This is a genomic window from Streptomyces sp. CBMA152 (genome assembly GCF_014596475.1).
GTDB lineage: Bacteria > Actinomycetota > Actinomycetes > Streptomycetales > Streptomycetaceae > Streptomyces.
Genome location: NZ_MECJ01000035.1, coordinates 1 through 105950, shown reverse-complemented (window position 1 = coordinate 105950; position 105950 = coordinate 1). Strand labels below are relative to the sequence as shown.

Genomic DNA, 105950 nt, shown 5'->3' with positions numbered 1-105950 from the left:
CAGAGCGACGGCCACGATCAGACCGACAATGTTCTCGGCAGTCACAGCTTCGCCACCCCCTTGGCAATGAGCGCCACCAACGCGAAAACCGCGATCGTGGTGACGACGAAGGCCACGTCGGCCATCGCAAGCTCCTGAAACTGGAAGAGGCCCGAAAACGAGCCACGAAACGAGCGGACCTGTAGAGCAAACCTCTCCGCACGGCCTCCGCACGTTCCGTTGACGGCCTCCTTACGGCCGCTGCCGTGTCCTTGACGCCTTTCATACGCGGGTCCCGGCCACTACCGGTCGGGCACCCGGATTCGGCCCCCGGAACGCTTCCGCAAGGCCACCGGAAACGACCGCCGCGAGGCCGTGCGGAATGCCGCCAGAACGCCGTCAGCAGGCCGTCAGAAGCCCGTCAAAACAGCCCTGCGTGGCACCTGCATGGATCTACCTTCCGGAAGTACGCGGCGCCTCCCCGCCCCGCGTCCCACCCGGCCGGGTCGGCGCCGGGGCCCAGGCGCCGACCCGGCTCCCGTGCGGCCCCGAGACCGTCGCCCCGGAACATCCCCCGCCCCCGAAGGGCTTCCTCGATGTCTCCCGCCGCTCCCCAGCAGGCCCCGCCCGCCCCGGCCCCGACCGGTCTCCCGCCCCGAGGTCCGCTGGGCCCCCGGCCGACGCGTCGGAACGCTCGCCGTCCCGGGGGCCTCTTCGAACCCGTACAGCTCCTGAAGGCGTTCCCCGACGCCCTGCGCAAGCTGCATCCGCGCGCTCTGGTGCGTACGCCCGTGCTCTTCGTCGTCGCCATCGGGGCCGCGCTGACCACGCTGTCCGCGCTCGTCCACCCGTCCGTCTTCACCTGGGTGATCGGCGTCTGGCTCTGGCTGACCGTGATCTTCGCGAACCTGGCGGAGGCCGTGGCCGAGGGGCGCGGGAAGGCCCAGGCCGACTCGCTCAGGCGGGCCCGTACGGACACGGTGGCGCTGCGGCTGCGCGACAACTGGCGGGTCGGCACCGATCTGCTGCACGCCCGCACCGAGGCGGTGGCGGCCACCGACCTCAAGCCCTTCGACTTCGTGGTCGTCGAGGCGGGCGAGCTGATCCCGGCGGACGGGGATGTCGTCGACGGCGTTGCCGCCGTCGACGAATCGGCCGTCACCGGGGAGTCCGCGCCCGTCATCCGGGAGTCCGGCGGCGACCGCTCGGGCGTGACCGGCGGCACCACCGTCCTGTCCGACCGGATCGTCGTCCGGGTCACCTCACGGCCCGGCCACAGCTTCCTGGACCGGATGATCGCCCTGGTGGAGGGCGCCTCCCGGCAGAAGACGCCGAACGAGATCGCGCTGAACATCCTGCTCGCCGCGCTCACGATCATCTTCGTGCTCGTGGTGGTCGCGGTGCAGCCGATGGCCGAGTACGCGCACGCCGCCCAGTCCACGACCGTCCTGGTGGCGCTTCTGGTGACCCTCATCCCGACGACGATCGGCGCGCTGCTCTCGGCGATCGGCATCGCGGGCATGGACCGGCTGGTGCAGCGGAACGTCCTCGCCATGTCCGGCAGGGCGGTCGAGGCCGCCGGTGACGTCAACACCCTGCTGCTCGACAAGACCGGCACCATCACCCTCGGCAACCGCGAGGCCTGCGCGTTCGTCCCGCTGCCCGGCATCGAAGAGGTGCACCTCGCGGACGCCGCCCAGCTCGCCTCGCTCGCCGACGAGACCCCCGAGGGCCGCTCGGTCGTCGTCCTCGCCAAGGAGCGGTACGGGCTGCGCGAGCCGGCCGAGGGGGAGCTCCAGGGCGCCCGGTTCGTGGAGTTCAGCGCGCAGACCCGGATGAGCGGGGTCGATCTGCGCTGGGAGAACGGGGCCGTCTCCCACATCCGCAAGGGCGCCGCCGCCCAGGTCGTGGACTGGGTGGAGATGTACGGGGGTCAGGTCCCCGTCGAGGCACGCCGGTTCGCGGACGCCATCTCGGCCTCGGGCGGCACCCCGCTGCTCGTGGGTGTGCACGACGGGTACGGGCCGAGGGTGCTCGGGGTGATCCACCTCAAGGACGTGGTCAAGAACGGCATCGCCGAGCGGTTCGCGGAGCTGCGGCGCATGGGCATCCGTACCGTCATGATCACCGGCGACAACCCGCTGACCGCCCGCGCGATCGCCCAGGAGGCAGGCGTGGACGACTACTTGGCCGAGGCCACGCCCGAGGACAAACTCGCCCTGATCAAGAAGGAGCAGGCGGGCGGCAAGCTCGTCGCGATGACCGGCGACGGCACCAACGACGCCCCCGCGCTCGCCCAGGCGGACGTCGGCGTCGCGATGAACACCGGCACCTCGGCCGCCAAGGAAGCCGGGAACATGGTCGACCTCGACTCCAACCCGACCAAGCTCATCGAGATCGTCGAGATCGGTAAGCAACTCCTCATCACCCGGGGCGCGTTGACCACGTTCTCCATCACCAACGACGTCGCCAAGTACTTCGCGATCATCCCCGCGATGTTCGCCTCGGCCTACCCGGGGCTCGACCGCCTCAACGTGATGGGCCTGCACAGCCCGACCTCGGCCATCACCTCGGCGATCATCTTCAACGCCCTGATCATCATCGCGCTGATCCCGCTCGCCCTGCGCGGTGTGCGCTACACCCCGGCCTCCGCGCACGACCTGCTCCGCCGCAACCTCGCGGTCTACGGGCTCGGCGGGCTCGTCCTGCCGTTCGTCGGGATCAAGCTGATCGACCTGCTGGTGTCGATGGTGCCGGGGCTCGGCTGAGCCCGTGCCGCCCCTCGGCGGACTCTCAGCGGTACTCCGCCAGCCGGGGCCGCAGTCCGAACGCCACCAGCCCCGCCATCAGCACAAGGCCCGTCCCGGCTGTCGGAGCCAGGTACGAGATCGCGTCGCGGCCCGACGCGATCGCCCGGTAGTGGTGGTCGCTGTTGATCGCGGTCACCTCGTCCAGCGCCTGCATCCACGCCCCGAAGTGCGCGTTCGAGGTGTCCGGGGCCCAGCCGACGCAGAACTCGGTGGCCTCCCGGATCTTGTTCTCGGCGACCAGCTTGCGGAACTTGCGGTCGTCCTGCTGGTAGACCACGTACGCGTCGACCGTCTTCTCGGCGGCCTCCCGCTCCCCCGGGAACGTGAGGTTGTCGAGCTCGCGCCGGTACTCGCCGGTGAAGTCCTTGTCCCCGCGGCCATTGCGGTAATCGCCCCAGGTCACGTCCAGCTGGCTGCCGTACGCGTCGACGTCGTCCCCCGCCACCCCGTACAGCTTCCGCGACTTGTCCAGGAAGCCCGTGGCGTACTCCGTACGGTGGTCGGGGTCCAGGAGGTAGCGGCTCTCGTCCGCGTTGAGGTCGTAGCCGAGGGCCTTGGAACGGGCCAGCGCGACCACCGAGTCGAAGGAGTCGTGGCGGGCGATCCTCAGCTGGTTGGAGGTGGTGGTCAGCAGCTGCATGCCGCTGACCACCGCGACCAGCGCGCACAGCGTCGCCGCGAGCAGGCCCGGGTTGAACACCCGACCGAAGCGGCGGCTGAGCTGGATCTGGAGGGAGATGAGGGCGACCACAAGAAGCACGCCCAGGACGATCTCGGCGGCCAGCTGGACGTTCACGTCGGAGTGCGCCGCGCGGTAGTCCGCCTGGTAGACCGCGTCGTTGGCGTCCACGAGCCGGCTCGCGTTGGGCAGCATCACATGGGCGAGGAGGTCGGTCGCGGTCCGGTAGTCGCTGCGGGCCGCGTCCTTGCCGCCGGGGTGCTCGTCGTTCTCCAGGGCCCGCCCGACGAACTCCTGGTAGTGCGCGAACTCGTCGGTGAGCGCGACCACGGCGTCCTGGGTGCCCTTGTCGCCCTCGGAGGCCGCGCCGAGCGTGCGCAGGGAGCGGCTGATGGTCTCCTGGGCGGTCTCGTACCGGCTTCTCGCCTCCGTGTACGAGCGGTCGAGGCGGCCCTTTCCGGTGCCCGAATCGCCGCTGGACACCAGGATGTTGGCGGTCTGGGCGTCCATGTCGTTGAGCGCCAGTTCCAGCTGGGTCGCGGCGAGGGTGCGGGGCGCGTTGCGGTGCTCGATGGCGTCCCAGGTGCCGGACGCGCCGGTGGCGGCGACCACCAGGAGGACCAGCAGTCCGGTCCCGAGCAGCGCGCAGCCCGTTCCCATGAACCGCAGCCGGCCCGGCGTGGTGGACCACTGGCGGCGCACGGCCGCCCGCAGGTCGCGGACCAGCCGGGCGACGGCCTCGTAAGACCGTCGCCACGACTGTCCCCGACGCGGACCCCCTCCGGACCGCGACGGCGGGATCCCCCCGTGACGAACGGCCGACGCGGGGAGGATCCCTGCGTTCACCGGGGCCCCCGCCCCCTGGCTCTGCTCGGCGGTGATGCTCACGCGCCCCTCCCACCTCGCCACGGGCCGCTCGTACGATCCCGTGCGAACACCAGCATCAGGTCAACCGTTCGACCCGAAGCCCGTGTTGACGGTCTCCTGATGCCGCGAGGCCCCGTCTTGACGGCATCTTGACGGGGCGTCAGCGCCAGGGGCTGTCAGGGGCTCCGTATGGCCACCGTCAAGACTTACCGGGCGCCCATCAACACTTCGTCAACGCCCGACGACAGACCCGGCCCGAGTCCCTAGCGTCACAGGACATGAGAGCCATGAGAGCCATGGGACGGCGCCGGTCGCAGTGGTCGTCGGCCGCCAGGACGTCGGCGTCGCTCACCACGACCCACGCCTCGCGGCCGGCCGCACCCCTCGCGTACGACAACGGCCCGGTCGCGTCCGACACGGGCTGGGCCAGTGAGGCGCGCTCGGCGGGTGGGTGCGCGGCGGTGCTGCTCGGTCTGCTCCTGCTGATCGACGCGAGCGCGGGCACCCTCACGGTCCTGCGCGCCGCGCTCTGGCTCGGCCTCGCGGCGCTGCTGCTCCTGGTGCTGTGGCCGGCCCGGGTGTCAGCCGGTCCCGGTCTGCTGGTCTCGCACGCACTGGTCCGCACCCGCGTGGTGCGCACCGACCGGCTGGTGTCGGTGCGCTGGACGGACGGGGTCGCCCAGCGGCTGCTGCTGCGCGACGCGGATGGCAACCGCGCCGAGATCGACCCCCAGGTGCTGATCAACAACCCGCCGCTGTGGCGCTTGTTGGACGAGGGCTCCCGTACGAGCCTGGCGCGCGGCACGCTCTGCTGCGGCGAGACGGCGTTGCGCCAGATCTCGGCCCGGATCGACCGCGAGACGGCCCGCACCGTGTTCAAGGTCTCCGGCCTCGGCTAGCCGGTTTGTTGTGGTTCGTCCTTCCGTGTCAACGATCCTGACGGATCCTTAACACCCAACTCCCCGTGGCCGTTCATACGCTCGCCGCGTGCTGAACGTGACTGGTGTCCTCAAGCGTCTCGTGATCGGCCGGGCGATGCGCAGCGAGGAGCTCGGCGAGACCCTGCTGTCCAAGCGGCTCGCCCTGCCGATCTTCGCCTCCGACCCGCTCTCCTCGGTGGCGTACGCGACCCAGGAGATCCTGCTCGTCCTGACCCTGGGCGGCCTGGCCTATCTCCACTTCACGCCGTGGATCGCGGCGGCGGTCGTCGCGCTGATGGCGGTCGTGGTGCTCTCCTACCGCCAGGTCGTGCACGCGTACCCGAGCGGCGGCGGCTCGTACGAGGTGGTGTCACGCAACCTCGGACCGTCGGCCGGTCTGGTGGTCGCCGCGTCCCTGCTCGTCGACTACGTGATGACGGTGGCCGTCTCCGTCGCCTCGGGCGTCGACAACATCATCTCGGCGGTGCCCGCGCTCAACCCGTACCGCGTACTGCTCGCGCTCGGCTTCGTGGCGATCCTGACCGCGATGAACCTGCGCGGGGTGCGCGAGTCCGGCCGCGCCTTCGCCGCGCCCACCTATCTCTTCATCGGCGGCGTGATCATCATGGTCGCGACCGGTCTGATCCGGTACGCGCTCGGGGACGCGCCGGTCGCCGAGTCCGCCGCGTACGGCATCCACGCCGCGCCCGGCGACCAGCATCTCGCCGGAATGGCCCTGGTCATGCTGGTGCTGCGCGCGTTCTCCAGTGGCTGCACGGCGCTGACGGGCGTGGAAGCGATATCCAACGGCGTGCCCGCCTTCCGCAAGCCCAAGGCGAAGAACGCGGCCGGGACCATGGCGGCGATGGGCGTCCTCGCGGTCGTGATGTTCGTCGGCGTCACCGCGCTGGCGATCGTGGCGAAGGTCCACATCACCGAGGACTCCTGCCAGTTGACCGGCATCGACGGCAGCTGCGACACCTTCACCCAGAAGACCGTCATCGCCCAGCTCGCCTCGTCCGTCTTCGGCGGCGACCACAGCCTCGGCTTCTACTTCCTCCAGACCGTCACCGCGCTGGTCCTGATCCTCGCCGCGAACACCGCCTTCAACGGCTTCCCGCTGCTCTCCTCGATCCTGGCCCAGCACCGCTATCTGCCCCGCCAGCTGCACAACCGGGGCGACCGGCTCGCCTTCTCCAACGGCATCCTGGCGCTCGCCGTGGTCGCGGGCGCGCTGCTCTGGGCGTACAAGGCGGACGTCACCGGCCTCATCCACCTCTACATCCTCGGCGTGTTCACCTCCTTCACGCTCTCCCAGCTCGGCATGGTCCGGCACTGGAACCGCGCCCTGCGCACCGAGCCCGACCCGGCCGCGCGCCGCCGCCACCAGTCGGCGCGGGTGGTCAACGCGCTCGGCGCGGTCGTCACCGGCCTGGTCCTGGTGATCGTCCTGATCACCAAGTTCACCCAGGGCGCCTGGCTCGCGGTGGTCGCGGCGCTCGCGCTGTGGGTGATGATGCGCGGCATCCGGCGCCACTACGACGCCACGTCGGCCGAGCTCGCGGTGGAGGACCCACGCGAGCAACTGGTCCCGCCCTCAAGGGTGTTGGCGGTGGTCCTGGTCTCCACCGTCCACAAGCCGACCCTTCGCGCCCTGGCGTACGCGCGCGCCTTCAAGCCGGACCGGCTCGAAGCGCTCACCGTCGCCGTCGACAAACCCGCCACCGACGAGCTCCAGCGCCGCTGGCAGGACCTCGACGTCAGCGTGCCCCTGAAGGTGCTCGCCTCGCCGTACCGCGAGATCACCCGGCCGGTCGTCGAATACGTACGCTCGATGCGGCGCGACAGTCCGCGCGATGTGGTCGCGGTGTTCATCCCCGAGTACGTGGTGGGCCACTGGTGGGAGAACCTGCTGCACAACCAGTCCGCACTGTGGCTCAAGAGCCGCCTGCTGTTCACCCCCGGCGTGATGGTGACCAGCGTCCCCTGGCAGCTGACGTCGGCGGCCCGAGCCGACCACCCGGCACCGCGGGCACCTGGTTCGGTGAGGCGCGGGGAGCCGTCGACAGGCGACGCCCCCGGCGCCGACACGCTCGGGCGGACCATGCGTTAGTCACACTTTTGTGCGCGGGTTCGTCAGCCCCATGACAGTGGAACCAAGGCCACGACGCGAGTGGCAGCCAGGAGAACCGTCATGGAAGCAAGGATGCCGAGCCCGGCGACGCTCGTCCCGGGGGCGATGGAAGCCATTCGCGAGCTGACGAAGGCCACGCACAGCGCCGGCGTACCCGCCGCCACCATGCACCTCGTGCATCTGCGGGCCAGCCAGATCAACGCGTGCAGCGCCTGCGTGGACTCCGGCACCCGGTACGCGATGAAGGGCGGCGAGAGCGCGGAGCGGCTGCTCGCGGTGGCCGCGTGGCGCGAGATGCCCTACTTCACCGACGCCGAGCGGGCCGCGCTCGCCCTCACCGAGTCGGTCACCCGCCTCAACGACCGCGCCGAGCCGGTCCCCGACGACGTATGGGCCGAGGCGACGGCGCACTACGCGGAGCAGCCGCTCGCCGCCCTCGTCCTGTGGATCGCGGTCAGCAACTTCTACAACCGCCTCAACGCGGCGACGAAGCAGCAGGGCGGCCAGACGTGGTGAGCCGTAACCCGACCAACTCCCTTGCGGCACACGGCAACTGACGACTCATCGTACGCAGTTCTCGATCACAGTACGTATTCACCACGCAACGCCGAGGTGGCACGACATGGCAACCGAGACAACCACCTGCTGCATCGTCGGCGGTGGGCCGGCCGGCACGATGCTGGGGCTGCTGCTGGCCCGGGCCGGCATCGACGTGACCGTCCTGGAGAAGCACCAGGACTTCCTGCGGGACTTCCGCGGCGACACGATCCACCCCTCCACCCTGGACGTGATGGCCGAACTCGGCCTGGTGGAGCGCTTCTTGGAGCTCCCGCACCGCACCACGCCGGGGATCAACATGGTCACCGACACCCGCGACGTACTCGTCGCCGACCAGCGGCTGCTCTCCGGCGCGTATCCGTACATCGCGTTCGTCCCGCAGTGGGACTTCCTCAGCCTGCTCGCCGAGGAGGCGGCCAAGTACCCGCACTTCCATCTGAAAATGGGCGCGGAGGTGCACGGGCTGATCCGCGAGGGCGACCGGGCGGCGGGCGTGCGCTACCGGGACGCCGACGGCGAGCACGAGCTGAGAGCGGTGCTCACGGTGGCCGCCGACGGCCGTGACTCGGTGCTGCGCGCCCCGGCCGGGCTGGTCCCGCAGGGGTTCGGGGCGCCGATGGACGACCTGTGGTTCCGTATCCCGCGCGAGGAGAGCGACCCGCCGGACACGTTCATCCGCCTCGGCGCCCAGGGTCTGCTCATCGGCATCTGCCGGGAGGACTACTGGCAGTTCGCCTATGTCATCCCCAAGGGGAGGTACGCCCAGCTGAAGACCGAGGGCATCGACGCGCTGCGGGCGAGCGTGCGGGCGCTGCTGCCGTGGATGGGCGACCGGCCGGACAAGATCGAGTTCTCGGACGCCCGGATGCTGGAGGTCCGGGTGGAGCGGCTGCGGCGCTGGTACCGGCCGGGGCTGCTGTTCATCGGCGACGCCGCGCACGCGATGTCGCCGGTCGGCGGGTTCGGGATCAACGTCGCCGTCCAGGACGCGGTCGCCACCGCCAATCTGCTGGCCGAACCGCTGCGCCGGGGCACGCTCGGCACCGGGCATCTGGCGGCCGTGCAGAGGCGGCGGCTGCCGCCGACGGTCGCCATCCAGCGGATGCAGATCCTGCTCCAGAACCAGCTCATCGCGCCGACGCTCGACGGGACGCGCGAGTCGCGGCCGCCGAGGGTGCTCGCGGTCGCGGACCGGGTGACGCCGGTGGGCAGGCTGATCGCCCGGATGATCGGGTACGGGCCGCGCCCCGAGCACGTACGGACCCCCGGGCGGAGCTGAACGCATGGCCACGAAGGGCGGGAGCGGGCGCCGACAGCGCTTGCTCCCGCCCTTCGTCGTATCCACCGATACATCTCGGCCGCTCCGGCCCGCGCATATCGTGAAATCTCAGCGACGACACCCGGTGAATTCGGCCACGAATAGCAACCGCGTGTCTTTCCTCCCCACACGCTCCCTCACACGCAATTTCGTTGACCACACAACAACTGCTCTCCACAAGTGTCCAACTGCGGAAATCCCGCGCTCGCACGGAGCCCCGGCAGAGGGCGATACGGGGGAAGCATCAGCTGCCGGAGTGCCGCTTGAGCCGCGTATGACGGGCAAGTTGAGCGCTGCTTGACCCGCACCCGCCGCCTCGTGCTAAACCCGTAACCACTTGATAAGAAATCCAGCCAGAGAGGGTTTCATGACGACCATCATCCGACCCGAGGACCGCCCTGCCGGCCGTCGCGGGTTTGAAATCGTCCTGCCGAGTGGCGCGACAGGTGGTACCGCGGCCATGGTGGAGGGCGAGATAGCCGCCGCGACGCCCGGACCGCCGCTGCACACACATGCCGAGTCCGACGAGACGTACTACGTCCTCGAAGGCTCCTTGATCATGTACATCGACGGCGAGGTGACGAAGCTCGGCCCCGGCTCGATGGCACACATCTCCAAGGGCACCGAGCACACCTGGTCCACCACCCTCTCCGGCGGCTGCCACTTCCTCACCCTGCACCTGCCCGGCGGTTACGAGCTGTACCACCCGACCGCGCTCGCGGCCGAGCACGAGAAGGGCGGGCCGCTGATCCAGTCCGACCTCTTCGAACTCGCCGCGAAGTTCGACTGGCGGATGGCGGGCAGCGAGCCGATGCGGCTGACCCCCGAGGGCGTTCTCGTCCCGGCCGGTGACGCCGACGCGATCGCGCAGCGCCTGCTCGCCGAGTACACCGAGCAGCCGGTCGCTTGAACGACTCGGGCAGCGTCGGCCACTTAGAACGTCTCCACCAGCCAGGCCACTTAGGTCACTTGGACCACTCGGGCCGCTGGAACCCAACACTTCGCTTGGGCCGCTCAGGTCGCCGGAGCGTGTGAGTGCCTTGCCGAGTCGGGGTGTCGAGCATGCGCTCGGCTCACCACCCCGTGCGGGAGGGCGCTTTCACGTGTCCCCCGCCCGCCGCGCCCCCGCCCTGCGAGATCTCCCTACCGGTCTCGCGGGGCGGCGGTCTGTCCGGCCGGACCGGCAGCCCCGGGACCCGCTGTCACCAGGCCCCGGTGTGACCCGCGGATACGGCGTGTGACCTGCGAAAAGTCACACCGCCACACCCTGTGTCGTCATGTTGGTGACGCGCATTTTTCCTGCCTTCCCTGGCGAGGAGAACAGCAAATGGCACTCACCCCTTCACGCTCCATCCGTCATGACCGGGCTGGGACGGCCTCGGTCACCACGATCGGCCAGAGGTAGACACGCCATGACTCACGACACGCACGCCGGAGCCGACCTGCCCGGCGGCAGCCACGCGGGGGCGGCGCACGGCGAAGCGCCGACGCTCGACCCGCGCCGCTGGCTCGCACTCATCATCGTTCTGGTCGCCGGGTTCATGGACATGCTCGACGTGACGATCGTCAACGTCGTCATCCCGAGCATCCAGAAGGACCTGCACGCGGACTACACCCAGATCGAATGGGTCGTGGCCGGATATGTGCTCGGCTTCGCGGCCCTGCTGATCACCGGCGGGCGGCTCGGCGACATCTTCGGCCGTAAGAAGATGTTCCTGATCGGCGTCGCGGGCTTCACCATCGCCTCGACGCTCTGCGGTGTGGCCAGCGGCCCCGGCATGCTCATCGGCGCCCGCTTCTTCCAGGGCACCATGGCCGGACTGATGGTCCCGCAGATCCTCGCGATCATCCATGTCACGTTCCCGTCCGAGGAGCGCGGCAAGGTGCTCGGCATCTGGGGCGGTGTGCTCGGCTCCGCGTCCGTGGCCGGTCTGATCGTCGGCGGTGTGCTGGTCGACGCGAACATCGCCGACCTGCACTGGCGCCCGATCTTCCTGGTCAACATCCCCGTCGGCATCGGCGCGTTGATCGCGGCCTGGTTCTTCGTCGGGGAGTCGAAGTCGCCCGCCGCGCCCAAGCTCGACCCCATCGGCGTGGTGATCGTGACGACCGGCATCCTGATGCTGGTCTATCCGCTCGCCGAGGGCCGCACCCTTGGCTGGCCCGCCTGGACGTACGTCCTGATGGGCGGCTCGGTCGTGGTGTTCGCCCTGCTGGCCGTCTTCGAGCGGTACCGCACCCGGACCGTGGGCTCGCCGCTGGTCGTGCTCAGCCTGTTCAAGGAGCGCGCGTTCACCGCGGGCATGCTGGTGTGGACGCTGTTCTGGATCGCGCTCGGCGGCTTCTTCCTGGTGTGGACGCTGTACATGCAGCTGGGTCTGGGCTGGTCGCCGATGCGCGCCGGTCTGACGGGCGCGGCCTTCGCCGTCGGCGCCGCCGCCGGTTCCGGCCTCGCGGTCGAGGTGTTCACCCCGCTCATCGGACGCTGGACGCTGATCGGCGGCGCGCTCCTGAACGCGGCCGGTTTCGGCGCGTACATCTTCGTCGCCCACCACTACGGCCCGGGCATCCCGTCCTGGCAGATGATCGCGCCGCTGGTCGTCACCGGCTTCGGCTTCGGTCTGGTGGTGGCGCCGATGATCGACGCGATCCTCACCAAGGTCCCGGTCAAGGACGCCGGTTCGGCCTCCGGTCTGCTCGGCACCACCCAGCAGGTCGGTATGGCACTCGGTGTCGCGCTGGTCGGCGTGCTCTTCTTCGGCCACCTGGCCAGCGACTCGAACCACGGCGTCGACAAGGTCACCCCGGCCCTGCGCCAGGAGCTGGTCACCGCCGGTGTCCCGGCGAACGGCGTCGACGGCATCGTCAACGGCTTCCGGGCCTGTGTGCACGACCGCTCGGCCGAGTCGGACCCGACGAAGGTCCCGGCCAGCTGTCTGCCGTCCTCGGTGCAGGGCGCCGACAAGGTCCAGCCGATCCTGACCGCGCAGGGCCAGAAGGCCGTGAGCCACAACTTCGTCAAGAGCTTCGACCTCAGCCTCTGGTACGGGGTCGGCATCCTGATCCTGGTCGCGCTCGGCATGTTCGCGCTGCCCCGCGAGGTGCACGCGCGCGACCTGGACGCGGAGCTCGAAGCGCTGGGCGAGCCGGTCGCCCGAGGGGTGTGACGCCGCAGCACTGACGCGGGAACCCTCGAACTCCCCGTAGGCGTACGCCGGTTGCTCAGGCAGACGCGCGCTTGCGGGGAGTCGTCTTCTTCGCGGCCGCCTTCTTGGCCGTCGTCGCGGTGGACTTCTTGGCGCCGGACGCGGTGGCCTTGGGGGACGCCGCCGACTTCTTCGCGGCGGAGGTCGACTTGGCGGTCGCCTTCGTGGTCTTCTTCGCGGCGGCCTTCCTGGCGGGGGCGGTCTTGGCCTCGCTCTTGGCCGGGGCGCTCTTGCGGGCCGCCGTCCTACGGGGCTTGAGCTCGGTCACCTCGGCCGACTCCGCCGCCTCCTCGCCGCGCGCCTCCTTGGCCGCGCGCACGCTCTTCTCCAGCGCGGCCATCAGGTCGATGACCTTGCCGCCGCCGGTCTCGGGCGGGGCCTCGGACGGGGGCAGCGCGCCGCCCGCCTTGGAGGCGATGAGGGCTTCCACGGCCTCGCGGTAGTCGTCGTGCAGCGCGTCCACGTCGACCTCGCCGAGGGTGTCCATCAGGGCGTCGGCCAGGTCGAGTTCGGCGTCGCGGACCTTCACGCCGGTCTCCGGGGCGACACCTTCGGGAGCGCGGATCTCGTCCGGCCACAGCAGTCCGTGCATGGCGATGACGTCGTCGACGACCCGCAGCATGCCGAGCCGCTCCCGGCCGCGCAGCGCGAACTTGGCGATGGCCACCTTCTGGCTGCGCTTGAGCGCCTCTCTGAGCAGCGTGTACGGCTTGGCCGCCGGGACGCCGCTGGCGCTCAGGTAGTACGCCGCGTCCATCTGGAGCGGGTCGATGGAGTCGGCCGCGACGAACGCCACGATCTCGATGGTCTTGGCGGTGGGCAGCGGGAGCGCGGCCAGGTCGTCGTCGGTGATCGGGATCAGCGAGCCGTCCGCGTCCTCGTACGCCTTGCCGATCTCGGCGGCCTCCAGCTCCTCGCCGTCCAGCTCGCACACCTTGCGGTAGCGGACCCGGCCGCCGTCCTCCGTGTGGATCTGGCGGAACGAGATCGAATGGCTCTCGGTGGCGTTGAAGAGCTTGATCGGAATACTGACCAGCCCAAAGGAGATCGCACCATTCCATATGGATCGCACGCTTCATCCCCTCTGCCGGGATTAGTGGGATTCTCATCGTATGACGCCGATCACATGGGTGGAGGGGCGGCGGATCGCGCTCTCCCGCCTCGACAAGGTGCTCTATCCCGCGACCGGCACCACCAAGGGCGAGGTGCTGCACTACTGCGCGTCGGTGGCCGGGGCGCTGCTCGCGCATCTGCGGGGGCGCCCGGTGTCGTTCCTGCGCTACCCGGACGGCCCCGAGGGCCAGCTCTTCTTCACCAAGAATCCGCCGCCCGGCACACCCTCCTGGGTGACGACCGCGTCGGTGCCGCGCTCCCGGGACAGCGCCGCGCGCCAGGTCCTGATCCCGGACCTTTCGACCCTGATGTGGGCGGCGAACCTGGTGGTCGAGTTCCATACGCCCCAGTGGCAGGCGGACGCGCCCGCGCAGGCCGACCGGATGGTCTTCGACCTGGACCCGGGCGCCCCGGCGACGGTGGTGGAGTGCTGCGCGGTGGCGCTGTGGCTGCGCGAGCGCCTGTCGGCGGACGGCCTGCACGCGTACGCGAAGACCTCCGGCTCGAAGGGCCTCCACCTCCTCGTCCCCCTCGAACCCACCCCGTCCGAGCAGGTCTCGGCGTACGCCAAGGGGCTCGCCCAGGAGGCGGAGGCCGCGCTCGGGCAGTTGGTCACCCATCGGATGGCGCGGGCGCTGCGGCCCGGCAAGGTGTTCGTCGACCACAGCCAGAACGCGGCCGCGAAGACGACGGCGGCGCCGTACACCCTGCGGGCCCGGGAGCGGCCGACGGTGTCGGCGCCGGTGTCGTGGGAGGAGGTCGAGTCCTGCCGCACGGAGTCCGACCTGGTGTTTCTTCTGGGCGACATCGAGCCGCGCCTGTCCAGGGACGGCGACCTGATGGCCCCGTTGATCAACCTGAACAGGGCGGGCCGCCTCCCATGACACCGCCGCTGCGACCGCCGCTGAAGGTGGCCCTGGCCCAGTCAGTACGGGAGCTTCCGACGGGCCCCGGCTGGTCGTACGAGCCGAAGTTCGACGGCCACCGGATGCTCGTCTTCCGCACGGCCGACGGGGTGGTGCTCCAGGCCCGCTCGGGCCGGATCGTGACGGCCGCGTTCCCGGACCTGGTGGAGGCGGCGCTCGCGGTGCCCTCGGGGTGTGTGCTGGACGGGGAGGTGGTGGTCTGGACGGGTGGCCGCACCGACTTCGCGGCGGTCCAGCGGCGTGCGGCGGCGACGCCGACGCGGGCGGCGCTGCTCGCGCGTCGGCTGCCGGCGTCGTACGCGGCGTTCGACGTGCTGGCCGAGGGGGACGAGGACGTCCGCCGCGCGTCGTACTCGTTGCGCCGCGCCCGCCTTCTCGCCGTGCTGGGCGAGTTGGGCCCACCCCTGCAGCCGGTCCCGGCGACGTCGGATCTCGAAACCGCCCTGACCTGGTACGAAACGCTTCCGGCGAGCGGGGTGGAGGGGCTGGTGGCCAAGCGCCTCGACTCCCCGTACCGCCCCGGCGCCCGGGCCTGGCGCAAACTCCGGCACACGGATACGTGGGAGGCGGTGGTGGTGGGGTTCGTCGGCCCCGCGCGCCGCCCGACGGCCCTGGTCCTGGTCCTCCCGGGCGACGACGCCGTGGCGGTGTCGAGCCCGCTGGGCCCGGCGCTCCGTGCCGAGGCGGGGCGGGTGGGGCTGCGTCCGTCACCGGGGACCCCGACGGCCATCGCCCCCGGCTGGGGCGAGGTGCCCTACGTCCCCGTCGAGCCGGGCCACTTGCTGGCGGAGGTGGAACGGGGGACGGTGCGGCATCCGGTGACTACGGTGCTGCGGTTGCGGGAGGGGGGTGCGTGAGGGGGGCGGCGTGTGGTTCGACTGCGGGCCGTCTGTGGCTGGTCGCGCAGTTCCCCGCGCCCCTAAATACCTAGGGGCGCGGGGAACTGCGCGAGCAACCCAGCACGATCCGCAGCCGAAAAACAGGGCAACTCACGCTCGCGTCCACGTCCGGCGGTCCCGGGCCGTCCAGTGCAGCCCCTCGATGTCCCCCGGCTTCAGGACGCCGCCGAGACGGGCCAGCTCGCCCACCTCCGTATCGCGCAGCACCCGTACGTCCCGTACAGACGCGACCGAGTCCACCCGATCCGCGCCCGGCAGCGCCAGGATCGGGCGGACCGCCGTCGCCAGGGCCAGGGCGGCACGCTCGGCGTCGCGGCGGGCCCAGCGCAGCTGGGGCGTGGGGGCCGCGCGGCCGACCGAGACGAGCGGGTCCGCGATCCGGACTCGGTGGCGGTGGCACGGGAGTGTGCGGACCGTCATCACCCCGGCCGGGCCGATCAGCAGATGGTCGATGCGGCCGTCCCCCGGCAGCGGCACCGAGTGCAGCACCCGCCACCCCGCCCCCTCCAGCGCGTCCAGCTCCGCCCCCACCCGCTCCTGCGCGGCCAGCGCCGACCGGCGCGGGTCGGCCCGGAAGCGCCGCTGCTCGACGTGCCGCTCCAGCTCCGCGAACAGCGCCTCGCCGGGCCGGTTGGGCGCGAGGTCGTCGTCGGGGTGGAGGGAGAGCCGGGCCAGGTCGGCCGAGGTGGGCACGGGCGGCGGCCCGACGGTCACATCGCCCACCACGAACGGCGCCAGGGCCGCCAGCACCTCGTCCCGGCACTCCTCCAGGAGCAGGCTGACCCGCCCGCTCTCCCTGTCGTACCAGGCCGCGCTCCTGCCGTCCGGAAGGCTGACGTACAGCCGTGCCTGTCCGTGCCGGTGCACCGGTGTCACCCGCAGTCCCGACATCCCGCATCACCCCCACGACCATGGGACCAGCACCGCCCGCGCAGGGCAATATCGCGGCTCGTATAGTGCGGAGCCGCTAGGGCGTGTACGGCATGCGCCGAAGAACCGGGAGGGGCACCACCAATGATCATCTGGGGTACCAGGGGTTATCTGTACCAGCTGGCGATGATGACGCTGGTCTGCGGGAACTGCGGCAACCCCGCGGCCCATGGACTGCGCAAGTACGTCAAGAAGTTCACGTTCTTCTTCATCCCGCTCTTCCCCCTGTCGACCCGGTTCCGTACGCAGTGCACGTTCTGCGGTCTTGAGCAGGAGATCACCAAGGAGCAGGCCGAGCAGCTCCAGGCGATGGCCGCGGGTCCCCAGCCGGGCCAGGGCATGGCCCCGCAGCCCGGGTACCAGCAGCAGCCCGGGTACCAGCAGCAGCCGGGTCAGATGCACGGACAGAACCCGTACCAGCAGTGATGACACGGTCGCCACGGCTATGGAGAGCTGTTACAAAGCCGGGAAAGCTCCGCAATAACCGCCGCCTACCGTGGTGACCATGACTGCGTCCACGACCTCCCGCCCCCGTCCGCCCCGCACGGCGCGGATCGCGGCCGCCTCCGCGCTCGCCCTCGCCCTGGGCGGCGGGCTGATGGCCTGCGGCTCGGGTTCGTCCAGTGGCGGCAAGGCGCCCGCGCCCGACGTCTCCGTGCGCAACGCCACCACCACCCAGGCCCGCCAGCAGGTCGGCCCGCTGAAGGCGGCCGAGCCGACCCGGGTGGTCATCCCCTCGGCGGGGGTCGACGCGAGTCCGGTGCTCCACCTGGGCCTGGACGAGAAGCAGGAGCTCCAGGTGCCGCCGGTGGACAAGGCGGAGCTGGCGGGCTGGTACACCGGCAGCGTCACGCCGGGCGAGAAGGGCGCTTCCGTGATCGTCGCGCACTACGACACGGCCAAGGGCCCGGCGCTGATGCGCGATGTGAACAAGATGCACGTGGGAGACGTGATCGAGGTGGGGCGCGCGGACGGGTCCACGGCCGTGTTCCGGATCCGCGAGACACAGCAAGTGGACAAAACCGACTTCCCCACGAATAAGGTTTACGGCAAGACAGACCGTCCGGAACTCCGCCTCATCACCTGCGGCGGCCCGATCAGGAACGGCCACCGCTCGGCCAACATCATTTTCTACGCCGACCTGGTGAAGGCGCAGTAGCCCCTCGCCGCTACCCTCGGCGCCGAGGCCCGCACGACAGGAGCACCTTGACCCGCCACCGCCGCCCCGCCCGCGCAGCCGCCGCACTGCTCGCCGCCGGCGCCGCAGCAGTGCTGGTTTCCGGCTGCGGCAACGCGGGCGGCCTGGAGGGCGCGGGCCCCACCCCGACGGCGGTCGGCCCGGTGCGCCTGTGGCCGGACCTGCCGAAGCCCACGACGACCCCGCAGGACTACGGCGAGTCCCAGACGGAACGGGTGCCCGGCATCAAGGTGCCCGGCGGCGACGTCCACAACCTCGACCCGGTCGCGGTCGTCCAGGCCGAGGTGCGCGCCCACCCCGACCAGTACACGGGGGCCGACGGGCTGTACGAGGAAACGGTTCGCCAGCTCAATCAGTGCCGGTCCAAGCCCAAGGGCTGCCCGGTGCTCAAGGCGTACTTCCGCGATCTGACCGGCGACGGCAGGGACGAGATGATCCTCGGCATCAAGATGCCCGAGCAGCAGCTCGCCGTGCGCTGCTACATGCCGGACAAGAACGGCACCCTGACCCGGATCATGTCCACCTCCGACCAGCTGATCGAGGTGGAGCTGGCCGGCCGGGACGTCATCCTGCACTCGGTCTCCGCGGGCATCCCCGGCTACGAGTACCGCACCGCCTGGTCCTGGGACAACCACCAGCGCGCCATGCTGCCGACCCGCGACGAGATCATCCGGGTGGAGCCGCAGCACTCCCTCAACCCGGTCCCGCCGCGTCCCAAAACGCCGAACCCCACCGCGAGCAGGCGATGAAGCGACCCCGAGCGATCAAGCGGCCCCGGCTGCCCGCCTGGACGGCGACGCTCACCTGGAAGGCTGCGGTCTTCATCACCGTCATGTGCTGCGCCCTGGCGGCGCTGCTCGGTGTGCTCGTCCATGTCTCGGTGACCCGGCAGACCGTCGGCCAGGCCCGGGACAAGGCGCTGGGCAAGCTGGACGACGTGTCCCAGGCGTACGAGGCGGGCGAGCCGCTGCCGTCCGGCGCCGGACTCGACCCGGCGGGCCTGCCCGGTTCGCTGCGCAAGCTCGCCGTCTCCGGCAAGCGCGGCACGCTCGTCGCCGACGACGTGAACGGGCGCCCCACCATGTGGGCGGCGGGCCCGGCCGACGGGCGCGCGCTGGCCGTCACCATCGACTACAGCCAGAGCGCCCGCACCATCAACGGCCTCGACCAGGCGATCCTCGGCTCCTCCATCCTCGCCATCGGCGCCACCCTGCTGGTCGGCGTCTTCGGCGTCACCCGGGTCACGCGCCGACTGCACCAGACGGCCACGGTGGCCCGCCGGATCGGCGCGGGCGACCTGGACGCCCGGGTCAACGACCCCCGTACGAAGGACCCTTCGCGCCATCAGGACGAGGTGGCCACCGTCTCCGGGGCGCTCGACACCATGGCCGGGACGCTGCAGAACAAGCTGCTGAGCGAGCAGCGCTTCACCGCCGACGTGGCGCACGAACTGCGCACCCCGCTCACCGGACTGCACGCGGCCGCCGAACTGCTGCCCGAGGGACGGCCCGCCGAGCTGGTACGGGACCGGGTGCGGGCGATGCGCTCGCTCACCGAGGACCTCCTGGAGATCTCCCGCCTGGAGTCGGGCAGCGAGCCCCTCGACCTCGATCTGGAGTATCTGGGGCCGCTGGTGGAGCGCGTGGTGCGCGCGTCGGGGACGCGGACCGAGGTCGTGGTGGTCCGCGACACCTGCGTGGAGACCGACAAGCGGCGCCTGGAGCGGGTGCTCGGCAACCTGGTGGCCAACGCCCACAAGCACGGCGCGCTGCCGGTGGTCCTGACCGTGGACGGCCCGGTCGTGACGGTACGGGACCACGGCGCCGGCTACCCCGCCTATCTGCTCGACCACGGCCCCCAGCGCTTCCGTACCGAGGGCGGCACCAAGGGGCACGGGCTCGGCCTGACCATCGCGGTCGGCCAGGCGTCGGTCCTGGGCGCCGGGCTGCGGTTCGGCAACGCGCCGGACGGGGGTGCGGTGGCGCGGCTGACCCTGCCGGAGTACGCGGGGTCCGGCGACGGCACCGACGGGCCGGGCAGCGGTGACCCGCAGGCCGGGACCGGTGTGCGGGGTCCGGCGGGTCATCCGTCCGGCGGCACGCAGCCCTCGTAGCGCTTTGCGGGCGGTAAGGAGCGAACCTAGGGTGAGCCGGGCGAGCCAAGGACCGTCCCCCACGGCCCTCCCGTCCCCCAGGAGGCTTCAATGTCCCTGCGTTTTCCCCTTGCTTCGCTGAGCCTGTGTCTGGCCACCGGCGCCGTCGCCGCCCTCGCGGCGGCGGGTCCCGCGAGCGCCGTACCGTCCGACCACAACGACTTCACCGGCCGGGTGACGGCCAAGTCCGGCCTGCTCCTGCGGGACAAGCCGACCCGCAGCAGCCGGATCGTCGGCATCGCGCCGTACCACTCGATCGTCCACATCTTCTGCAAGACGCGCGGCGACAGCGTCAACGGCAACAACCGCTGGTATCTGCTTGAGGACGGCACCTGGGCCTGGGGGTCGGCGTTCTACATCGACAACCTCGGCCCGGTGCCGCGCTGGTGCTGAACCGTCAGCTCACCTCCCGAGGAGCCTGGCCTTCGCGGCCGCGAACTCCTCGGGGGTGAGCAGCCCTTCCTGGGCGAGCTTTCCCAGCTGGGTCAGCCGGTCGACGAGGGCAGCGCCGTCGGGGTCGGGCGCCACTTCCACCGGTGGCCGAGGGGCGGGCTCGGGACGCGGCGGACGGGGAGCCTTCGCCAGCAGGCCGCGCAACAGGGGCGCGCCCGACGGACGGGTCACGGGTCGGACCACATCCCGGGTGGACTTGATGAACACGACTCAGCCCTTCTCTCTGCCGGCGGCCGTCCGTTCGGCCAGCGCGGCCCTGACCTCGTCCAGGCGTTCCGGCGGCAGTCGCACCGAGCCCGCGACATGGCCGCCCGCCGCCCGTACCCCCTTGGCCGCCTCCTCCGCCCACAGGTGCTCGATCAGGGCGACGATCGCGCAGCTGCCCCGGTCGAGGAGCTCCGCCGCCTCCTGGACGTCCTCGGGTCCGATCAGCCGCTCGACGCCGTCGCCGACCAGGACGCCGCTCAGCTCCTCGAACTCGTCGAGCTCGGCCGCCAGCACCTCCCCGCCCGCCGTCTTGGTGACGACCAGCGCGTCGACGATGCGTACCGAACGGGATCTGCGCACCCCGACGAGCGAGTCGACGGCCCGCACCCGCAGCTGCTCCTCGGGGAAGGCGAGGACGATGAACTCCACGGGCCCCATGGCCGTACTCCTCAGTGACGGTCCGTCAGTTCTCTCAGCCGATACCCCCCTCGGCACACTATGACATAAAGGACATAAGCGGCCGCGCTTGCTACGTTGCCCGACATGAGCGCAACGACGACGGCGGACCGGCCACCGCCCGCCCTCCGTCTCCCCCGGCGCCGGGGCGTCGAACTCTCGCTGCTCGTCGGCGCCGTCCTCGCCTCGGTCTACGGCTACGCCGACGTCGGGCTCGCCAAGAGCGGCGCGCTCCCGCCGGACGCGGCGGGCTACGGCGCCGGGCTCGGGCTGCTCGCCCTGCTCGCGCACCTCGCGGTCCGGCTGCGCGCCCCGTACGCCGACCCGCTCCTGCTGCCCATCGCGGTCCTGCTCAACGGCCTCGGCCTGGTCCTGATCTACCGCCTCGACCTGGAGACCCCGCACACCCCGGCCGCCTCCGCCCAGCTGATGTGGTCGACCATCGGGGTCGCGCTGTTCGGCGCGGTCGTCCTGATCCTGCGCGACCACCGCGTACTCGCCCGGTACGCGTACATCTCGGCCGCCTCCGCGCTCGTCCTGATGGTCGTGCCGATCTTCTTCCCGGCCGTCAACGGCGCCAAGATCTGGATCCGGCTCGCCGGACTCTCCTTCCAGCCGGGCGAGTTCGCCAAGATCCTGTTCGCGGTCTTCTTCGCCGCGTACCTGGCCGCCAACCACAACGCGCTCGCGTACACCGGCCGCCGCATCTGGCGCCTCCAGCTCCCCACCGGCCGGGTGCTCGGCCCGATCGTGGCGATCTGGCTGCTGAGCGTCGGCGTCCTCGTCCTGGAGCGCGACCTCGGCACCTCGCTGCTCTTCTTCGGACTCTTCGTGATCATGCTGTACGTGGCGACGGGCCGCACCGGCTGGATCGCGGTGGGGCTGCTGCTCGCCGCGGTCGGCGCGGCGGTGGTCGGCTCGCTCGAACCCCATGTGCACAGCCGCGTCCAGGACTGGCTGCACCCGTTCGCCTCCATCGACGCGGGCCAGGGCCCCGGCCAACTCGCCCAGTCGCTCTTCGCGTTCGCCGCGGGCGGCATGCTCGGCACCGGTCTGGGCGCGGGCCACTCGATCCTCATCGGCTTCGCCGCGAAGTCCGACTTCATCCTGGCGACGGCGGGCGAGGAGCTGGGCCTCGCGGGCCTCACGGTGATCTTCCTCCTCTACGCGCTGCTCATCGCCCGGGGCTATCGCGCGGGCCTCGCGCTCAGCGACTCCTTCGGACGGCTGCTCTCGGTCGGCCTCTCCTCGATCCTCGCGTTCCAAGTCTTCGTGATCGCGGGCGGGGTGATGGGCCTGATCCCGCTGACCGGTATGGCGATGCCGTTCCTGGCGCAGGGCGGCTCGTCCGTCGTCACCAACTGGATCATCGTGGCGCTGCTCATCCGGGCCAGCGACAGCGCGCGCACCCCGCGTCCGGCCGTAGACACCGGCACCCTCGCACCCGTCCGCACGAGGACCTGATGATCCGTTACATCCGGCGGGCCGCCGCCTTCTGCCTCGTCCTGCTGGTCGCGCTGCTCGTCAACGCGGCCCGCGTCCAGGTCTTCCAGGCCGACGCGCTCGACGCCAACCCCGCCAACCGCCGCGCCACACTGGCCCGTTACGGCCAGCCGCGCGGCGACATCCTGGTGGGCGAGGACGCGGTCACCGGCTCCAAGGACACCGGCCAGCCGCTGCGGTACGAGCGCACGTACACCGACGGCCCGCTGTACGCGCCCGTCACCGGCTACGCGTCCCAGATCTACGGGACCACGCTCATCGAGAGCGCGGAGGACGCCGTCCTGTCCGGCACCTCCCCGCTGCTCACCCCGCTGTGGGGCGACCTCACCCGTAAACGGCAGCGCGGCGGCGACGCGGTCACCACCATCAAGGCGTCGATGCAGCAGGCTGCCTACAAGGGCCTGGGCGGCAAGAAGGGCGCGGTCGCCGCCGTCGAGCCGTCCACCGGGAAGATCCTCGCCCTGGTCAGCAGCCCGTCGTACGACCCCAGCAGGCTCTCCGGGAACGGGCCGGCGGTGAAGAAGACCTGGGCCGCTCTGACCACGGGCCCCGACCAGCCGATGCTCAACCGGGCGATCCGGCAGTCGTATCCGCCGGGCTCCACCTTCAAGATCGTGACGGCGGCGGCCGCACTGGACGCGGGCGCCGTCACCGATGTGAACGCGCCGACCGTCACACCCGACCCGTACGTCCTGCCCGGCACCAGCACCACGCTGCCCAACGAGGCGAACGGCTGCGAGAACGCCTCGCTCGCGTACGCCGTGGAGGTCTCCTGCAACACGGTGATGGCGAACCTCGGGGTCAAGGTGGGGCTCGCGGGGATGCTGAAGGCGGTCGGCCGGTTCGGCTTCAACGACACCCGGCTGCGCATCCCTTCGGGTGTCGCCAAGTCCAACTTCGACAAGAAGATGGGCCCCGACCAGCTGGCGCTCTCCTCCATCGGCCAGTTCGACACGACGGCCACGCCGTTGCAGATGGCGATGGTGGCGGCGGCGGTCGCCAACGGCGGGGAACTCAAGTACCCGTATCTGGTGGACCGTACGACCAGCGCGCACGGCACGACCCTCGCCCGCACCGCCGAGCGCGACTACAAGCAGGCGATGAACCCGGCCACGGCCGAGCGGCTCCAGCAGCTGATGGTGGACGTGGTGGAGAAGGGCACGGGCACCAGCGCCGCGATCCCCGGGGTGCGGGTGGGCGGCAAGACCGGCACGGCCCAGAACGGCGTCGGCAACCGGGGCCTGCCGTACGCCTGGTTCATCTCCTGGGCCCAGTCCCCGGACGCACCCCGCCCCGCCGTGGCCGTCGCGGTCGTGGTCGAGGACGCGGAGGCGAACCGGATGGACATCAGCGGGGGCGGGGACGCGGCGCCTATCGCGAAGGCGGTGATGGAGGCCGCTCTCACAGGGTGAGGCGGGTGCCGAGGCGCTGTGAGCCGGGGGCGGGGACCGGCCCGTCGGCCCCCGCCCCCCTCCTTCAGCCCACCGCTCCCTCCGCGATCGCGTCCGCCACCTCCGTCACCCGTGCCGTCTCCTCCTGGGCGAAGCGCTCGCGGTCGAGGCGTTCCGCGATCTCCTCGTCCTCGGCCATGAGCAGGTCGAGGTTGGAGTCGCCGAGGTCGAGGACGCCCATGTCCACGTACGCCTGCTGGAGGCGTTTGCCCCACAGGCCGATGTCCTTGACGCAGGGGACGATGCGGCTGAACAGCAGCTTGCGGAACAGATGCAGGAACTCGTTCTGCTCCGAGAACTCCTCGGCCTCCGCCTTGGGGATGCCGAAGTTCTCCAGGACCTCGATCCCGCGCAACCGGTCCCGCATCAAGTAGCAGCCCTCGATCACGAACTCCTCGCGCTCGCGCAGTTCGGCGTCGGAGAGCTGCTTGTAGTAGTCGCGCAGCGCCATCCGCCCGAACGCCACGTGCCGCGCCTCGTCCTGCATGACGTACGCGAGGATCTGCTTGGGCAGCGGCTTGTCCGTGGTGTCGCGGAGCATCCCGAACGCGGCGAGCGCCAGGCCCTCGATGAGCACCTGCATACCGAGGTACGGCATGTCCCAGCGGGAGTCGCGCAGGGTGTCGCCGAGCAGCCCCTGGAGGTTGTCGTTGACCGGGTAGAGCATCCCGATCTTCTCGTGCAGGAACCGGCTGTAGATCTCGGCGTGCCGGGCCTCGTCCATGGTCTGGGTCGCGGAGTAGAACTTGGCGTCCAGGTCCGGCACCGACTCCACGATCCGCGCCGCGCACACCATCGCGCCCTGCTCGCCGTGCAGGAACTGGCTGAACTGCCAGGCCGAGTAGTGCCTGCGCAGCTCGCCCTTGTCCTCGTCGGTCAGCTTCGCCCAGTAGCGCGTCCCGTACAGCGTCATCGACTCGTCGGGCGTGCCGAGCGGGTCGTACGGGTCGACCTCAAGGTCCCAGTCGATGCGCTTGGCGCCGTCCCACTGCTTGTCCTTGCCCTTCTGGTAGAGGGCGAGCAGGCGTTCGCGCCCGGAGCCATTCTTCTGGCCAGGAAACATGGCCTCCCAGCTGAAGCGCGCCGCGCCCGACGCCGGGACCTGCCACAGGGGGTCGTGCGGGCCGTTCACATAGAGGTCTTGCGTCGACACGTGCGGCTCCTTCGCCTCGCGTACCTCGTACGGACGTACTGGGGGGATTGCCTGACTGTCCGTTACACGCCGGTTCACTGGCAGGCTCACACGGTGGTAGACGCCGGGTCAACAAGTCGGGGCCAAGGGATTGACGGGCTTGCTGACAAGCAGTCTCATAAGAGGTGACCGCCGGTACGTCACGACCGATACCGCCCCGGCCGATCGCGAATCGGCCCGGACCGACCCCCAGCCGAGGTGCCACCAGCCATGACGACCGTGACCGAAAGCGAGCTGCTCCACGACGCGCTCGGCCTGCTCAGGGACCGCGAGGAGGTCGCCGAACGACTGCTCGCGTCCTCCGCGCGGCACTCCTTCGACCCCGACAAGGAGCTCGACTGGGACGCGCCGTTCGAGGACGGCAAGTGGTTCTGGCCGCCGGAGCTCCTCTCCCTCTACGACACCCCGCTGTGGCGCAAGATGTCCGAGGACCAGCGCTTCGAGCTCGCGCGCCACGAGGCCGCGTCGCTCGGCTCGCTCGGGATCTGGTTCGAGATCATCCTGATGCAGCTGCTCGTACGGCACATCTACGACAAGCCGGTGACCAGCAACCATGTGCGCTATGCGCTCACCGAGATAGCCGACGAGTGCCGGCACTCGATGATGTTCGCCCGGGTGATCAAGAAGGGCGGATCGCCCACGTATCCGGTCCCCCGGCTCTACCACAACCTCGCGCGCGTCCTGAAGACCGTCTCGACGACGCCGGGTTCGTTCGCCGCGACGCTGCTCGGCGAGGAGATCCTGGACTGGATGCAGCGGCTCACGTTCCCGGACGACCGGGTGCAGACGCTGATGCGCGGCGTCACCCGGATCCATGTGGTGGAGGAAGCCCGCCATGTCCGGTACGCCCGCGAGGAGTTGCGCCGCCAGATGGTGACCGCGCCGCGCTGGGAGCGGGAGCTCACCCGGGTCAGCTGCGGGGAGGCCGCGCGCGTCTTCTCCACCTGCTTCGTCAACCCGCAGGTGTACGAGAACGTGGGCCTGGACCGTCGCGAGGCCGTCGCGCAGGTGAAGGCGAGCGGCCACCGGCGCGAGGTGATGCAGAACGGGGCGAAGCGCTTGACCGACTTCCTGGACGACATCGGGGTGCTCAATGGCGTGAGCCGTCGGCTCTGGGTCAGCTCGGGGTTGCTTGCGCGGTAGCCGCTTCGGGGGTGCGGTGTCCTTCGGCTGCGGACCGTGCTGGGCTGGTCGCGCAGTTCCCCGCGCCCCTTGAGCAACCCGGTACCGCGGTGCGCTGCCACACAGCCGCTCAGCCGTGCCCGCGCGGGGGCGCATCGGTCCGAGCCAACTGCTCCCGGGCCCCGGGGCAAAGCTGCGGCACGGGGATTACGCTGCCAGCATGACGTCACCGGCCACCACCCCCGCGTACCGCAGGCTGAGCGTCGAGGAGCGCCGCACTCAGCTCCTGGACGCCGCGCTGTCGCTCTTCGCGCACCGGGCGCCGGAGGACGTGTCGCTCGACGACGTGGCCGAGGCGGCCGGGGTCTCGCGGCCGCTGGTGTACCGGTACTTCCCAGGCGGCAAGCAGCAGCTGTACGAGGCCGCGCTGCGCTCGGCCGCCGACGAGCTGGAACTGTGCTTCGCCCAGGCCCAGACCGGCCCGCTCACCCACCGGCTCGCCCAGGCCCTGGACCGCTACCTCGCGTTCGTGGACCAGCACGACGCCGGGTTCTCCGCGCTCCTCCAGGGCGGCAGCGTCGCCGAGACCTCGCGGACGACCGCGATAGTCGACGAGGTGCGCCGGGCGGCCGCCGAGCAGATCCTCGTCCACCTCGGGGTGGAGGCACCGGGTGCACGGCTGCGGCTGATGGTGCGCACCTGGATCGCGGCCGTCGAGGCCGCCTCGCTGATCTGGCTCGACGAGGAGAAGCAGCCCCCGTTGCCCGAGCTGCGCGACTGGCTGGTCGACCACCTCGTCGCCCTGCTCACCGCGACCGCCGCGACCGACCCGCAGACGTCGGCCGTCGTACGGGCGGCGCTCGCCCTGGAGTCCGCCGAGGGCCCGGCCGGGGTCCTCGCCCGCCGGATCGTCCCCGTCGTCGCCGAGGCGACCCACCTTCTGTGACACGCGGTGCGCGAGCTCGGCCCGTGACCGGTGTGACACTTGTGGCGTGCAGAGCGAGAACACCCTCTTTGTGGGCGGGCCCCTCGACGGGCGCGTCCTGCCCGTCCTGATCGGCCCGTCGGGCAAGCCGCCCCAGTGGTACGAGGTACCGGTCCCGGACGCCGACGGCGGCCCGCCGACGGTGTACGCGTACCGGCGCGAACCCGCCGGACACAGCAAGCGGCTCGGCATCCAGCGCGGCTGGAAGTACACCTACGCCCCCGAGGGCCGCGAGCCCCGCCGCTGGCCCTGGACCAAGCCGACGCCCCGCACGTAGACGGGGTACTTGGCGCGATAAGCTCGCTGGTCCACGCCGTGCCGCAGGGGGAGTTGAACCATGGAGGCGCTGACCGCCGAGGAACCGCGCGAGCTCGGTCCGTATCGCATGCGGGCCAGACTGCGCGAGACCGGCACGGCCCGGGTCTATCTCGCCCACGGCGCCGACGGACGCGGTGTCTCCGTCACCGCCGCCCGCCCCGATCTGGCCGCGCTGCCCGCCTTCCGCAGCCGCTTCCGCGACGAGGCACGGGCCGCCGAACGCCTCGCCGGGCCATGGGTGGCGCCGGTGCTGGCGACCGGGCCGGAGGAGTGGCTGCCGTGGCTGGCCACCCCGTTCGCGGCCGCGCTCACCCTCGCCGAGGCGGTGGCGCTCGCCGGACCACTGCCCGAGGCGACCGTACGTACGCTCGGCGCGGCGCTCGCCACCACGCTTGAGCGGGCGCACTCGGTGACCGGCGCGGCGTTCCAGGGCCTGGGCGCCGACGTCGTCCTGCTCACCGCCGACGGGCCGCTGGTCACCGCCTTCGGCGTGCTCGGCGGCGCCAGCGCGGCGAGCGCCGGGGAGGGCGGCCGACTCGGCGTGACCGTCGGCTATCTGACGCCGGAACAGGTCGCCGGGGAGAAGCCCGGCCCCGCCGCCGACGTGTTCATGCTGGGCATGCTGCTCACCTACGCGGCCGGGGGCGCGGGCCCCTTCGACGCGGGCCCGGCCGACGCGGCCGCGCACCGCATCGCGCACTCCGTCCCCGACCTCACCCCGGTCCCGGCCGCGCTGCGCCCGCTGCTGGGCCGCTGTCTGGCCAAGACGCCCGGCTCGCGCCCCTCCCCCGCCGAGGTGGCGGCGGAGCTGGTGCCCGGCGGGGTGGACGCGGTGCTGCCGGACGCCTGGCTCCCGCCGGGCGTGGCGACGGCGATCGCGGAACGGGCCGCGCAGGCACGGGAGTTGCCCGGGGTGACGCTCGGGGGCACGGTGCTGTGGCCCGCCGACGCGGCACCGGGTGCCGCGCCTGTGCCCGCCGCCCCGCAGGCCGCCCCCGCCCCTCCCCCGGCACCGGAGACGGCACCCCCGCTCCCCACGTGGTCACCCCCGGCCATCCCCACCCCGAGCACCCCCGGATCACCCCTCTCCCGTATCACCGCCGACCGCAGGTCGCTCCTGACAGCCGGGCTCGCCTCCATCGCCGGACTCGCGCTCGGGGCGGGCGCGGTGCTCGCGTTCGACGGGGACGGCGGGGACTCCAAGAGCCCGGCGGTCGACGCCAAGCCTGTGGCCCGCCCGCAGCCCGTGCCCGGCACGCCACCCACCGCCCGCTGGGGATACGCCGTACCCGGCGGCAAGCTGCTCGGTACCCCGCTCGTCCAGGGCGCGGTCCTGGTCGTCCCCGGCGCCGCGCTCACCGGCGTCGACCTGCGCACCGGAAAGCAGCTGTGGAACCGCCCGGAGCTGGCCGGGGTGGCCCAACTGCAGCCCGCCGACGCCGAGTTGGCGTTCGGCGCGGGCCCCACCGACTTCATCTGGTTCGCCGTCGCGGATGGCTCCATCCGCCAGAAGGTCGCGTACACCTCACTCGCCCCCGGCATGAGCACCCCGGAGGTCCGGGCGCACGAGGACACCACGGTGTGGTTCACCGCCACCGTCGGCAAGGACTCCGCCCTCTACGCGTACGACATCACCCACCGCACCGTCCTGTGGCGCAGACCGCTGGGCCGGGGCGAGACCTTCGAGTGGGCCACGCCGTACGGCGGCCAGCTGATCTCCCGCCGCCCGGCGGCCTCCCCGCCCAAGGGCGCCAAGCAGGTGCTCGGGGAGTTCTTCGCCGTCGACCCGAAGACCGGCAAGGACGTGTGGTCGCGGACATACGGCTCGGTGCTCCCGACCGACCCGGCGGTGCTCACCCCCGACGGCACCCTGCTGACGCAGGCGGGCGGCGGCCTCCAGGCGTTCGACCTCACCACCACGAACCCGCGCTGGCAGCACCCCAAGGGCAAGGCCGCGTACGGAACTCCTGTCTCTGACAAGGGAGTTGTGTACGTACCGGACAACGGTACGCAGGTGACGGCGCTCGGGGCGGCGGACGGGCAGCAGCGGTGGGCGGGGACCACCGACCTCGCGCTGGGCACGCCGGTGGAGACGCGGACGGTGGCGGGCGCGTCCGGGCGTACGCTCCTCGCCCTCGACCCGTTCCAGGTCACGGCGTTCGACGCGGCGAGCGGCGAGCGGCTGTGGAAGTTCCAGGACGCGGGCACCAAGGAGGAGTCGGCGGACCGGGGCGTCTACCGGGCCGTGGTGGCGGGCGCGGACACGGCGGTGGTGTGGCACGGGGCGACGCTGTACGCGCTGCCGGTGTCGTAAGCGGTCGTAAGCAGGTGTCGTAGCGCCTACGCAAGCGGCCGCACCGGTGTACGGCCGGACGGGTGAGGGATTCGCACCGTTCACCCCGCTCGGCGGGCATCGCGGCGGGCCACCGTGCCACCATCCGACCGGAGGTGAGCACGTGTCAGTCGGAACTCTGCGCTCGGTGTGCACCGCTGCGGCCGTGGCGGCCGCACTGGTGTCGGCCGTCCCCACCGCGCATGCCGCGCCCACACCGCCCGAGAGCTCGGTGAGCGGTCTGCTGACGCAGTTGCAGACGCTGTACCGGCAGGCGGAGGAGGCGTCCGAGGCGTACAACGCGGCCGAGGAGCGGCTGAAGCTGCGGGCGGCGGACGAGAAGAAGGTCGCGGCCGGGCTGACGAAGGCGCGTGTGGCGCTCGCGGACAGCCGCGCGGCCGCCGGCCGCCTGGCCCGCGAGCAGTACCAGGGCCGCAGCGAACTCTCCATCTACATGCAGCTGTTGCTGGCCCGCGACCCGCAGGGCGCGCTGGACCAGGGGCATCTGCTCCGGCGGGCCGCCGACTCGCGCCGGGCGACCGTGACCCGGCTCGCGCGGACCGAGCGGCAGGCCGACGCGCTGGCGCGGGCCGCCCGTAAGGCGCTGGACGAGCAGACGACGCTGGCCGCGCGGCGGCGTACCGCGCGGGACGCGGTGCGGGCGCGGCTGAAGGACGTGGAGGGTCTGCTCTCCGCCCTGAGCGCGGACCAGCTCGCGGAGCTGGCGCAGCTTGAGCAGCAGGGCATGGCGAAGGCTCAGCGGGATCTGCTGGCGACGGGGGCGTTGAGCGGGGTGCGAGCGCCTTCCGAGGAGGGTGAGCAGGCGCTCAAGTACGCGGTGGGTCAGCTCGGGAAGCCGTATGTGTGGGGCGCGGAGGGGCCGGGCTCGTACGACTGCTCCGGCCTGACCTCCCAGGCGTGGGCCCATGCGGGCCGGGCCATCCCGCGCACCAGCCAGGAGCAGTGGGCGGAGCTGCCCCGGGTGCCGCTGCGCGCCCTGCGCCCCGGTGACCTGGTCGTCTACTACCCCAAGGCCACGCATGTGGCGATGTACCTCGGCGACGGCCTGGTGGTCCAGGCCCCGCGCCCCGGGACCCGGGTGAAGATCTCCCCGATCGCGGCGAACCCGCTCCTGGGCGCGGTCCGCCCCGACCCGTCGGCGGTCCCGCTGCGCTCGTACCACCCTCCGCGGCTGCCGCCGGGTGCGACGGAGGGGTCGGACGAGGGGTACGCACCGGAGTCGCCCCCGGGGGAATAGCCCCCACCCCGCCCCTTCCCGAAACTCTCCGAGGGATGGTGTTCGGCTGCGGATCGTGGGGGCTGGTCGCGCAGTTCCCCGCGCCCCTAGGAGGGCCCGAAGGGCCCATCTTCAGGGGCGCGGGGAACTGCGCGAGCAACCCCCACCGGCGGGCAGCCAAAAGAACCAGGCCGCCCGCCCAGGGGTTTAGGGAAGGGGCGGGGTGGGGGCGGACACCTCGGCCAAGTACGCCCCCGTCCTCTCCTCCTCGAAGAAGAAGTTCTCGAAGTCCGCCGGGTCGTCGAAACCGTTCGCGAAGCGGTCGGCGACCGGCTGGAGTTCGGACGCCGCGCCGATCAGGTTGAGAACATGCTCCGGCGGCGGCCCCAGCATCGCGTTGGTCCACTTCACCACCGGCCCCGCCGTGGACCAGTACCGCTCGAACGTCGCCCGCATCCACGCCTCGTCGAACACCCCGTCCCCGTGCGACACGATCGACGCCAGGTAGGAAGCCGCGCACTTGGAGGCGGAGTTGGAGCCCTGGCCGGTGATCGGGTCGTTGGCGACGACCACGTCGGCCACGCCGAGCACCAGGCCGCCGCCAGGCAGCCGCCCGACGGGGTTGCGGACCGTCGGCGCGTAGCGGCCCGCCAACGTACCGCCCTCGTCGGTCAGTTCGACCTTCGTCGCCCGCGCGTACTCCCAGGGCGTGAACTTCTCCATCAGGGAGAGGGTCAACGACAGGTGCTCGGACGGGTCCGTCACGCCCTGGAACACGTCCAGCGGGCCGCCGGGGATGCCCTCCCAGAAGAGGATGTCGGCACGCCCGGACGTCGTCAGCGTCGGCATCACGAACAGTTCGCCCACACCCGGCACCAGATTGCAGCGCACCGCGTCGAAGTCGGGGTGCTCGGGGCGCGGGCCGAGCCCGTGCACGTACGACACCGCCAGCGCACGCTGCGGCTCGGTGAACGGGGAGCGCGAGGCGTCCCGGCCGAACATCGAGACCAGCTCGCCCTTGCCCGCGGACACCAGCACCAGGTCATACGTACGGGCGAAGAAGTCCAGGTCGGAGACGGCCGCGCCATGGATCACCAGCTGGCCGCCGCGCTGCGCGAACGTCTCCATCCAGCCCGCCATCTTGACCCGCTGGTCGACCGACTGCGCGAAGCCGTCGAGGCGCCCCACCCAGTCGATCGGGCGCGAGCCGTCCGGCGCCGCGACCGACACGCCCACGCCCTCGATACGCGGGGCCTGGGACTCCCAGAAGTTCAGGCCGAGGTCCCGTTCGTGCTGGAGCGCCGTGTGGAACATGCACTGCGTGGACATGACCCGGCCGGACCGGATCTCGTCGGACGTCCGGTTGGACATCAGGGTGACCTCGTACCCCTGGGACTGAAGTCCGAGGGCCAGCTGAAGACCGGACTGACCGGCTCCGACTATCAGGATTCTCCGCATACGAAATTTCTCCGATACCGATACGTAAAGGGGCACGACACGGGGGGTGGCGGGTCTTGAATCGGGTTTTGCGAGGACGTGCCGGAGCTACTCCGGCAGCTCCTCCAGCGCGTGCGACACCAGGCTCAGCAGCGACTCGATCACCGTGATCCGGTCCCGCGCGTCCATGATCACCACAGGGATGTGCGGCGCCACCGTCAGCGCCTCCCGGACGTCCTCGGCCTCGAACGACTCGGTGCCCTCGAAGTGGTTGACGGCCACGATGTACGGCAGGCCGCAGCTCTCGAAGTAGTCGAGCGCCGGGAAGCAGTCGGTGAGGCGGCGGGTGTCGGCAAGGACCACCGCGCCGATCGCGCCGCGCACGATGTCGTCCCACATGAACCAGAACCGCTGCTGCCCGGGCGTACCGAACACGTACAGGACGAGGTCGTCGTCGAGGGTGATGCGGCCGAAGTCCATGGCCACCGTGGTGGTCGACTTCTCCGGGGTGGCCGCGAGGTCGTCGGTGGCCTCGCTCGCCTGGGTCATCACCGCTTCGGTCTGCAGCGGGGTGATCTCCGAGACCGAGGAGACGAACGTCGTCTTGCCCACGCCGAAGCCGCCCGCCACCACGACCTTGGTGGCGATGGGGGCCCTGGTGCGGTCGCGCTGCCAGTCCTTCAGCTCCTCCTCGAAGGGCTCCTCGGGAGCCGGAACGTCGGAGGCCAGGACGTCAGAGCCTGCGGAGTCCACTGAGCACCCTTTCGAGCAGTGCGCGGTCGGGCCTGCCGGGGCCGTGCCCGGTCCCGTACACACGGATCCTTCCCTGGTCGGCCAGGTCGCTGAGCAGGACGCGGACGACGCCGAGCGGCATCCGCAGCAGCGCCGAGATCTCCGCGACCGTCCGCATCGCGCGGCAGATCTCCACGATCGCCAGCATCTCCGGCATGATCCGCGCCGCGCTCCCGGTGAGCGCCTTGCGCTCCTCGGGCGCCTCGATGGCCGCCACGAACGTCTCCACGAGCAGGACGTGCCCGAAGCGGGTGCGCCCGCCCGTCAGCGAGTACGGGCGTACGCGGGCCGGTTTGCGGCCGGCGCCTCGTATCGGCAGCTTCGGGGCGGACGGACTCATTGGGCGGCCTCCATCGACTGGCGCAGCTCGCTGCGGAGTTCGGGGGTGAGCACATGTCCGGCGCGGCCGACGAAGAGCGCCATGTGATACGCGACCACACTCATGTCGCAGTCGGGTGTGGCGTGCACACCGAGCAGCGAGCCGTCGCTGATGGCCATGACGAAGACGCTGCCCTGCTCCATCGCGACCACCGTCTGCTTGACGTTGCCGCCGTCCATCAGGCGCGCGGCCCCATGGGTGAGGCTGGCGATGCCGGAGACGATGGTGGCGAGGTCGGCGCTGGAGCCGCGCGGGCCCTGGGGGCGCGGCTCGGGGCGGGCGCGGCGCTGTTCCGGGTCGGAGGAGAGCAGCAGCAGTCCGTCCGACGAGACGACCGCGACCGAGATGAGCCCCGGCACCTCCTCCACGAGATTCTTCAGCAGCCAGTGCAGATTGCGTGCCTCGCTGCTCAGTCCGAACGTGCCGGTGCCGGTCGCAGTCAACTGCGTGCCTCCTCGACTGTCTCCCCCGTCTGTTGTGGTGTCTGTACCGTCTTCTCTTCGTTACGTACGTCCTGGATCTCCGACTCGGCGTCCCGGCGGCCCTCCAGGGCGCCCTGCTGGAACCCGCCGAGGCGGCGGCGCAGGGCGTCGGCGACATCGGCGCCGCCCTTGCGCGCGGCCGGTGCGGTGGTGCCCGCCTTGACCACCTTCGGGGTCCGCTTGGGCAGCCCCTTGTCGGTGATGCGCTGCGCGGGCACGACGGGCTCGGGCGCCTCGGGCTCGGGCGTGGGAAGCCGCATCTCGAACGTCGGCTGGTCCACGACCCGCTCGTGCGCGTCGGGCTCACCGGCGTCCGGCTCGACCGTCTCCGGCTCGGCCGCCTCCGCCTTGACCAGCGGAATCTGCCCCGACCGTTCCGTACGCTCCGGCAGCACATTGGAGTTGGCCTCCGCAAGCGCCCCCGGCAGCGTGAACCTCGGGGCGTCGCCCGGGGCCGGCATCACATGCGGCGCCGCGACCGGCGGCGTCGTCGGCAGGATCGGCTCGGGCAGCACGACCACCGCCGCCACCCCGCCCTGCTTCTGCTCGCGCAGCTCGATGCGTACGCCGTGGCGGCGCGCCAGCAGCGCGGCGACATGCAGGCCGAGGCCGCCCGCGTCCGTGCCGGGCTCCCCCGGCTCGTACGTGGAGGGGTCCGCGAGCCGCAGGTTCAGCTCGGTGCGGCGCTTGGGACCGATGCCGATGCCCTCGTCCTGGACCGAGAGCATGATCTCGCCGTTCTCCAACTGCCAGCCGGAGAGCTGCACTTGGACGTCGGGCGGCGAGAACGAGGTGGCGTTCTCAAGCAGCTCGGCGACGAGGTGGCTGAGGTCGTCGGCCGCGAACCCGGCGACCTGCGCGTGCGGCGGGACGGCCTGGATGACGACCCGCTCGTACCGCTCGATCTCGCTGACGGCGGCCCGCAGCACATCCACCAGCGGGACCGGGCCCGGGTGGTTGTGGTGGTGCTCCGCGCCCGCGAGGACCAGCAGGTTCTCGCCGTGGCGGCGGATGACCGTGGCCATGTGGTCGAGCTTGAAGAGCGTGGCGAGCGCGTCCGGGTCCTGCTCGCGCTCCTCCAAGCCCTCGATGATGCCGAGCTGACGCTCGACCAGACCGAGGCTGCGCAGGCCGAGGTTGACGAAGGTGTGCTGAACCGTCCCGCGCGTCCGCTCCAGTTGCGCGGTCAACTCCCGTACGGAATCGGTGAGTTCGGCGCGCTCCGCGAGCAGCGCCGCCCGCTCGTCGGCGAGCGCCAGCTCGGCGCCGCGCGCGCTCGCGACCTCCGCGCCGAGGGTGTCGGCGCGTACGCCGAGGTCGCACAGGCGGCCGTGGAGCGTATTCAGGGACCGTACGACCTGGGCGAACTCGTCGTTGCGGCCGGTGAAGCGGACCGGCTCCTCCGTCTGGGGGGCCGCCGCGAGCCGGGCCGCGCCGCGCCGCAGCACGGCGAGCGGGCGGGTCAGCGAGCGGGCGGTGCCGGACGAGACGCCGATGGCGAGCAGCACGAGCGCGCCCACCAGCGCGACCTTGATCTCCAGGTCGGTGACGTCGTCGTCGCGCAGCGCCTCGAACCGCTTGACCTCGGCGGCCGCGAGGGCCGACTGGGTGCCGCGCATCCGGTCGACCCGGGCGGTGAGCGCGGCGTCGACCTTGTCGGCGCCCAGCTTGCGGTCGGCGGCGCTGAGTTGGGGCTGGTCGGTGAGACGGGCGAGATAGCGCTCGGCGGCGTCGACGTCCGGGCCGGTGACCGTGGTGGCGAGCTTGTCGCGCGCGGCGGCCGAGGCGGCCTGGTCGAAGTCGGCGAGCGCCGACTGCTCGCGCACCCGCGCCTGCTGCCCGGCGGCGCTCAACGCGTCCCGGGTGTGCGCCTCGTCGCTGTCGCCCGGATCCTTCTGTACGTAACGCCCGCTGATGGGGTCGTACACCGTGCCGGTGGACTTCTGCGGCACGGAGAGCGCGGCGACGAGCAGGCCCCGGGTGGCGGAGGCGAGTTCGGCGGCGCGGCCCAGGTCGGCGGGGGCGCGAGTGGCCTCGGCGGCGCGCGGCGGTGTCTTGTCGGCGAGCTCGTCGGCGACGGCGAGCAGCTTGGCGATGACGTCCGTGTACGCCCGGTTGGCCTCCAGGGCGGTGCCCTTGCCGGTCAGGATGGTGCGGCGCAGGGACGGCACGGTGGCGAGGTCGCGGCCGAGGGCGGCGGAGGCGTTGGCGCGGATCTCGTCGATACGCCGGTCGACCTGGGTCGCGCGGTCCTTGAGCCCGGCCTCCTGGCGCGGGTCGCGGCCGCCCGCGATGTACGCGGTGACGTCGTCGCGCTCGTCGCCCAGCGCGTGCGCGAGGGTGACGGCCTGCTGGTCGAGCTGGGCGAGCGTGACCAGGTTCTGCGAGTCGTTGAGGTCGGAGGACGCGGTGAGCACGGCGGGCGCGCCCGCGCCGAGCACGGTGAGCGAGACCACGGCGACCGAGGCGACCAGCCGGGTCCGTACACGCGCGGTGCGCGCGGCGCCCTCGGCCGGGTCGCCGTCCTTGCCCCGAGGCCGCTTGTTCTGCACCGGTGCTCTCAATCTTGACTCGTCCGCCCATGAAGCCGAGGTGACGACCGGTCATGCGTCTGATGCGCCCTGTGCGACGCGTTCCCACCCCTGCGCGGCTTCCGACCATTCCAGTGGTTTTGGGAAGGAGGCATGCAACATCCACCCCGCCACCCGAACGAGTGAACAACACTCGGGAGTTGGCCATCAACTCCCGCGGAATGCCTGCCCCCGTTCGTGCGCGCGGCCGGTTGGAACTTCCGCGCGGGCTTTGGCAGGATGCCCGCCCACAGCTTTCTGACAGGTCCACATCCGTCGGGAAAACCGCACTCCGCCGCACTGGTCCAGGCCAATTCACCGGCCATGGAAGGTGCGTGAAGGCGTCGTGCAGACTGGCCGTATGCGCATCGAACTCACCACTGACCCCGGTGACCCCGCCCGCCCCAACGAGGACTGGGCGACCACGGCACTGCCTGCCGCCGGGCGGGGCGGGGCGCTGGTGGTGCTCGACGGGGTGACGCCACCACCGGGCAACGGCGACTGTGTGCACGACGTGCCCTGGTTCACCGCCCGGCTCGGCGGCGCACTGACCGAACTGTCCGGTTCGCGGCGCGACATGACGCTGACCGAGATCCTCGCCGAGTCCATCAGGCGCACCGCCGACGCCCACCGCGACACGTGTGACCTTTCTCACCCGCGTACTCCGCAGGCGACGGTGGTCCTGGCGCGCTGGGACGAGTCGTACGTGGAGCACCTCGTGCTCTCCGACTCCGCCCTGCTCGTCGAATCGCCCGACGGTACGGTCCGGGCGGTCCTCGACGACCGGCTCGACCGGGTGCCGCGCTCTTCGCTGGTGTCTGACGATGTGGCCGACGCGCTCGCCCGGAACAAGGAGGGCGGCTTCTTCACCGCGGCCGCCGATCCGTCGGTGGCCGCGCGTGCTGTCACCGGGCGCATCCCGACCCGGTCGGTACGGTCGCTCGTCGCCCTGACCGACGGCGCCAGCCGGTGGGTGGAGAAGTTCCGCGAAGGCGACTGGGTCGACTGTGTGGCGTTGCTGCGCAAGGCGGGCCCGCAGGGGCTTGTCGAACGCGTTCGGGAGCTGGAGCGCGCCGACACCTCTCGTACGTATCTGCGGCGCAGTAAGACGCATGACGATGCGACCGTCGTGTTCGTTGAGCTCTGACGCTGCCGGTTGTTCGTCTGCGGGTCGGTGGGGGCTGGTCGCGCAGTTCCCCGCGCCCCTTTAGGGCACCCGGTACCGCAGCGTAGGTGACCCCACTACGGGCGCTGCACCCCCGGCTCCTGCATGTCCGCCCTCGCATTCAACTGGTGCAGCAGGCGGGCCAGTTCGGCGATTTCCGTGCGGTCCCAGTCGGCCAGTTTGGTGACGTACTGGGCGCGGCGGGCGTCGCGGACGCGGCGGAAGCGGGCCAGGCCCTCGTCGGTGAGGCGGACGAGGGAGGCGCGGCCGTCGGCCGGGTCCGGTTCGCGGGCCACCAGGCCCAGGTCCTCCAGGGCCCGCAGCTGGCGGCTCATGGTCGCCTTGCCGACGCCGAAGTACGCGGCGAGCTCGGTGGCCCGCTGTGGGCCGCCCTCCTCCAGGCGCACGAAGAGCCCGTACGCGGCCGCCTCCAGCTCGGGATGGACCGCGCGGGCCATCTCGCCGGAGGACGCGCGGGCGCGCCGGAGGAACACCGCCAGCTCGCGTTCGAGCGCGAGAAACTCCTGGTCCGGACCGTCCACATCAGCTCCCATCCCACGGTTGTCCCGACGGGACAGTATTGACCAGTCCTCTGTGGACGAGGGCCCCCGGCACCGGCTGCCGGGGGCCCTTTGGCTCAATTACGAGCTCGACTACGAGCAGGTTCCGGCGGGCCGGTCCCGGGTGACCAGGTCCGTGAAGCCGGTGGTGCCGTCCAGCCAGACGACCTTCCTGCCGCCCGCCGACGACGGGTACAGCTGCTCACCGCGGTTGCAGGACACCCGCTCCTTGCGGGTGCCGTCCGCGCTGAACTGCCACAGCTTGGGCAGGGTCTCATTGCGGTACCGCGTGTCCGGCAGCAGGGTGTTCACGGTGACCGCGTCGTCGGATGCGGTCAGGTCGAACGGGATCAGCGCGCCCGGCCCGGCCTCGGGGCTGAGGTCGACCGTCCCGGTGCCCGCCAGGGTGGACCGGCGCACCGCCATCTGTCCCTGGTCGGCCGGGTTCTCGTCGGCGAGCCAGAACACGTTCTTGCCGGTGATCCCGGTCTGCCCGATGGCCTGCGGCTCCCCGAGCTGCTGGGCGAGACGGGTGGCGCCGGTGGCGATGTCGTACGTCTCGACACCGATCTTGTAGTCGTCCCCGACCGGGTAGAGCTTGGCGTACGCCACGGTGCCGTGACGCAGCGACGGCAGCGCGGTGCCGAGCTGGTACTTGCCGCCGTCCACCCAGGTCGGCTCGCGGTCGCCGGGCTTCAGGAAGCCGACGTGGCGCCCGCCGAACGGGTCGAAGGACTCGAAGACCACGGTGCCGTTCTCGACCCGCAGGTTCTGGACGTTCGTGGTCGAGGTGTACAGCTTCTTGATCGGGCCGCCCGCGATCGGCCGGGACAGGATGTCGAGGCTGCTCGTGCCGAACGCGGCCCACACCACGCTCTTGCCGTCGGTGGCCGGATACACGTGGAAGCGGCCGTCGTTGGGGCTGATCAACTTGGCCGAGCCGGTTCCGTCCGCCTTGCCGGCCCAGATCGAGTACGGCTCGGTGCCGTCGTCGTTGGACTTCGAGGTGGCCCACCAGCCGCCGCCCGCCGCCGTGCCCGTACCGGTGGTGTTGAGCTTGCCGAAGAGCTGGTCGGAGTCGACGCCGATGGCGTTCTCCCAGCCGGGCACGATGCCGTGGGCGTTGAAGGAGCGCTTGACGATGTTCTGCTGGCGCCCGGAGAGCTTGAGGTCCTTGGCGGCCGCGAGGATCGCGTTGCGCGCCTCGGTGTAGCCGTCCAGGGGCGTCATGTACGTGGAGAGCGCCTTGTAGACGAGCCTGTCCGCGAGGAGGGGGTCCTTGGGGTCGAGGTCCTGGCGGATGTCCCACAGGGCGCCCGAGAAGATCGTCGAGTTGAGGTGCACCCCGCCGTTGTCGGTGGCGAAGGAGACGCCGAGGTAGTCCTTGGACGTGGTGCGCCCGTCGTTGAGGTCGCGGAAGGCGCAGTCGCGGGGCTTGGCGGTGCGGCACAGGTTCTCGCCGATGAGCCCGGAGTCCGGGTCGTCCATCTTCGTCCCGCTGACCGTGACGTCGATGGCGTTGCCGAAGTAGTCCGCGAGCGCTTCGTTGAGGGCGCCGGACTGGCCCGCGTAGACCAGGTTCGCGGTGTTCTCGACCACGCCGTGCGTCATCTCGTGGCCGACCACGTCGAGGTCGGCGGAGAGCGTCTTGTACTGCTCGTCCCCGGAGCCGTACACCATCTTCTGGCCGTCCCAGAAGGCGTTGACGTACGGGCCGCCGAACAGCGTCACGCCGACCAGCGAGTCGATGCCCATGCCGCGCCCGTCGAGGCTGTCGCGGCCGTGCACGTTCTTGTAGTAGTCGTAGACCTGCCCGGCCGCCCAGTGCGCGTCGACCGCGCCCGCGGCGGTGGCGTCGCCGCTGTAGTCCGGACCCGCGTTGGTGAACTCCTTGAGCCCGCTGGGCCACTGCCCCGACGCGTCGCCGACGTCGACCGCGCGCGCGTCCCAGGTGTGCAGGGTGTTCTTGCTGGTGGCCGCCATGCGCGCGTAGTCGACCAGGTTGTACTGCTTGGCGGAGGCGTCGAAGTAGATGTTCAGCGGGACCTTGTCGCCGCTGTACTTGACGCCGGTGCCGGTGGTGCCGGGGTTGTCGTTCGCCTGTGTCCGAGCCGGGCCCCGCACCGCCTGGTGCGCCGTCGTGCCCGTGGCGGGCTTCGGCGCGGTGAGCGTCTTGATACGGCTGTACTGGAGCACCGGGAACCCGGCGTGCGCGTCCACGTACACGTCCTGGAGGACCGGTCTGCCGGTGTTCGCCTCGGTGCCGCGCACGGTGACGCGGTAGGTGAGCACGCCCGCGCCCCTGGGGATGACGACCAGGCCGCCCGAGGTGCCGGTGAGCGCGGCCCCCGCCGCGCTCTTCGCGCCCTCGGCCCGCTGGATGTCCTTCTTGCCGAGGGTGGCGCCGCCGACGCGGGCCGCGACCGAGGAGACGGCCCGGCGCACGGCGACGTCCTCGGCGACGGTCGCGGTGGTCGACGTGGTCAGCGCGGTGAAGTACTTGCCGGAGGTCCCGGTGACGACCCGCTTGCCGTCCTGCTTCTCCATCCGCACCACGTACTGCCCGCCCAGCACCTCGACCCCGTGGTACTTCTGCTGGAGCCGTACGGTCTCGTCGGCGCCCTGCCTCAGCGTCTGTACGGGGGTGAGGTCGCGGCCGGGGTCGGCGATGCGGTAGCGGCTCTCCTTCGCCGCGAGATGGCCGCGGGCCGCGTCGGCCGGGGCGGCCTTGGCGTCGGCGCTCTCGTGGAGGCCGTCGACGAGGGCCGGGGTCTGTGTTCCGGTGCCGGGGACGACATCGGCGGCCGGGGTCTGTGCCGGGGGTGCGGCCTGGGCCGCCGGTACCGAGGTGGCGAGCAGCGCGGCCGCGCCGAGGAGGGCGGCTGCGCCCGCTCCCCGGGCGAGTAATCCCTCTTTGGCCGTGCCTGCTCCTGACGTGCCTGCTCTGGGCTTGCGCAAGGTCTTCCTCCACGGGCCGATGGACGGCGGGTGGCGCCTGACAGCGCCGACTGGTCATGACCATGCAAGCCGTGGTGCCTGAACCCCTCAATGGGGCCTCTGCGGTGACTTGTGGACATGCCCACTTGTGAGGCACCTGTGCACGGAGCGAGAATCCTGTGCACGTTCAGGGGGGATTAGTCCAATACGGGACTGCTGGGGGCGGAGTTGGGGCGATTACGGGCCGCGCGGACCGACGGACCGGGCGAGGGAGCGGACGAGGGGCAGTGCCCGAGCGAGGAACAGCTGGAGCTCCTGGGCCTGCTGGCCGAGGGCCTGAAGGACGAGGCGATCGCCCGCCGCCTCGGCGTCCATGTGCACACCGCCCGGCGCCGGATCACCCGCCTGCTGCACGACCTGGACGCGGACACCCGCTTCCAGGCGGGCGCGCGGGCCACCCTGCGCGGCTGGCTGGACGACTGACGCCAACTCCCGCTGTCTGAAAGTCGGTTACGAAGAACGAGCCGTCGACGCGCCTGAACAGGGCCGCTGTCGACGCACCAGTGGCCTGGGCCATTGGCAGTTCCGGAAACTCTTTCGCGTCACGGTCTACGTGCGTAGCTTCTTCCGTATGACATGTCCACAGCGACATGTCGATATCCCCGGCACGTCCCCCCACCCACGCCTTTCGGAGGCGCGCAATGCCCGTGCACAGACCCGGAACGGCCCGCCGCGGCCCCCTCGCCGCGGCCGGAATCCTCCTCTCCGCCCTCGCCCTGCTGCTGACTGCCCCCGGCACCGCGGAAGCCGCCCACACCCCCGCCCGTGGCACCGCCACCATGGGCATGGGCGTCGCGGCCCACGACGGCGTCGGTGGCCCGCCCGGCGCCACCCTCGCCGTCCAGACGGAGGGCGTCGACACCAGCAGCCACAACGGCAACGTCGCCTGGTCCACGCTCTGGAACAGCGGCGTGAAGTGGGCCTACGTCAAGGCCACCGAAGGCACCTACTACACCAACCCGTACTTCGCGCAGCAGTACAACGGCTCGTACAACGTCGGCATGATCCGCGGCGCGTACCACTTCGCGACACCGGACACCACGAGCGGCGCCACCCAGGCCGACTACTTCGTGGACCACGGCGGCGGCTGGTCCCAAGACGGCCGTACGCTGCCGGGCGCGCTGGACATCGAGTGGAACCCGTACGGCGCCGCCTGCTACGGGCTCTCGCAGAGCGAGATGGTCAGCTGGATCGCCGACTTCACCGACGAGTACCGGGCCCGCACCGGCCGGGACGCGGTGATCTACACCGCCACCAGCTGGTGGACCCAGTGCACCGGAAACTCCGCCGCCTTCGGCTCCACCGACCCGCTGTGGATCGCCCGCTACAACACCGACCCGGGCACGCTCCCGGCCGGCTGGGGCTACTACACGATGTGGCAGTACACCTCCTCCGGCCCCACCGTCGGCGACCACTCGCGCTTCAACGGGGCGTACGACCGCCTGCAAGCTCTGGCCAACGGATAGCCCAGCGCCCCCGGTGCGTCGACGCGCACCGGGGGCCTCAACGCATTCCGACCCGTCATACGACAGGATGGTCGCCATGCGCGTGATGCGAACGGTGTTGCGAGTGTCCGCCACGGGGATGCTGGCGCTGGTCACCGGATGCGGCTGGTCGGCGGCCTCGGCACCCCAGCCGGACCAGAGCGACGAGGTGCCGCCCGCCCCCGCCCCGCAGACCTCCGCCGGCGCCACCGCCGGGCTGCCGTCGGTGGGCGTCCTCGTCGACGGCGACAAGCACTGGTGCACCGCCAGCGTCGTCGCCAGCCCCAAGGGCAATGTGGTGGCGACCGCCGCGCACTGCGCCGACTCCGGCTCGGTCGGCTCCATGGAGTTCGCGCCCGCCTTCTCGGGGGCGGTGAAGGGCTCCACTCCGTACGGGACCTGGAAGGTCAAGGCCGTACAGACCGACGACAAGTGGTCCAAGGACGGCGACGACGCCTACGACTACGCCTTCCTCACCCTGGAGCCGGACGCGCGCGGGCGCAGCGTTCAGAGCGTGGTGGGCGCCGCCGAGGCGGACTGGGCCTCGGGGCCCGAGCGCCGGGTCACCGTCGTCGGCTACCCGGCCGAGGACCACAACCCCGACAACCGGCCGATCTCCTGCACCACCGACAGCCGCCGCGACAGCGACATGGCGAGCGACGTACGGATCGAGTGCGCCGGGTTCTGGACCGGGACCAGCGGCAGCCCGTGGCTGGCGGACTACCGGGGGCCCGGCCGCCTCGGCCACCTCATCGGCGTCCTCAGCGGCGGCGACACGGACGTGGAGTCGACGGCGGTGCTCTTCGACGCCCACGCGCGCGAGCTGTACGAGAAGGCCACGCGCGCGTAGTCGTCGTTGCCGCTGCGGTCAGGCCGCGACCGGCACCCGCACCTCCGCCGGGGCCAGGGCGATCTCCAGGACCTGGCGGACATCGGTCACCGGGTGGACCTCCAGCTTCTCCAGGACCTCGGCGGGGACGTCGTCCAGGTCGGGCTCGTTGCGCTTGGGGATCACCACGGTCGTGATGCCCGCCCGGTGCGCGGCCAGCAGCTTCTGCTTCAGGCCGCCGATCGGCAGCACCCGCCCGGTCAGCGACACCTCGCCGGTCATCGCCACGTCCGTACGCACCAGACGCCCGCTGAGCAGCGACGCGAGCGCCGTCACCAGCGTGATGCCCGCGCTCGGGCCGTCCTTCGGAACCGCGCCCGCCGGGAAGTGGACGTGCACGCCCCGGTCCTTGAGGTCGGCGACCGGCAGCTCCAGTTCGGCGCCGTGCGAGCGCAGGAAGCTCAGCGCGATCTGCGCCGACTCCTTCATGACGTCGCCCAGCTGACCGGTCAGCGTCAGCCCGGCCGCGCCCGTCTCCGGGTCGGCGAGCGACGCCTCGACGAACAGGACGTCGCCGCCCGCTCCCGTGACCGCGAGGCCGGTGGCCACACCCGGCACCGAGGTGCGCCGCTCGGCCGGGTCCTGCGCGGACTCCGGGACGTGGTGCGGGCGCCCGATCAGCGCGCGCAGATCGTCCGGGGTGACCGTGAACGGCAGCTCGCGCTCGCCGCTCTCGTGCTGGGCCGCCGTCTTGCGCAGCAGCCGGGCGAGCGCGCGCTCCAGGTTCCGTACGCCCGCCTCGCGGGTGTACTCCCCGGCGAGCTTGCGCAGCGCCGCGTCGTCCAGGGCCACCTCGCCGGGCTCCAGACCGGCCCGCTCCAGCTGGCGCGGGAGCAGATGGTCGCGGGCGATGACGACCTTCTCGTCCTCGGTGTAGCCGTCGAGCCGGACGAGCTCCATCCGGTCCAGCAGCGCCTCCGGGATGGCCTCCAGGACGTTGGCGGTGGCCAGGAAGACGACGTCGCTGAGGTCGAGCTCGACCTCCAGGTAGTGGTCGCGGAAGGTGTGGTTCTGCGCCGGGTCGAGGACTTCGAGCAGGGCCGCGGCCGGGTCGCCCCGGAAGTCGGAGCCGATCTTGTCGATCTCGTCGAGCAGCACCACCGGGTTCATCGACCCGGCCTCCTTGATCGCCCGCACGATACGGCCGGGCAGCGCGCCCACGTACGTACGCCGGTGGCCACGCACCTCCGCCTCGTCGCGGACGCCGCCGAGGGCGACGCGGACGAACTTGCGGCCCATGGCGTGCGCCACGCTCTCGGCGACGCTCGTCTTGCCGACGCCGGGCGGGCCCACCAGCGCGAGCACCGCGCCGCCACGTCGGCCGCCCACCACGCCGAGACCGCGCTCGGCCCGCCGCTTGCGGACCGCCAGGTACTCGGTGATGCGCTCCTTCACGTCCTTCAGACCCGCGTGCTCCGCGTCCAGAACGGCGCGGGCGCCCTTGATGTCGTAGACGTCCTCCGTCCGCTCGTTCCACGGCAGTTCGAGGACGGTGTCCAGCCAGGTGCGGATCCAGGAGCCCTCCGGGGACTGGTCGCTGGAGCGCTCCAGCTTGTCGACCTCCTTGAGGGCGGCCTCGCGCACCTTCTCGGGCAGGTCGGCGGCCTCCACGCGCGCGCGGTAGTCGTCGGACTCCTCGCCCTCCGCCTCGCCGTTGAGCTCGCGCAGCTCCTTGCGTACGGCGTCCAGCTGGCGGCGCAGCAGGAACTCGCGCTGCTGCTTGTCCACGCCTTCCTGTACGTCCTTGGCGATGGACTCGGCGACGTCCTGTTCGGCCAGGTGCTCGCGCAGCTGCTCGGTGGCGAGCTTGAGGCGGGCGACGGGGTCGGCCGTCTCCAGGAGCTCGACCTTCTGGGCGGTGGTGAGGAACGGCGAGTAGCCGGAGTTGTCGGCGAGCGCGGAGACGTCCTCGATCTGCTGGACGCGGTCCACGATCTGCCAGGCGCCGCGCTTCTTCAGCCAGTCGGTGGCGAGCGCCTTGTACTCCTTCGCCAGCTCGGCGACCTGGCCGGGCAGGGGCTCGGGGACGCTCTCGTCGATGGAGAGCCCCTCGACCCACAGGGCCGCGCCGGGGCCGGTGGTGCCCGCGCCGATCCGTACCCGGCCGCGGCCGCGGATCAGGGCGCCGGGGTCGCCGTCGGAGAGGCGCCCCACCTGCTCGACGGTGCCGAGCACGCCGGTCGACGCGTAGGCCCCGTCGATGCGCGGGACGAGCAGCACCTTGGGCTTGCCCGCTGCGGTGCCCTCGGCCCGGACGGCCGCCTGGGCGGCCTCGACGGCGGCCCGCACCTCGGTGTCGGACAAATCCAGGGGCACCACCATCCCGGGCAGCACGACCTCGTCGTCGAGCGGCAGCACAGGCAGGGTGAGCGGTGCGGACGAGTGAGCCATGATCTCCCCTTCGGCAGTCAAGTTGAGCTATGCCGACTCAATGCATGTGAGCCCAGGAATGTTCCCCACCGGGCGTTCGCTCTGAGCGATCACCACTTGTAAGAGTCCATATGATCAAGTGACTATTACCGAGAGCAGCGTCATTGCCACAGGAGCCACCCGAGGGGAACCCATGGAATCGGAGTCGGTACCGGACATCGTCGCGGCCTGGATCAAGGGCTGGGTCGTCTCGCGCGGCGCGGCCGAACCGGTCGCCGAGCCGTGGGGCTGGACCATCGACGTCGGCCAGACCAAGCACGTGTCCCGGCACGTGGTGCCCGAGCCCGACGAGCCGACCGTCCGCAAGCTGGTCGAGGCGACGACCGCTCCCGCCACCTGGCTGAAGCTGTTCGCGGACGACGACACGGTCCGGCCGTGGCTCGGCCCCGGCTGGCACTACGACCAGCCCGGCTTCCTGATGACGCTGCCGCTGGCCGAGAGGGCCCGTACGAAGACCCCCCGCGGCTACACGCTGACCAGCTGGACCACCGGCGGTGTGCTGCGCGTGCTCGTACGCACCGACGCCGGGCACTTCGCCGCGCGCGGCCAGCTCGCCCCGACCGGCACGACCGCCGTCGCCGACCAGATCGAGACGGCGCCCGAGCACCGGCGCCGGGGCCTGGGCAGCCTCGTCATGCGCACGCTGCAGAACGCCGCCCTGGAGGCGGGCGCCACCACCGCCGTCCTCGTCGGCACCCCGGAAGGGCAGGCGCTCTACAGCGCACTTGGCTGGACGACGCGCTCGGCCATGGCGAGCCTGTACTTCGCTCCGTCGGATCCGGCATCCTCTGGGGCATGAGCCCCAAGGTCACGCACCGGACGACCACCGGCCTGCTGCTGCTCACCGCGCTGTTCGCGGCGGCGGGCTGCGGCTCCTCCACCTCGTCGGCCGACAGCGGCGCCCCGGCGTCGCGGACCGCGCCGCCCCCGGCCGTCTCCCCGTCCGCCTCCGCGCCCACGTCCTCCAAGCCGCCGTCCCACGACGGGCAGTTGCTGAAGCTGGTGGTGAGCGGCGGCTTCGTGGGCCGCCACGACGAGCTGGTCGTCCGCGCCGACGGCAGCTACACCTCGACCAAGCGGGACGGGAAGCCGGTCGAGGGCCGCCTCACCCCCGCCGAACTCGCCGGGCTGCGCAAGACGCTGGCGGCCGCCGACTTCGCGCATCTGCCGCCGCGCCCGACCGGGAAGCCGGTCGCCGACGGGCTGATGTACCAGTTCACGTACGAGGGACATGTCGTCCTCGCCGACGAGATCCACCAGCCGCAGGCGCTACGGGACGTACGAGCCCATCTGCCCGTCGGCTACCGCTGACGGCTCCGGGACCCCGGCCCTGCGGGCGTCGGCCCGGCGCAGGAACGGCCAGCACACCACGCCGACGAGCAGCGCCAGCGGATGGCCCCAACTGGCCAGCGGATCCACCATGTCGAAGAGGTCCTGCGTGATCAGCACCACGACCACGCCGAGCAGCGGCCAGCGCAGCACGGCGGGCAGCAGCCCGGCCAGCGCGCCCACGCTCGCCATCAGACCGAAGCTGATGCCGTAGTCGAGCCGGTGCAGCGAGGAGTCCGGCAGCTGACCGGCCATCACCGAGACACCCACGGGCACTTCGGTGGCCAGCGTCGCCACCACGTGCCCGAGCAGGAAGACCCCGGCCGCGCGCAGCCCGCCGACGCGGCGCTCCAGCGCGGTGAGGATGAAGACGAAGCCGACGGCCCACGGCGAGGAGATCCCGCCCGCGATCCACAGCGCGCTGGCGAGCAGCACGAGCACGGGCGTACGGGTGAGGTGCTGCACATCGGTGCTGGAGCTCTCGACGAGCGTACGAACGGTGTCCGGGTCGCCGAACTCCGCGTACAGCGACGTGGAGAGGAGCAGCAACGTGTACGCGAAGGTGAACGGCGTGCCGGTCGGCGACGGCAGCACATGGGCCGCCCGGCGCAGACACGTCCGCAGCTCCCATGCGGCCCACAGCGGCGGACGTCTGTCCGCGTCGGGGATTTCCGCGCTGGTCACAGGGGGCTTCGCGATGGCCCCGCCCTCCGCCGTCTCGATGACCGTCTTCTCCCCCGCCCTCGACCCTGTCGCTTCCCTTGTAAGCGTCCCTTGTACAACGCTCACCCTCTGCGAACGCTCCCCAACACGTCTATGACTTGTGCCACATTGGACAACCTTTGACGCGGACCATGCGTCGGCGCAAGGAGTCGTCAGCTCCGTTCCCGAGGAGGTCTTCCGATGCCCGCCGCCGACCCGATCACTCTCGACCGCCGCGAGGGACCGTACGGCGAGGTGGTGCTCCGCAGACGCGGCCCGCACTTCGAGATCATCGCCAACGGAACGTTCCTGATGGACACCTCCGACGGACGCTCCGAGCGGCTGCTGGTGGACGCCGCGTACGACGCACTGCCGACCGGCCGCGAGACGCCTTCCGTACTCATCGGCGGGCTCGGTGTCGGCTTCTCCCTGGCGCACGCGGCCGCCGACCCCCGGTGGGGCCGGATCGCCGTGGTGGAACGCGAGTTGGCCGTCATCGAGTGGCACCGTACGGGCCCGCTCGCGCCCCTCTCCCGGGCCGCGCTCGCCGACCCGCGCACCGAGGTCCTGCACACCGATCTGGTCGCGTACGTACACACCGCCCCGGACACCTTCGACGCGCTCTGCCTGGACATCGACAACGGGCCCGACTGGACGGTGACCGAGAGCAACGACAGCCTCTACTCCCCCACCGGTCTCGCCGCCTGCCGGGAGCGGCTGACGCCGGGCGGAGTGCTCGCCGTGTGGTCCGCGCAGCCGTCGGCCGCCTTCGGGGAAGCTCTCCGTAATGCCGGATTCCACGGGGTTAGGACCGAAGAGATCGCAGTTGCCCGGGGCGTCCCTGACGTGGTCCATCTCGCTGTTCGCCCTGCGTAGCCGGGACGCGGCCGGTGCCTCTAGTCTCTGACCGACACAGGGGATCACCCCACTGATCCCCGGAAGCAATATCAGGGCGGGGCGATGGAGCAGGCACACACCACCCACAACGGCGTAGCGGCCACCCCCGGCGCCCAGCGCCGGGTGCTGGTCGTCGAGGACGACACGACGATCGTCGACGCCATCGCGGCGCGGCTGAGAGCCGAGGGCTTCCAGGTCCAGACGGCCCTCGACGGCCCTGCCGCCGTCGACACGGCCGAGGCCTGGCAGCCGGACCTGATGGTCCTGGACATCATGCTGCCGGGCTTCGACGGCCTGGAGGTCTGCCGCCGGGTCCAGGCCCGCCGGCCGGTCCCGGTGCTGATGCTGACGGCCCGCGACGACGAGACGGACATGCTGGTCGGGCTCGGCGTCGGCGCGGACGACTACATGACCAAGCCGTTCTCCATGCGGGAGCTGGCGGCGCGGGTGCACGTGCTGCTGCGGCGGGTCGAGCGGGCCACGCTGGCCGCCGCGACCCCGCGCACGGGCATCCTGCGCCTGGGCGAGCTGGAGATCGACCACGCTCAGCGACGGGTACGGGTGCGCGGCGAGGACGTCCACCTCACGCCCACCGAGTTCGACCTGCTGAGCTGCCTGGCGAACACCCCGCGCGCGGTGCTCTCGCGCGAGCAGCTGCTCGCCGAGGTCTGGGACTGGGCGGACGCCTCGGGCACCCGGACCGTGGACAGCCACATCAAGGCGCTGCGACGCAAGATCGGGGCCGAGCGCATCCGCACGGTCCATGGCGTCGGATACGCGCTGGAGACCCCGGCGCCATGAGCCGGGCGGCGGCCGGAGCGGTGAGCGGGCGGACCCGTAGGAACGGGCCGCGCGCCCCGGTTCGCGGCGGCCTGCTGAGCCGGCTGCGCTACATCTCGGTCTCGATCAAGACCAAGCTGGGCACGCTCGTCGTGGTCTCGGTCTTCATCACCACCGGTCTGCTGATGGTGGCCGTGCAGACCCGCACCGAGCTGCGGTTCATCACCGTCTTCTCGGTGATCGCGACGCTGCTGATCACCCAGTTCGTGGCGCACGGGCTGACCGCGCCGCTGGACGAGATGAACACCGTCGCCCGGTCCATCTCGCACGGCGACTACACCCGCCGGGTGCGCGGCGCCGACCGCCGCGACGAGCTCGGCGACCTCGCCTCCACCATCAACCGCATGGCCGAGGACCTGGAGGCGGTGGACCGCCACCGCAAGGAACTCGTGGCGAATGTCTCGCACGAGCTGCGTACGCCCATCGCGGCGCTGCGGGCGGTCCTGGAGAACGTCGTGGACGGCGTCTCGGCCGCCGACCCAGAGACGATGCGCACGGCGCTGAAGCAGACCGAGCGGCTCGGCCGCCTGGTGGAGACGCTGCTTGACCTCTCGCGGCTCGACCACGGCGTCGTACCGCTGCGGGCGCACCGCTTCGAGGTCTGGCCGTATCTGTCCGGGGTGCTCAAGGAGGCCAATCTGGCCGCCTCCCGGCGCGGGCTCTCGTCCGGCTCGGGCAATCACACCCGTACGGACGTGCATCTGCATCTGGACGTCTCGCCGCCGGAGCTGACCGCGCACGCGGACCGGGAGCGGCTGCACCAGGTGGTCGCCAACCTCATCGACAACGCGGTCAAGCACTCCCCGCCGCACGGCCGCGTCACGGTACGGGCCCGGCGCGGCCCGCAGCCGGAGTCGCTGGACCTGGAGGTCCTGGACGAGGGTCCGGGCATCCCGAAGTCGGAGTGGCACCGGGTCTTCGAGCGGTTCAACCGGGGCGACGCCTCGGCGCCGCACGGGCCGGGCAGCGACGGCGGTACGGGCCTGGGCCTGGCGATCGCCCGCTGGGCGGTGGATCTGCACGGCGGTCACATCGGCGTGGCCGAATCATCACGCGGATGCCGCATCCAGGTCACCCTTCCGGGCGTCACCCGACCGGCGAATTGACGTAGTCTCGAACCGGAAGCAGACATTCGCGCGGCGCAGCCGCTCCAGTGGAGCCGCTGTAAGCGGGGTGTGAGTGGGCAAGGGATGTGGTCCTACGAGGGCCGCAACCGCGCTGTGGCGTACCCACTCACGAGCGGAACCCGATCTGTTTCCCGCCAAATCCTGCCCCGAAACACGCTTTCCGGTGTGACTTACGCGACTGTGGCACGCCCGGTCTGCACCTCCAGGCCAGGGAGGCGTAGCCTTTATTTCCGCTGTCCATCACCTTGTGAAGCGGAAGAGGGCGGTTGCCGCCGTGTCGTCTCAGTCCCCCAGTAATTCGAGCGTCTCGACCGACCAAGACGGGCAGGGCAAGAACCCTGCAGCCGGCTTCGGTGCCAATGAGTGGCTCGTCGACGAGATCTACCAGCAGTACCTCCAGGACCCCAATTCGGTCGACCGTGCCTGGTGGGACTTCTTCGCCGACTACAAGCCGGGTACGCCCGGTACGGCGGACAAGCCCGTCGCGGGAAGTGCTCCCGCCGCAGCCGCGGGGGCTGCGGTAGCCACCCCTGCCGCTCCGGCCACCCCGGCTCCGGCCCCGGTCGCCCCGGCACCGGCACCCGCCGCTCCGGCTCCGGTCGCGCAGCCCGCGGCCGCCGCCCCGGCGCCGGCTCCGGCCCCGGCTCCCGTGAAGGCCGCTCCGGCGCCCGCCGCGAAGCCCGCCGCAGCCCCCGCCAAGGCCGCCCCGGCGACCGAGGCCCCGGCCGGCCCGGAGTACGTGACGCTGCGCGGCCCCGCCGCCGCGGTCGCGAAGAACATGAACGCCTCCATCGAGGTCCCCACGGCCACGTCCGTGCGCGCGGTCCCGGTGAAGCTGCTCTTCGACAACCGCATCGTCATCAACAACCACCTCAAGCGCGCCCGCGGCGGGAAGATCTCCTTCACGCACCTCATCGGGTACGCGATGGTGCAGGCCATCAAGGCCATGCCGTCGATGAACTACTCCTTCGTGGAGAAGGACGGCAAGCCGACCCTGGTCAAGCCGGAGCACGTGAACTTCGGCCTCGCCATCGACCTGGTGAAGCCCAACGGTGACCGCCAGCTGGTCGTCGCGGGCATCAAGAAGGCCGAGACGCTGAACTTCTTCGAGTTCTGGCAGGCCTACGAGGACATCGTCAAGCGCGCCCGCCTGGGCAAGCTGACGATGGACGACTTCACGGGCGTGACGGTCTCCCTCACCAACCCGGGCGGCCTCGGCACCGTGCACTCCGTGCCGCGTCTGATGCCCGGGCAGTCGGTCATCATGGGCGTCGGCTCGATGGACTACCCGGCCGAGTTCCAGGGCACCTCCCAGGACACCCTGAACAAGCTGGGCATCTCCAAGGTGATGACCCTCACGTCGACGTACGACCACCGGGTCATCCAGGGCGCCGCCTCCGGCGAGTTCCTGCGCGTCGTCGCGAACTTCCTGCTCGGCGAGGAAGGCTTCTACGACTCGATCTTCGAGTCGCTGCGCATCCCGTACGAGCCGGTCCGCTGGCTCAAGGACATCGACGCCTCGCACGACGACGACGTCACCAAGGCCGCCCGCGTCTTCGAGCTGATCCACTCCTACCGGGTCCGCGGCCACGTCATGGCCGACACCGACCCGCTGGAGTACCGCCAGCGCAAGCACCCCGACCTGGACATCACCGAGCACGGCCTCACCCTGTGGGACCTGGAGCGGGAGTTCGCGGTCGGCGGTTTCGCCGGCAAGACCCTGATGAAGCTGCGCGACGTCCTCGGCGTGCTGCGCGACTCGTACTGCCGCACCACCGGCATCGAGTTCATGCACATCCAGGACCCCAAGCAGCGCAAGTGGATCCAGGACCGCGTCGAGCGCCCGCACTCCAAGCCGGAGCGCGAGGAGCAGCTGCGGATCCTGCGCCGTCTGAACGCGGCGGAGGCGTTCGAGACGTTCCTGCAGACCAAGTACGTCGGTCAGAAGCGCTTCTCCCTTGAGGGCGGCGAGTCGGTCATCCCGCTGCTCGACGCCGTCATCGACAGCGCGGCCGAGTCGCGTCTGGACGAGGTCGTCATCGGCATGGCCCACCGCGGCCGTCTGAACGTGCTGGCCAACATCGTCGGCAAGTCGTACGCGCAGATCTTCCGCGAGTTCGAGGGCAACCTCGACCCGAAGTCGATGCACGGCTCCGGCGACGTGAAGTACCACCTGGGCGCCTCCGGCACCTTCACGGGCCTGGACGGCGAGCAGATCAAGGTCTCGCTCGTCGCCAACCCCTCCCACCTGGAGGCGGTCGACCCGGTCCTGGAGGGCGTCACCCGCGCCAAGCAGGACGTCATCAACAAGGGCGGCACGGACTTCACGGTCCTGCCCGTCGCCCTGCACGGCGACGCGGCCTTCGCGGGCCAGGGCGTGGTGGCCGAGACCCTGAACATGTCGCAGCTGCGCGGCTACCGCACCGGCGGCACGGTCCACATCGTCATCAACAACCAGGTCGGCTTCACCGCCGCCCCGGAGTCGTCGCGCTCCTCCATGTACGCCACGGACGTGGCCCGCATGATCGAGGCGCCGATCATCCACGTGAACGGCGACGACCCGGAGGCCGTGGTCCGCGTGGCCCGCCTGGCCTTCGAGTTCCGCCAGACGTTCAACAAGGACGTCGTGATCGACCTCATCTGCTACCGCCGCCGCGGTCACAACGAGGGCGACAACCCGCAGTTCACCAACCCGCAGATGTACAACCTGATCGACAAGAAGCGCTCGGTGCGCAAGCTGTACACCGAGTCGCTCATCGGTCGCGGCGACATCACGCTGGAAGAGGCGGAGCAGGCGCTCCAGGACTTCCAGGGCCAGCTGGAGAAGGTCTTCGCGGAGGTCCGCGAGGCCACCTCGGCGCCGGGCGAGGTCCAGGCGACCGACCCGCAGGCCGAGTTCCCGGTCGCCGTCGCCACCGCGGTCTCCCAGGAGGTCGTGAAGCGGATCGCCGAGTCGCAGGTCAACATCCCCGAGCGGATCACCGTCCACCCGCGTCTGCTGCCCCAGCTGCAGCGCCGCGCGGCCTCGGTCGAGGACGGCACGATCGACTGGGGCATGGGCGAGACCCTGGCCATCGGCTCGCTGCTGATGGACGGCGTCCCGGTCCGGCTGTCGGGCCAGGACACCCGCCGCGGCACCTTCGGCCAGCGCCACGCGGTCCTGGTGGACCAGGTCACCGGCGAGGACTACACCCCGCTGATGTACCTCACCGAGGAGCAGGCCCGCTACAACGTCTACGACTCGCTGCTCTCCGAGTACGCGGCGATGGGCTTCGAGTACGGCTACTCGCTGGCGCGTCCCGAGTCCCTGGTGATGTGGGAGGCGCAGTTCGGCGACTTCGTCAACGGCGCGCAGACGGTGGTGGACGAGTTCATCTCCTCCGCCGAGCAGAAGTGGGCCCAGACGTCCGGCGTCACGCTCCTGCTGCCGCACGGCTACGAGGGCCAGGGCCCGGACCACTCGTCCGCGCGCCCCGAGCGCTTCCTGCAGATGTGCGCGCAGAACAACATGACGGTCGCGATGCCGACGCTCCCGTCGAACTACTTCCACCTCCTGCGGTGGCAGGTGCACAACCCGCACCACAAGCCGCTGGTGGTCTTCACCCCGAAGTCGATGCTGCGCCTGAAGGCCGCCGCGTCGAAGGTGGAGGAGTTCACCTCGGGTGGCTTCCGTCCGGTCATCGGCGACGAGTTCGTCGACCCGGCCGCGGTCCGCAAGGTCGTCTTCTGCGCCGGCAAGGTCTACTACGACCTCAAGGCGGAGCGCGACAAGCGCGGCGCGACGGACACGGCGCTGATCCGTCTGGAGCGCCTGTACCCGCTGCCGGGTGCGGAGCTCCAGGCCGAGATCGCCAAGTACCCGAACGCCGAGAAGTACCTGTGGGCGCAGGAGGAGCCGGCGAACCAGGGCGCGTGGCCCTTCATCGCCCTCAACCTGATCGACCACCTGGACCTGGCGGTCGGCGCGGACGTCCCGCACGGCGAGCGCCTGCGCCGCATCTCGCGCCCGCACGGCTCGTCCCCGGCGGTGGGCTCGAAGAAGCGCCACGAGCAGGAGCAGGAGCAGCTGGTGTCGGAGGTCTTCGACGCGTAGCGGTTCGACGCGTAGCGGTTTACGGAGGGCCCGTCATCCCGAGCAACTGGGGATGACGGGCCCTCCGGCGTACGGACTCAGTCCTCGTCCGTCTCGTCATCGGGCGGCGGAACCCGTATGAGAACGATCCCACTGGACAGATCTATGGGCCCCTGCCCGGGATCGGCGTCCCCCACCTCGTCGAGCGTGATCTCCAGCCGCTGCCGCTCTTCTTCTTCGTGCCGCTTCCCAGGCATGAAGAACTCGTTCATGGCCGAACCGAACACGAGCGGTCACCTCCGGTATGTGGCTCCGTATCCACATAACGCTGTGAGGGCGCTGTCAGATCCCGATCATGGGAGGGAGATGTGGCGGACGAAGCTCACCCGGGCCCGCTTCGGGACGGTTCACGCACCCCTTACGCCAATCCCAGCGCCTTCTTGCTGTCCAGGTACACCTGGACCAGCTGGGGGCGGTGGGAGCGGAAGGCCTCGGGGAAGCTGGCGAGGATCTCGTCGTAGCCCTCGGCCCGCTGCGGGTCCTCCAGGAGGCCGAAGACCAGGTGGCCGCCGGACTTGGGGCTGCCCTCGGTGATGGCCGTACGGAGGCGGTCGACCTCGTCGGCCGGGACGCCGGGGAAGAGGTCGCGGACGACCGGCTCCTCGGTGTCCAGGTGGCCCGCCAGGATGTCGCGGACCTTGCGGGCCGCCGCCGTACCGGCGTGCGCCGCCTCGACGACCGCGGCGGAGCCGACCTGCTCGCCCGCCTCGTTCGCCGCCGTCAGGAGTTCCACCGCCCGGCTCAGGCCGCCCAGTTCGCGGTCCAGCTCCGCGTGCTCCTCGTTGAGAGTGTCGAACGCCGCCACCGAGTCGGGGTACAGGCCGTGCAGGACGGGCCAGAACAGCTCGTCCTCCGACTCGTGGTGGTGATGGGTGAAGTCGATGAGCCACTGCGTGGTCTCGATGAGTTCCTTGACGCTGACCTGGTCGCCCTCGCCCAGGCGCTCGAACGCGTTCGCCACCAGTTCCGTTCCCCGGCGCAGGATCGCGTGCACGGCGAGGAACTCCTGATACATACGGGCGCCCGGGTTGTCTGTCGCGGCGGTCATGTCGGGTATCCCCCAGTTATTTGGCGCTAATGGACCGATCACTGCCGCGAGGGTACGCAAAAGCTCCGCGCGCCCCATAGGGGTGTTCGACTGCGATCACCCCGCAGTTGAACGCACGCGGTTCACCGGCGCTTTCTCCCGAAAGACGACCGTGTTTCCACCATACCTATTTTTCTATTTCTTCCACAGAGCCCGACTCTGTGCAATTCTTGAGCCAAGCCTCCGTACTCGTTACGGGCATGTTAAGTGCAGTCGAGAAGCACACAAGTGACGCTCCAGTGAAACTCCATTTCGCTGGAATCTGGAAGGACGACATTCGATGACTCGCCCCGTCGTGGCGGTGACCGCCGACCTGTCAACGGTGAATTGGAACATTTGGGGAGATGTACATGTCGCCCTGCTCCCCTGGGAGTATATGGAGAAGGTGCACGAGGCCGGCGGAGCGCCCGTTCTCGTGCCGCCGATTCCCGATGCGGTCGATGACGTGATGGCGCGCGTCGACGCCTTGCTCATGAGCGGCGGCGCCGATATCAACCCCGCTCTTTACGGTGCCGAGCGCGAGAAGTTCACGTTTCCGCCGCACGAGGCCCGGGACACCGCGGAACTCGCGGCGCTCGCCGTCGCCGAGCGGCGCGGGATTCCGGTGCTCGGCGTCTGCCGCGGGCTCCAGCTGATTTCCATCATCCGGGGCGGAACACTCGACCAGCACCTTCCCGAGCATTCGCCCGTCGTGCCCGGAAAGTACGAGCCGCGCGAGATCCAGGTGAAGCCGGATTCCCTGCTCGGCCGCTCCCTCGGGCCGACCGCCACCGTCTACTGCCACCACCACCAGGGCATCGACAAGCTCGGCGCCGGGTTGGTCGCCACCGCCTGGTCGGACGACGGCGTCATCGAAGGCGCCGAGGCCGAGGACCCGTCGGCTCCGTTCCTCGCGGGACTGCAGGCGCACGGCGAGCTGGGCAGCGACACGCTTCCCCTCTTCGAGGCGTTCATCGAGGCCGCGAAGAAGACGCGCGCCGAGCGGGGGGAGTGAGCACCGACACCCCGCGCCGCCCGGTCCGCGAGGCTTCGCCTCGGGGACCGGGCCCCGCGCCGTACGACACGTACAAGCTCGCCGTACGGCACGTACGAACTCGCCGTACGGCACGTACAAAAGCGGCCCGGTCACCGCAACGTCCTTGCGGTGACCGGGCCGCCCGCCGTCGAGCCGTCCGCCCGACCCTGCCGACTGTCGGGGGTGTCAGCCGGCACCAGCAGCTGAACGGGGGTGGTCAGCTGTTGGGGTCGGCAACCTGGCCGATGGCCACGTGCAGACGGTTCCACAGGTTCGCGGTGGCGACCGAGAGGACGATCGCCGCGAGCTGCTGCTCGTTGAAGTGCTTGGCCGCGTCGTTCCACACCTCGTCCGAGACCGCGTCCTCACGGTCGGCAAGGCGGGTGACGGCCTCGGTCAGCGCCAGAGCAGCGCGCTCGGACTCGGTGAAGTACGGCGTGTTGCGCCAGGCGGCGACCGCGAAAAGACGCTCGTCCGAGGTCTCACCGGCGGCCTTCGCCAGACGCGGGTGACGGTCCGCGTTGGAACCGTCGCCATTGATCTGGCTCGCCCGAAGATGCAGCAGCTCCAGCAGCTTTACTTCGACGCCGGGAACTTCCTTGCTGGCCTTTCCAAGGGCCACCAAAGCGTCAATCGCACCAGGCACGACAAAAGCAGGGTGCTTCGCCCGAGCAGTCATGATTGCTCTCCTCAAAAGATCTCAAGTACACGCCGAACACTTCACACGTGACGATGACGCCGGAGGCCGACCGGCCCTGCCAGAACTTCCACACCGGCCGGCTTCCGTCCGTCATACCTCTGACGAAACGTGGCCGATGAATGTGACGGATCCGGGGTGTGACCCACGTCACATATGCGCGGAGGGGGGTGTTCACACTGGGCGCGGCATTAAGGTCCGCGTAAGATCCGGATCCCGGAGTGGGTGGGAGCCGGGCCGAAGTACGGGCGCCGCCGGGCCGGTGAGCAGGGGATCCGGTCGAAATAAGCCGCCACTTCCGGCCGTTCTTTACCCAGAGTCGAGCGGCTTCAATCCGAGCAGAATTCACCACTGCTACAGGATTTTGACAACGCCGTCAGGACTTTGACAGGTACGTCAGATGAGCCACAGGCGGGCTTGCCGCACCGGGTGGGTTCGAGGACATGATCAAACGGGTTGCCGCCGAGGGCCTGCCAGCCGTGCGGACTGTTCTGACCCAATACCCCCTCACCCCCCGCATTTCCCGACTCTGGGGAGAAACATGGACATCGAAGTGCTGGGTGCACTGTCGGTGCGGAAGAACGGGTTGTCCATCGCACCCACCGCTCCCAAGCCGCGGCAGGTGCTGGCCCTCCTCGCCCTGCACGCCGATCAGGCGGTGCCGCTGGCGACGCTGGCAGAGGAACTCTGGGGCGACGCCCCGCCGCGCAGTGCCCGTACCACCGTGCAGACCTATGTGATGCAGCTGCGCGAACTCATCGGCGAGGCGCTGGCGCGCCACGACGAGGAGTCGCGCGGTGCCAAGGACGTTCTCGTCACCCTGCCCGGCGGATATCGCCTGCAGAGCGGTGAAGGCGCCGTGGACTTCCGGGAGTTCGAGCGCCGGGCCACCGCCGGGCACCGCGCCATGGACGCCGGAGACGACACCGGGGCCGCCCGGCTGCTGCGCGATGCCCTGTCCCTGTGGACCGGGCCCGCGCTCAGCGACGTACCCCAGGGCAGTGGGATCCGTACCGAGGTCGAGCGCCTGGAAGAAGCCCGGCTCGCCGCGCTGGACCGGCGGATCGAGGCCGATCTGCGGCTCGGCCGCCACCGCGAGCTGCTGTCCGAGCTGACCGTCCTGGTCAGCCGGTACCCCATGCACGAGTCGCTGCACGGCCAGCTGATGCTGGCGCTGCACCGCTCGGGGCGGCGCAGCGAGGCGCTCGGTGCCTATCAGCGACTGCGCACAAATCTGGTCGCGCAGGCCGGTCTTGAGCCCTCCCCCGCGCTCGGCCGGCTCCAGCTGGCCATCCTCACGGCGCGGCCCGGCGCCGCGGTCGACGGGCCCTCCGTCGCCGAGCGTTTCGTCGCCCGCGCCAGCTGATCCGCAGGGGCCACGGCCCCGGCGGCCTGGTGCCGGGGTGAGACAACGATGTCCGGCGGTACCCGCCGTTTTTCTGAGAGGAAACCGTGAAAATTCAGGTTCTGGGCCCTTTGAGCGCCGAAGTGAACAGAGTCTCCATCGTCCCGACCGCCGGCAAGCCCCGCCAGATCCTGGCGCTGCTCGCCCTCTACCCGGGCCGGGTCATCCCCGTACCGACGCTGATGGAGGAGATCTGGGGGACGGATCTGCCGGCCAGCGCGCTGACGACCCTTCAGACGTACATCCTCCAGCTGCGGCGGCGCCTGGCCACCGCCATGGGTCCCGACGCGCCACTTTCGGCCAAGGATGTTCTGGCCACCCGTTACGGCGGCTATCTGCTGCAGGTGCCGTCCGAGGCCGTCGATGTCCACTCGTTCGAACAGCTGGCAGCGGAGGGCCAGTTGGCGTTCGACGAGGGGAACAACGAGCGGGCGGCGGACTGCCTGAAGCGCGCGCTCGACCTGTGGGAGGGCCCCGCGCTGGTGGACGTGCGGGTCGGCCCGATCCTCGACATCGAGGTGATGCGCCTTGAGGAGAGCCGTCTGGTGGTCAAGGAGCGCCGGATCGACGCCGATCTGCGTCTGGGCCGGCACACGGAACTCACCGCCGAATTAACCGATCTGATCGCCCGTCACCCCCAGCACGAGGGCCTGCACTCGCAGGCGATGGTGGCGCTCTACCGCTCCGGCCGCCAGGCGACCGCCCTCGACGTCTACCGGCGGCTGCGCGGCCGGCTCATCGAGGACCTGGGTGTGGAACCCTCCCCCCAGCTCCAGCGGCTGCACCAGGCGATCCTCTCCGTCGACCCCCAGCTGGACGTCGTCGCGGGCCCCCGCCGCACCTCCACCTTCGACCTGTACGCGGCCTGATCCGGGCCGTGTGCAACCCGGCGGCTCGCCGCGGGGCCGTCGCGCGGTCATGCTCGAACGGCCCGTGCTCGTATCCATGCGAAGGGGGAGCAGATGTACGAGAACAGGGAAGACCGGGAAGCTCATGAACTCCGGCCGGGGGAACTCGTGGCCGTCGCTCCTCCGCTCCGGCTCGCCGGGGCGGAGGAGGACGACATCGAGCTGAACATCGTCCGGGGGATCGACTGATCTTCGCGCTCCAGGACACGGCCGCCGGTAGGTGGTGAACCGACGGCCGTTCCGGCTGTGTACGAACGACGAACGCCCCCCGGCCGACAGGGGGCGCTCTCGTGTGTCCGGGCCTACCGGGCCGTGCCGAACCAGCGCTCAAGGGCGTCCCGCAGCTTGCCGCCGTCGGGCGCGGCCCATACGACGTGTCCGTCGGGGCGGACCAGGACGGCCTCGGGGTCCTCGCCGGAGCCGGAGGGGACGTCGGAGGGGACCCAGCTGCCGGTCACCACGTCGACGCGGTCCGACCAGCCCTCGGCGAGCTCCGCCGCCTCGGCCGAGTCCCCGTTGGTGATGAGCACACCGCGCGCGGTGTGCAGGAGCTCCGCGACACGGAGCCGACCGCCGTCGGCGAGCTCGACCTCGCGGTCGGGCGACAGCCGCAGGCCGAGCAGCGGATGGCCGCTCGCGCCGACCTCGTACCGTACGTCCAGGCCGCTGACCTGACCGGCCAGGTGCCGGGCCACGTCCGGGGATTCGACCAGCTCGCGCATCACCGCGCGCAGCGGCTCCATCTCGTCGCCGGTGAGGTAGAGGCGGGTCTGGGCGCGGGTGTTGCGCATCAGCTGCTCGCCGACCGGGTGGCGCTCGGACTGGAAGGTGTCGAGCAGGCCATCGGGCGCCCAGCCGTTGATGGCCGCGGCCAGCTTCCAGCCCAGGTTCACCGCGTCCTGGACGCCGACGCTCATGCCCTGCGCACCGGCCGGCATATGGATGTGGGTTGCGTCCCCCACGAGGAAGACGCGGCCCTTGCGGTACTCGGAGGCCTGGCGGGTGGTGTCGGTGAACGAGCTGATCCAGCGCACCTCGGCGTGGTGCAGGGACTCCCCCGTCATGGTCTGCCACGCGTCCGCGACGACCTGGAAGGTGAGCTGGCTCTTGTCCTCGTGCGGGCGCAGCTTCTCGTCGTGGATGACGATCCGGTCGACGCCGTTCTCCAGGTTGAACGCCATCACCATGCCGCCCGGCACCTGCTCGCCGATGGGCCGCTGGCGCACCCCGGCGCCGACCAGGTCGGCCATGTACATCCCACGGGTGGCGTCCCAGCCGGGGAAGTCGATCCCGGCGGTCTTACGGATGACCGAGCGGGCGCCGTCGCAGCCGACGAGGTACTGGGCCTCCTCCTCGCCGGGCCCGTCGGGGCCCTCGAAGGAGACGACGACGCCGTCCTCGGTCTCGGTGAAGCCGGTCACCTCGTGGTTGCGGTGGACCGCGACACCGAGTTCGCGCAGCCAGTCCTCCAGGATCTCCTCGGTCCGGAACTGGGGTACGCCCCGGACGCTGAAGTGGTTGTCGTCCAGCTTGGAGAAGTCGATGCGGACGCCGCCGAAGTGGCCCTGGGCCCACTCCACGTCGCCGAACCGGGCGAGCAGTCCGCGCTGGTCGAAGACCTCGGCGGCGCGGCGGGTGAAGCCGACGCCGCGCGACTCGCCACTGGGGGCGGGCAGCCGGTCGTAGACGGCCACGTCCACGCCGCCGAGCCTGAGCTCACCCGCGAGCATCAGCCCGACGGGGCCCGCCCCGACGATGATCGCTCCCTTAGCCATGTGCGTACTCCTCAGATATCGGGTCCTGGACCCACGAGGTCGTGGACCGGCGGGTCATGGGTCAGACGAAGAACTCCAGGAACTCCCGGAGCACGCGCTCGGGCGCCTCCTCCTGGAGGTAGTGCACGGTGTTCTCGAACCGCACCACGCGTACGTCCGTCGCCAGCCTCGGCAGCGTCTCCACGTACGCGGTGTAGCTCTGGTCGGAGGCCAGGCCGAGCAGCGGCGGGGTGAGCTTCGGATACGTCTTGAGGTCCTCGATGTCCTGCGCGAAGGCCTGGTACCAGCCGTTGGCCGCGCGGATGCCGTCCGGGGTGTCGTAGGTGCGCGCGTACACGTTCCGGTCGAAGTCGGTGACCAGGGACTGGTCGTGGAGCGAGTTCGCCAGGAACCAGTCGATGAGGTGCCGGGAGCGGCCCTGGATCAGCTGCTCGGGCAGCCCGTGCACCTGGTTGAAGGCCCACCACCACAGGTTGAAGGGGCCGCCCGGGCGCTGGAGCAGCGGGACCTGGTAGAAGCTCTCGTCGGGGTGGAGGGTGTCCAGCATCGCCACCTTGCGGGTGGCGGCCGGGTGGTTGGCGGCGAAGCTGAACGCCACCTTGGCACCGATGTCGTGGCCCGCGATGAAGGTCTCGCGATGGCCGAGGTGGCGCACGAGCTCGTGGATGTCCCGCGCCATCGTCTTCTTGTCGTAGCCGCCCTGGGGCTTGTCGGAGCCGCCCTGACCGCGCAGATCGACGGCGATCACCCGGTAGCGGCGGGCGAGCGCCGGCATGACCTTGCGGTACGACCACCATGTCTGCGGCCAGCCGGCGACCAGGACCAGCGGAGCGCCGTGGCCGCCGGCCACATAGTGCAGCCGTACGCCGTTGACGTGCGCGTACTGGCTGCGGAAACCGCCGGACAGCGACCGGGCCAGCTCCGCGTCGCCCGGGACGTGGCGGCGCGGGGTGGGCGAGGCGGAAGCGGCCGAGGCGGGGGTGGCCGAGGCGGCGGACCCGGCCACCGCGAGGGCGGCCGAACCGGCGCCCATGGAGATCATCTTCCTGCGGTCCAACGACATGGTGTCAGTCCTGCCTGTGTGCGGGTCCCTGCGTGGGGGGACTGTTGCTGTCTGGGATGCGTGGGGGGGGTCGCCGTCGGCTGCCGAGGTCAGCCGTCGCGCTCAGCCGCGGAACGGACCCGCGTACTCGTGCGCCCACTCGGTGAACGGGCGCGCCGGGTGGCCGGTCAGCTGCTCGACGTCGCCGGTGAGCGGGACCGGGGAGGCGCTGGCCGCCCACAGCTCCAGGAGCGCGTCGGCGATGTCGCCCGGCATGAAGTCGGGCTTGTTGGCGCGCCACACGGCCGGGGGGACCTCGGCGACCGGGATGGAACGCCCGGCGGCGGCCTCGATGGCCTTGATGTGCTGGGTGAAGGTCAGTGCCTCGGGCCCGGTGAGGTGGTACGAACGGCCGCCCAGCGACGGGTCGGTGAGGACCGCGAGCGCGGCCTCGGCGACATCGCGCTCGTTGATCGGGTCGGCGTAGCTGTTCGGGTACGGCAGGCCGACCGTGCCCCGGGCCTTGAGCTGCCAGGCCCACGGCATCGCGTTGCTGGCGAGCGCGCCGCAGTTCAGCGGGGTCGAGGTGATCGAGGAGGCGGCGAGCGCCTGCTCGACGGCCAGGTGGGGCGCGGCGATCGGGTTGACGGCGGCGTCGGGGCGCAGCACCGCGTCGGCGGACATGACGACGACATGCCGGACACCGGCTGCCTCGGCCTGCGCCACGAACGCGTCGATCGCGGCGGGCTCGCAGTACAGGAAGACCGAGGTCACCCCGGCGAGGGCGGCCGGGAAGTCGTTCGGGTCGTCGAGCGCGAGCTTCACGGACGCGACGCCGTCGGGCAGCGTCAGCTTCTCGGGGCTGCGCGAGCCCGCGCGCACGGCGACGCCCTGCTCGTGCAGCAGCCGTACGAGGTGCGCGCCGACTTTGCCGCTGCTGCCGGTGACGAGGACGGTCATGGTGAGTTCCCTTTCGGAGGTGTGTGGTCGGGGGTACGGCTGGGGCCTGCCGCGCGGGGACGGCAGGCCCCGTGACCGGTCCGGCGGGTAGGCGCCGGACCGGTCGGCCGGCAGTGGCGGCGGTGCTGCAACGACAGCTTTTATCCGGCCACTTGAGCCGCGCCGAACCACCGCTCAAGCGCGTCCCGCAGCTTGCCGCCGTCGGGCGCGGCCCAGATGACATGTCCGTCGGGGCGGACCAGGACGGCCTCGGGGTCGTCGTCGGTGGCCACGTCGGAGGGGACCCAGCTGCCGGTGACCACGTCGACGCGGTCCGACCAGCCCGCGGCGAGCTCCGCCGCCTCGGCCGAGGCGGCGGAGGTGATCAGGACACCGCGCCCCGGGTGCAGCAGCTCCGCGACGCGGACCTGGCCGCCGTCGGCGAGCGCGACCTCGCGGTTCGGGGCCAGGCGCAGCCCGAGCAGCGGGTGACCGGTCTCGTCGGCGTCGACGTCGTAGCGGACGTCGAGGCCGCTGACCAGGCCCGCGAGGTGGCGGGCGGCGTCCGGGATCTGCACGAGCTCGCGCAGCACGGCGCGCAGCGGCTCCATCTCCTCGCCGCTGAGGTAGATCAGCGACTGGGCGAGCGTGTTGCGCAGCAACTGCTCGCCGATGGGGTGGCGTTCGGCGTGGTAGGTGTCGAGGAGGTCGTCGGGGGCCTGGCCCTTGATGGCCGCCGCCAGCTTCCAGCCGAGGTTGACGGCGTCCTGGAGGCCGACGCTGACGCCCTGCGCGCCGAGCGGCGCGTGGTCGTGCGCGGAGTCGCCCGCGAGGAAGACGCGGCCCTTGCGGTAGTGGGTGGCCTGGCCGGTGGCGTTGGTGAGCGCGCACATCCAACGGGCGCTGGCGCCGTGGATGTCCTCGCCGGTCATGCGCTCCCAGGCGTCCGCGAGCTCGGAGAACTTCAGCTCGCCCTCGCCGTGGTGCGGGCGCACCCCCGGCTCGTGGATGACGATGCGGTCGATGCCCGGCTCCAGGGTGACCGAGAGGACCATGCCGCCGCCCTCGATGCGCTCACCGATGGGGCGCATCCGCAGCCCGGCGCCGACCACGTCGGCCAGGTACATCCCGCGCGTCGCGGGCTCGCCCGGGAACTCGATGCCCGCCAGGCGGCGGATCGTGGAGCGCCCGCCGTCGGTGCCGACGAGGTACTGGGCCGCCTCCTCGCCCGGGCCGTCGGGGCCCTCGTACTGGACGACGACGCCGTCCTCGGTCTCCCGGTAGCCGGTGACCTCGTAACCCCGGCGCACGGTGACGCCGAGCTCCTCGACCCATGCGCCCAGGGTCTCCTCGGTACGGGACTGGGCGAGGCCCATGATGCCGTAGTGGCTCTCGTCCAGCTGGTCGAAGTTGATGCGGACCCCGCCGAAGTGGCCCTGCTTGCCCCAGCGGATGTCACCGAGCTTCGTCAGCAGACCGCGCTGGTCGAGCACTTCGGCGGTACGTCCCGTGAATCCGAGGCCGCGCGATTCCCCACTGGGAGCCGGCAGCTTGTCGTAGAGGGCGACCTCCACACCGGCAAGGCGGAGTTCGCCGGCCAGCATCAGTCCGACCGGACCGGCACCGACAACAATTGCGCCCTGGGTCATATTCGCACTCCTCGTGCAGATGGATGACATGGATCAGCCGATACGGGCGATGCTGGCACGTTCCACCTGAGTACGACTCAAGTCCGCAGCTCAGAGGCACAACAAAACGTGGCACCACCGGAATTGCCTTCCGGTGGTGCCACGTGTGGGATTCGGCGCGCTCAACTCATGTGACGTAAAAGTGAATTACGCGTGACGTATGACGCACGGGTGCTCACGTATTGAGACTGATCACCTTGTCGACCGCTATTTCCAGGACCACCCGGCCCGGGGGACTGGGCGGCTGCTGCCAATAGCGCTTGGCATAGCGCTGCACGCCCGCGGACACCCGCTGCGGGTCCTGCGACACCAGTCCGGTGCCCTCCAGGCTGACCCAGCTGAAGCCCTCCACCTGGCACAGCACGGCACGTGAGCCCGGGTTCGCCAGGACGTTGCGGGCCTTGCGGGAGGTGGCGACCGTCATGACCCGGGCGAGCCCCGACGCCGCGTCCCAGGTGAACCGGACGGGCGCCACATGCGGCGAGCCGTCGGGCCGCAGGGTGGTGAGCGTGGCGACGAGCGGTTCGGCGAGGAACGCCTCCACCGAGGCGGAGACCTCCGGCGCGCTCGTGCGCCCTCGGGGCTGCGACATAGGGGTCCGTTCCTTCCAGGCTGCTCCGGCGCGGTCCCGATGTCCCCGGAACCGGCCCCAGTTGTGGCGCGTGGCGCTCCTCCGGCTCGTACCGGAGGAGCGCCACGGCCTGCCCGGCCCTATGCGGCGGGCGGGCTTTCAGAAAGTGGTCGGTGTTACTTGACGCCCGCGTCCTCGGGAGCGAGCTCCGGCTCGGCGGTGCCGTGGGCGTGCGCCGAGCTCATGCTGTTCGCACCCTTCGGCATGAAGAACAGGGCGACGAGCAGCGCGGTGAAGCCGAGGATCGCGGCGGACAGGAACGCGTGGTGGTTGGCCGTGGCCTGGACCTCGTGGATCTTGGCGGGGTTGCCGCCGGTCTTGGCCAGCTTGTCCTCAAGACCGTTGTACGCGATGGTCGCGATGACGGCGAGGCCGAGGGCGCCACCGGCCTCCTGGCTGGTGTTGATGAGACCGGCACCGATGCCGGCCTCCTCGTCCGAGATACCGACGAACGCGGCGATCTGCAGCGTCACGAAGACCATGCCGCAGCCGAGGCCGAGCAGGACGAACGCGGGCAGCAGGTGCGTCACGTACGAGGCGCCGGCGCCGGTGCGCCACAGGATCAGCAGACCGGAGGTGGTCAGGGTGAGACCGACCGCGAGCACCGGACGGGCGGCCATCTTGGTGATCATGCCGGAGGCGGCACCGGCGCCGAACGCCACCGCGACCGCGAGCGGCACGTAAGCGAAACCGGCCTTCATCGGGGAGTAGCCGAACGCCTGCTGCATGAAGAGGCTGGCGAAGAAGAACAGGGCGCCGAAGGTACCGAAGACCAGGACGGCCGAGAGGTTGGCGATGCGCATCGTCTTGAGACGGAAGACGCGCAGCGGCATCATCGGCGCCTCGACCTTCATCTCGATGACGAGGAAGGAGATGAGGAGAACGGCGACACCGATGAGGCTGCCGATCGTACGGGCGGTGCCCCAGCCGACGTTGATGGCCTCACCGAGGGTGAAGATGAGGAGCAGCATGCCGGCCGTCAGGGTCGCGGCGCCCGCGAAGTCGAAGCGCTGACGCGGGGCGTCGGACTTGCTCTCGGGCAGGATCCGCGGGGCGAGGACGACGACACCCAGGCCGATCGGGACGTTGATCCAGAAGATCCACTCCCAGCCCGGGCCGTCCGCGAGGACACCACCGAGCATCACGCCGACGATCGAGGCGATACCGGCGAGCGAACCCCACACACCAAGGGCCTTGTTGCGCTCGGGGCCCTCGGCGAAGGTGTTGGTCAGGATGGAGAGCGCGGCGGGGGCGATCATCGAGGAGCCGAGGCCCTGGAAACCACGCGAGGTGATCAGCATGGCGGCGTTCTGGGCGAGACCCGACGTCAGCGAGGCCAGCGCGAACACCACGAAGCCGGTCATCAGCAGGCGCCTGCGCCCGAAGGTGTCGGCGAGCCGTCCGTTGAGCAGCAGGAAGCCGCCGAGAACGGTGGAATACGCGGTGACGATGTAGTTGAGACTGACATCGGACATGTCGAGCCCGTCCTGGATGGACGGCAGAGCCAGGTTCACGATCGACACGTCGAGGAAGACCATGAACTGGCCCAGGCACAGGAATGCCAGGATCACACCGGGCTTGACGCCCGTTCCCGGCCTCGCGGTTGAGTCGGCGGCAGCCATTACGAGACTCCTAAGCTATACAGGATCGAGTGGGTGAGAGCGCCCCCGGCTTGGCCGAGTGGCTGCCGGACACAACCGGGTCCGGTTACGGAACGCCGCCCGAGAGTTCTGTTCCGGACGCGGGCCGAACGTGTCAAAGGCTGCTCTCCATCAGGGGATGTACGGGCGCCCCCGAACGAGGGCGACGGACGTCCCGCCGGTGCTGCCCCCTCGGAGCACCGGCCCGGACTAGTCCGTCACCCATATGACGGATCCCGCTGAGCAAATGTGACCGTTGGACGAAAATAAGTTTCGGCGCACGGAAAGGCCCGGTCCCGCCGAAGCGGTCCCGGGCCTTCTCACCTGCGGTTATACGAATCCCATACGTCAGCTCGCGAGGAGCTCCAGATCCAGTGCCTTGAGGTGCTCGGGGTCGGTGATGACCTCGATCTCGGTGATGACCGAGTCGCCGAAGCCGAAGCTCATCACGCGGAACGTGTCGCGGCCCTGGTCGGCGACGACGCCCGGGCTGCCGTTCACCAGCGCCTGCTGCGCGGACTGGGCGAACTGCGCGAAGGTGAGCGCCTGTCGGGCCACGGCCTGGGCGCCGCGCAGCACGGTGCCGGCGCCCGGACGGTCCGCGAAGGCGTCGGAGCGGGCCACCACATCGGGGTCGAGCACCGCGACCAGGGCCTCGAAGTCACCGCCGCGCGCGGCGGCGAGGAACGCGTCGACCACCTGCCGCTGCCTGCTCAGATCGGGGTCCGGCACGGGCTCGGCGCCCTGGACGCGGCGGCGGGCCCGGCTGGCGAGCTGGCGGGCCGCGGCGGGGCTGCGGTCCACGATGGGCGCGATCTCCTCGAAGGGCACCGCGAACATGTCGTGCAGGACGAACGCGAGCCGTTCGGCGGGCTCCAGCGTCTCCAGGACCACCAGCAGGGCGAGGCCCACCGAGTCGGCGATGAGCGCCTGCTGCTCCGGGTCGCCCGCGTCCTCGGGGGCCAGCGCCGGCTCGGTGACCTGGGCTTCCAGCGGGTCCTCGCGCCGGGCGCGGCGCGAGCGCAGCATGTCCAGGCAGACCCGGCCGACGATGGTGGTCAGCCAGCCGACCAGGTTCTCGATGTCGTCGGTCTCGGCGCGGCTGAGCCGCAGCCAGGACTCCTGAACGGCGTCGTCGGCCTCGCTCACCGAGCCGAGCATCCGGTAGGCCACCGCTCTGAGATGGCTCCGGTTCTCCTCGAATCGCTGCGCCAGCCAATCGCGCTCGTCCATGTCACTTCCTTCGAATCGCGTTCCGTCATAGCCATGACGAACGAAACCCGGCCGTTGTGACAACGTCCGTTCCCGGTGGGTCCGTTCGCCGGTCCCACCGGCCGGGCCACTGTCGCACACCGCCGGGCGCACGGCCCGGCGGTGTGCGGCGCGGCTTCACCAGGCCTGGCCGGCCTGCTGCTTGGTGGAGGCGTTGAGGCGGTTGAACAGGTTGACCACACCGATCTGGAGGACCAGGGCGGCCAGCTGCTGCTCGTCGTAGTGCTTGGCCGCCTCGTTCCACACGGCGTCCGGCACGGCGTCCTCGCGGTCGGCGAGCCGGGTGACGTGCTCGGCAAGGGCCAGGGCCGCGCGCTCGGCGTCGCTGTAGAACGGCGTCTCGCGCCAGGCACCGACCGAGAAGATCCGCTCGTCGCTGACACCGGCCTTCTGGGCGGCCTTGGCCGAGGCGTCGAGGCAGGGGCCGCAGCCGTTGATCTGGCTGGCCCGCAGGTGGACCAGTTCAAGGGTGGCCTCGTCGACACCGGCCTTACGGATCGACTTGATCAGGCCGAGGATGGCCGTCATCGAGTCGGGCAGGACCTGGGCCGGGTTGCTCATGCGGGGAGCGGACATCGTTATCTTCCTTAAAACGAACGGGTGTTGAGCGAAGCAGTCTTGCTTACCAAGGCAGTGTGCCCTGGTCCTGGGAGAAGGTGGCGGTCGGGCCGTCCGCGTCGAGGGTGGCGAGCTTCACGGCGATCGCGGCGCCTTGAGCTGCCGACTTGTAGCCCTCGCCGCCGGTGATGTCGGTACGGCACCAGCCCGGGTCCACCGCGTTGACCTTGATCGGGGTGTCCCGCAGCTCCTTGGCGTACGCCACCGTGATCATGTTGAGCGCGGTCTTCGAGGAGTTGTACGGAAGGTTCACGATCGGGAACGCCGGGTGGCTCTCGTCCAGGGCGTGCTCCATGGAGCCCATCTCGCTGGACTGGTTGACGATCCGGGCGGCGGGCGCCTTGCGCAGCACCGGCAGCAGGGCGTTGGTCACCGCGACCACGCCGAACACATTGGTCTCGTAGATCCGGCGCATGGTGTCCAACGAGGTGGTGCTGGGCCTGCCCTCCTCGTGGGGGACGGTGATGCCCGCGTTGTTCACCAGGATGTCGAGCTTGCCGTACGCCAGGTCGATCCAGGTGGCGGCCTTCCTGATGCTGTCCGGGTCGGTGACGTCGAGCTGGACGAACGCCTGGCCGAGCTCCTCGGCGGCCGCCCTGCCGAGCTTCTCGTCGCGCGCACCGACGATGACGGTGATACCCAGCTCGCCGAGCTGACGCGCGATCTCGAAACCAATTCCCTTGTTGGCACCTGTGACGAGAGCAATTGTTTTCATGGGGGGAATCCTTGCAGTGGAATCTTGAACCGAACTTGAATTCACGTCGTTGGGGACTGGAACCAAGCTCTCCGGTTGGTGCGCCGCTCAGGTCGTGGTGGAGGCCCGAGGGAGCCTCGGCTTGGACCAGTTGCGGGTGATGGGCCGCTCGATGAGCGCGTACAGCGCCCACGAGATCAGCACCGCGATCGTGAACTCCACGAGCACGATGCCGATGGTCTGCGGCACCGAGTACATACCGTGGCCGAGCCACTTGCGTACGTAGGAGAGCACCACGAAGTGCACCAGATAGAAGGCGAAGGAGATCTCGCCCAACCAGACCATCGTGCGATTGCGGAAGAGGGTGAACTCGTCTCTCGCGTCGGCGGTTGCGGCGGCCGCGATCAGGAAGACGATCGGGATGATCGTCATGGACCGCTGCGAGTAGAGGAACGGGACGTGGGAGGCCCACACATAGCCGCCGACGAGCAGCAGGCTCGACCAGATCATGCCGATGTTCCACCAGCGGCCGTTGAGCACCGCCTGCGCGACGAGCATGCCGAGCGCGAAGTCGAGCAGCCGCATCGGCGGGAAGTTGTACGCGAACCAGTACTGCACCGTGGAGGCGCGGGCGCCGAGCGCCAGGCCGCCGGGGAAGTTGGGGTCGTCCGGCAGCAGCAGATAGGTGAAGAACGGCGTGGTGATGATCCCGGCGATCATCCCCGAGATCCAGTACTTCAGGTGCTCGGGCCGGATGCGCCGGAACAGCTTGTGCAGCAGCGGGAACGACAGGTAGAAGAGCAGCTCGCAACCGAGCGACCAGCTGGGCTGGTTGACGCTGGAGAAGACGTCGAACTTCGGCACCCACACATGCACCATGAGCAGGTTGAGGATCGCGGTGCGGGTGGGCGTGTACGCGGAGGCGAAGGCGATCATCGCCAGGCCCCAGGTGATCGCGTAGTTCGGGTAGATCTTGACGATCCGGCGGCGCCAGAACGCGCGCGTGGTGTCCGTCTCGCGCACGGCCCAGGTGAGGACGAAGCCGCTGAGCACGAAGAAGAAGGTGACACCCAGCGCGCCCGCGTTGCGGGTGACGTCGAACCAGTCCATCGCCGCGCCGTCGTCCTTCATCAGGCGCAGGAACGGGAAGGGCAGTCCGGTGTGGTTGAAGAAGACCAGCAGGGCCGCCGGGAAACGCAGTCCGGTCAGCGAGGGAAGGCGGGTGGCGGCCGGCCGCAGCCAGCCGTCGCGGGTGGCGACGGTGCGTATCCCGGTGGACTTCCCTAACCGGCCGGACGGTGTCCGTCCGGCCCCCTGATCAGCGGTGCCCGGCGGGCCGGTACCGATCGTGTCGCCGTGAGTCATGGCAAACCCTCCTGAGACCTGGGGAGTTGTGCGCTCTCGTCGCGAGAGGCAAGAGGCTCTCGGCACGTCGGCTCTCGGCACGTCCGACCGCCCGCCGACCGCAAAGGGATCGGCCCTGGGAGACAGCGCCCCCGGACCTACTCAAGGATCTTGAAATGCGGGTTCCGGTTCAAGGCGCTCCGGATCACGTCTCTTCCGGTTTCGGTCAGCAGACGCAGGAAAACCGCATTCATGTCAGAGAAGTGTCAACTCCAGGTCAGGACTAGGTCAGAGAAGCGGGGCAAACACTCACAAGTGGCGTCGCTCACACCGGCATCGGCTCGAAGTCCCAGTACGGTCGCGCCCCGCCGCGCATGTACGCGGTCTGGCGGTGGCTCTCGCCGAGCGCGGCCGTGAGCGTGCCCACCGCGTCCCGCAGCAGCTCGGCGGCCTCCGCGCGCTTGCCCCGGGCCCGCAGGTCCTGGGCGAGGCCCGCCTGGAGGTTGACGGTCAGGACATGCGACTGGCCGACCGAGGCGACCGCCTGGACGAGGGCGGAGCGGCCGAGCTCGGCGGCCCCGGTCAGATCGCCGTCGGCGGCCCGGGCGGAGGCGGTGTTCATGGCGCAGCCGAGCGTCCAGGGGTGGGCGTGGCCGAGCGCGCGCGTGAAGGCCCGCAGATTGCGCTCGGAGAGCTCCCGGGCGGCCCGGTGGTCACCGCTCTCGCGCAGGACGAGGGCCACGTTGTCGTACGCGCCGATGGTGTACGGATGCTCCGCGCCGAGGAGGCGTTCGTACTCGGCGGCCGCCGACCGGGCCAGCTCATGGGCCTCCACCGGGCGCCCCAACTCCCTCAGCAGCATGGCGTAGTCGCAGGTGAACGCGGTCGCGTCGCCGCGTCGCAGCATCGCCTCGCGGGCGTCGTGCAGCAGCCCCCTGGCCCGCTCGGGCTCGCCGTCGCGGCGCAGGCACAGGGCCAGGTTGTGCTGGGCGGTCAGGGTCTGCGGATGGTCGGCGCCCAGGATCTGGCGGTGCAGGCGGTGGTTGTACTCCTGGATGGTCAGCGCCTCCCCGTACCGGCCCATCAGGCGCAGCATCTGGGCCGTGTACATCCCGCCCTGGAGGGTGAGGTGGTCCTTGCCGCCGAGTACGGAGATGCACTCCTCCAGGACCTCCTGGTGGCGGCTGAGGGCCCTGGCGTAGTGGCCTTGGAGGGCGAGGGTGACCGCCAGGTTGTGGCGGATCGCGAGCAGCCGGGGCACCTTCCAGTCACCGAGCAGGGCCGCGGTCTCCCCCGCCGCCTCCTCGAACAGGGCGCGCGCCTCGCCGTACTTGCCGAGCACCATCAGGGTGCCGCCGAGCCCGTTCTTGGCGCGGACCACCTCGATACCGCCCCGGCCCTCCGCCATCAGCCGCCGCAGGGTGTCCCGGCCCAGCTGCTCGGCCTGGGCGTAGTGGCCCAACTGGCGGCACATGTGCGCCTTCTGGTGGGTGGCGACCAGGACCAGGCCGTCGGTGGGCCCCGACACCGGACGCCACTGGTCGACGGCGAGACCGCTCAGGCGCTGCCCCTCGCGGAACTCACCGCGCACCCGCAGGTACTCGATGCAGTTCAGGACGAGACGGCGCACGTCCGGGTCGGTGGAGGCGATCGCGCCGGACGGCTCCAGATGCGGGATGAGCTCGGCGTAACGCGGCCAGTTGTGGGCGCCCGCCGGGTCGCGCGGATCGGCGGCGACCAGCACCTGGCAGGCGGTGGCGGTGGCCCGCTCGTGCTCGCCCTCGGGCAGGCTGCCGCGCACGAAACGGTGCAGCAGCCGGTGGATGCGCAGCGAGCCGACCGTACGGGTGCCCAGGCGGCCGGGTTCGTCGTACTCCAGCGGGGTGGCGGTCACCCGGGAGAGCGTGCGCAGCGCCGAGTTCCAGCTGCTGGGGTCGGTGACCAGGGCGGCGAGGTGCGGCGGCAGATCGCTGACCCGGGCGCTCTGGAGCAGGCGCACCGGCACCGAGTCGGGCGAGAAGTGCGCGAGGAGTTTCAGCAGCTCCCAGGCCTCGGCGGAGGTCTCGTGGAGGCTGTTGAGCGTCTTGGACCAGGCGGCCTGGAAGCTCGCCGGGTAGTCGCGCGAGGGCAGCGTGTCGACGGTGTGCGGATCGCCCTGGCTGATACCGCGTACGTACTCGGCGACCGAGGCAGCCGGGTTGTTGGCGATCCAGTTGGCGGTCTGGTCGAGCAGCAGCGGCAGGTCCTGGACGGCGTCGGCGAGCCGGTCCGCGTCCTGCTCGGTGAGGCGTTCGGCGCGGCGGCGGGCGAAGGCGACGCTCTCCTCGCGGTCGAAGGGCGGCAGCTGCACGAGGTGGGCGCCCAGACCCGGCCACTCCGGCGAGTTGGCGGTGACCAGCACATGGCCGGGGCCCTCCGGGATCAACTCCCCCACCGCCTCCGGGCTTTCGGCCCCGTCGAAGACCAGCAGCCAGCGGCGCCGGGTCGTCTCCAGCTCGCGCCGCACCGCGGTGATGACCTCGCCGAGGCGGCTGCCCTGGGCCAGGCCCAGCTCCGGGGCGAGCGCGGCGAACCCCTCGCGGGCGCTGGCCTTGGCAGCGGCCCCGACCCACCACACGAGGTCGTACTCGCCGGAGAACCGGTGCACGTACTCCATCGCGGCCTGCGTCTTGCCGACACCGCTCAGCCCGTGCACCACCACCCGGCCACCCTCCTCACCGGAGACGGCGAGGACGTCGTGGACCTTCTCGAAGGTCTCCTCGCGGCCGGTGAACTGGCGGTTTCTGCGCGGCGCGTTCCATACGCGCGGGCGGTCGTCGGGGAAGCGGATGGCCCGCTCCAGGACGACACCGGTGGGGCGCGCGACCGACCCGGCGCACTCCAGGACCCGGCGGCGCGCCTCGTCGGGACCGATGCCGCGCAGCCCGACGGGCCGCAGCGTCGCGGCGGCCGGCGGCAGCGGTTTGGCGGTGACACTGACGGCCGCGACCCGGTCGCGGTGCAGCGGCAGGGTGTCGCGCAGCGCCGCCGCCCAGCCCTGGTACTTCTCGGAGTCGAAGCGCAGATACCAGTCGTCGAGGACGACCAGGATGTGCCCGGGCGGCTCCAGCAGATCGGCGAGGGCCGAGTCGGCGGGCTGCAGATGCAGCGGATCCCACCTTATGAGGACGGCCGGGTGCCCGGCCCGTTCCAGCTGCTGCCCGATCCAGTCGGCCCAGGCCTGGCTCTGCCCGGCGAAGAGCACGGTGACACGGGGGGACTCCTCGGCCGGTTCGGGCAGCGTGGACTCGACGGCGCCCTCGTGGTCGGACATGCGGCGGACTCCCTCGGCTCGGGCCGGAAGCTGGATGTGCGCGCACTTTCAATTGTGCGTCACAAAAGTGTCAGTGAGCAGGAGTTGACAGTCACCAGCCGCCACGTCCCGCCTTGTCGGTCTCGGACAGCCTCGCCGCGACATGACGTATCAACCGTTCCAGATCGGCGCAGTAAATGCTGGGGTGCAGGAATCCGCTGTACGGGGCGTAGCGGTGGGCGTAGTTGCCGCCGCCGCACACCTCGCGCACCGGACAGGCCAGGCACTCCGGGGCAAGACCCTTCGCCCCCAACTGGCGTGCGGCGACGCCCGGATGGCGCAGGGCCTGGTCGAAGGAGTGGTGGAAGACATCGAGGCCGGTGGCGGAGGCGCCCTCGTACGCCGAGCGCAGCGCGCCCGTCTGCTCGATCGAGCCGTCCGTGTCCACCACCACCGCCACCATCGGCGAGAGCCCGACGGACTCCACCGTGCTCTGCGCCCCGAGCAGCAGCGCCACGATCTCCTCGAAGAGCCGCACCCCGGTCCGCATCCGCTCCGCGTCCCACCACAGGTCGAACACCTCGGCCAGCCAGTCGCCGTACGGGGTGGACCGCGCCCGCCGCCCCGGCACCGGGGCCGGGGCGATCCCGGGCGGCGGCGCGGCCCAGTTGCCGTGCGGCAGCAGCAGGTCGATGCCGGGCGGGCCGAGCGCGAGCAGCGAGCGGTAGACGTCGCCGGGGTCGGCGGCGAGGTCGACCGTGCAGAGGATTCCGGCGTACGCGGCGGGGCGCCGGGCGAGCAGGCGCGCGGCCGCGGCGACGGCGGGCCACGACGGGCGGCCCCGGCGGTCGGTGCGGCGGGTGTTGAGCCGGGCCGCTCCCCCGTCCAGGCTCAGGCCGACCGATACGCGGGCGGCGGCCAAGCGGTCCAGGGTGCGCGGGGTGAGGAGCGTGCCGTTGGTCTGCACGGTCGCGACGACCTCGCAGCCGCCCGGCACCACACCCCGTACCGCCTCGCGCACCGCGCGCCGCACCTCCGCCGCGTACGCGAGCACCGGGCCCGCACCGCCGAGCAGCGGCTCGCCGCCGTGCAGGTCGATCCGGAGCCGGGTGAGGCGATGGGCCGCGGCGTGCTCGGCGATACGGCGGGCGGTGCGACGCACGGTGTCCTCGGCGACCCGAGTCGGCCGCTCGCGCCAACTGGCGTCCTGGCCACGGTAGATGTAGCAGTAGGTGCAGGCCAGGTTGCAGCGGCTGTGCACCTTGAGGACGAACTGGCGCAGCGGTACGGGCCGTACGGCGTCGGGGTCGAGCACGCGGTGCGGCCAGCGGGGCTCGTCCATGGTCACGGCAGGTCTCCACCCGGTGACGGGGACGGTGCCCCGGCTCTTCGTGGGGCCGGGGCGTCCGCGAAGTACGCGCCCACCGCCGGTGCGTCGCTGAAGTACGCGCCCCGCCCCTCGACCCGCTCCCGCAGCTCCGCGAGGACCGCCGCCAGTACGGGGTGCGCGCACTCCTGTGGCTCGCGGGCCGTGAGCGGGCGCAGGGGTGGCAGTGCCGTCGCGTCCGGCACCGCCCTGCCGCCATCCGTCGCGGTCGCCGTCACGACGCTCCCGACCCGCCCGTGAGCCGGTCGATCGCCGCCCGGCTCAGAGCCTCGGCCTCGGGGTCCGGCCACCCCGCCTCCTCAAGGATGCGCAGGACCTCGCGGTGCTCCTCCGCCGCCCTGGCCGGGCCCGCCGTCTCCTCAAGGAGCCCCGCCCGCAGCTGCCGCGCCGCGACCTCCACCAAGGGCTGCCCGGCCGCGCGGGCCTCCTGCGCGGCCCGCAGCGCGAAGTCGGCGGCCTCGCCGAGCCGGGCGTTCGAGCCGGTGCGCCGCGACAGCAGGACCACCGTCTGCGCGCGCAGCTGCCAGATCGCGGCGAGGACCGCGCTGTCGTCGGTGGCCCGGGCGGCCGCGCCGAGTATCCAGTGCGCCTCGTGGAGGTCGGCGAGGATGCCGTCGAGGTGGAACCGTCGTACGTGCGCGGCGGCCAGCAGGAAGCGCCGCCGGGCGAGTTCGGGGTCGGACTCGGAGGTCTCGTCCAGCGCCCGGCGCAGCGCCTTGACCGCGCCCCGGGCGTCGTCGCGGGACTGCCGCACCCGGGCCCGTACGGTCAGGGCGTCACCGAGCTCGGCGTACGCGCCGGGCCGGCGCGGGTCGTCGGCGGCGAGCAGCTCGATCGCGTCGGACCAGGCCACCACCGCCGAGTCCAGCGTGGCGCGGGTGCGGGTCGACTCGTACCGCTCGCGCAGCACCCGCGCCATCCGCAGCAGGCACTCGGCCTGGGCCTCGCGGTCCGGGCCCGCGTAGCTGCGGGCCTGGTCGAGGGCCTGGAGGATGGTCAGCCGGGTCGGGTCGTCGACCTCGGTCTGGGCGAGCTCGACGGCGTCGGCGAGGTGCAGCCAGGACCGGCTGACCTCGTCGTCGGAGAGCGAGCCGGGGGCCAGCGTCTCGAACCCGGCGTACAGGTCCTGGACGGCCCGCTCGGCGTACGCGCGCGTGGTGATCGGCGAGCGCTCGCCGGACCCGGCCGCGCTGCGGCGGGCCAGCGTCAGCAGCAGCGCGCCCCGCAGCAGCAGGACGTCGGCGCCGCGCTCCTCGGCCAGCAGGGAGTTGGCGACATGGACGGCGGTGTCCAGGCAGCCGTCGGCCCACTTCGGCTCCAGCTCCGCGAGCCTGCGCAGTACCCGGATCCGGGCGAGCGACGCCTCCCGCCAGTCGGCGCGCTGGGCGGCGGAGGCGGGCGGGATGCCGCTGATCAGGGCGAGGCTGATGTGCGCGCGGTTGAGCAGGGACACGGCGACGTCGTGCGGGGTGCGGCCCGGGCCGTCCGTCCCGGCGGTGCCGTTGGAGCCGGGGGCGGCTATCGGCTCGGCCGGTGCGGGCGGCCGCCAGGGCTCGCCCGGACGCCCCGGCGGACGCCGTGGCTCGGTCAGCGCGGCCAGCCACCACGCCTCGTCCGCCCCGGCCCGCCCCGACTCCGCCTCGTCCGCCATCGCCTCCAGGATGCGGGCGAGGGTCAGATGCGCGGGACGTTCGTGCGGCAGCGCGTTCTCCACGGCGGACAGGGCCGCGCCCAGGTCCTCGCCGAGCCGCCGCAGCTCCCAGCGCAGCAGCAGCGCCCGCGCCAACTCACCTGAAAGATAAGCCCGTTCGGCCACCCGGCGCTCGCCGCGCACGGCGGCGGTCAGCAGCTGGACGCCCATGTCGAGGTCGCGGACCGTCCCGTACGCACGGAACCGCGCCAGGCAGTCCTGGGCGCGCAGCGACAGCTCGGCGGGGCCCGCGCCGTCGCGTGGTTCGACGACCGGGTCGGGCTGTCCGAAGCGGCGCAGCACCTGCGAGGAGACCCGGGCGAACTTCCGCATCCGGGGGTCGTCCGACGGCCCGGCCGGGGTTTGCCCGCCGGGGTCGACGGACCCGGCGAGCACGGCGGCGGCGAGCGCCGGAAAGTTGCGCACGGTCCGCCCGTAACGCCGCTCGACGTACTCCGAGCAGTGCTTGAGGACGAGGAACGCGCCCCCGGCGCCCAGGTGTTCGAGCAGTTTCTCGCGCACCCCGTCGACGAAGACATAGCCGGGCGCCCCGTCCACGACGTCCTCGGCGTCGTCCTCTCCGGGGCTGCGCACCAAGCCGCTGAGCAGCACCTCGGCCAGCACCTCGGGCCCGCTGTTGACCAGCATCGCCCGCTGCACCAGCTGCATCACCGGCAGCGAGAGCGGCGCCGCCGACAGACACGCGGCGAGCTGGGCGGCGTCCGGGGACGCGGTGGCGCGGAAGGCGTCGACCCGCTCGGCCGGGTCCACGGCCTGCGCGGCCCGTACGGTGCCGGCGGCCGGGGCCTGGTCGGCGCGCACCCGGCCGACCGCCGCCTCCATGGTCCGCTCGGTGGCGCCGCTGACCAGCCGCGCCCAGGCGCCGAACGAGGACTGGCGCAGCGCGAGCACCGGCACCGGCACGCCCTGCGCGGCCCGCCCCCGCTCGGGCCTGCGCGGCCGGAACTCCAGCCGCCCGGCCGGTCCCTCGCGGCGCCGCAACACCCCTTGCCGGGTGGGCAGATGGGTGGAGCGCCACATCCGCTGCGGCAGCGGCTGCACCACCGCGAGCGGCGCGGTCTGCGCCCAGCCGTGCAGCAGCCGGTGGAGCTGGCCGCTGCGCCACATCGGACCCGCGCAGTCGCTGAGCAGCAGCGTGAGCCGGCGCCCGGCCGGGTCCCAGAACTGCGACGGCTCGGCGAGATGTCCGGTGGGCTCGACGGAGGTGCCGACGCGCGGCCTGCCGTCGGCGCCCTCGTGCAGATAGTGCACCTGCACCTCGCGGAAGGCCCCGGCCCGCTCGCAGACCTGGCGCAGCTCGTCGAGCGTCTGCTCCCACACGAGCGTGGAGGAGGAGACGTCCATCATCAGCGCGAGCCGCGCCTGGCGACGCCGGTCGGGCCGCAGCACCGGGATCACCAGACCCATGTCGGCCGCCCGGTCGGCGGTGGCCTGCTCGTCGAGGTAGCGGCCGGTGGTCCGTACGGGCGCGCGGTAGCGCTGGAGCGGCCGCAACGCCCGTTGCAGGGCGAGCGGTTCGGGCAGCGACGCGGCGACGGGCGCGGCCACCGGGGCCACGGCCACCCCGCCGAGCGTGTCCCCGCCCCCCTGCCGCGGCCCGGCGACCGGCCCCGGGGTGAACAGATCGGCCTGGCCCTCGTACGTACGAGGGGTGGGCACGCTCGACGCGCCCTGCGGGGGGACGCGCGGCTCGGTGAGGTCCGGGCCGTCGCCGACGCCGGGCGGTTTGACGCCGGGGCCGCCCACGCCCGCGGGCGCCGGGCCGGGCTCGTGGGACGAGGGCCGGGCGAGGGGTCCGGCGAAGTCGGCGAGCCACAGCGCGTCCGCCAACTCCTGGGCGGTGGGCTGGATCTCGGCCTCCCGAAGGCGCGCCACCAGCGCCGTGAGCGTCGTACTGACGCTCATGGCGCTCTCCTCGGGGCGCGGGTCGGGGGCCGTGGTCATCGTGTCACCGCTGCCTGGTGTCCAGCGGCCGCAGCAGCAGCTCGGCGATCTCCTGGCGCCGCTCCGGCCCCTCGTCGCGCACCTGCTGGGTCAGGAATATCGCGTTCAGGAGCTGGTCGGTGGGGCGCAGTTCGCCGTCGCCGTCGTCGCGGGTGAAGCGGCTGAGCAGATCGAGGTTGCGCTCGTCGGCGCCGGGCCCGAAGTGGGCCTGCACGAAGGCCGCGAGGCGTTCCTCGCGCGGCGGGTCCAGGTGCAGATGGATGCAGCGGCGCAGCAGCGGCGCCGGGAAGTCGCGCTCCCCGTTGCTGGTCAGGACGGTGATCGGGAAGGCGTGGCAGCGTATCTTGCCGTGCGGCACCGCGACCCGGTGGCCGTCGTCGGTGAGCACTTCGACCACATCACGGCCGGGCCGGTCGGCGATCCGCTCCAGCTCGGGGAGCGGGAACTCGCCCTCCTCCAGGACGTTCAGCAGGTCGTTGGGCAGATCGATGTCGCTCTTGTCGAGCTCGTCGATGAGCAGCACGCGCGGCCGCTCGGCGGGCAGCAGCGCGGTGCCGAGCGGGCCGAGCCGGATGTAGCGGCCGATGTCGTCGGCCTGCCCGTCGGCGAGCTGGGCGTCGTGCAGGCGCCCGATGGCGTCGTAGGTGTAGAGGCCGTCCTTGAGCTCGGTGCGGCTGATGATGGGCCACTGGAGGACGCGGCCCAGGCCCAGTTCGTACGCGATGGAGTGCGCGAGCGTCGACTTGCCGGAGCCCGGCTCGCCGGTGATCAGCAGCGGGCGGCGCAGATACAGGGCCGCGTTGATCAGCTGAAGGGTCTCGCTGTCGTGCGCGGACAGCTCCGAGACCCGGTCGCCGAGCCGGCGCAGCGACGCGATGTCGATGCCGGGCACCTCGTACGGGCGCGGCTCGCCGTCGAACGCACGCCAGCGGGGCGGGTCGGGCAGCGCGCGGATCCGGTCCGGATCCGGTGCCCCGGTGCCTCGGTAGATCAGCCAGTCGTCCATCGCTCGCTCCTCGTCGACGGTCGGCGGGGCACCACTTGCTGGCCACGTGGCCGCGCGGGACCACGTGTCGTTGCGAGTCGAAGTCCGTTGTGAACGTACCCACTACGAGGCGTCCGAAATGCGTTTTCCGGCCAGCAGATCGGTGGGTGGACGCACAGGCGGTCACAGCGGCGCTTGGCCGGGCGCACGGCGGCGCACGGCGCGGCCGTACGGGACGTCGCCGCGCGCGTCACGGCGCGTCCAGCCGGTCGAGGTCCGGCAGCGGCCGCCCGGGATCGTCGTAGAGCATCGCCACACCCTCCGCCCAGTGCTGGGCATCCTTGGTTTCGCTGATGTCCTCCCTGATACGGCGCAGCCGGTCCGGGAGTTCAGTGGGGTCCTTCGCCTGCCCGAGCAGATCGGCCGCCCCGGCGCGCACGGCGGCGCAGCGCTCGTGGCAGCCCCGCTCGGGGTGGGCGTCGGTGTGCCAGAGCGCCACGCCGTGCCCGGCCTCCAGGGCCATCCGCATGGCCGCGCCGCCGACCCCGCGCCCGGCGGGCCGGCACAGCACCGGCACCGCGCCCGGCGCCATCTCGGTGAAGTGGTGCGGCCGGGGCGCTCGTCCGGGGACCGGCGTGGCGACGCCGGTCAGCTCCTCGGCGGCCATCAGCCCCTCCCACCGCACCAGCCACTCGCGGTCGGGCTCGCCACGCCGGTCCAGGTCGCGCAGCACCACCCGGCGCTGCACCCCGAGATACGGCGAGAGATACAGCCGGCCCATCTCGGTGAGCTGCCAGCGGTGCACGGCGGTGTCGAAGTAGTCGGCGGGCAGGGCGACTTCGAGGGGCGCGGGGCACTCGTCGGTGTCGACCATCTCGAACGCGTCGACCAGCGGCCGGCGCAGCCGCCGGATCAGGTCGCCGGGCGCGACCCCGTCCCCGTGGCACTGCTCGTCCACCGGTCTGGAGCCGTCGCGGTCGCCGTCGTGCACCCGGATGCGCCAGTAGAACCGGTCGGGCGCGTCGGAGAGCGGCTCCAGCTCCACGGTGACGACGGCGCCGCCCCGCTCCCCGCCCGGATACGGCAGGACGGGCAGCACCTCGTCCGGCCCGCCCGGCCCGAGCACCGGGAACATCCCCTCGGGCAGCCGTGCCTCGGTGACCACCGTGTGCACCACCGGCGGCACCCCGCGCAGCCGCGCGTTCACCCAGGCGTCCAGCCGCGCGGGGTCGCCGCCGCGCCCGCGCTCGTACTCCACGACGAGTTTGAGGTAGTGCAGAAAGGCGATGGCGGCCATCGGCCGATGGCCCTCGTAGAGCAGCCCGTGGCCGTCGCGCCAGGAGCGCGGCTCCGGGAGGCTGCCCGGGGGCGCGATGTTGCCGCGCGCCTTGCGGGCGAGGCGGGCGACGGCCGGGACCCCGCCGGGCGCGGGCACCGAGGCGAGCAGGTTCAGGGCGGTGCGCCGGTCGTCCGGGCTCCACTGCTCGGGCGTGCGGTGCAGCCCGCCGGCCGGTAACTCCTGCTGCCGGTCGATCCAGTTGGTCCTGCCGAGCCGGGACCCGGCCCCGTGCCACCGGTCGTGCTCGGCGAGCACGCTCTGGTAGAGCTCGCCGAACCGGCGCAGCACGGGCAGCGCGATGGCCCGCCCGCCGTCGCGCTCGACGCGGCGGGACTTCATGACGGCGACCACGGCGCCGGTGTGCGGATCGAGCACCGGGCCGCCGGAGACCCCTTTGGGGAACTCGGTGTCGGTGAACCGCAGCCCGTAACTCCCGTCGTACGTACGGATGTCGATGGCGCTGCGCCAGCGCAGCGGTTGCCCCTCGGGTCTGAACCCGTGGACGACCGCGCTCGCCCCCGGGGCCTCGGCGCAGTCGCTGAGCCAGACGCACTCGTGCTCCACGTCGTCGTCGACCAGCCGGACCAGCGCCAGGTCCTGCTCGACGGGGATGTCGTCGCCGCGCAGGTCGTCGTCGAGCAGCCACGCCTCCAGGCGGGCCCGGGCCCGCAGCGGCTCGCGGTCGTACTGCTCGCCCTCGACGTGGAAGATCTGCTCCCGGTCCCGCCCGAGATGCGGCCGCAGCACATGCGCGCAGGTCAGCACCCACCCGGGGGCGACGAAGAACCCACTGCCCCACATCGTGCCGCCCGCCGTCGAGAGCAGATGGACGGTCGCCGAACGCGCCAGATCGTCGATGTACGGGTCGCCCGTCTCAGGCATGGGGCAACGCGCCGGGGGCCGGGGGTGCGGTGGGCGGGGCGGGGGGCTGCGGAGGCAGCTGGGTCTGGAGCTGGGGCGGCGGCTGACCTTCCAGCTTCCAGGTCAGCGTGACCTGGATGGACGTCTTCGCCTCGCCGTCCGCGAGGATCGCGATCGCGGCCCCGGCCTTGGCGGACAGCTCCACGCCGAAGGTGATCGTCGCCTCGTCGGGCTTCACGGCGGCGGCCGCGTCCAGCACGGACCGCCCGACCCCGGTGATCAGCTCGCCGAGCCGCTCCACCTTGGCGACGGCGTTCTCCAGCACGCCGACGTCGTCATCGTCGTCCCCGTACCCCCCGGCCGTCGTCAGCCGGGCCAGCACGACGGCTCCGCCCGGCAGCATGATCTCCCGTGGCTGCGCCATGGCCGCTCCCCCTCAACCAGTCGCATATTCCCCTGACTTGAGATGACGAGGGTAATCGGCGGGACGGTTGCGCGGGAGCCCCGGAAAGCACGGGATGGCCCCGGATACCCTGGGAGGGAACATCCCGGTACATCTCAGGAGCACGTTGTGTACTTCACCGACCGCGGCATCGAGGAGCTGGCGAAGCGGCGCGGCGAGGAGGAGGTCACTTTCGAGTGGCTTGCCGACCAGCTGCGTACGTTCGTCGACCTGAACCCGGACTTCGAGGTCCCGGTCGAGCGGCTCGCCACGTGGCTGGCCCGGCTCGACGACGACGAGGACGACGAGGAGTAGGCGTCCGGCGGGGCACGGCCGGGCGGCGGCCCGGGGCACGCCGAGGCCCGGCCGGGCCGCGCCCGACCCGTCACGCGCGCCCCCGCACCCGGTCGTACACCAGCCCCAGCGCCCCGTGGGCGACCAGGACGAGGCCCGCGACCGTCCAGCCGCCGCTGCGGCGGGCCAGGCCCCAGGCGGTCAGCGGTACGCCCGCCGCCAGCTGGGCGGCGCCGAGCGCCCGCGCCAGGGGCCCGCGCAGCCACGGCCCCAGCGGCCCCTCCTCCACCACGTCGAGCTCGGCCCGGACCGCGTCCCGCCAGCCCGACCACTCGACCGTCTCGGCGCCGGACGCGGCCGCGACCGACCGCAGCCGGTCCGCGCTCTCCCCCGGCGTGAGCCCGGCCGGGAGGGTCACCCCCGCGCGGGAGAGCACGGCGGTGAGCCCGAGCAGCCGCGCCCGTCCGTCGGCGGCCGGGTCGGGACGGGTGAGCGCGTCGAGGGCCTGAAGATCGAGTACGGGGTCGAGCCCGAGCCGCGCCGCGAACGTCCGCATCGCCTCGGACTCCCCCGCCGCCGTCCCGTCGGCCAGCCACACATAGCCGACCGTGCGCCGGAACCCGGCGGCCAGCGTGCACCCGGCCCGCCCCTCGTCCCACCAGAGCGCGACCACGGGCCAGCTGGCGCCGACGGCGAGCGCGGAAGCCCACCCCGCGAGCACCTGGTCGACCGGGTCGACGCCGCCGAGCCACGGCTTGGTCTCGGGCACGAGCACGCTCCACCCGTCGCCCGCCGGGGCGAGCAGCATCCGCTCCCGCAGCAGGTGAGCGGCGGGCCGGACGGCGGCGGGCTCGGCGCGGCAGAGGAGCAGGGCGGCGGGGGCGGGGACGCTGGACATGATCCAACGCTAGGGCAAGGCCGACATTCCCACCCATTGATCACCTTTACCCCGCCGGACGAGGCTTGACTTCCCCCATCCGCGATATATCGTGTCTATCAACAAGACGCGATATGTTGCGTCGTACCCCGCCCAGGGAGGTCAGAGTCATGGCACAGTCGACGTGGTCCGTGTCCGAGCCGCGCAAACTCGCCTTCGACGCGCCGGTGTCCGCGCTCAACGTGCGGATCGTCAACGGAACGGTGAACGTCGTGGGGACCGACGAAGGTTCCGCGCGCCTGGAGGTCTCCGCGATCGAGGGACCGCCGCTGATCGTCACGCAGGACGGCTCGACGCTCACGGTCGCCTACGAGGACCTGCCCTGGAAGGGCTTCCTGAAGTGGTTCGACCGCAAGAGCTGGCAGCGCAATGCGGTCGTCTCGCTCGCGGTGCCCGCCGAGTCCACGGTCGAGGTGGGCGTGGTCGGCGCGGCCGCGGTGGTCTCCGGCATCCGAGGACGTACGGACGTACGCGGCGTGACGGGAGACACGACACTCGTCGGCCTCTCGGGCTCCATCCGGGCGGACACGGTCTCCGGCAACCTGGAGGCCCAGGCGGTCACCGGTGACCTGGTCTTCAAGTCGGTCTCCGGCGATCTGACGGTGATCGAGGGCGCGGCCACGTCCGTACGGGCCGACTCGGTCAGCGGCGACATGGTGCTCGACCTGGACGCGTCCGGCAGCCCCGCCGACATCCGGCTGACCTCGGTGTCCGGCGAGATCGGCATCCGCCTGGAACACCCGTCGGCGGACGCCCGGGTCGAGGCGAACACCACCAGCGGCGCGGTCTCCAACGCCTTCGAGGACCTGCGCGTCAGCGGGCAGTGGGGCGCGAAGAGCATCACCGGCACACTGGGCGCGGGCAACGGCACGCTGCGCGCGACCACGGTCTCCGGCTCGATCGCCCTGCTGCGCCGCCCCCCGCGCGAGGACGAGCCGACCGACGCGACCGGCACGGGATCCATCGGGCCCACGACCGAGAAGGTGCTCTGACATGGCCCCCGTCTTCGCCCACGGCCGCCTGCGCCTCTACCTCCTCAAGCTCCTCGACGAGGCCCCGCGCCACGGGTACGAGGTGATCCGCCTCCTGGAGGAGCGTTTCCAGGGGCTGTACGCGCCGAGCGCCGGCACCGTCTACCCCCGGCTCGCCAAGCTGGAGGCCGAGGGCCTGGTCACCCACACCACCGAGGGCGGCCGCAAGGTGTACTCGATCACCGACGCGGGCCGGGCCGAACTCGCGGGGCGCGGCGGCGAGTTGGCCGACCTGGAGCTGGAGATCCGCGAGTCCGTCTCCGAGCTCGCCGCCGAGATCCGCGCCGATGTACGGGGCGCGGCGGGCGACCTGCGCGACGACGTACGCCGCGCCACGCACGAGGCCCGCAACGGCGGCGCCGCCACGGGCGAGTCCTGGCAGCAGGCCAAGGAGGAGCTCAAGCGCGCCAAGCAGGAGTGGAAGGAGCAGGCGCGCCGGGCGAAGGACGAGTCGCGCCGCGCCCGCGAGGACGCCCAACAGGCCCGCCGCCAGGCGAAGGAGGCCCAGGAACGGGCCCGCGAGCAGGTCCAACGGGTGACGCAGCAGGTGCGGGACCACTTCGGCTCATGGGAGGGCCTGGCGGACCTGACCAAGGAAACGGTCCGCCCCACCGAGCCTCCCGCCTGGGCCGAGGACACCCCGACCACCGACAACCCGGCCCGCGACCTGGACCGCCTCCTGGACCGCTTCCGCGACGACATCCGCGACGCGGCCCGCGACAACGGCGTGACGGAGTCCCAACTCCGCGAGGCCCGCCGCCACTTGTCGACGGCGGCGGCACATATCGGGGCGATCCTCCGCACGAAGGGCTAACCGGTCGATGGGCCCGGAGGGCCCTCTTAGGGGCGCGGGGAACTGCGCGAGCAACCCACCACGATCCGCACCCGAAAAGCTCCCTCGGAGAGTTTCGGGAAGGGGCGGGGTGGGGTCAACCGCGCGCGACAACCACCGTCACCACAGCTCCCCGCACCCCCACAACCCGCATCCCCCGCACCAACACCCCACCCGACACCCCGACCCGCCACTCCCCCGCCCCCGACGGCACGGACAGCTCGGTAACACCAGGCCCCGCCACATACACCAGCCGATACGTCCGCGACCCCGGGTCATACGTCTCCGACCGCACCCGCCCCGCCACGGCCGACGCGTACGGCGTGGCGGTCAGGGCCTTGTTGGGCCGCAGCACACCCGCCGCGTCGGCCGCGCAGTACCCACCCCCGTAGCACCACACGTACCCCGCCCACCCGGAGGTGTAGCGGGACAGCGAAGCCATCGCGTCGGCGTAGAAGCGCCCCATGTTCGGGAGTTCGGAGTTCGGCGGACCCCACTCCCCGACCACCACCGGAATCCGCTGCTCCTTCGGGTACGCCGTCACCGCGGCCTCGTACGACTCGATCCAGTGCGCCGAGGGGTCGTAGTCCGCGCCCGACTCCATCGCGGTGTTGTAGAAGTGCGGCGCGTACACGACCTTCGGGTCCTTGATCCTGCCGAGGCCCGTCGGCACGCCCTCCCCCACCGCGGGCGTCGGCTCGACGAAGAGCCAATGCCGCCGGTCCACCGCACGCACCGCCCGAGCGAGGCGGTTGTACATCGGCGTCACCTGCTCGGCCTCGACGCGCCGCGCGGCCGTCGCCGGGTCCTCGCCCGGCCGGAACTCGCCCATCGGCTCGTTGATCAGGTCGTAGCCGAAGACCGCCGGGTGGTGCCCGAACCGTTCGGCGAGCACCTGCCACATCGCCGCCTGCGCCCGCCGCAGATCGGCGTCCCCGTACAGATGGGTGAACGCCCGCTGCACGGCGGGCTCGTAGTACTCGGAGAACCAGTCGTCGGGGTGCGGCGTGAACGGCAGCCCGTCCGTGCGCGTCGCCCACGCGGGGATCCCGCGATGCCCGAACGCCGGGCCGAACACGTCCTGGTGGGCGTCGATCAGCACCCGGATGTCATAGCGGTGGGCCCAGTCCAGGATGCGTTGGATCTTACGGAGGTACGGCCGGCTGTACTGGCCCCGTACCGGCTCCAGGTCGTCCCAGAAGACCAGCAGCCGCGCGAAACCGAAACCGTGCGCGCGCAGGTCGCGGAAGGTCCGCTCGGTGATCGCGGAGAGCGCCTGGTCGCCCCGGTGCGTCTTGTCCTCGACGTTCCAGCCGCGCACGGTGAGCGTGCGGCCCTGTTCGTCGGTGAGGCGGGGGATTTCACCAGTGCCCCGGTCCGCCGCGCGAGCGGGCCCAGGCACCACACCCCCCGCCGCCAGCAGGGCACAACAACACCCCATAGCCACAAGGTACTTGGACGTACGCATGGGACACCTCCGGCACGTCGACAGGTGAACGTGCCGGAGATCAGATCAGCATTTCTGACGAGCCATCAAGACGTCGTCAGCACGATCTTCCCGAAGACGTCGCCGGACTCCATCTTCTCGAACCCCTCGCGGGCCCGGTCCAGCGGCAGCACCTCGTCGATGACCGGCCGTACGCCCGTCGCCGCGCAGAACGCGAGCAGGTCCTCCAGCTCGTCCTTGGTGCCCATGGTCGAGCCGACCACCTTCAGCTCCAGGAAGAAGATCCGGGTGAGCTCCGCGTGCGCGGGCCTGTCGCCGCTGGTGGCGCCGGAGATCACCAGGGTGCCGCCGGGCCTGAGCGACTTGACCGAGTGGGACCAGGTGGCCGCGCCGACCGTCTCGATGACGGCGTCGACCCGCTGCGGCAGCCGCGCGCCCGGCTCGTACGCCTCCACCGCGCCCAGTTCGACGGCGCGCTTGCGCTTGGCCTCGTCGCGGCTGGTGGCGAAGACCCGCAGTCCGGCGGCCTTGGCGAGCACGATCGCGGCGGTGGCGACCCCGCCGCCCGCGCCCTGCACCAGGACGGAGTCGCCGGGCCGTACGCCCGCGTTGGTGAAGAGCATCCGGTACGCGGTCAGCCACGCGGTCGGCAGGCACGCGGCCTCGGCGAAGCTGAGCTCCTTGGGCTTGGGCAGCACGTTCCAGGTCGGCACCACGACCTGCTCGGCGAAGGTGCCCTGGTACTTCTCGGTGAGGATGGAGCGCCCCTCGGCCGGGCCCACGCCGTGGCCGCTCTGGCCGATCACCGAGTGCAGGACGACCTCGTTGCCGTCCTGGTCGACCCCGGCCGCGTCGCAGCCCAGGATCATCGGCAGCTTGTCCTCACCGAGCCCGACGCCGCGCAGCGACCAGAGGTCGTGGTGGTTGAGCGAGGCGGCCCGTACGTCGATGAGCGACCAGCCCGGACGTACCTCGGGGGCGGGCCGCTCCCCCAACTCAAGGCCGCTGAGCGGCTGGTCACGGTCGATGCGTGCGGCGTAGGCGGCGAACATGGCCCTGACCCTAGAACGCGTACGGGACGCGGCGGAACCTCATCGAGGTGTGAGTCACGTCCCGTACACAGGTCCTGAAGCCACGCTCAGCGGCGCGCCACGCCCTCCGCGCGCGCGGCAGCCGCGACGGCCGCCGTCACGGCGGGCGCGACCCGCTCGTCGAACGGGGACGGGATGACGTAGTCGGCGGCGAGGGCGTCACCGACGACATCGGCCAGTGCGTTGGCCGCCGCGATCTTCATGCCTTCCGTGATCCGGGAGGCCCGGACCTGGAGGGCGCCCGCGAAGATGCCCGGGAACGCCAGCACGTTGTTGATCTGGTTCGGGTAGTCCGAGCGGCCCGTGGCGACCACCGACGCGTACTTGTGCGCGATGTCGGGGTGCACCTCGGGGTTCGGGTTGGCCATGGCGAACACGAACGCGCCGGGCGCCATCGAGGCCACCGCGGGCTCCGGGACCGTACCGCCGGAGACGCCGATGAAGACGTCCGCGCCCGCCAGTGCGGTCTCCAGGGAGCCCGAGAGGCCCGCCTTGTTGGTGATCTCCGCCAGCTCGCGCTTGACGTCGGTCAGGTCCTGGCGGTCCCGGCTGACGATGCCCTTGCGGTCGGCGACCGCCACGTCGCCCAGACCCGCTTCGAGGAGGAACTTGGCGATGGCCACACCGGCCGCGCCCGCGCCCGAGATGACGGCCCGCAGATCGCCCAGGGTGCGCCCGGTCAGCTTCGCCGCGTTGCGCAGCGCCGCCAGGGTCACGACCGCCGTGCCGTGCTGGTCGTCGTGGAAGACCGGAATGTCCAGGGCGTCCTGGAGCCGCCGCTCGATCTCGAAGCAGCGGGGCGCCGAGATGTCCTCCAGGTTCACTCCACCGAAGGACGGGGCGAGCCGGACGACGGTCTCGATGATCTCGTCCGTGTCGGTGGTCGCGAGCGCGATGGGCACCGCGTCGACCCCGCCGAACTGCTTGAAGAGGATCGCCTTGCCCTCCATGACCGGAAGGGATGCCTCCGGCCCGATGTCACCGAGGCCGAGCACCGCCGTACCGTCCGTGACGACGGCGACGACCTGGGACTTCCAGGTGTAGTCGTGGACCAGCTCCGGGTTCTCGGCGATGGCGCTGCACACCTTCGCGACACCCGGCGTGTACGCCAGGGACAGGTCGTCCTTGTCCCGGATCGGGACGGTGGCCTGGACGGCCATCTTTCCGCCCCGGTGCAGCGCGAAGGCCGGATCGAAGGGGTCCTCCGCGGAGGCTCCTTCGGTACTGCTCTCGCTGCGAGGATTGATGATCTCCGCTGCCATTGTGTTGACCCCTTAAGTCTTCATCAGTTGAGGGTGGCCACTCCTTGTTGAGGAGGGGTGGGTGGGCACCACATACGTGACCTGCACTGGACGGTTGGCCCGCCCCGGCAGGGGGAGGTACGTACGCGCGGGCGCGCCGCACACGCGCCCTGAGCCCCGGATGAGGGGTGTAAGGATCCTTCTTACCCGACGGAGGCGTCGGTCGAGTAGTCCATTTCGACTGCGGAACACCCCGGTGACATGACTCATAGGGCCATGTCGGGACAAGTGCGCAATGCGGCATGAAACATGTCCACAACGCGAGATGAACCGGAGATTTTCCGGTGGACGAACGTATACCCGGGACAAGGTCCGGCCTTGATCTACCGGCCCGTTGGGGTGAGGGGGTGACCCGTTATCCGATTTTGACATGCGCGGCCCACTGAATCCGCTGGTCCGAATGGCAAGATGCCGACACAACACGGTCGTGTCGCCCAAAGAAGAGCGTCCCGGCCGGTACTCACTGGCCACTCCATCACCCGCCGGAGGAACCCGACCATGACCGCAAGCACCACCCGTCGTACGACCGCCGCCTCGTCCCGGATTGCCGCGGTCGGCGCGATCGCGGTCGCCGGCGCCCTGCTGCTGACCGGCTGCGGAGACCAGACGAAGAGCAAGGACAACAACAGCTCGTCCTCCGCGAGCACCTCCGGCAAGGGCCCGCTCTTCTCCAAGCTGCCCAAGGAGATCCAGAACAAGGGTGTCATCAAGGTCGGTTCGGACATCGCGTACGCACCGGTCGAGTTCAAGGACAAGGACGGCAAGACGGCCGGTATCGACCCGGACCTCGCCGACGCCCTGGGCAAGCAGCTCGGCGTGAAGTTCCAGTTCGAGAACGGCACCTTCGACACCCTGGTCACCGGTCTGCGCGCCAAGCGCTACGACATGGCCATGTCGGCCATGACGGACACCAAGGACCGCCAGAACGGCGTGGACTCGGCCACCAAGAAGAAGGTCGGCGAGGGCGCCGACTTCGTGGACTACTTCACCGCCGGCGTCTCGATCTACACCGCCAAGGGCAAGGACCAGGGCATCAAGACCTGGGACGACCTCTGTGGCAAGAAGATCGTGGTGCAGCGCGGCACGGTCTCCGAGGACCTCGCCAAGAAGCAGTCGGACAAGTGCGGAGCCAAGGGCAAGATCTCGATCGAGGCCTTCGACACCGACCAGCAGGCCCAGACCCGGCTGCGCTCGGGCGGCGCCGACGCCGGCTCCTCCGACTTCCCGGTGGCCGCGTACGCGGTGAAGACCTCGGGCGGCGGCAACGACTTCCAGATCGTCGGCGAGCAGGTCGAGGCCGCCCCGTACGGCATCGCGGTCTCCAAGGACAACACCCAGCTGCGCGACGCGCTCAAGGAAGCGCTCGACGCGATCATCAAGAGCGGCGACTACGACAAGGTCATCGCGAAGTGGGGCGTCGAGGCCGGCGCCATCAAGGAAGCCAAGATCAACGGCGGCGTCTGAACCTCTCCGCTCCAGGCCCGCCCCGCCCCCGTCCCCGGGGCGAAGCGCCTGTAAAGGCTTCTGAAAGGCAACACCCGTGACTGTTGACGTCAACAAGACGGAGCCCGCGGACGACACCCCGCCGCCCGCGGCTCCGGAAAGCATCAAGGCGATCCCCGTCCGGCACTACGGACGCTATGTCTCCGCGGTCATCGCCCTCGCTCTGCTCGTCGCGATCATCTACGCGTTCGGCCAGGGCAAGATCAACTGGAACGCGATTCCGGACTACTTCTTCGACAGCCGGATCATCGACGGCGTCAAGCAGACGCTGCTGCTGACCGTCCTGTCGATGGCCATCGGCATCGTCGGCGGCATCCTGCTCGCCGTGATGCGCCTGTCGAAGAACCCGGTGACCGCGTCCATCTCGTGGTTCTACATCTGGTTCTTCCGGGGCACCCCGGTCCTGGTGCAGCTGATGGTCTGGTTCAACCTGGGCCTGGTCTTCGAGTACATCAACCTCGGGCCGATCTACAAGGACTACTGGTCCTCGTTCATGACCCCGCTGCTCACCGCGCTGCTCGGGCTCGGGCTCAACGAGGCCGCGTACATGGCGGAGATCTGCCGGGCCGGTCTGCTCGCGGTCGACGAGGGCCAGACCGAGGCCGCCCACGCGCTCGGCATGAGCCACGCCAAGACGCTGCGCCGGATCGTGATCCCGCAGGCGATGCGCGTGATCGTGCCGCCGACGGGCAACGAGGTCATCAACATGCTGAAGACCACCTCGCTGGTCTCGGCGGTCCAGTTCTACGAGCTGCTGCGGCAGGCCCAGGACATCGGCCAGACCTCCGGCGCCTCGGTCGAGATGCTGTTCCTGGCCGCCACCTGGTACCTGATCCTCACCACGATCTTCTCGATCGGCCAGTACTACCTGGAGCGCTACTACGCCCGTGGCGCCAGCCGTGCGCTCCCGCCCACCCCGTTCCAGCGGATCAAGGCCAATCTGGCCTCGCTCCGCCGCACCCCCAAGGCGGTGACCCGATGACCGCCATGGTGAAGTCCGAAGGCGTGCACAAGTCCTACGGCGCCGTCGAGGTCCTCAAGGGCATCGACCTGGAGGTGGCCGAGGGCGAGGTGTTCTGCCTGATCGGCCCGTCCGGCTCCGGCAAGTCGACCTTCCTGCGGTGCATCAACCACCTGGAGAAGATCAACGCCGGGCGGCTGTACGTGGACGGCGAGCTGGTCGGCTACCGCCAGAAGGGCGACAAGCTCTACGAGCTCAAGGACAGCGAGGTCGCGCTCAAGCGCCGCGACATCGGCATGGTCTTCCAGCGCTTCAACCTGTTCCCGCACATGACGGCCATAGAGAACGTCATGGAGGCGCCGATCCAGGTGAAGGGCGAGTCCAAGGCGGTGGTGCGCGAGCGCGCCGAGAAGCTGCTCGACCGGGTGGGCCTGGCCGACAAGGCGCGCAACTACCCCTCGCAGCTCTCCGGCGGCCAGCAGCAGCGGGTGGCGATCGCCCGCGCGCTGGCCATGGAGCCCAAGCTGATGCTCTTCGACGAGCCCACCTCGGCGCTCGACCCGGAGCTGGTCGGCGACGTCCTGGACGTCATGCGGGGCCTGGCCGAGGACGGCATGACCATGGTCGTGGTGACCCACGAGATGGGCTTCGCCCGTGAGGTCGGCGACTCGCTGGTGTTCATGGACGGCGGTGTGGTGGTCGAGTCCGGCCACCCGCGCGACGTCCTGACCAACCCGCAGCACGACCGTACGAAGTCGTTCCTCTCGAAGGTCCTGTAGCCCACGGGTCACGCAAAGGGGCGGTACGGGCCGGGAGCCCGTACCGCCCCTTTGTGCCGTTGGCCGACTTTCGTACCCGAAGGACAGTTCGCCGTAATACCCTCGAAGCACGCCCAGCGGTTACGTACGCTCCCCGCCACCGCTGCCCGCCGCCGAAAAGGAATTCACGTGGAACTGGCCTATTACTCGGACTACGCCGTGCGCCTGGTCAACACCGAGGAGCCGGCCCGTAACAAGGACTCCCTGACGTCGGTCGAGGTGGTCCGCGAGCTCTTCGCCTCCGAGTCGACCACGGCCCGGCGCGCGACCGACGCCGACGTGCCCCGGCTGCGGGCGGTACGGGCGCGGCTGCGGGCGGTGTTCGAGGCGGCGGACGCGGGCGAGGAGGTGCAGGCGGTGGACCTGCTCAACTCGCTGCTCCTGGAGTTCCCGGTGAGCCCGCAGGTCTCCGGGCACGACCACCGGGACGACGACGGGCGCCCGCTGTGGCACATGCACCTCGCGGACCACACCTCGAACGCGACAGCGGGCTACGCGGCGCTCGCGTCCATGGGCCTCGCGTTCCATCTCACCGAGTACGGCGTGGACCGGCTCGGCCTGTGCCAGGCGGCGCCGTGCCGCAACGCCTACCTCGACACCTCCACCAACCGCTCCCGGCGCTACTGCTCCGACCGCTGCGCCACCCGCGCGAACGTGGCCGCCTACCGGGCCCGCAAGCGCCTGGAGACCGACCGGTCGGCGAACACCGGCCGTACCGCCGTGGCCAGCCACGACAACAGCAGCCCCAGCGAGCGCTGACGCCCCCGGGTGATCGGCCGATAGCGGGCCCGCACCCGTCCGAGGACGAGCTCGCCGGGGACGGTCCCGAACGCCCGGCTGTCGACGACCTCGTCGTCCGGGTTGTCGCCGAGCACCCACCAGCCGCCCTCGCGCAGCTCGATGAGCCGTTTGACGATCAGCAGGTCCTGCTGGAGCGGATGCCGCAGCACCGCGATGTCCCCCGCCCGGAGCTCGATCCCGTAGTGCACCAGCAGCTGATCGCCGTGGAGCAGCGTGGGCACCATGGAGGTTCCCGTCACCTCCGCGATCCCCAACGGCACCCTCGGCTCCCGCCCCTGATCCGTCATCCGCCACCCACCTCCCGGTTCCCGGTCCACACCCACGGTACGTTCCGCCACGGGTCCCATGGTGACCCTGGACTTTTGTCCTAAGCCCCCGGGGGCACTCGCGAAAACAGGTCACTCACCGAGTAATGTCCCACCTGAGAAGACGATCACGAGGAAGGACAGCTCAATGCTTTCCCGCCTGTTTGCCCCCAAGGTGAAGGTCAGCGCCCACTGCGACCTTCCCTGCGGCGTGTACGACCCCGCCCAGGCCCGCATCGAGGCCGAGTCGGTCAAGGCCGTGCAGGAGAAGTTCCAGGCCAACGAGGACGCGCACTTCCGCGCTCGCGCCACAATCATCAAGGAGCAGCGCGCGGAGCTCGCCAAGCACCACGTCTCGGTGCTCTGGAGCGACTACTTCAAGCCCCCGCACTTCGAGAAGTACCCCCAGCTCCACCAGCTGGTCAACGACACCCTGAAGGCCCTGTCGGCCGCCAAGGCGTCGACGGACCCGAAGACCGGCGAGAAGGCCCTTGAGCTGATCGCCGAGATCGACCGGATCTTCTGGGAGACCAAGAAGGCCTGATCCAGGCCGGGTTGGCGCTTGACCTTCGCGTACACGTACGTGTCGGTCAGCGCCGCATGAGAAGGGGCTCGGCCGGACTTCCGGCCGAGCCCCTTCGCGCTCCCCCGGCACAGCGACCCGCCGCCCGTCGAGCCCCCCGGTCGATATCCCCCAGATAGCTGCCCGGACGTCTCACCGGGTGGCCTGGTGAAAATACGTCGAGGCATTCGCTCGCCGAGCACTGTGTGAATCTGCTGGATGTGGCGGCGGCCGGGGTCCTTCTCGCCACTCCTGGCGGCCGGCTGGTGGACGCCGCGGCCTCGGACGAGCGCACCCGGCAGCTGGAGCTGGCCGGCATCGAGTGGGACGAGGGCCCCTGCCGTGACTGCTTCCGGACCAGGAAGCAGATTCCCGACGTGTCGCTGGCGACGCGAGCGGCCACGTTGCGATGGCCCCGGTTCGCGCCGCGCGCCGTGGAGGCCGGCTTCACCTCGGTGGTGGCAGCCCCGCTGCGGCTGCACGACCAGGTGATCGGGGCCCTGAATCTCTTCCGGGACCGTCCGGGCCCCCTGGCGGACTCCCAGTTGCGGCTCGGTCAGGAGCTGGCCGACACGGCCGCCATCGGTGTCCTGCAACAGCGGGCGGTGAGTGAGCAGATGACGGTGACCGCGCAACTGCAGGCCGCTCTGGACAGCCGCATCATCATCGAGCAGGCCAAGGGCTATCTGGCGAACCGGCGCGGCACCGGTGTCGAGGAGGCGTTCGCCCTCATGCGCCATTACGCACGTGATCACCAGACGCAGCTGACGGAGATCGCTCGCCAGGTCCTGCAGGGCACGGCCGACGCGGAGCTCCTCCCGCGGCGCGACCGGTGACCCCTCTCCCCTTCTGTTCCGACCGGTGGATCGGCGGTCGTCGAAACCGCGTGACGTCCGGGAGGGGGTGGCTGCGGTGACCCATCCGGTGATGGCGGAGTATCTGCATGCGCTCAGCTCCCACAGGGGTCCCGGCCTGGCACCGCTGCCTCTCGCGGCCTGCGCCGACCTGCTGGGCCTGGACGGCCTCGGCCTGCTGCTCGCCCCCGGCGGCGGCCACGCCGAACTGGTGCAGTCCTTCGGAGAGCGCACGCTCGCCCTGGAGGATCTGCAGCGGGTCCAGGGCGAGGGCCCGAGTCTGGACGCCGCCCGCCACGGGGCCCTGATGCTGCTGCCCGACGCGGCCGACACCGCGACGTTCGCCACCGACCGCTGGCCCGGCCTCCCGGGCGCCATCGAGGCCCTGGGCGTACGCGCGGTGTTCTCCTTCCCCCTGCGCATCGGGATCATCGCGCTCGGCGCACTCACCGGCCACCGCACCCGCCCCGGCCCGATGACCACCGGCCAACTCACCGACGCCTTCGGCCTGGCCGACACCCTCGCCCAGATCATCATCGCGAGCGCCACCGACGCCGAACTGCCCCGCACTCCGCTCCTCGACGACCCCGGTCTCCACTTCGCCGACGTCCACCAGGCCACCGGCATGCTCGCCGACACACTGGACACCGACTGCGACCACGCCCTGATCCGGCTGCGCGGCCACGCTTTCAGCCACGACCGGCCTCTCCTCGACGTGGCCCGGGACGTCCTGGCCCGCCGCCTGCACCTGGAAGGCGACGGGGACGGCAGACCCTGACGCCGCTTCGTACGACGACCGGCAGCCCCATCGGCTCCGTCGACTTCATGGACTGCACCGGAGTACGGCTGCTCGAACGCGCCCGCTCCCGCACCGGAGCCCCCGCAGGCAGCGAGCTGACCGACTCGATAGCACCTTGGCCCGCCGCCACGGCACGACTACGCTCGACGAGCGGCCCCGGACCCTGGTCGACCGTGCGCCTCCCACCCGCCGGACAATCCCGCGCCCGGCGCGCTGCGGTCGAGGCAACCCGGCTCGCGGCTCCATGGGGAGTGGGACCGCGGCCGGGACCATGGCAGTCCGCACCAGCCCCCTCACCCCACCGGTCGGGCCTTCTCGCACCCGCTTCGGACAGCCTCCCGCCCCCCATACGCCCCTTTCTTCACACCCGCCCCGGAGCACCTGCCCGGAAACGACACCCTCCGGGCGTGGTGCGGGCAAGGTGGTCGGCGAGAAGCTGGATACGCAACAAGTCGACGGTCGCGCGTGCGGTGGCCGGCCGAGCACGAGGGGGACTTTTGGCGCTCCACTTAGGACGCGGCGTCATCACTGCCGGTCCCGGGGTCCGCTTCGCCCGGGCGGGCGGTCTGTGGCGCGTCACCCGGCCCTGGCATCCGGGTCTGCGTCCCTTCCTGCGGAGTTACGCCGGTTACTGGGACGCGGCGACCTCGCCGTACCAGGTCCGTCTGGTCCCCACCGGCAGCGCCGTCGTGGTGATCAGCCTCGCGGAGCCGTTCGCGCAGGTGCGCCGACTGGGGCTGCCGGGCGAGGGCAGCGGCCGGATCGGCTCACTGGTGGTGGGACTTGAGGACAGACCCACGCTCGCCGGGCACCCCGGCGGCCAGGAGGCGATCCGCCTGGAGCTCACGCCACTGGGCGCGTACCGGCTTTTCGCCATCCCGATGGGCGAGTTGACCAATCACGTCGTCGAACTGCACCACATCCTCGGCCCCGCCGCCGCTGTCCTCGTCCAGCGCCTCGCCGCCACCCGCGACTGGGCCGAGCGGTTCGACCTGCTGGACGCGGCGCTGCTCGCCCGCCTCGACATCGGCCCGGACCCCGCGCCGGAGGTCGGCCACGCCTACCGGCTGCTCGTCGGCACGGCAGGGACGATCCCGATCGCCCGGATCAGCGCCGAAGTGGGCTGGAGCAAGAGCTACTTGATCCGCCGGTTCACCCAGCAGATCGGCCTCACCCCCAAGACGTACGGCCGGGTCATGCGCTTCCACCGCGCCATGGGGATGCTCACCCGGGGCGGTGCGAGCCTGGCGGACACCTCCGCGGTCTGCGGCTACTACGACCAGGCGCATCTCAACCGCGAGTTCCGCGCCCTGGCCGGCACCACGCCCGGCCGGATGCTCCGGGCCCGCCGGGTGGAGGGAGCGCTGACGCTGTGAAGGCGAGACCCGTGAGAGCGAGGTCATTTTTGTCCAAGACGCATACGGCCGTCGCCGATACGGTCCCCCCTCGCTGGTGGTGGTTGAGACGCCCCAGTACCCGATTACTTTCGTGGGACAGGGGGCCACATGCCCGATACGCATCCTGAGCCCGGCGCCACCCGCACCGAGGCGACCCGGCTGCTGTGCGCGGGCGTCTACCTCGACGCGGACTTCCGCCGCCGGGTGATCGAGGAGCTGGTCCAGCACGAGGAGCGCCCGATCGCCCTCTCGCTCGGCATCGACGCGCTGCCCGTCCTCGCGCACGCGCTGCGCGCCCGCCGCAAGGAGGCGGAGACCGCGCTCATGCTGCTCGGCATCTGGGCCGTGTTCATCACGCTCTGGTTCGCCGGGGTCGGTTCGGACCACATCCTGCCGCTGCCCGGCTGGCTGGCGTACGCCATCGTCTGCTTCATCCTCGGCGCCGTCCGCGCCGGGACCGGACTCGGTGTCGCGGTCTTCACGCTCGACCGCACGATGGTCAAACAGGCCACCCGGGGCCGTCTGCAGATGCTGCTGCCGCTCATCCCGTTCATCGTGGCGCTCGTGTACTGGGTGGCCGCGCTGTGGGCGCTGTTCAGCGGCCAGGACGCCTGGGCGGGCGTGGTGTTCCCGTTGCTCCTGGTGGTCCCCGTGTGGGCGTATCGCGCGGACGTCACCACCATCATGCGCCACGAGCTGGGCTCCGAGGCGTACCCCGGCACACGCCGTGAGCTACTGCCGCGCCGCTACGCGCGGATCGGCGCGGCCATCGACCGCGAGCAGTACGCGTCGCTCACGATCTACGACCCGTTCCGCCCGTTCATCGGCGCGGGCAAGCCGTACGCCGAACAGTGGTCGCTGGTCATGGAGTTGAAGAAGCGCAAGAACGCGTTGCCGGAGAACGGGGCGGGCCCGCTCACCGGACGCGAGGTCATCGACCTCATCAAGCCGCAGCTCGAAGCCCTGCGCACCTCGGCGGCGGCCACCAGCCGCGACCGGCTGCGCGAGCTCGAAGTGGACGAGTTCGTCTATCTGCCGACCGGCGTGGCCCGCTGGCAGGTCGACTACGGTCGGCCGACCGTACAGCGCCACCTCGACGAGGCCGTCGGCGAGGGCGGCGAGGCGCGCCGCCACTTCCTGCGCGTCCGGATCGGCACCTGGGACGAGCAGGTCGTGGTCTCGGTCCTGGTCCGCGTCCACACCCAGGGCGGGATGCTGGTCCTGGAGGTCGTGCCGCATGTCCTCACGCCCGTACGGCTGGAGTTCCGGGCCGTCGACGTGATCGAGGCACGTGGCGACGGCGACGTCCTGCGCGACACGGTCCGCGGTCTGCTCGCGGCCCCGACCGCGAACTTCGCCGCCGCCACCTCCCTGGTCCGCACCGCCGCCGCCGAGTTCCGCACCTGGCTGGCCAACCCCCAGCACGCCCTGCCGGACGGACCGGCCACCTCCGTACGGGAGTTGGGCAGCACGACCGACCTGTCGGTCTTCCAGGACATGGACGTCAAGCGGTACGTGCGCACGGTCCAGGACCGCATCGCGAGCGGCGTGCGGGAGGCGCTGCGCACCAAGAACTACGAGACCGGCGACTTCGAGCAGCAGATCATCACCGTCAGCGGTGGCGGGGTGTTCATCGGCGCGATGAGCGGGGGCGCGGTCGCGACGGGCGAACAGGCGTCGGCGACGCACAGGGAAGGCGAGAAGTGATGGCACGAGACCAGGAGACAGACGCGGAGATGGACCCGGAAACACCTCCGGCTACCGGAAGCTCCGGCGGCATCTCCATCGGGGTGATGACCGGCGGCGCGGCGGCGGCCGGGGACCGGGCGTCCGCCGAGGACCGCTCGCGGCGCGCGGGAACGCCGACGCCGCCGCCTTCGTACACCGGCGCGCCCACGAACGTCCCCGGCGGCATCGGCATCGGGGTGATGACGGGCGGCGCGGCGGCGTCGGGCACCGATGCCAAAGCCGTCGACGCCTCGGAGCAACTGCTCGACGCACCGCCCGAACTCGCCACGGCCGTACGGACATTGCGCGAGCATCTCGGCATGCTCAACCGGACGCCGGACATCGCCGAGCTGGACGACGGGCTGAACGAAATCGAGGAAGGGGTGACCTCGACCGGTCAGGTGCGGCGCGACCGTCTGCAGTGGCTGCGCGACCGGTTGACTCTCGGTGCGACGGCCGCGGCGGGGCTCGCCTCGGCCACGGCGGTCGTCGAGACCATCGCCCAACTGACCGGCTGAACCGAGAAGTGCGAGTGACATGAGCTACTGGGACGCGGACGCGCAGCGCTGGGTGGAGGGGCCGTCGGGCCAGGAGGGATTCGGGGAGCCCTGGCAGCCGCCCCCGGACGACAGCCTGCGGCGCATGCTGATCGTGGTGTTCGTCGCGGTCCTGCTGTGCGGGGCGGCGGGCACCGGCATCTGGTGGCTGGCCCGCGATCAGGGCGGCGGCCACCACCCGTCGGCGCCGCCCTGGCCGCCCTCGGGGTTCACCACGGACACCCCGACGGACATCCCGACCAATTTCCCGGACACGACGGAGCCGACGACGCAGGAGAGGGCCGCGACCGACGAGCCGACGACCAACACGAGTCCGTCGAGCGCCGGCCCGGAGGCCACGGTGACGACCTACTACGGCGCGCTCAACAGGGGTGACTACAGCACCGCGTGGGACCTGGGCGGCAAGAACCTCGGCCAGGGCTACTCCTCGTACGTCTCCGGCTTCTCCGACACCCGGCGGACGGATGTCACGGTCCTGTCCACCGCGGGCGACACCGTCTACGTGAACATCACCGCCTACCAGCGGGACGACACCCGGCGCACGTACTCCGGCACGTACACCGTGCGCGACGGCGTCATCACCGACGCCAGTGTCCACCAGACGAGTTGAGGGCCCCGGGGTAGATTCAAGCCATGGCACCTCTTGAACCTCCATACACCCGGCTCCTGGTGGAGCGTTACGAGTCGACCTTCCGGTTCTACACCGCCGTGCTGCCCAAGCTGACCGGCTGCGCCCTGGCCCGGGGCAATGAGACGTCGGGCTACGCAAGTTGGGACGACTGCGAGGGCCGTACGGCGTTCGCGCTGTTCTCCCGGGACGCCATGGCCGGGGCCGTCGGGGGCGAGAACGCGCCATCGGGCGGCGGGTCGCTCGTGATCCATGTGGACGGGGCGCAGGCGCTGGACGCGGCCGTGGAGCTGTGCGTCGGCGAGGGCGCCACGGTCGTCGCCCCGACCCAGGACCGGCCGCAGTGGGGACCCAGCCTGCGCACGGCCCACCTCCACGACCCGGACGGCAATCTGGTGGAGCTCCAGACCTACTGAGGTCCCCTACTGGAGGCCGGTGCGGACCAGATGCAGCACCTCGTCCTCGCTCAGGCCCAACTGACGCGCCTCGTCGACCAGTTCGCGTACGCGCACGAGCAGTTGGGCCCGGGCGCGGTTCGACGTCGTGTCGACCACCACCGCGCCCCGGCCCCGCCGCAGCTCGATCAGGCCCTCCTCGCGCAGGCGCTGGTAGCCGCGCAGGACGGTGTGGACGTTGACGCCCAGGGAGTCGGCGAGGGCGCGCGCGGCGGGCAGGCGCTCGCCCGGGCCCACCGTGCCCTCGGCGATCGCGCGGCGCACCGAGGCGGCGATCTGGTCGCCCAGCGGCAGCGGCGAGGCCGGGTCCACCCGGAACAGCATCAGCGCCTCACCGCCTCGCGCTCGGCCAGCGTGTTGAGCAGGGCCGCGGCGGTCGCCGAGTCGGACACCGTCACCGCGAACTCCCGCCCTCCGGTGCGCCGTACGACGATCGCCTCGCCGGAGCGCAGGATGAGACCCGACCGGCCGGGACGGACGCGGTAGCCCCAGCCACCGTACTCCGCGAGCGCCTTCACCTCCCGGCTCACCGCCCGGTCCACGTCCGCCAGCGGTATCCGCACGCGCGGCCAGGGCAGCACGGTCGGGCGGGCGGTGAGACCGTGCCGGTCGACGGTCACGTACGCGCAGGAGCAGAGCAGCGTGACGAGTCCGCAGACCAGCGGCGCGGCGGCGCGGCCCCAGCCGTACACATACGTCAGCCCGCCACCGGCGGCGAGCAGCGCGAGGCCGACCCCGCACAGCGTCCGCGACGGCGCCCGCCGGGCCCAGCCCGCCACCTCGCTCTCGCCGAGGTCAAGGCGCTCGACCAGGCCCGGCCCCGGCGACGGCACGACTTCGGGCAGCTTCACCAGCCGCAGCAGCAGCGCGCCAACGCCCGCCGCCAGCGCGCCCACCCCGAGGGCCACCGCGAGGTGCCACAGAGGCATCCGCGCCTCGCTGCCGTCGACGGCGTCCAGGTTCACGTACAGCATGACCGCCAGCAGATAGCCGACGAGGCCCGCCACCGCGTACCCCGCGCCGATCGCCCAACGCGCCCCGCGCACCGCGAAGTCGGCGGTCGCGGCGATGGCCCCCCAGACGACGGCGAGCCCGACCGAGAGCCCGGTGGCCACGGCAACCCATGACGTACGGCTGGTGTAGTCGCTGGGGGCGCCGCCGCTGCCGTTGAACTGGCTGGCGAGCCGGTCCGGCAGTCGGTCGCGCAGAACGGCGAAGAGGATCAGGTCGACGGCGAGGGCCAGCAGGAACGGCAGCGTGGCGAGGGCCACGAGCCGGTATCGCGCACGATTCATCGATACCTTCATTGTTCTCATAGTAGTAGAACAATGAAGGCCCACGAAAGAGGAGTGGGGTCCAACTGGCCTTTATTGACGGCTTCCTGACGCGAGTGGTGCACAACCACTCACGCCAGGACCGGAATTCGGACTTCCGCCCGTCAGGTCAGTTCGAGCACGGACGGCTGGAGCCGCGCCCCGGAGGGAAGTTGGCGCCGGATGTCGTCGAGGACCGAGCCGAAGTCCAGCTCGGCGCGCCCCGAGGCGTACACCGCTCCCCCGAGGTGCAGCGCCAGCCCGACCTCGGGCTCCGGCGGTTTGAGGGAGAGCAGGCAGCTCAGGGTGGCGTGCTGGACCGCCCCGTCGTCGGACGCGACCGGTACCGGCATGTCCCACTCCAGGACGAAGTCGCGAAGAGTGCCGCCGTCGAGCGCGAACGAGCTCTCCGACGGTATGCCCGGTACCGCTACCGGGCCGAGCGAGTCGAAGCCCGCTCCGGCGAAGTCGACCCCCCTGATACGGGTACGCAGGTGCGCCCCGTCGGCGGTGATCGTCAGCGCTTCGGATCCATGGCGGTCTCGGTACCAGCCCGCCCAGGACTGTGGTGTCATGGGCGGAGATTAGCGGCGTACCCTGCTGTTCGTCACAGGGCGTGACCGAAATGGGAGTTAGCGCTTCCTTGTGCAAGTGGTGACGACTGTACCGTTTTCGAAGGAACGGCTCTCCCTTGAGGGCCACGGGACTGTGGATGTGCGCAACGGCCCAGGGCCACTTAAGGGGCGCGGGGTTGGGGCTGTGCGCTAGGTCCCGGGCCACTTAAGGGGCGCGGGGAACTGCGCGACCAGCCACGCACGGTCTGCAGCCAAAAGCCCCCGCCCCCGCGGAGCGCCCCGCGCCCTGGCCACGTTCCGCCGATCCTCAACTGACCGGAACGATCCTGGAATTGGCTCTCCCCGAGTCAGGGATCGAGGGCCCCGGCGGCAGCCCCGGGGACCCTCGACCCCGCCCCCCCTCGGGCGGCCCGACAGACAGGCCCGTTCAGCGCGACCGGCGGGTCACGAACTCCGCCAGGGCCAGCAGATCCCCCGCCGCCGCGAGATCCGGCACGGCCCCGGACAGCTGGTCCAGGGCCCGTGCCATCCGATCCGCCGCATGGATCTGCGCCCAGTCGCGCCCGCCCGCCCGGTCGACGGCCCCCGCCGCCCGCCGGACAGCCGCCGCCCCCATCGGCCCCCGGTACAGCTCGGCCAGTTCGGTCGCGGCGGGCGTGCCCGAGGTCAGCGCGGCCACCACCGGCAGCGACTTCTTGTGCGCGGCGAGATCGGCCCCGGCCGGTTTTCCGGTACGCCCGGGGTCGCCCCAGATGCCGATCAGATCGTCGATGAGCTGGAAGGCCAGCCCCGCCTCCCGCCCGAACGCGTCGAGCGCCGCCACCTCTTCGGCCCCGGCCCCCGCGTACAGCGCCCCCAGCGAGCACGCGCACCCGAGCAGCGCGCCCGTCTTCGCCATCGCCATGTCGATGCACTCGTCGAGCGACACCTCCTGCGGGCCGCGCTGCTCGAAGGCACAGTCCGCCTGCTGCCCCGCGCAGAGCTCGATCACACAGGACGCGAGCCGGGCCGAGGCGGCCGGGGCCGCCGGATGGCCGTCCTCGGCGAGCAGCCGCAGCGCCAGGGCGAGCATCGCGTCCCCGACGATGATCGCGTCCGGCGTGCCGAACACGGTCCAGGCGGTGGGCCGATGGCGCCGGGTGGCGTCCTCGTCGATCACGTCGTCGTGCAGCAGCGTGAAGTTGTGGACGAGCTCCACGGCTGCCGCGGCCCGTAGCGCGTGCTCCGGGTCGCCGCCGAGCGCGCGGGCCGCCGCGAGCACCAGCGCGGGCCGGATCGCCTTGCCCGCCTGCCCGGCGGCCGGTGTGCCGTCGGCGTGCTCCCATCCGAAGTGGTACATCGCGACCCGCCGTATCGAGCCGGGCAGCGACTCGACGGTGTCCCGCAGATGCGGATTGACCGCCACCCTGGTCCGCTCCAACAGGTCGACGGCCTCGCGCCCCTCGACGGCTTCCCCCATCACCAACTCGACATTCCTCTCGCCGTGTTCGATACGCCGTGGTCGAGGCGCCGCGTACGCCGTACGTACGGTCACCGTGGCCGGGCGGGCGGCCGGCCGACCTCCCCAGGCGCCGGCCACCCACGCGGGGTCCACCAGGTCAGCGCCAGCGGCTGACTTCGACGTTCTCCAGCACCCCGAGCGCGTCCGGGACGAGGATCGCGGCCGAGTAGTACGCCGTGACCAGGTAGGAGATGATCGCCTGCTCGTCGATCCCCATGAACCGCACCGACAGACTCGGCTCGATCTCGTCCGGGATACCGCTCTGCCGCAGCCCGATCACACCCTGCTCGTCCTCACCCGTACGCATACAGATGATCGACGTCGTCCGCTCCGGCGTCACCGGGATCTTCCCGCACGGGAAAATCGGCACCCCCCGCCACGTCGGGA

General features: G+C 71.3%; 93 protein-coding genes and 2 pseudogenes. 50 read left to right on the top strand and 45 right to left on the bottom strand.

Annotation, left to right across the window (positions count from 1 at the left end; all coding sequences use genetic code 11):
* The first annotated feature begins 575 nt into the window (after positions 1-575).
* The gene (kdpB, locus tag BG418_RS36880) at positions 576-2747 is read left to right on the top strand and encodes a potassium-transporting ATPase subunit KdpB (protein ID WP_188277742.1); all 2172 of its coding nucleotides are present in this window, start codon (positions 576-578) and stop codon (positions 2745-2747) included.
* 25 nt (positions 2748-2772) lie between these two features.
* Here the strand turns inward: kdpB and BG418_RS36875 are convergent, their stop codons facing one another.
* Complete coding sequence (locus BG418_RS36875) at positions 2773-4128, bottom strand: hypothetical protein (protein WP_188277743.1); 1356 nt, start codon at positions 4126-4128, stop codon at positions 2773-2775.
* 485 nt (positions 4129-4613) lie between these two features.
* Here BG418_RS36875 and BG418_RS36870 point away from each other — a divergent pair, with 485 nt between their 5' ends.
* From BG418_RS36870 to BG418_RS36845, 6 genes are all read left to right on the top strand, one after another.
* Positions 4614-5234: a hypothetical protein gene (locus BG418_RS36870; protein WP_223185807.1), complete on the top strand. Its 621-nt coding sequence runs from the start codon at positions 4614-4616 to the stop codon at positions 5232-5234.
* A gap of 136 nt (positions 5235-5370) precedes the next feature.
* A complete protein-coding gene (locus tag BG418_RS36865) occupies positions 5371-7368 on the top strand; it encodes an APC family permease (RefSeq protein WP_188278308.1) in 1998 nt (665 codons plus the stop codon).
* A gap of 81 nt (positions 7369-7449) precedes the next feature.
* Positions 7450-7905, top strand: coding sequence for a carboxymuconolactone decarboxylase family protein (locus BG418_RS36860; protein ID WP_188277744.1), 456 nt, complete (start codon positions 7450-7452; stop codon positions 7903-7905).
* Positions 7906-8011: 106 nt separating this feature from the next.
* Positions 8012-9226 (top strand): FAD-dependent oxidoreductase, encoded by a 1215-nt coding sequence (locus BG418_RS36855; RefSeq protein WP_188277745.1) that lies wholly within the window; start codon positions 8012-8014, stop codon positions 9224-9226.
* Positions 9227-9632: 406 nt separating this feature from the next.
* On the top strand, positions 9633-10175 hold the full coding sequence (locus BG418_RS36850; protein ID WP_188277746.1) for a cupin domain-containing protein: 543 nt from the start codon (positions 9633-9635) through the stop codon (positions 10173-10175).
* Between the two features lie 502 nt (positions 10176-10677).
* Positions 10678-12432: an MFS transporter gene (locus BG418_RS36845; protein ID WP_188277747.1), complete on the top strand. Its 1755-nt coding sequence runs from the start codon at positions 10678-10680 to the stop codon at positions 12430-12432.
* A gap of 55 nt (positions 12433-12487) precedes the next feature.
* On the opposite strand, the gene BG418_RS36840 is transcribed toward BG418_RS36845, so the two are convergent.
* Entirely contained in the window at positions 12488-13543 is a 1056-nt protein-coding gene (locus BG418_RS36840; RefSeq protein WP_188277748.1) for a Ku protein, read from the bottom strand.
* A gap of 40 nt (positions 13544-13583) precedes the next feature.
* Here BG418_RS36840 and ligD point away from each other — a divergent pair, with 40 nt between their 5' ends.
* Positions 13584-14468, top strand: coding sequence for a non-homologous end-joining DNA ligase (ligD, locus tag BG418_RS36835; RefSeq protein WP_188277749.1), 885 nt, complete (start codon positions 13584-13586; stop codon positions 14466-14468).
* Positions 14465-15367 carry an ATP-dependent DNA ligase gene (locus BG418_RS36830; RefSeq protein WP_188277750.1) on the top strand — a complete coding sequence of 301 codons (903 nt, stop codon included), beginning with the start codon at positions 14465-14467 and terminating at the stop codon, positions 15365-15367. The genes ligD and BG418_RS36830 overlap by 4 nt, the downstream gene beginning before the upstream one ends.
* Positions 15368-15499: 132 nt before the next feature.
* Here BG418_RS36830 and BG418_RS36825 read toward each other — a convergent pair whose 3' ends face one another.
* The gene (locus BG418_RS36825) at positions 15500-16300 is read right to left on the bottom strand and encodes a nuclease-related domain-containing protein (RefSeq protein ID WP_188277751.1); all 801 of its coding nucleotides are present in this window, start codon (positions 16298-16300) and stop codon (positions 15500-15502) included.
* A 123-nt stretch (positions 16301-16423) separates the two neighbouring features.
* Between BG418_RS36825 and BG418_RS36820 the strand changes: the two genes are divergently transcribed.
* The 5 genes from BG418_RS36820 (at position 16424) to BG418_RS36800 (ending at position 20082) form a co-directional block, all read left to right on the top strand.
* Positions 16424-16765, top strand: coding sequence for a zinc-ribbon domain-containing protein (locus tag BG418_RS36820; protein WP_188277752.1), 342 nt, complete (start codon positions 16424-16426; stop codon positions 16763-16765).
* A 79-nt stretch (positions 16766-16844) separates the two neighbouring features.
* Entirely contained in the window at positions 16845-17498 is a 654-nt protein-coding gene (locus BG418_RS36815) for a class F sortase (protein WP_188277753.1), read from the top strand.
* 47 nt (positions 17499-17545) lie between these two features.
* Positions 17546-18286: a hypothetical protein gene (locus BG418_RS36810; protein ID WP_188277754.1), complete on the top strand. Its 741-nt coding sequence runs from the start codon at positions 17546-17548 to the stop codon at positions 18284-18286.
* Positions 18283-19650, top strand: coding sequence for a HAMP domain-containing sensor histidine kinase (locus tag BG418_RS36805; RefSeq protein WP_188277755.1), 1368 nt, complete (start codon positions 18283-18285; stop codon positions 19648-19650). Before BG418_RS36810 ends, BG418_RS36805 begins: the two co-directional genes overlap by 4 nt.
* A gap of 90 nt (positions 19651-19740) precedes the next feature.
* A complete protein-coding gene (locus BG418_RS36800; RefSeq protein WP_188277756.1) occupies positions 19741-20082 on the top strand; it encodes an SH3 domain-containing protein in 342 nt (113 codons plus the stop codon).
* Between the two features lie 9 nt (positions 20083-20091).
* On the opposite strand, the gene BG418_RS36795 is transcribed toward BG418_RS36800, so the two are convergent.
* Both BG418_RS36795 and BG418_RS36790 read right to left on the bottom strand, forming a co-directional pair.
* Entirely contained in the window at positions 20092-20349 is a 258-nt protein-coding gene (locus BG418_RS36795) for an SHOCT domain-containing protein (RefSeq protein WP_188277757.1), read from the bottom strand.
* A gap of 3 nt (positions 20350-20352) precedes the next feature.
* Positions 20353-20787: a DUF6325 family protein gene (locus BG418_RS36790; RefSeq protein WP_188277758.1), complete on the bottom strand. Its 435-nt coding sequence runs from the start codon at positions 20785-20787 to the stop codon at positions 20353-20355.
* Between the two features lie 105 nt (positions 20788-20892).
* Between BG418_RS36790 and BG418_RS36785 the strand changes: the two genes are divergently transcribed.
* A complete protein-coding gene (locus tag BG418_RS36785) occupies positions 20893-22269 on the top strand; it encodes an FtsW/RodA/SpoVE family cell cycle protein (RefSeq protein ID WP_188277759.1) in 1377 nt (458 codons plus the stop codon).
* Positions 22269-23720 carry a penicillin-binding transpeptidase domain-containing protein gene (locus BG418_RS36780; RefSeq protein WP_188277760.1) on the top strand — a complete coding sequence of 484 codons (1452 nt, stop codon included), beginning with the start codon at positions 22269-22271 and terminating at the stop codon, positions 23718-23720. The genes BG418_RS36785 and BG418_RS36780 overlap by 1 nt, the downstream gene beginning before the upstream one ends.
* Before the next feature lie 64 nt (positions 23721-23784).
* Here BG418_RS36780 and BG418_RS36775 read toward each other — a convergent pair whose 3' ends face one another.
* The gene (locus tag BG418_RS36775) at positions 23785-24912 is read right to left on the bottom strand and encodes a ferritin-like domain-containing protein (RefSeq protein ID WP_188277761.1); all 1128 of its coding nucleotides are present in this window, start codon (positions 24910-24912) and stop codon (positions 23785-23787) included.
* Between the two features lie 249 nt (positions 24913-25161).
* Between BG418_RS36775 and BG418_RS36770 the strand changes: the two genes are divergently transcribed.
* The 5 genes from BG418_RS36770 (at position 25162) to BG418_RS36750 (ending at position 30966) form a co-directional block, all read left to right on the top strand.
* Positions 25162-26094 (top strand): diiron oxygenase, encoded by a 933-nt coding sequence (locus BG418_RS36770; protein WP_188277762.1) that lies wholly within the window; start codon positions 25162-25164, stop codon positions 26092-26094.
* A 199-nt stretch (positions 26095-26293) separates the two neighbouring features.
* Positions 26294-27019, top strand: a complete 726-nt coding sequence (locus BG418_RS36765; RefSeq protein ID WP_188277763.1) for a TetR/AcrR family transcriptional regulator — start codon at positions 26294-26296, stop codon at positions 27017-27019.
* Positions 27020-27065: 46 nt separating this feature from the next.
* Positions 27066-27335, top strand: coding sequence for a hypothetical protein (locus tag BG418_RS36760; protein WP_188277764.1), 270 nt, complete (start codon positions 27066-27068; stop codon positions 27333-27335).
* A gap of 60 nt (positions 27336-27395) precedes the next feature.
* Positions 27396-29690, top strand: a complete 2295-nt coding sequence (locus BG418_RS36755; protein ID WP_188277765.1) for a PQQ-binding-like beta-propeller repeat protein — start codon at positions 27396-27398, stop codon at positions 29688-29690.
* 142 nt (positions 29691-29832) lie between these two features.
* On the top strand, positions 29833-30966 hold the full coding sequence (locus BG418_RS36750) for a C40 family peptidase (RefSeq protein ID WP_188277766.1): 1134 nt from the start codon (positions 29833-29835) through the stop codon (positions 30964-30966).
* Between the two features lie 186 nt (positions 30967-31152).
* On the opposite strand, the gene BG418_RS36745 is transcribed toward BG418_RS36750, so the two are convergent.
* The 5 genes from BG418_RS36745 to BG418_RS36725 form a co-directional block, all read right to left on the bottom strand.
* A complete protein-coding gene (locus tag BG418_RS36745) occupies positions 31153-32403 on the bottom strand; it encodes a styrene monooxygenase/indole monooxygenase family protein (protein WP_188277767.1) in 1251 nt (416 codons plus the stop codon).
* 87 nt (positions 32404-32490) lie between these two features.
* Positions 32491-33135, bottom strand: coding sequence for an ATP/GTP-binding protein (locus tag BG418_RS36740; RefSeq protein WP_188277768.1), 645 nt, complete (start codon positions 33133-33135; stop codon positions 32491-32493).
* Positions 33116-33514, bottom strand: coding sequence for a DUF742 domain-containing protein (locus BG418_RS36735; protein ID WP_188277769.1), 399 nt, complete (start codon positions 33512-33514; stop codon positions 33116-33118). Before BG418_RS36735 ends, BG418_RS36740 begins: the two co-directional genes overlap by 20 nt.
* Positions 33511-33996, bottom strand: coding sequence for a roadblock/LC7 domain-containing protein (locus BG418_RS36730; protein ID WP_188277770.1), 486 nt, complete (start codon positions 33994-33996; stop codon positions 33511-33513). Before BG418_RS36730 ends, BG418_RS36735 begins: the two co-directional genes overlap by 4 nt.
* Entirely contained in the window at positions 33993-36587 is a 2595-nt protein-coding gene (locus BG418_RS36725) for a nitrate- and nitrite sensing domain-containing protein (protein ID WP_317453843.1), read from the bottom strand. The genes BG418_RS36730 and BG418_RS36725 overlap by 4 nt, the downstream gene beginning before the upstream one ends.
* Before the next feature lie 379 nt (positions 36588-36966).
* Here BG418_RS36725 and BG418_RS36720 point away from each other — a divergent pair, with 379 nt between their 5' ends.
* Positions 36967-37752 (top strand): protein phosphatase 2C domain-containing protein, encoded by a 786-nt coding sequence (locus BG418_RS36720; protein WP_188277772.1) that lies wholly within the window; start codon positions 36967-36969, stop codon positions 37750-37752.
* Between the two features lie 95 nt (positions 37753-37847).
* On the opposite strand, the gene BG418_RS36715 is transcribed toward BG418_RS36720, so the two are convergent.
* Positions 37848-38324: a MarR family winged helix-turn-helix transcriptional regulator gene (locus BG418_RS36715; protein ID WP_188277773.1), complete on the bottom strand. Its 477-nt coding sequence runs from the start codon at positions 38322-38324 to the stop codon at positions 37848-37850.
* Positions 38325-38423: 99 nt separating this feature from the next.
* Positions 38424-41288 (bottom strand): M4 family metallopeptidase, encoded by a 2865-nt coding sequence (locus BG418_RS36710; protein ID WP_188277774.1) that lies wholly within the window; start codon positions 41286-41288, stop codon positions 38424-38426.
* A gap of 279 nt (positions 41289-41567) precedes the next feature.
* On the opposite strand from BG418_RS36710, the pseudogene BG418_RS36705 reads away from it, so the two are divergent.
* From BG418_RS36705 to BG418_RS36695, 3 genes and pseudogenes are all read left to right on the top strand, one after another.
* Positions 41568-41750 (top strand): annotated as a pseudogene (locus BG418_RS36705) (helix-turn-helix domain-containing protein); the annotation flags it as partial.
* Positions 41751-41968: 218 nt separating this feature from the next.
* Positions 41969-42793: a lysozyme gene (locus tag BG418_RS36700; protein ID WP_188277775.1), complete on the top strand. Its 825-nt coding sequence runs from the start codon at positions 41969-41971 to the stop codon at positions 42791-42793.
* A gap of 76 nt (positions 42794-42869) precedes the next feature.
* Positions 42870-43661 carry a serine protease gene (locus BG418_RS36695; protein WP_223185808.1) on the top strand — a complete coding sequence of 264 codons (792 nt, stop codon included), beginning with the start codon at positions 42870-42872 and terminating at the stop codon, positions 43659-43661.
* Positions 43662-43679: 18 nt separating this feature from the next.
* Here the strand turns inward: BG418_RS36695 and lon are convergent, their stop codons facing one another.
* Positions 43680-46091, bottom strand: a complete 2412-nt coding sequence (lon, locus tag BG418_RS36690) for an endopeptidase La (RefSeq protein WP_188277776.1) — start codon at positions 46089-46091, stop codon at positions 43680-43682.
* 172 nt (positions 46092-46263) lie between these two features.
* Between lon and BG418_RS36685 the strand changes: the two genes are divergently transcribed.
* On the top strand, positions 46264-46929 hold the full coding sequence (locus tag BG418_RS36685) for a GNAT family N-acetyltransferase (RefSeq protein WP_188277777.1): 666 nt from the start codon (positions 46264-46266) through the stop codon (positions 46927-46929).
* Positions 46926-47441, top strand: coding sequence for a hypothetical protein (locus BG418_RS36680; RefSeq protein WP_188277778.1), 516 nt, complete (start codon positions 46926-46928; stop codon positions 47439-47441). The genes BG418_RS36685 and BG418_RS36680 overlap by 4 nt, the downstream gene beginning before the upstream one ends.
* Here BG418_RS36680 and BG418_RS36675 read toward each other — a convergent pair.
* A complete protein-coding gene (locus BG418_RS36675) occupies positions 47400-48143 on the bottom strand; it encodes a rhomboid-like protein (RefSeq protein ID WP_188277779.1) in 744 nt (247 codons plus the stop codon). The genes BG418_RS36680 and BG418_RS36675 overlap by 42 nt on opposite strands.
* Before the next feature lie 219 nt (positions 48144-48362).
* Between BG418_RS36675 and BG418_RS36670 the strand changes: the two genes are divergently transcribed.
* From BG418_RS36670 to BG418_RS36655, 4 genes are all read left to right on the top strand, one after another.
* Positions 48363-49037 carry a spermidine synthase gene (locus BG418_RS36670; protein ID WP_188277780.1) on the top strand — a complete coding sequence of 225 codons (675 nt, stop codon included), beginning with the start codon at positions 48363-48365 and terminating at the stop codon, positions 49035-49037.
* Positions 49038-49121: 84 nt separating this feature from the next.
* Positions 49122-49859: a response regulator transcription factor gene (locus tag BG418_RS36665; protein ID WP_067163879.1), complete on the top strand. Its 738-nt coding sequence runs from the start codon at positions 49122-49124 to the stop codon at positions 49857-49859.
* Positions 49856-51004 carry an ATP-binding protein gene (locus BG418_RS36660; protein ID WP_223185809.1) on the top strand — a complete coding sequence of 383 codons (1149 nt, stop codon included), beginning with the start codon at positions 49856-49858 and terminating at the stop codon, positions 51002-51004. Before BG418_RS36665 ends, BG418_RS36660 begins: the two co-directional genes overlap by 4 nt.
* Before the next feature lie 295 nt (positions 51005-51299).
* The gene (locus tag BG418_RS36655) at positions 51300-55118 is read left to right on the top strand and encodes a multifunctional oxoglutarate decarboxylase/oxoglutarate dehydrogenase thiamine pyrophosphate-binding subunit/dihydrolipoyllysine-residue succinyltransferase subunit (RefSeq protein ID WP_188278432.1); all 3819 of its coding nucleotides are present in this window, start codon (positions 51300-51302) and stop codon (positions 55116-55118) included.
* A gap of 77 nt (positions 55119-55195) precedes the next feature.
* Here BG418_RS36655 and BG418_RS36650 read toward each other — a convergent pair whose 3' ends face one another.
* Together BG418_RS36650 and BG418_RS36645 are read right to left on the bottom strand one after the other, a co-directional pair.
* Positions 55196-55369 carry a DUF6191 domain-containing protein gene (locus BG418_RS36650; protein ID WP_188278431.1) on the bottom strand — a complete coding sequence of 58 codons (174 nt, stop codon included), beginning with the start codon at positions 55367-55369 and terminating at the stop codon, positions 55196-55198.
* 146 nt (positions 55370-55515) lie between these two features.
* Positions 55516-56205 carry a hemerythrin domain-containing protein gene (locus BG418_RS36645; protein ID WP_188278430.1) on the bottom strand — a complete coding sequence of 230 codons (690 nt, stop codon included), beginning with the start codon at positions 56203-56205 and terminating at the stop codon, positions 55516-55518.
* Positions 56206-56524: 319 nt separating this feature from the next.
* Between BG418_RS36645 and BG418_RS36640 the strand changes: the two genes are divergently transcribed.
* Positions 56525-57238 carry a gamma-glutamyl-gamma-aminobutyrate hydrolase family protein gene (locus BG418_RS36640; protein WP_223185975.1) on the top strand — a complete coding sequence of 238 codons (714 nt, stop codon included), beginning with the start codon at positions 56525-56527 and terminating at the stop codon, positions 57236-57238.
* Positions 57239-57476: 238 nt separating this feature from the next.
* Here BG418_RS36640 and BG418_RS36635 read toward each other — a convergent pair whose 3' ends face one another.
* A complete protein-coding gene (locus BG418_RS36635) occupies positions 57477-57938 on the bottom strand; it encodes a carboxymuconolactone decarboxylase family protein (protein WP_188278429.1) in 462 nt (153 codons plus the stop codon).
* Positions 57939-58497: 559 nt separating this feature from the next.
* Here BG418_RS36635 and BG418_RS36630 point away from each other — a divergent pair.
* From BG418_RS36630 to BG418_RS40680, 3 genes are all read left to right on the top strand, one after another.
* The gene (locus BG418_RS36630; protein WP_188278428.1) at positions 58498-59322 is read left to right on the top strand and encodes an AfsR/SARP family transcriptional regulator; all 825 of its coding nucleotides are present in this window, start codon (positions 58498-58500) and stop codon (positions 59320-59322) included.
* Positions 59323-59408: 86 nt separating this feature from the next.
* The gene (locus BG418_RS36625) at positions 59409-60230 is read left to right on the top strand and encodes a BTAD domain-containing putative transcriptional regulator (protein ID WP_188278427.1); all 822 of its coding nucleotides are present in this window, start codon (positions 59409-59411) and stop codon (positions 60228-60230) included.
* 93 nt (positions 60231-60323) lie between these two features.
* Entirely contained in the window at positions 60324-60458 is a 135-nt protein-coding gene (locus tag BG418_RS40680) for a hypothetical protein (protein WP_262928638.1), read from the top strand.
* A gap of 113 nt (positions 60459-60571) precedes the next feature.
* On the opposite strand, the gene BG418_RS36620 is transcribed toward BG418_RS40680, so the two are convergent.
* The 17 genes from BG418_RS36620 to BG418_RS36540 form a co-directional block, all read right to left on the bottom strand.
* Positions 60572-62044 carry an FAD-dependent monooxygenase gene (locus BG418_RS36620; protein ID WP_188278426.1) on the bottom strand — a complete coding sequence of 491 codons (1473 nt, stop codon included), beginning with the start codon at positions 62042-62044 and terminating at the stop codon, positions 60572-60574.
* Positions 62045-62105: 61 nt separating this feature from the next.
* Positions 62106-63107, bottom strand: coding sequence for an alpha/beta fold hydrolase (locus BG418_RS36615; RefSeq protein WP_188278425.1), 1002 nt, complete (start codon positions 63105-63107; stop codon positions 62106-62108).
* A 102-nt stretch (positions 63108-63209) separates the two neighbouring features.
* A complete protein-coding gene (locus tag BG418_RS36610; RefSeq protein WP_188278424.1) occupies positions 63210-64046 on the bottom strand; it encodes an NAD(P)H-binding protein in 837 nt (278 codons plus the stop codon).
* A gap of 140 nt (positions 64047-64186) precedes the next feature.
* Positions 64187-65674, bottom strand: a complete 1488-nt coding sequence (locus BG418_RS36605) for an FAD-dependent monooxygenase (RefSeq protein WP_188278423.1) — start codon at positions 65672-65674, stop codon at positions 64187-64189.
* Between the two features lie 214 nt (positions 65675-65888).
* Positions 65889-66305 carry a pyridoxamine 5'-phosphate oxidase family protein gene (locus tag BG418_RS36600; RefSeq protein ID WP_188278422.1) on the bottom strand — a complete coding sequence of 139 codons (417 nt, stop codon included), beginning with the start codon at positions 66303-66305 and terminating at the stop codon, positions 65889-65891.
* Positions 66306-66460: 155 nt separating this feature from the next.
* Complete coding sequence (locus tag BG418_RS36595; protein WP_188278421.1) at positions 66461-67966, bottom strand: MFS transporter; 1506 nt, start codon at positions 67964-67966, stop codon at positions 66461-66463.
* A 366-nt stretch (positions 67967-68332) separates the two neighbouring features.
* A complete protein-coding gene (sigJ, locus tag BG418_RS36590; RefSeq protein ID WP_188278420.1) occupies positions 68333-69217 on the bottom strand; it encodes an RNA polymerase sigma factor SigJ in 885 nt (294 codons plus the stop codon).
* Positions 69218-69373: 156 nt separating this feature from the next.
* Positions 69374-69832, bottom strand: coding sequence for a carboxymuconolactone decarboxylase family protein (locus BG418_RS36585; RefSeq protein ID WP_188278419.1), 459 nt, complete (start codon positions 69830-69832; stop codon positions 69374-69376).
* Positions 69833-69878: 46 nt separating this feature from the next.
* On the bottom strand, positions 69879-70589 hold the full coding sequence (locus BG418_RS36580; RefSeq protein WP_188278418.1) for an SDR family oxidoreductase: 711 nt from the start codon (positions 70587-70589) through the stop codon (positions 69879-69881).
* 87 nt (positions 70590-70676) lie between these two features.
* Positions 70677-71933, bottom strand: coding sequence for an acyltransferase (locus BG418_RS36575; RefSeq protein ID WP_188278417.1), 1257 nt, complete (start codon positions 71931-71933; stop codon positions 70677-70679).
* Positions 71934-72237: 304 nt separating this feature from the next.
* Positions 72238-75225, bottom strand: a complete 2988-nt coding sequence (gene fxsT, locus BG418_RS36570) for an FxSxx-COOH system tetratricopeptide repeat protein (protein WP_188278416.1) — start codon at positions 75223-75225, stop codon at positions 72238-72240.
* 91 nt (positions 75226-75316) lie between these two features.
* Positions 75317-76546 (bottom strand): FxsB family cyclophane-forming radical SAM/SPASM peptide maturase, encoded by a 1230-nt coding sequence (locus BG418_RS36565; protein WP_188278435.1) that lies wholly within the window; start codon positions 76544-76546, stop codon positions 75317-75319.
* Positions 76547-76548: 2 nt separating this feature from the next.
* Positions 76549-76809: a hypothetical protein gene (locus tag BG418_RS36560; protein ID WP_188278415.1), complete on the bottom strand. Its 261-nt coding sequence runs from the start codon at positions 76807-76809 to the stop codon at positions 76549-76551.
* A complete protein-coding gene (locus BG418_RS36555; protein WP_188278414.1) occupies positions 76806-80207 on the bottom strand; it encodes an SAV_2336 N-terminal domain-related protein in 3402 nt (1133 codons plus the stop codon). Before BG418_RS36555 ends, BG418_RS36560 begins: the two co-directional genes overlap by 4 nt.
* Positions 80208-80250: 43 nt before the next feature.
* Positions 80251-81252 (bottom strand): MoxR family ATPase, encoded by a 1002-nt coding sequence (locus BG418_RS36550; RefSeq protein WP_188278413.1) that lies wholly within the window; start codon positions 81250-81252, stop codon positions 80251-80253.
* A 229-nt stretch (positions 81253-81481) separates the two neighbouring features.
* Entirely contained in the window at positions 81482-83452 is a 1971-nt protein-coding gene (locus BG418_RS36545; protein WP_188278412.1) for a trypsin-like peptidase domain-containing protein, read from the bottom strand.
* Positions 83445-83855 carry a CU044_2847 family protein gene (locus tag BG418_RS36540; RefSeq protein ID WP_188278411.1) on the bottom strand — a complete coding sequence of 137 codons (411 nt, stop codon included), beginning with the start codon at positions 83853-83855 and terminating at the stop codon, positions 83445-83447. Before BG418_RS36540 ends, BG418_RS36545 begins: the two co-directional genes overlap by 8 nt.
* Before the next feature lie 147 nt (positions 83856-84002).
* Between BG418_RS36540 and BG418_RS36535 the strand changes: the two genes are divergently transcribed.
* Positions 84003-84188 carry a DUF6104 family protein gene (locus BG418_RS36535; RefSeq protein WP_188278410.1) on the top strand — a complete coding sequence of 62 codons (186 nt, stop codon included), beginning with the start codon at positions 84003-84005 and terminating at the stop codon, positions 84186-84188.
* A 70-nt stretch (positions 84189-84258) separates the two neighbouring features.
* Here BG418_RS36535 and BG418_RS36530 read toward each other — a convergent pair whose 3' ends face one another.
* Positions 84259-85065 carry a hypothetical protein gene (locus BG418_RS36530; RefSeq protein WP_188278409.1) on the bottom strand — a complete coding sequence of 269 codons (807 nt, stop codon included), beginning with the start codon at positions 85063-85065 and terminating at the stop codon, positions 84259-84261.
* Between the two features lie 149 nt (positions 85066-85214).
* Here BG418_RS36530 and BG418_RS36525 point away from each other — a divergent pair, with 149 nt between their 5' ends.
* Both BG418_RS36525 and BG418_RS36520 read left to right on the top strand, forming a co-directional pair.
* Positions 85215-86096: a DUF4097 family beta strand repeat-containing protein gene (locus BG418_RS36525; RefSeq protein ID WP_188278408.1), complete on the top strand. Its 882-nt coding sequence runs from the start codon at positions 85215-85217 to the stop codon at positions 86094-86096.
* Between the two features lies 1 nt (position 86097).
* Positions 86098-86949 (top strand): PadR family transcriptional regulator, encoded by an 852-nt coding sequence (locus tag BG418_RS36520; RefSeq protein ID WP_188278407.1) that lies wholly within the window; start codon positions 86098-86100, stop codon positions 86947-86949.
* Positions 86950-87064: 115 nt separating this feature from the next.
* On the opposite strand, the gene BG418_RS36515 is transcribed toward BG418_RS36520, so the two are convergent.
* The 3 genes from BG418_RS36515 to BG418_RS36505 all read right to left on the bottom strand — a co-directional run bounded on the left by BG418_RS36515 (position 87065) and on the right by BG418_RS36505 (position 90767).
* Entirely contained in the window at positions 87065-88435 is a 1371-nt protein-coding gene (locus BG418_RS36515; RefSeq protein ID WP_188278406.1) for a cellulase family glycosylhydrolase, read from the bottom strand.
* A 65-nt stretch (positions 88436-88500) separates the two neighbouring features.
* The gene (locus BG418_RS36510; protein WP_188278405.1) at positions 88501-89466 is read right to left on the bottom strand and encodes a zinc-binding dehydrogenase; all 966 of its coding nucleotides are present in this window, start codon (positions 89464-89466) and stop codon (positions 88501-88503) included.
* Positions 89467-89552: 86 nt separating this feature from the next.
* Positions 89553-90767 carry an NADP-dependent malic enzyme gene (locus BG418_RS36505; RefSeq protein ID WP_188278404.1) on the bottom strand — a complete coding sequence of 405 codons (1215 nt, stop codon included), beginning with the start codon at positions 90765-90767 and terminating at the stop codon, positions 89553-89555.
* 537 nt (positions 90768-91304) lie between these two features.
* Between BG418_RS36505 and BG418_RS36500 the strand changes: the two genes are divergently transcribed.
* The 4 genes from BG418_RS36500 (at position 91305) to BG418_RS36485 (ending at position 94847) form a co-directional block, all read left to right on the top strand.
* Positions 91305-92270: an ABC transporter substrate-binding protein gene (locus BG418_RS36500; RefSeq protein WP_188278403.1), complete on the top strand. Its 966-nt coding sequence runs from the start codon at positions 91305-91307 to the stop codon at positions 92268-92270.
* A 76-nt stretch (positions 92271-92346) separates the two neighbouring features.
* Positions 92347-93291 carry an amino acid ABC transporter permease gene (locus BG418_RS36495; protein WP_188278402.1) on the top strand — a complete coding sequence of 315 codons (945 nt, stop codon included), beginning with the start codon at positions 92347-92349 and terminating at the stop codon, positions 93289-93291.
* The gene (locus BG418_RS36490; protein WP_317453879.1) at positions 93288-94049 is read left to right on the top strand and encodes an amino acid ABC transporter ATP-binding protein; all 762 of its coding nucleotides are present in this window, start codon (positions 93288-93290) and stop codon (positions 94047-94049) included. Before BG418_RS36495 ends, BG418_RS36490 begins: the two co-directional genes overlap by 4 nt.
* Before the next feature lie 168 nt (positions 94050-94217).
* Entirely contained in the window at positions 94218-94847 is a 630-nt protein-coding gene (locus BG418_RS36485) for an ABATE domain-containing protein (protein ID WP_188278401.1), read from the top strand.
* Here BG418_RS36485 and sodX read toward each other — a convergent pair.
* Entirely contained in the window at positions 94751-95176 is a 426-nt protein-coding gene (sodX, locus tag BG418_RS36480; protein ID WP_188278400.1) for a nickel-type superoxide dismutase maturation protease, read from the bottom strand. The genes BG418_RS36485 and sodX overlap by 97 nt on opposite strands.
* A 166-nt stretch (positions 95177-95342) precedes the next feature.
* Here sodX and sodN point away from each other — a divergent pair, with 166 nt between their 5' ends.
* The 8 genes from sodN (at position 95343) to BG418_RS36440 (ending at position 102135) form a co-directional block, all read left to right on the top strand.
* Entirely contained in the window at positions 95343-95738 is a 396-nt protein-coding gene (gene sodN / locus BG418_RS36475; RefSeq protein ID WP_188278399.1) for a superoxide dismutase, Ni, read from the top strand.
* 158 nt (positions 95739-95896) lie between these two features.
* Complete coding sequence (locus BG418_RS36470) at positions 95897-96592, top strand: GAF and ANTAR domain-containing protein (RefSeq protein ID WP_223185976.1); 696 nt, start codon at positions 95897-95899, stop codon at positions 96590-96592.
* Between the two features lie 76 nt (positions 96593-96668).
* A complete protein-coding gene (locus tag BG418_RS36465; protein WP_188278398.1) occupies positions 96669-97388 on the top strand; it encodes an ANTAR domain-containing protein in 720 nt (239 codons plus the stop codon).
* 518 nt (positions 97389-97906) lie between these two features.
* Positions 97907-98785: an AraC family transcriptional regulator gene (locus BG418_RS36460; protein ID WP_223185973.1), complete on the top strand. Its 879-nt coding sequence runs from the start codon at positions 97907-97909 to the stop codon at positions 98783-98785.
* Between the two features lie 129 nt (positions 98786-98914).
* A complete protein-coding gene (locus tag BG418_RS36455; RefSeq protein ID WP_188278396.1) occupies positions 98915-100513 on the top strand; it encodes a hypothetical protein in 1599 nt (532 codons plus the stop codon).
* Entirely contained in the window at positions 100513-101052 is a 540-nt protein-coding gene (locus tag BG418_RS36450) for a hypothetical protein (protein WP_188278395.1), read from the top strand. Before BG418_RS36455 ends, BG418_RS36450 begins: the two co-directional genes overlap by 1 nt.
* 19 nt (positions 101053-101071) lie before the next feature.
* On the top strand, positions 101072-101701 hold the full coding sequence (locus BG418_RS36445) for a hypothetical protein (protein ID WP_188278394.1): 630 nt from the start codon (positions 101072-101074) through the stop codon (positions 101699-101701).
* A gap of 23 nt (positions 101702-101724) precedes the next feature.
* The gene (locus BG418_RS36440; protein ID WP_188278393.1) at positions 101725-102135 is read left to right on the top strand and encodes a VOC family protein; all 411 of its coding nucleotides are present in this window, start codon (positions 101725-101727) and stop codon (positions 102133-102135) included.
* A 6-nt stretch (positions 102136-102141) separates the two neighbouring features.
* Here BG418_RS36440 and BG418_RS36435 read toward each other — a convergent pair whose 3' ends face one another.
* The 5 genes and pseudogenes from BG418_RS36435 to BG418_RS36415 form a co-directional block, all read right to left on the bottom strand.
* Positions 102142-102498, bottom strand: a complete 357-nt coding sequence (locus BG418_RS36435; RefSeq protein ID WP_188278392.1) for a GntR family transcriptional regulator — start codon at positions 102496-102498, stop codon at positions 102142-102144.
* On the bottom strand, positions 102498-103469 hold the full coding sequence (locus BG418_RS36430; RefSeq protein WP_188278391.1) for a DUF1648 domain-containing protein: 972 nt from the start codon (positions 103467-103469) through the stop codon (positions 102498-102500). Before BG418_RS36430 ends, BG418_RS36435 begins: the two co-directional genes overlap by 1 nt.
* A gap of 143 nt (positions 103470-103612) precedes the next feature.
* Positions 103613-104062: a DUF6304 family protein gene (locus tag BG418_RS36425; RefSeq protein ID WP_188278390.1), complete on the bottom strand. Its 450-nt coding sequence runs from the start codon at positions 104060-104062 to the stop codon at positions 103613-103615.
* Between the two features lie 427 nt (positions 104063-104489).
* Complete coding sequence (locus BG418_RS36420; protein ID WP_188278433.1) at positions 104490-105521, bottom strand: family 2 encapsulin nanocompartment cargo protein polyprenyl transferase; 1032 nt, start codon at positions 105519-105521, stop codon at positions 104490-104492.
* A 139-nt stretch (positions 105522-105660) separates the two neighbouring features.
* Positions 105661-105950, bottom strand: a pseudogene (locus BG418_RS36415) (Crp/Fnr family transcriptional regulator); the annotation flags it as partial.

Excerpts from the sequence above, each read along its gene's own strand:
- kdpB (WP_188277742.1), top strand. The coding sequence starts at position 576 with ATGTCTCCCGCCGCTCCCCAGCAGGCCCCGCCCGCCCCGGCCCCGACC.
- BG418_RS36875 (WP_188277743.1), bottom strand. The coding sequence starts at position 4,128 with ATGGGAACGGGCTGCGCGCTGCTCGGGACCGGACTGCTGGTCCTCCTG.
- BG418_RS36870 (WP_223185807.1), top strand. The coding sequence starts at position 4,614 with ATGAGAGCCATGAGAGCCATGGGACGGCGCCGGTCGCAGTGGTCGTCG.
- BG418_RS36865 (WP_188278308.1), top strand. The coding sequence starts at position 5,371 with ATGCGCAGCGAGGAGCTCGGCGAGACCCTGCTGTCCAAGCGGCTCGCC.
- BG418_RS36860 (WP_188277744.1), top strand. The coding sequence starts at position 7,450 with ATGGAAGCAAGGATGCCGAGCCCGGCGACGCTCGTCCCGGGGGCGATG.
- BG418_RS36855 (WP_188277745.1), top strand. The coding sequence starts at position 8,012 with ATGGCAACCGAGACAACCACCTGCTGCATCGTCGGCGGTGGGCCGGCC.
- BG418_RS36850 (WP_188277746.1), top strand. The coding sequence starts at position 9,633 with ATGACGACCATCATCCGACCCGAGGACCGCCCTGCCGGCCGTCGCGGG.
- BG418_RS36845 (WP_188277747.1), top strand. The coding sequence starts at position 10,678 with ATGACTCACGACACGCACGCCGGAGCCGACCTGCCCGGCGGCAGCCAC.
- ligD (WP_188277749.1), top strand. The coding sequence starts at position 13,584 with ATGACGCCGATCACATGGGTGGAGGGGCGGCGGATCGCGCTCTCCCGC.
- BG418_RS36830 (WP_188277750.1), top strand. The coding sequence starts at position 14,465 with ATGACACCGCCGCTGCGACCGCCGCTGAAGGTGGCCCTGGCCCAGTCA.
- BG418_RS36825 (WP_188277751.1), bottom strand. The coding sequence starts at position 16,300 with ATGTCGGGACTGCGGGTGACACCGGTGCACCGGCACGGACAGGCACGG.
- BG418_RS36820 (WP_188277752.1), top strand. The coding sequence starts at position 16,424 with ATGATCATCTGGGGTACCAGGGGTTATCTGTACCAGCTGGCGATGATG.
- BG418_RS36815 (WP_188277753.1), top strand. The coding sequence starts at position 16,845 with ATGACTGCGTCCACGACCTCCCGCCCCCGTCCGCCCCGCACGGCGCGG.
- BG418_RS36805 (WP_188277755.1), top strand. The coding sequence starts at position 18,283 with ATGAAGCGACCCCGAGCGATCAAGCGGCCCCGGCTGCCCGCCTGGACG.
- BG418_RS36800 (WP_188277756.1), top strand. The coding sequence starts at position 19,741 with ATGTCCCTGCGTTTTCCCCTTGCTTCGCTGAGCCTGTGTCTGGCCACC.
- BG418_RS36790 (WP_188277758.1), bottom strand. The coding sequence starts at position 20,787 with ATGGGGCCCGTGGAGTTCATCGTCCTCGCCTTCCCCGAGGAGCAGCTG.
- BG418_RS36785 (WP_188277759.1), top strand. The coding sequence starts at position 20,893 with ATGAGCGCAACGACGACGGCGGACCGGCCACCGCCCGCCCTCCGTCTC.
- BG418_RS36780 (WP_188277760.1), top strand. The coding sequence starts at position 22,269 with ATGATCCGTTACATCCGGCGGGCCGCCGCCTTCTGCCTCGTCCTGCTG.
- BG418_RS36770 (WP_188277762.1), top strand. The coding sequence starts at position 25,162 with ATGACGACCGTGACCGAAAGCGAGCTGCTCCACGACGCGCTCGGCCTG.
- BG418_RS36765 (WP_188277763.1), top strand. The coding sequence starts at position 26,294 with ATGACGTCACCGGCCACCACCCCCGCGTACCGCAGGCTGAGCGTCGAG.
- BG418_RS36755 (WP_188277765.1), top strand. The coding sequence starts at position 27,396 with ATGGAGGCGCTGACCGCCGAGGAACCGCGCGAGCTCGGTCCGTATCGC.
- BG418_RS36745 (WP_188277767.1), bottom strand. The coding sequence starts at position 32,403 with ATGCGGAGAATCCTGATAGTCGGAGCCGGTCAGTCCGGTCTTCAGCTG.
- BG418_RS36735 (WP_188277769.1), bottom strand. The coding sequence starts at position 33,514 with ATGAGTCCGTCCGCCCCGAAGCTGCCGATACGAGGCGCCGGCCGCAAA.
- BG418_RS36720 (WP_188277772.1), top strand. The coding sequence starts at position 36,967 with ATGCGCATCGAACTCACCACTGACCCCGGTGACCCCGCCCGCCCCAAC.
- BG418_RS36715 (WP_188277773.1), bottom strand. The coding sequence starts at position 38,324 with ATGGGAGCTGATGTGGACGGTCCGGACCAGGAGTTTCTCGCGCTCGAA.
- BG418_RS36700 (WP_188277775.1), top strand. The coding sequence starts at position 41,969 with ATGCCCGTGCACAGACCCGGAACGGCCCGCCGCGGCCCCCTCGCCGCG.
- BG418_RS36695 (WP_223185808.1), top strand. The coding sequence starts at position 42,870 with ATGCGCGTGATGCGAACGGTGTTGCGAGTGTCCGCCACGGGGATGCTG.
- lon (WP_188277776.1), bottom strand. The coding sequence starts at position 46,091 with ATGGCTCACTCGTCCGCACCGCTCACCCTGCCTGTGCTGCCGCTCGAC.
- BG418_RS36685 (WP_188277777.1), top strand. The coding sequence starts at position 46,264 with ATGGAATCGGAGTCGGTACCGGACATCGTCGCGGCCTGGATCAAGGGC.
- BG418_RS36680 (WP_188277778.1), top strand. The coding sequence starts at position 46,926 with ATGAGCCCCAAGGTCACGCACCGGACGACCACCGGCCTGCTGCTGCTC.
- BG418_RS36670 (WP_188277780.1), top strand. The coding sequence starts at position 48,363 with ATGCCCGCCGCCGACCCGATCACTCTCGACCGCCGCGAGGGACCGTAC.
- BG418_RS36665 (WP_067163879.1), top strand. The coding sequence starts at position 49,122 with ATGGAGCAGGCACACACCACCCACAACGGCGTAGCGGCCACCCCCGGC.
- BG418_RS36660 (WP_223185809.1), top strand. The coding sequence starts at position 49,856 with ATGAGCCGGGCGGCGGCCGGAGCGGTGAGCGGGCGGACCCGTAGGAAC.
- BG418_RS36650 (WP_188278431.1), bottom strand. The coding sequence starts at position 55,369 with ATGAACGAGTTCTTCATGCCTGGGAAGCGGCACGAAGAAGAAGAGCGG.
- BG418_RS36645 (WP_188278430.1), bottom strand. The coding sequence starts at position 56,205 with ATGACCGCCGCGACAGACAACCCGGGCGCCCGTATGTATCAGGAGTTC.
- BG418_RS36640 (WP_223185975.1), top strand. The coding sequence starts at position 56,525 with ATGACTCGCCCCGTCGTGGCGGTGACCGCCGACCTGTCAACGGTGAAT.
- BG418_RS36635 (WP_188278429.1), bottom strand. The coding sequence starts at position 57,938 with ATGACTGCTCGGGCGAAGCACCCTGCTTTTGTCGTGCCTGGTGCGATT.
- BG418_RS36630 (WP_188278428.1), top strand. The coding sequence starts at position 58,498 with ATGGACATCGAAGTGCTGGGTGCACTGTCGGTGCGGAAGAACGGGTTG.
- BG418_RS40680 (WP_262928638.1), top strand. The coding sequence starts at position 60,324 with ATGTACGAGAACAGGGAAGACCGGGAAGCTCATGAACTCCGGCCGGGG.
- BG418_RS36620 (WP_188278426.1), bottom strand. The coding sequence starts at position 62,044 with ATGGCTAAGGGAGCGATCATCGTCGGGGCGGGCCCCGTCGGGCTGATG.
- BG418_RS36615 (WP_188278425.1), bottom strand. The coding sequence starts at position 63,107 with ATGTCGTTGGACCGCAGGAAGATGATCTCCATGGGCGCCGGTTCGGCC.
- BG418_RS36610 (WP_188278424.1), bottom strand. The coding sequence starts at position 64,046 with ATGACCGTCCTCGTCACCGGCAGCAGCGGCAAAGTCGGCGCGCACCTC.
- BG418_RS36605 (WP_188278423.1), bottom strand. The coding sequence starts at position 65,674 with ATGACCCAGGGCGCAATTGTTGTCGGTGCCGGTCCGGTCGGACTGATG.
- BG418_RS36600 (WP_188278422.1), bottom strand. The coding sequence starts at position 66,305 with ATGTCGCAGCCCCGAGGGCGCACGAGCGCGCCGGAGGTCTCCGCCTCG.
- BG418_RS36595 (WP_188278421.1), bottom strand. The coding sequence starts at position 67,966 with ATGGCTGCCGCCGACTCAACCGCGAGGCCGGGAACGGGCGTCAAGCCC.
- sigJ (WP_188278420.1), bottom strand. The coding sequence starts at position 69,217 with ATGGACGAGCGCGATTGGCTGGCGCAGCGATTCGAGGAGAACCGGAGC.
- BG418_RS36585 (WP_188278419.1), bottom strand. The coding sequence starts at position 69,832 with ATGTCCGCTCCCCGCATGAGCAACCCGGCCCAGGTCCTGCCCGACTCG.
- BG418_RS36580 (WP_188278418.1), bottom strand. The coding sequence starts at position 70,589 with ATGAAAACAATTGCTCTCGTCACAGGTGCCAACAAGGGAATTGGTTTC.
- BG418_RS36575 (WP_188278417.1), bottom strand. The coding sequence starts at position 71,933 with ATGACTCACGGCGACACGATCGGTACCGGCCCGCCGGGCACCGCTGAT.
- fxsT (WP_188278416.1), bottom strand. The coding sequence starts at position 75,225 with ATGTCCGACCACGAGGGCGCCGTCGAGTCCACGCTGCCCGAACCGGCC.
- BG418_RS36565 (WP_188278435.1), bottom strand. The coding sequence starts at position 76,546 with ATGGACGAGCCCCGCTGGCCGCACCGCGTGCTCGACCCCGACGCCGTA.
- BG418_RS36555 (WP_188278414.1), bottom strand. The coding sequence starts at position 80,207 with ATGAGCGTCAGTACGACGCTCACGGCGCTGGTGGCGCGCCTTCGGGAG.
- BG418_RS36550 (WP_188278413.1), bottom strand. The coding sequence starts at position 81,252 with ATGGACGACTGGCTGATCTACCGAGGCACCGGGGCACCGGATCCGGAC.
- BG418_RS36545 (WP_188278412.1), bottom strand. The coding sequence starts at position 83,452 with ATGCCTGAGACGGGCGACCCGTACATCGACGATCTGGCGCGTTCGGCG.
- BG418_RS36540 (WP_188278411.1), bottom strand. The coding sequence starts at position 83,855 with ATGGCGCAGCCACGGGAGATCATGCTGCCGGGCGGAGCCGTCGTGCTG.
- BG418_RS36530 (WP_188278409.1), bottom strand. The coding sequence starts at position 85,065 with ATGTCCAGCGTCCCCGCCCCCGCCGCCCTGCTCCTCTGCCGCGCCGAG.
- BG418_RS36525 (WP_188278408.1), top strand. The coding sequence starts at position 85,215 with ATGGCACAGTCGACGTGGTCCGTGTCCGAGCCGCGCAAACTCGCCTTC.
- BG418_RS36520 (WP_188278407.1), top strand. The coding sequence starts at position 86,098 with ATGGCCCCCGTCTTCGCCCACGGCCGCCTGCGCCTCTACCTCCTCAAG.
- BG418_RS36515 (WP_188278406.1), bottom strand. The coding sequence starts at position 88,435 with ATGCGTACGTCCAAGTACCTTGTGGCTATGGGGTGTTGTTGTGCCCTG.
- BG418_RS36510 (WP_188278405.1), bottom strand. The coding sequence starts at position 89,466 with ATGTTCGCCGCCTACGCCGCACGCATCGACCGTGACCAGCCGCTCAGC.
- BG418_RS36505 (WP_188278404.1), bottom strand. The coding sequence starts at position 90,767 with ATGGCAGCGGAGATCATCAATCCTCGCAGCGAGAGCAGTACCGAAGGA.
- BG418_RS36500 (WP_188278403.1), top strand. The coding sequence starts at position 91,305 with ATGACCGCAAGCACCACCCGTCGTACGACCGCCGCCTCGTCCCGGATT.
- BG418_RS36490 (WP_317453879.1), top strand. The coding sequence starts at position 93,288 with ATGACCGCCATGGTGAAGTCCGAAGGCGTGCACAAGTCCTACGGCGCC.
- sodX (WP_188278400.1), bottom strand. The coding sequence starts at position 95,176 with ATGACGGATCAGGGGCGGGAGCCGAGGGTGCCGTTGGGGATCGCGGAG.
- sodN (WP_188278399.1), top strand. The coding sequence starts at position 95,343 with ATGCTTTCCCGCCTGTTTGCCCCCAAGGTGAAGGTCAGCGCCCACTGC.
- BG418_RS36455 (WP_188278396.1), top strand. The coding sequence starts at position 98,915 with ATGCCCGATACGCATCCTGAGCCCGGCGCCACCCGCACCGAGGCGACC.
- BG418_RS36450 (WP_188278395.1), top strand. The coding sequence starts at position 100,513 with ATGGCACGAGACCAGGAGACAGACGCGGAGATGGACCCGGAAACACCT.
- BG418_RS36445 (WP_188278394.1), top strand. The coding sequence starts at position 101,072 with ATGAGCTACTGGGACGCGGACGCGCAGCGCTGGGTGGAGGGGCCGTCG.
- BG418_RS36440 (WP_188278393.1), top strand. The coding sequence starts at position 101,725 with ATGGCACCTCTTGAACCTCCATACACCCGGCTCCTGGTGGAGCGTTAC.
- BG418_RS36435 (WP_188278392.1), bottom strand. The coding sequence starts at position 102,498 with ATGCTGTTCCGGGTGGACCCGGCCTCGCCGCTGCCGCTGGGCGACCAG.
- BG418_RS36430 (WP_188278391.1), bottom strand. The coding sequence starts at position 103,469 with ATGAATCGTGCGCGATACCGGCTCGTGGCCCTCGCCACGCTGCCGTTC.
- BG418_RS36425 (WP_188278390.1), bottom strand. The coding sequence starts at position 104,062 with ATGACACCACAGTCCTGGGCGGGCTGGTACCGAGACCGCCATGGATCC.
- BG418_RS36420 (WP_188278433.1), bottom strand. The coding sequence starts at position 105,521 with ATGGGGGAAGCCGTCGAGGGGCGCGAGGCCGTCGACCTGTTGGAGCGG.